Here is a 115,343-nt window from a genome sequence, read left to right as displayed (position 1 = left end):
GCCACGGGACATCACCAAATTGGTGATATCTACTTAGGAGTAGTAGAAAATGTATTACCTGGTATAGACGCAGCTTTTGTAAATATTGGCGATCCAGAGCGCAACGGTTTTATTCATGTCACTGATTTGGGGCCTTTGCGACTAAGGCGTACAGCAGCAGCAATTACAGAGTTGCTGGCACCACAGCAAAAAGTTTTGGTGCAAGTAATGAAAGAGCCAACAGGTACAAAAGGGCCGAGGCTTACAGGTAATATTACTTTACCCGGACGTTACGTAGTATTAATGCCCTATGGACGGGGTGTAAATTTATCCCGGCGAATCAAAAATGAAAATGAACGCAATCGCCTGCGAGCATTGGCGATTTTAATCAAACCAGCCGGAATGGGTTTGCTGGTACGCACTGAAGCTGAAGGTAAGCCAGAAGAAGCAATTATTGAAGATTTAGAATCCCTACAAAAACAATGGGAACTCATTCAGCAAGAAGCGCAATCAACTCGTGCGCCAGCACTACTAAATCGGGATGATGATTTTATCCAGCGTGTACTGCGAGATATGTACGGCGCGGATGTGAACCGAATTGTTGTAGACTCCAGTACTGGCTTAAAGCGGGTGAAGTTGTATTTGCAAAACTGGAGTGGCGGACAGGTACCGCAAGGGTTGTTGATTGATCATCACCGCGATCGCACAGCAATTCTAGAATACTTCCGGATCAATGCCGCTATTAAAGAAGCGCTCAAACCCAGAGTAGATTTACCCTCTGGTGGCTACATCATCATTCAGCCTACCGAAGCATTAACAGTAATAGATGTCAACTCTGGTTCGTTTACGCGATCAGCAACAGCCAGAGAAACAGTGTTGTGGACAAACTGCGAAGCAGCAACAGAAATTGCCCGCCAATTGCGCCTGCGAAATATTGCTGGCGTAATTGTTGTTGATTTCATCGATATGGAATCGCGGCGCGATCAACTGCACGTTATCGAACATTTCAACAAAGCTTTGAAAGCAGACAAAGCTCGTCCTCAAATTGCCCAATTAACTGAATTGGGTTTGGTAGAACTGACTCGTAAGCGTCAAGGCCAAAATATTTACGAATTGTTTAGCGAAACTTGTCCTACCTGTGGCGGCTTAGGACATATTGTTCATCTGCCTGGAGAAACTGAAGGGCGATCGCTGGCACCAACACCACCAGTAGAATTACCCGAACGCTTTCCACCCACACCTGTGCCTATCAAAGAACCCCGTTTGCCATCTACCCGTCAAATCGAACCACGGGAAACTTACGATGGATTTTCAACGGAAGGTTACGAGCATGACAGTGACTTAACTGCTATCAATTTAGTTAATCATCCTAGCTATCAAGAGATAGGTGATACTAAAAGACGTCGTCGTCGTCGCTTGGGATTGAATGGAGGCAACGGCAAAGACGAACCACGTATTCATGGCAACCAACTGGCTTTAGTAAACGAGTCAGACATGGATATTGATGCAGAAGGAGAAATTGCAGAAGTTTCAGACATATCTCCAGCAAATCTTAATAAATCACCTTGGGGTGAAAGGAGCGAGCGTGCAAAAGTTTCTAGAGTCGAACTAGTTAAGCCAGTAGTAGAACCACCAGAGATTGTGTCTGTAGAAATGACACCACCCGAACAGGATGTTTACGCTTTAATGGGAGTTTCTCCTTTGGTGAAATTAAACCGGGAAGTGAAAAATCCCAAATCCGTGATTATTAATGTCACATTACCTGGGCAAGCTGCTACTTCAAGTGAACCAACTCCAGAAGTAACTACTACAACAGTATCTAGTACCGCAGTTACACCAGAAGAAGCAGAACCATTGCCTCAAAATATAACAGAGGCATCGGCGGTTGCTGTGATGGCAGATGAAGCTGAAGCAAACAGCACAGATAATCGTCGTCGTCGTCGTCGTTCGCGTGCTGCCGAGGTAGATACGTCCACCTCAGAAACTTAAATTTATGGTGCCAACAGAGCCATCTATTGCTTCTGGAGATTTACCAGAACCCTTACAAGAAGCAATTTGGCTAGAATTTTCCAACCTTTCCAACATTCCTGGACTGATAGCAGGTGTGGATGAAGTTGGAAGAGGATGTTTGTTTGGCCCTGTAGTGGCAGCAGCCGTGATTTTGCCAAAGAGCGCTTTGTCGGCACTAGTGGCAGCAGAAATTAAAGACAGTAAAAAGCTGTCTAGCTCTCGCAGGCACAAGCTAGCTCAACAAATCCGATCTCTGGCAATAGATTGGAGAATTGGGTTTGCTTCTGTTGCCGAAATTGACCGAATCAATATCTTACAGGCAACACTTTTAGCTATGAAACGAGCTGTTTTAAAGCTGAAGGTACAACCTGCACTTTGCTTAATTGATGGCAATCAATTGATTCAAGATTTAGCATTGCCGCAGCAAACAATAGTGAAAGGAGATGAGCGATCGCTGTGTATTGCTGCTGCGAGTATTTTGGCCAAAGTCTGGCGAGATGAACTAGTAATACGCTTTGCTTCTAAATATCCTATGTACGACTTAGAAAGCAACAAGGGTTATGGAAGTAAAAAACATCTACTAGCATTACAAAAATATGGGCCTTCACCCCTACATCGCCAGTCCTTTCGCCCTTGCCAAATTAACATTGTTAATCCTGAGTTAAGCATTCCGAAATAATATCAAATTCATCACACAATGCTTGTATTCCTAATAAGGAGGAGTTTTGTAAATAATTGCTAGGGAAAATAATCAGCAGATAATTTAAGCATTAACCACAGATACACCCAAATCCGCACAGATGAATTATACAAAACCGGTAGTGGATAAATTCCCTTTTTGTATAGCCCCAGGCTTATAACCTGTGGGACAAAAGGGGAATATAAAATATGGATTTGGTATCAACTGTATTTGTCTGCGTATATCTATATTTTGTTTAAATAATGGGATTATTATTTCTAGCAGGTGACAGGGTTAAAAGTCTTTTGGTGTTTAAGTTTTATCATCTGTTGATGTCCTAACCGCTTTGGCTGTTGCTAGCAATTATTGATAGTAGATTACTCAAGATTTAAAATTGGTAATTCTGTGATTTCATCATTATTAACTAGTCTTTCTTCTTGAAGTTGCGATATTACCCAACGACGATAATCTGCTAGTAATTGATGTAATAATCGTTGCTTGATTGTTAACAGTACACTCTTCAGTAAACCATTACCAGTCGCCTCTAAAATTGGTTTTGGGGTAAAGCAAAATGGTGGTGGTAATTCCACCTGTACTTCTAAATCGGCTCTGCCTCGTAAACGAGAACCAGTACTGAACTGAGATGGAGCTAAATATCCTTTTAAATTTAAATCAAAGCGTTGGTTGATATACTCAATACCAAGAATTTCACAACCTAGCGATCGCAAATAGATTGTGTCATTTGATTCTATCCACACTTTCATGTCTACAGTGGGTTGAATACTCAGTGACATGAAAGAGAGAGGACGCATTTTCAAGCGAAAAATTTCTTCTGCCAACTGCTGGATGCGACTAGAATCAACCAACGCATAAACAAGGCGTTGAGGTTGACGCAAATAGTGCTGGATGGGAATAGGCTGTTGCGGAACAGTAATTTCTACCGATTGAGAGGCAGTAAACTGAATAGCCATGCGTTAATAAAAATAATTGTTTTATAATTCTATTATTTTTTACTTTATGACACTTTGTTGCATAAAAATAAAATTGAATGGACGAGATTGACTATTTACTTGCAAAACTATATTAATTTATAGTTATCCATTATTTGCATTTGCAAATTAAAGCTAGTATTCAGTCAAATAAATACAAATTATATAGTGTAGAGTGTTGCGAGAATTTTATTAGTGCAACCTTCGATTAAAACTAACAGCTAAATAATTAATTCTATGACTCTATTGATCGCACATTTGGGGCCTCCCGGCACTTACGCAGAGCAAGCAACTCTTCTGTATGTTAATTGGTTAGAAAAAATAAAGGGATTAAAAACTATCTTGTGTCCTTATTCCAGTATCGCTCAAACACTACGAGCAGTTGCTCAGGGAGCAGTTCAGTTAGCTGTTGTACCAGTGGAAAATTCCATTGAAGGTAGTGTAACTATGACTATAGATACACTGTGGCAACTAGATACTTTGCAAATTCAGTTGGCTTTAGTTATGCCAATAGTTCATACATTAATTTCCTGTGCTCAAAGCTTAGAAAGTATTAAAACTGTTTATTCTCATCCACAAGCTTTGGCACAATGTCAAGGATGGTTGGAACGATTTCTCCCGTCTGTACAGCTAATTCCTACTAATTCCACGACTGAGCCACTGCAAAAACTAGAGCAAGAAACAACAGCAGCAGTAATTTCATCCCGAAGGGCTGCACAACTCTATAATTTACCAATACTAGTCGATGGCACTAATGATTATCCTGAAAACTGTACTCGCTTTTGGGTAGTAAGCCAGGCTAATGTGTCAATCACCAACCAACCATCTTCCATAAGAAATAGTCACACATCACTCGCTTTCAGCGTACCAGCAAACGTACCCGGAGCATTAGTCAAACCGCTACAAATTTTTGCTCGCTTAGGTATTAATCTTAGTCGAATTGAATCTCGTCCAACGAAGCGATCGCTAGGAGAATACTTATTTTTTATTGATGTAGAAGCAGACGCTCGTGAAGCTCAAATGCAATCTGCACTACAACAACTAACAGCTTATACAGAAATATTAAAAATTTTTGGCAGCTACAATGTTTTACCGATTAGTGCTCTTGGAGAAGAAGTTAATAGTTAATTGCTAATTTTTCATTGCCATTAACCATTAACTATTAGCCATTAACCACTAACTACTTATAACTTCTGATTAAAAGTGTCTTTGAGAACGGTACGAGCTGCTAAATGATTGCGCGTAGAAGTCAAAATTTCCGCTTCTCGTTCCAGACGAGCAACTGTGTCTTGCATTTCTAATAATGTTTGTTGCTCAGAAGCAACACCATAAAGGTTACTTGCTACCCAATAAGATAGCTCTAAAGGTAGATCGGGTAAGTCTTCTGGTAATTCAATATTTTGTTCTGTTAGCTTGGCAGATAGACGTACAACATCTTGCAGTAGTTGTTCTACCTCAGCCGCTAGAGGACGCAAATCCTTAGCAGGTGGATTATCTTCAATCCACTCAACCAAACCGACATAGTAAGGTTTTTCGCGAACGTATTCTAGCACACGAAACCTTTGCTGCCCTAGAGTCAACATTTTCATCCGGTCATCTGGTAACCGTTGATAATGAATGATTTCTGCACAGCAGCCAACATTAGCAACTGTACCTTTAGCCGGATCGACCATTAAAACCCCAAACCTACGATCGCTCTCCAAAATTGTATTCATCATGATCCGATATCGGAATTCAAAGATATGCAGGGGTAATGGTCTTGTAGGGAATAAAACTACTTCTGATAATGGGAACAGAGGTAGTTCACGAACGGCAATTTTAGAAGAAGACGTCATTTTTACCTTGGTATAAATTTAACCTTTGATAATATTTATAATTTTGTATTATTCTCTGTCTTTGCCGCGCTTTGTCTACATTCTATCATTTGTTTTTCCAGCTAAATAAAAAGCCCTGAAAGATATCTCTTCCGGGGCAAGTAAATATTCACACTAAGCAGTGCTATCAGCTATGAGCATTTAAAGCTTCACTTCAATATCTACACCAGATGGTAAATCCAGTTTCATCAAAGCATCAATGGTTTTGGAAGAAGGCTGATAAATATCGATAATGCGGCGATGAGTACGGGTTTCAAAGTGTTCCCGCGAATCTTTATCTACATGGGGCGATCGCAACACGCAGTAAATGCGGCGCTTTGTTGGTAAGGGAATTGGGCCGATCGCTGTAGCATTAGTACGGTTTGCTGTATCTACAATCTTCTCGCAAGATGTATCTAGCAAGCGGCGGTCAAAAGCCTGTAAGCGAATTCTAATTTTCTGCTGCTGTAAGGTTGCCATTTTTAATTGTCCTGGTTCTGATTAATGTTTACAAGGGGTTAGGGGTAAAAAACTTACAAACTAGTTATTTAGTGAGTGATTAAATCAAATCTGCTTGCCAATCGCCTGATTTCACACTCAACATAGACGCACATAGTAGCGTGGCTTTCTTGAAGGTAGACAGAATTTGACAGAAAGCCGCGATGATAGTCGCTTAGGACTAAAAGGGTATTTAAAATGGGGATTTGGTGTTAGCGATACTTTCGAGCTAAAACTTTTATCCCTAATCCCTAGTGTTTAGTCCCTCTTAATAGAGGGAAGTTAAAAAAGCAGAGAGGTATTATACCATCTCTGCTCCTTCTTAATTAAGCTCAAGAGATGCTACTTTACAATCTTGGAGACAACGCCAGCACCAATGGTGCGACCACCTTCACGAATAGCAAAGCGCATTCCTTGCTCAATAGCGATCGGGTTGATCAGTTCTACAGTCACCTTAATGCGGTCTCCGGGCATTACCATTTCCGCTTCAGTACCATCATCAGAGGTGAAAGTCTTAATCGTGCCGGTCACATCTGTTGTCCGCACATAGAACTGAGGACGGTAACCAGCAAAGAACGGTGTTTTGCGACCACCTTCTTTTTCGGTTAAAACGTAAACCTCACCTTCAAATTGAGTGTGTGGAGTGATAGAACCAGGCTTGGCGAGTACCATACCTCGTTCGATGTCAGTCTTCTGGATACCGCGCAAAAGTATACCAGCGTTATCACCAGCCATACCTTCATCGAGACTCTTCTTGAACATCTCAATTCCAGTAACGGTGGTAGAACGAGTAGGTTTAATGCCCACCAATTCCACGTTATCGCCGATTTTAACTTTACCCCGCTCAATCCGTCCTGTTGCTACAGTACCGCGACCTGTGATGGAGAATACGTCTTCTACAGCCATCAAGAAAGGCTTATCTACATCGCGCTCTGGAGTGGGGATGTAAGAGTCTACAGAATCCATCAGTGCGTAGATCTTATCTACCCACTGATCTTCACCCCGTTGAGTTTTGGGATTACTGGTCATTTTTTCCAGCGCTTGCAAAGCAGAACCTGCTGTAATCGGAATATCATCACCAGGGAAATCATAGCTAGAAAGCAATTCCCGGACTTCCAATTCCACTAGTTCTAGCAATTCTTCGTCGTCCACCATATCTTCTTTGTTCAAGAAGACTACTAGGCTAGGAACACCTACCTGCCGTGCCAACAGGATGTGTTCGCGGGTTTGGGGCATGGGACCATCAGCTGCAGATACCACGAGGATAGCACCATCCATTTGGGCTGCGCCGGTGATCATGTTCTTAACATAGTCAGCGTGTCCAGGACAGTCTACGTGAGCATAGTGCCGTTTTTCGGTTTCATACTCAACGTGAGCTGTGTTGATTGTAATACCCCGTGCCTTTTCTTCTGGAGCGGCATCGATTTCGTCGTACTTTCTAGCTTGAGCCTGACCCAAAGCCGCCAAGGTCATAGTAATGGCTGCTGTGAGTGTGGTTTTACCATGGTCAACGTGGCCAATAGTACCGATATTAACGTGGGGTTTTTTCCTTTCAAACTTTGCGCGTGCCATGAATGATCGTTTCCTTTACTAGTTATGCGTTCCCTTTGCTTTTAGCTATGATTGCCTCAGCCACGTTGCGAGGCACTTCTTCATAGTGGCTAAACTCCATTGAGAAGATACCACGACCTTGGGTCTTCGACCGAATGTCAGTGGCGTAGCCAAACATTTCTGCCAATGGGACTTTAGCAGTCACTTTGGCAATGCCCTGCTCGGAACCCATCCCCTCAATTTGCCCACGACGGGAATTGAGATCACCCATTACATCCCCAAGGAAGTTTTCGGGAACTTCAACCTCAACTTTCATCATAGGCTCTAACAGAACGGGACTTGCTTTCATTGCTGCTTCTTTAATTGCCATCGAGCCAGCAATCTTGAAAGCCATTTCCGAAGAGTCTACATCATGGTAAGAGCCATCAACCAGCGTGGCTTTGATATCAATCAACGGATATCCAGCTAAAATACCGGATTCACAGGTTTCTTTCATTCCCTGCTCTACGGGCGGGATGTACTCTTTAGGTACCGCACCGCCAACAATTTTAGAGACGAATTCAAAGCCGCTTCCCGGTTCTCCTGGCTCCAAGTCAATCACAACATGACCGTATTGACCTTTACCACCGCTTTGGCGAATAAATTTACCTTCTATTTTGTTAACGTTCTTGCGAACGGTTTCGCGATAAGCTACTTGCGGCGCACCAACGTTCGCTTCCACCTTAAATTCTCGTAACATGCGATCTACAAGAATTTCTAGGTGTAGCTCTCCCATTCCTGCAATTACGGTTTGATTTGTCTCCGGATTGACGCTGACACGGAAAGTCGGGTCTTCTTCCGAGAGAGCTTGCAGAGCTTTGGACAATTTGTCCATGTCGTTCTTTGTTTTCGGTTCTACTGCCACCGAAATTACAGGTTCTGGAATGTACAGAGATTCCAGAATCACTGGTGAGTCTTCATTACAGAGGGTGTCACCTGTTAAAGTTTCCTTTAACCCCACAGCGGCTCCTAGATCACCCGCTCTGAGTTCATCGACATCAATTCTGTCATCTGCTCTCAAAACAACCAGACGAGAAATACGTTCTTTCTTGTTCTTAGTCGCATTGAGAACGTAGCTGCCTTTCTTGAGTATGCCAGAATATACGCGGATGAAGGTGAGACGACCGTAAGGGTCAGCCATAATTTTGAATGCCAGAGCTGACAATGGTTCTTCATCGCTGGCGTGACGCTCAACAGTGTCGCCATTTGGTAGCGTACCTTGAATTGCGGGTACATCAATTGGCGCTGGCAGGTATGTTACGACTGCATCTAACAACTTCTGTACACCTTTATTTTTAAAGGCGGAACCACAAAGCAATGGCACAATCGTACCTGCAATCGTACCTTTACGGAGAGCAGTCTGGATTTCGTTCTCAGTAAGTTCCTCACCCTCGAAGTACTTGGTCATCAAGTCATCATCGGTTTCAGCTACCGCTTCAATTAGCTTGGTGCGGTACTCTTGGGCTAGATCCTGTACTTCTGCGGGAATATCAGCTTCTTGAATATCGGTTCCTTGGTCGTTGTTGTAGATGAAGGCTCGCATCTTCACCAAGTCCACAAGACCTCTGAATTCGCTTTCACTACCAATAGGCAGCTGGATGGGAATCGCATTAGCCCGCAGGCGATCGCGTACCTGTTCGTATACTTTATAGAAGTTTGCGCCGGTGCGATCCATTTTATTTACAAAAACAATGCGCGGAACTTTGTAACGGTCTGCCTGACGCCACACCGTTTCTGTTTGCGGCTGTACACCACCTACAGAACACAAAACTGTGATTACACCATCCAAAACCCGCATGGAACGCTCTACTTCTATTGTGAAGTCTACATGTCCAGGAGTATCAATAATGTTTATTTGATGATCTTTCCAGCTGGTGCTAATTGCAGCAGCAGTAATCGTAATACCCCGCTCCCGCTCCTGTTCCATCCAGTCCGTGACAGCGGTTCCTTCGTGAACTTCACCTATTTTGTGAATAATGCCAGAGTAAAATAATATTCTCTCTGTTGTTGTTGTCTTGCCCGCATCTATATGCGCCGCAATACCAATATTGCGTACTCTCTCTAGCGGGATCGTACGTGCCACAGCTGCCTCCTATACTTTTCGCCTCATGATATCTTGTATATTACACTTTGTTAAGATTCTATCCTTTTCGGTAAACCGTCATTTTTTTTGTAAATTCACGATGATAGTTCATACCGCCTTTGGGAAGAGGCGATACATAGTGGCTTAATTTTAGTAACGATAGTGTGCGAAAGCCTTATTTGCTTCTGCCATCCGATGCGTCTCTTCACGCTTGCGAATAGCGTTCCCAGTCTCGTTGGCAGCATCCATCAATTCTTGAGCCAATTTGCCAGCCATTGTTCGACCTGAGCGTTGCCGAGAAAACTGTACCAGCCAACGCAGTGCCAAAGTTGTACCCCTCTCAGAACGCACTTCCATCGGTACTTGGTAGGTAGCACCGCCAACCCGCCGAGCTTTTACTTCTACCAAGGGCGTTGCATTACGCACAGCTCTTTCAAAGGTTTCTAATGGATCATTACCAGTGCGTTCCTCAATACTTTTCATAGCATCATAGACAATCCGTGCGGCAAGTGATTTTTTACCATGACGCATAATACGACGGATTATCATGCTAACTAAACGACTGTTATAAACTGAGTCAGGCGGAACAGGGCGCTTTTGAACAACACCACGACGAGACATACTTCAACCTTAATTGGAATTTAGCTACTAGATGAATTATGTGTCTGGACAGCTTTTACACTACAATTGCAGCGATGCTGACCCATTTACTTGCTGCCCTCAACTAGAACATACAAGGCGACAATATTATATACCTTAATAGTTAATTTAAAATGCTGCTGTCGCTAACTGCATTCTAAAGATTTCTTACACTCATAGCAAATGTATAGGTGCAAGTTGAGGCTTTAACTAATTTAACTTGATTTTTTAGACAACCTCATACCTGAAAGGAGTGAGATTCTCAAACCACCCGCAAGTAATTGCTTTCATTCAGGTTTTATATTCTGATATGTCCAGTCTTATCTTTACGAAAGACTTATGGACTTGATCAAGATTCTCAAGCGCGAATCTAAATTATACTTGAAGGCACTTAACTAAAATTCTATCACCGACTTTTTCGAGTCATTAAACTCATACTTGTTTGTAAGAGCACTAGGCTTTATCTTTTATTTTTGCAATCAAGCGCTTGAACTGCGAATATTGCTTTTTTCAGGCTAAAGCTGATAGTTTAAGTTAAGTACCAACGCGATTAATCAAATCAGTACGATTAATCGCGTTAGTTCTATTTTTTGGGACGCTTTGTTCCATATTTGGAACGACCTTGTTTGCGGTCTTTGACTCCGGCTGTATCTAATGTGCCACGAATAATGTGGTATCTCACGCCTGGTAAGTCCTTAACCCGACCGCCACGAATCATCACGACAGAATGTTCTTGTAAGTTGTGACCAATTCCTGGAATGTAAGCTGTTACTTCAAATCCAGAAGTTAGTCTGACTCTCGCTACTTTACGCAGAGCCGAGTTAGGCTTTTTCGGTGTGGTCGTGTATACTCTGGTGCAAACTCCCCGACGTTGCGGGCATTGCTTCAGAGCTGGAGACTTGGTTTTCTGACGCGCTTTTTCGCGTTCGTTACGTATTAGCTGCTGTATAGTTGGCATGAGTTACAGCACCTGAAGCTGCTTCTATGTCTAAGTTTTAACAACAAATCCTGATTATATCTTTTTTAGTGGTTTTGTGTCAATTGTTTTTGTTGGTAGTTAGTAGATAATTATTAAGTACGGGCGGGTTTAGAAGATAAATTCTCGATTTGAAAGGCAAGATGATCAGCAAAACCCGTACGCCAGTTGCACTCGACGCGCTTAACCCGACGCCAGGTGCTTTATGCCGGGGAACCCGTCCACCGCACTGGCTCCGCAAGGGCGCACTGGCTCCCCTACTAACTACTAACCCTTAACTAATAGAAAAAGAATTACCACAACCACAGCTGGCACTTGCTTGGGGATTGTAGAAGCGAAAGCCACCGCCCATTAAATCCTCTGAATAATCCAAGGTTGAACCATTTAAATAATTACAGCTTTCCGCATCTATGATAATTGGAATACTGTTACATTCAAAGGTGCGATCGCCTGGTCTTACTGTTTCATCAAAGGACATATCATAGTACCAACCGGAACAACCACCGTGTTTAACTGCCAATCTAAACAAAAGATTTAACTTTTGCTTAGACTGCAATCTTTTTATTTCGCTGCTGGCTGCTTGAGTCAAACTAATCATCAAATTTGCTAGACAACAATTAAAGACCTTATCCTCAAATCTTACAGGCTAAGGTCAACACATGAAAATTTTGATTTGTCTGATTTAAGTGTATTTTCTTCTGGTGTTTGAGCAGCTATGTCTAGCAGCAATTGTATTGGGCGACTTTAACTATCAGTACGAGCATAGTCGTCTTGGAAACGAATAATATCATCCTCTCCTAAATATTCTCCGTTTTGTACTTCAATCAAAACTAAAGGTATGACGCCAGGATTTTCTAAACGATGAGGCGTACACTGGGGTACATATGTAGACTGATTGTTGCTCAACAGTATTTCTTGCTCACCGCAAATGACTCTAGCTGTACCAGACACTACTATCCAATGTTCGCTGCGATGGTGGTGCATCTGGAGGCTGAGACGATGTCCAGGTTTAACTTCGATACGTTTGATTTTGTATCCGCGCCCTTCTTCTAAAACTGTAAAAGAACCCCAAGGACGCAACTCAGTTGCAGCAACACCTCTAGGAGTGACGCTTGGAGGCAGTGTCAGTGCATTAGCGTGCGTTGTGTCTTGATATTGAGCCATAGTAACTTCCTGAGACATAAAAACTTTTGGTGCTATTAATAACTATTGATGAATGGCGCGATGTTGCAACCTTAAAAATTCAGTCATACATCCTATGCCAAGATAGCAAAATCACAAGTGAAGGTGTCATATGTAACTGATTGAATTAGTGTATCTATATCAAGTCTTTAATTAAGGAAAATCAAACCTTTTACTGGCTTTAAAAAAGAGGGATTAGTCAAGAGTTAGTGGTTGGTAGGGGCGGGTTTTGTTGATAATCTTGCCTTTCAAATCGAGAATTTATCTTCTAAACCCGCCCGTACAGTGGTTAGTAGTTAGTAGTTCTCCCCATCTCCTCTCCCCCTGGTGCTTTGTGTCTCCCCGTGTTCCCGTGTCCTCGTTATGGACGGGGTTGCAAGAAAATTCCTATGCCATTGTGGACACGAGCAGCTGTGTTAGGAAAACGGTCAAGAAGTTGTCCTCCTAAATAAAGGCTAGTAGAACTACCACCGTCTAAATTTAATGCATTAACACATCCCATTTGCTGCATAAGTTGTGCGTGTTCTGCCAAAGTAGGGCCAGCACCTCCTACACGATTATGCACAGCAGCAATAATGAGATTGCCTGTTGCAGTTGTACAGATAGCACTACGAACAGCTTTTTGGGCAATAAAGGCATTGCTAAAATTTTCGCCTTTGGCATCTAGTACTATTTGGCGATCTTGCAGTAGCAGCGGGCCTGCTCCCAAGATATAGGGATAACGGCTAAATTCAGTAGGAGAAACAGAACTTTCTATACGCACTGAAAAGCCGATGGGTAAAACTGAGGCATTACTAACACTACTGCCGCGTAAAGTAAGCAGATATCCATCTTGAGGAATAGGAATAGCAGTTTGTCCTGCTTTAAGACTTGGTAATTGAGCTGTAACTTGGTTTTTTTGAACAACGATAATAATTTCGTTGTCTGTTAGAGGAGTATAATTTGCTCCCCAAGTAGGAGTGTAACGGGCAATGCCACTTTGGACGTAGCCACTATTGAGAGTCAAAATCGGTAATTTTAGATTATTTAAGCCGATTAAAGATTCTTGCAGAACCAGACGACCCATATAAAATTGCCCAGAATCATTCCAGGCGATCGCTCCTCGGTTCAAAATTGGGCTAGACAACCACTGATTATCCCGACGAATCGCACCCAAAGGTAATTTGTTATTGCGGTTAAAATAACCACCGTTAATTGCTGCTACTGCTACATACTTTTGTGCTGTTTGAATTAAAGGAGCAGTGCCAACAAGGGTATCGGAATTTGTCACAATAGGTTTGAGTTTTAACCCAACGGTGCGAGGGTTAACATCTAACCAAACAACAGGAAAGCGTTCTTGACCTAAGTTCATAAATTGCTGTTGCCAGCGCAATCCTGAAGCCCAACTAATTGAACGTTGTAAAAGTGCATCTGGTCGAATGTCAATGACTAGACGATTGGGGTTAGGTAAAGTACTAACCAAAGGGGCTAAACCCAGGGGAACTTCCAGACGAACAATAGTTTGATTTTTAACTACCTCTACTTGCTTAATCAGTGGGGGGAGTGCTGGTGGCTGAGACGGTTGTTGCTCAATCCCTGGCACCTGTTGTTTTAATTGGTTTTCTGGAGATGAGAAGGGAAGAGGTAGAGATGGTGTATAGCGCTGAATTAAATCTGGAGTGGCAATACCATCTAAAGTAATTGTCCACTCTCTGGTGGTTGGAGAGGAAGGTGTAACAACTGGGCTATTCGGATCGTCGGATAGAGGTTGATTGGTCTTGACTGGTAAACCTTGAGCAATTTGCCATGGAGTAGGACTATCTAAGTTGAGAACGATGCGATCGCCAAACTCATGCTTTCCTTGGTTAATATTTGTAATTTTTGCGCTAGGTGTGGAAAGTACCAAGGTTTTACCTTGGACTTGCATCTGCCAACCAAAGGTGTTTGCAAAACGGCTAATGTCTAAATAACGGTATCCACCCGTCAACAAGCTGCTTAAAATCTGCGGCTTTGCGTTAGAGGAGTACCATTGGATTGGTTGTCTGGCTGGCTGGCTGGTATCTAATAAATCTACCCCAATCAATTGCCTGAGTGCGCCATCACTAACAAGAGTGGTGATTTGACCTTTTGAGGTGCGTTGCTGCAACCATCCTCCTGATGAGATTCGACCATTAAGAGAAATTTGATTACCATAGGATCTTACCCCTGTCTTTATAGGAGGTGCAGGCGGTCTTGGACTCGATCCTGGTATTTGCTTTACACCAGTTGAGGATTGTGCCACCCTAACTTCTAATTTCTGTTTTTTAGGAAATAGGGATGTGTTGGGGATAATGCGGTCAAGACTGGTACGGGCGATCGCATAATCATAAGTAGCTGTTAAACACAGTACTGAAAAAATTACTGGCGACACCACAACCTTGATAAATCTGCTATTGCTCTTTTCTTCAATAGCACTGCGGTATTGTCGGCAAAAATTCGACATTTTTACCATAAGTAGCTAAGTATTTTTTATAACTCTCAACTATTGCACAAACTAACGACTTTGCTAAATGTCAAAAAATAATGACCAGAGTTGTGAACACTAACGTGATAATGTATATATTGGATTTCTGTATCTGGTTGAACCAAACAGATAATGATACCAGGATTAAAACTGCTATTAAGTGTGCTAAATCACACTAGCGTTAAATCAACTATGGCAGCAATTTCAACATAAAATCACGCTGAGTTCCGACAAGTCGTATGTTACCTGATGTTTGCTCGCTAGATGAAGTTTAACTGGTAGCAAAAAAGGTGACAAAGACTAAACAGTAATAATCTAGAGAGTAACGAGAGAAATTTTTAGGAATTGTCAAATGGGCATATAGTGTAATACGCTGATTTTTGCGTGGGTTCGGAATAATTTTAGTTTCCTAAAACATACAGAAGTCCCAAATAGGATTTTTGTTTCAGGTAAAGCAAAAATCATCATACCTGGAATTTAATGTAGCTTTTGAAAAAGAAAATTGAGAAAGTACATAGCTTCAAGATATAAATAAAACACTCTTGGAACAAACGCGAACAAAAGTCAGAATAAATACATAAAAATAAATCGGCAATTTTAACACGGTATTAGCTAAAAAACCGAAGTTAAAATTTTTTTTCCCTAAAATTTCCGTTATTCCGTGTTTTCAATTTGTCCATTTAGAAATTTCCTCGCTACTTAGCGACAAAATTCTTTACTCAAGATGACAGGGATAGTGTATGAATAAAAAACCGATGCATCAAGACCAGAAAATAAGACTTGCAGATAATTCCTCAAATGATACTTATCCAGGGCAAAGATGGCTCGTAGAAGAAAGAGATGCCTGTGGTGTAGGTTTTATTGCCCATCGTCAAAATTATGCCAGTCATGAAATTGTCACCAAAGCTCTCTCAGCTTTGACATGTTTGGAACACCGGGGTGGTTGTAGTGCTGATCGCGACTCTGGTGATGGTGCAGGAATTTTAACCGCAATTCCGTGGGAGTTGTTTCAACAAGATTTTGTGGCACGAGGAATACAACTTTCTGGGAATAGCAACGTAGCTGTAGGAATGATTTTTTTACCGCAAAATCCACAAGCAGCGCAAACAGCGAAGGTAACGATTGAACAGATAGCAGCTGAAGAAAATTTGACTTTATTAGGTTGGCGAGTAGTACCTGTACAGCCAGATTTACTGGGGGTACAAGCTAGAGAAAATCAGCCTCAAATCGAACAAGTTTTTGTTGCCTCACAAAATAAAAGCGGTGATGAACTCGAACGGCAACTGTATATTACCCGCCGTAGAATCTTTAAAGCAATCCGCGCTTTAAATCAAGATTGGTCAGAAGAACTATATGTTTGTTCTCTGTCTAGCCGCACAATTGTTTACAAAGGCATGGTGCGCTCGGCAGTCTTGGGAGAATTTTATCGCGATTTACAAAATCCAGCTTATAAAAGTGCTTTTGCTGTATATCATCGTCGCTTTAGTACTAACACCATGCCCAAATGGCCTTTGGCACAGCCAATGCGATTGTTGGGACATAACGGCGAAATCAATACGTTATTGGGTAATATTAACTGGATGACGGCGCGAGAAGCAAGTTTAGAACATCCGGTTTGGGGTGATCGCATCCAAGAATTCAAGCCCTTTGTCCATATTGATAATAGTGACTCCGCTACTTTAGATAACGTATTTGAGTTACTGGTACGCTCCGGGCGCAGTCCCTTGGAAGCCTTAATGATTATGGTGCCAGAGGCTTACCAAAACCAGCCCCAATTGCATAATTACCCAGAAATTATCGATTTCTACGAATACTATAGCGGGTTGCAAGAAGCGTGGGATGGCCCAGCACTTTTGGTATTCGGCGATGGGCTGAAGGTTGGAGCAACCCTAGATCGCAATGGTTTAAGACCGGCTCGCTACTGCATTACCAAGGATGATTACATCATTGTTGCTTCAGAAGCGGGTGTGGTGCAATTGCCGGAAGCCAATATTATTGAAAAAGGCAGACTAGGGCCAGGGCAAATGATTGCCGTGGATTTGGAAACTCATGAGGTGCTGAAAAATTGGGAGATTAAGCAGCGCATTGCGAAAAAGCATCCTTATGGGGAGTGGTTGCGACAGTACCGCCAAGAAATTAAGTCCTCAGTAATTAGTCATTCGTCATTAGCAAATGGCAAAGGACAGATGACTAATGGGAATGGACTAATAACCAATGACAACGGTAATGGACTCCAGACAACCAATAGCAGTGACAGACAAACTCTGCTACGCCAGCAAGTAGCCTTTGGCTACACCACAGAAGATGTGGAAATGGTGATTCAGCCAATGGCGATGGAAGGTAAAGAGGCGACTTTTTGCATGGGTGATGATATTCCCTTAGCAATCCTGTCAGAAAAACCGCACCTACTTTACGACTATTTCAAACAGCGCTTTGCTCAAGTCACAAACCCGGCAATTGACCCCTTGCGGGAAAAATTGGTGATGTCTTTGAAAGTTGAACTGGGTGAAAAGGGCAACTTATTAAATGTCAAGCCAGATTATGCTCGGAGGCTAAAACTGGATTCGCCAGTACTGACGGAAGCGGAACTAGAAGCTATTAAGACATCTGGCTTTGCAACGGCTGAGTTGCCAACACTATTTGAAATAGCATCTGGGCCGGAAGGTTTGCAAGCCGCAGTCGAGAGATTGCAAGCACAGGCTGCCGAATCAGTACGGGCGGGTGCAAAAATTTTAATTCTTAGCGATCGCACTGGTGCAGGCATCAGTACAGAAAACAGCTACATTCCTCCCCTGTTGGCGGTGGGCGCTGTACACCATTACCTAATTCATCAAGGGCTGCGGACGAAAGCATCTCTATTAATAGATACGGCTCAATGCTGGAGTACCCATCACTTTGCTTGCTTGATTGGCTACGGAGCTGCTGCGGTTTGTCCGTATATGGCTCTAGAGACGGTGCGTGATTGGTGGACAGATCCCAAGACGCAACAGTTTATGGAACGGGGTAAAATTACTGCCCTCACCCTAGAGCAAGCGATCGACAACTATCGTCAGGCAGTAGAGGGTGGATTGCTAAAAATTCTCTCCAAGATGGGAATTTCATTGCTTTCTAGTTATCAAGCCGCGCAAATTTTTGAAGCGATCGGCATTGGTAAAGATTTGTTAGAACTGGGATTTTCTGGCACAACTTCCCGCGTTGGCGGTTTGAGTGTGAGCGAGTTGGCACAAGAAGTATTGTGTATCCACAGTAAAGCTTTCCCAGAACTAAACCTCAAAAAGCTAGAAAACCTGGGCTTTGTGCAGTACCGCCCTGGTGGTGAATACCACATGAACAGTCCCGAACTGGCAAAAGCACTGCATAAGGCAGTTGATGGCAAGAAATACGACCACTATGCAGTTTACAAGAAGTACTTACAAGATAGACCGATAACTGCCTTGCGAGATTTGTTGGATTTCCAAAGCGATCGCCCAAGCATACCTATTGAAGAAGTCGAATCGGTAAGCGAGATTGTCAAGCGCTTCTGCACTGGTGGTATGTCTTTGGGTGCCTTGTCGCGGGAAGCTCACGAAACCCTAGCTATTGCCATGAACCGCATTGGTGGTAAATCCAACTCTGGCGAAGGTGGAGAAGATCCGGTACGTTTTACGATCTTGAATGATGTAGATGAAGCTGGACACTCGCCTACTCTATCTCACCTAAATGGATTGCGAAACGGCGATACTGCTTCTAGTGCCATCAAGCAAGTAGCATCGGGACGCTTTGGTGTAACACCAGAGTATCTGATGAGTGCCAAGCAAATTGAAATTAAAATTGCTCAAGGTGCAAAACCAGGCGAAGGCGGACAATTACCAGGTAAAAAGGTTAGTCCCTACATTGCCATGTTGCGGCGCTCAAAACCCGGTGTCACCTTGATTTCGCCACCACCTCACCACGACATCTATTCGATTGAAGATCTAGCACAGCTAATTTTTGACTTGCATCAAATTAACCCGAAAGCACAGGTGTCGGTGAAGTTAGTTGCTGAAATTGGTATCGGTACGATCGCGGCGGGTGTAGCAAAAGCAAATGCCGATATCATCCAAATTTCTGGACATGATGGCGGTACGGGTGCTTCACCTTTAAGTTCAATTAAACATGCAGGTTCACCGTGGGAACTCGGTTTAACTGAAGTGCATCGCGTCTTGATGGAAAACAGCCTGCGCGATCGCGTCGTTTTGCGCGTCGATGGTGGCATCAAGAGTGGTTGGGATGTGCTGATGGGCGCATTAATGGGGGCAGAAGAATTCGGCTTTGGCTCGATTGCCATGATTGCGGAAGGTTGTATCATGGCGCGGATCTGCCACACCAATAATTGCCCAGTCGGTGTTGCTTCTCAAAGAGAAGACTTGCGCAAGCGGTTCACGGGGATGCCGGAACACGTTGTCAATTTCTTCTATTTTGTTGCCGAAGAAGTGCGTAGTCTGTTGGCACATTTGGGTTACCGTTCACTATCAGAAGTAGTTGGACGTGCGGATTTATTGACAACACGAGCAGAGGCAAAGCTTGCCAAAACTCAATCATTGAATCTCGGCTGCATACTTCAGCTGCCAGATACCAGAGAAAACCGCAGTTGGTTAGCGCATGAAGAAGTTCACAGCAACGGCTTTGTTTTAGACGAGCAGTTGCTTGCAGATCCCGACATCAAAGCTGCGATCACCAACCAGTCAGCCGTAACTAAGACGGTAGAGGTTGTAAACACTGACAGAACAATTGGCACACGTATAGCAGGAGCGATCGCTTCCCAATATGGTGACAATGGCTTTGAAGGGCAAATTAACCTCAACTTCAAAGGTAGTGTCGGACAAAGCTTCGGAGCTTTCAACCTGCCTAGCATGATTCTTACCTTAGAAGGAGAAGCAAACGATTACGTAGGTAAGGGTATGAATGGTGGTGAAATCATTATTAAGCCACCTGTGGATGCCACCTACGATCCAGCACAAAATGTAATTATTGGCAATACCTGCCTGTATGGTGCAACTGGTGGTGTGTTATTTGCCAACGGTTTAGCCGGAGAACGCTTTGCCGTGCGTAACTCTAAAGGTACAGCAGTAATTGAAGGAGCAGGCGATCATTGCTGTGAGTACATGACTGGTGGTGTAGTTGTCGTTCTCGGCAAAGTTGGACGCAATGTAGGCGCTGGTATGACTGGTGGAATTGGTTACTTTTTAGATGAAGATGGTAATTTCTCTGATTTAGTTAACCGGGAAATTGTCACGATTCAGCGAGTCGTTACAGGTGCCGGCGAAAAGCAACTAAAAGATTTAATTGCAGCCCATGCACAGCGAACTGGCTCGGCGAAAGCGAAGATGATTCTGGAAAATTGGCAAGAGTTCTTACCCAAGTTCTGGCAAATGGTTCCACCTTCTGAAGCCGATAGTCCTGAAGCTAATTCTCACCAAGAAAAGCAATTAAGTCCTGTTTAGTTGTGAGGGAAAATGCAAAATCCAGAAGTGTTTTATTCTGGATTTTGCATTGTATCTTCTCAGTTAGATTTTTGTAATAAGTCTCTTGCAAAAACTAATACCAATTTGAAAAAAGAATGCGACAAAGAGACATTGTAGAGATATGCCATGGCACTTCTATAGATCAGAATGTGTTGCAAACGTTTTTTTGAATCGGTATAAACTCTAGGTTAATGACAACCATAGATGGACACAGATTTTATCTATGTTTATCTGTGTCCATCTGTAGTTGATTTATTAGACAATAAAATGAGTGCAAAAGTTTTAATAACTCAAAAACATAAAATTAGACACTAGTGAATTAGTAACTGCTAAATAATTTCTTACTACTTGTTAGTATTTGCAATCATCTTTTCGTCTTGTTCCTGCAATTCAAACAGCTCTGGAATAGTAACAAACCTATAGCCTTGCTGCTTAAATTTACTAATAATTTGTGGCAAGGCTGCTACAGTATGGGAACGATTACCACCACCATCATGCATTAGCACAATACCACCAGGAGATCCCTGTTTTAGCACTCTATTAGTCAAAACAGACGCAGAAGGGCTTCTGTAGTCTACCGAGTCAGCTGACCACATTACTACTGTATACTTTTTACCTCTAGCATAAGCAGCCAAGCCATTATGCAGTATTCCACCAGGCGGCCGAAACAGATTTGTTCTTGCTCCTGTTAATTCATAAATTAAGTCCGATGTCCGATCAATTTCAAAAGCAGCAGCTTGTTGGTTAAAGAAGTGATACCAGTGATGCCAAGTGTGGTTACCAATTACATGCCCTTCTGCCACAATTTGTTTGCCTAATTCGGGATAAGTCTTTAGCATTTGCCCAACAACAAAAAACGTGGACTTAATATTATTTTCTCTGAGTATATTTAGTATTTTTGCAGTGTACTCAGGCCACGGGCCATCATCAAAGGTAAGAGCGATTACTTTTTGATTTGGAGCAAGTTTTACTCGGTTAACTATCACTCCTTGGAAGCGTGCTGGTATATTATAGGATAAGCCTTTTACTCTTGCTTGTTGTTGCCAACTTGTCAGCATTGCCAACTTGAATTGATTGAGCCGCGCTTGAGTTCCTCCTTTGATTTCTACATCCTTAAAATCTATTGCATTGGTTGTTTCAACATTAAAACTTTTTAGACTCATAGGCACAATTAAGCCAAGGCTCAAGCTGCCACTTAAGGCTATAAGTGCAAGTAATATTCCCTGCGGCCAGATAAACGACTTATTGTTTTCCACACCATAGCTCCTTGGCATATTGAAGCATTAGTCACTTTGTTGACAATAATTACCAGCACAGTTTTTGAAAAGATTTATTCAGATATTATTTAGACATAAATACAAATTACTTCTGTTAATCTCGTAAATTACAATACAGATTCACAGAAACCTGACTATCAAAAAGATAAAAGTGACAGCGTTAGTAGCAGTCCAAATTATCTTGCTTGGAAAGAGAACTATTAGTAAAAGTTAGTTAGATTATAGATGCACAAATTAAATATTTATGGTGATGATTGCGATGCTTTCCAATTATGAAATATAAGTCTCCTAATCTAACAAATTATATTCTACTGCGTAACCAGATCGCTACCTGGAAAAAAATGTTAAGTTTCTAGCTGACTTTTACAACTAAGTTTGCCTAAAGCAGCTAGACGCTAATCTGTGAAAATAGTTTCTTCAGAAATACTCAAACGTTAACTACGTCACACACTCTTGAGCAAATTACTCAAAGTAACTCCATTTATCACTTTGTTTTACAAGATTAGTTGTTGATTGTAAAAGTTTTAATAGGTTTTGTTTGTAGTGAGTACTTTAATGCTTAAATATTTGAGGACTAAAGTCATTCACTATGCGCATTTACCCCTCTCGATTTATACTATAAAGCACTGTTAATGAGGTAGCACTTTATGTACTAAGTTTTATGCCGATTTGTTTGAGTATATACAGACTAGTTGAAATTACCACTAGTCCCAAAGAAAACTTTTAAGCTCAAGTCAACTATTGTCTTGTACATAATTTATATTCAATTTTAAGACAAACAGCCTAAGTGTTTGTACTTAAGTTTTGATATTGCTTCATGCTCAACAAATAAGCTCAATATATAACAAGTAATAATTGGGTTGTCATTTTATTCAAGCACTTGAGCACTACTTTAAAAGTAACACTATATACATAGTTTAAAATTCTTATTGAAGTAATTTTAATATTTGATTCACATATTTAAATTACTCTATCTACAAAATATGTTTAGCCCCTAACTTTTAGCCTCATCGCCCCTATTCTTATGACAAGTATTTCCTCTACCCTACCCAGAGATTTTGAGCAAAGCTAATGGCTAGCCTCGCAAGTAATATGGAAAATAAGCCCAGCATGAGAAAGCCTAGACGGGGATAATGTCCCAATCCTGTACCCAGAGCTAAACTTAGAGGTACAATACCGTAAGCTAAACGACTCAGAGAGATAGTACCACCAGAGGCTAGCAGCAAAGCTATACCGCAAAAGCCGTAACAAGTAGTGACAGAGGTTAAATCTTTACGTGATTGCCACAAAAAATAGCCACCTCCCAAAACCATTGTCACATTAAGTAAGTTATTGATAAATTGTCTGTCAGCCAATATTAATGAAAATGCGATCGCAGCATACAAGCAGTACACTATTTTAGTTTGAGACAATTGTTTATATTTGCGCCACAAAATATAGCTACTAGCAACAATGCTACTAAAAACCAAAAGATGTAATAGGTTTTTGATCTGAATATTGTGCCAATTTGATGTACCTGCTGCTAGCTCCAGCAACATATCCAACCAACCACGCCAATCAAATCCAAATGAAGGACGCCATCCTCGCTGGGCATTAATAAATGCGATTGGATCGGCAAAATTAATTGCACAATAGAGACTGAACAAAAGCAAACCGATCGCACTAGCACAAGCAGCAAGATATGCAATTGGCGATCGCCTTTCTCTCCAAGCTGCGATTAAAAAAGCCGGGATCAGTGCCATACCCGTCGGGCGTGTCGCCGTTGCTAAGGCACCCCAAAAAGTAGTCCAAACATATTGCTTACGGTCAAAGGCATACAAAGCTGCCGTACTCGATAATAAGTACAATCCTTCGGTGTAAATTACAGTGCCGAATAAGGACAAAGGACACCAAGCTAGTACAGCTATGACCCACCTTGCCTCGTTTGTACCAAGTTGCTTTAGAACCCAAAAGTACAGCCAGTAAAGCGCTGCCAAAAATGCCAAGTTATTTACCAGTACTCCTGCAACAGTAAATGGCAAGCCTAAGTTCATCAAAGCCCGAATTATTAAAGGAAATAGGGGAAAAAAGGCAATATTATATTGCTGCCCATTATTAATGAATTCATAACCGGAAGTCACAATACTGCGGTAACGTATACTATCCCAAGCATCAAATACCCCCCATCCAAAACTAGGTACAATCCCTTGTGGAGGTTGGGGTAGATGTGGTGCAACCAGCAGCATGGTAGCCCAGATAAATATTCTGCTAATCAACCAGATTGCTACTGGAAATAAGAAATCATCTTTCCATAAAACTTTTTTGATAAATATCTGCGCTTGAGCCATAAGCTTAAGTATTTTTCACACCTTTTAATGCATTCTGGTACCTATGGCTACGACACTATTATTTATTTGTAATGGTTTATGCATCTTCCCCCTTGTCCAAACAAGTAACTAACTGAAATAAACAGGTCTGTTCAGTAGTTAATATCTCGATTTTTATTAAAATTATCCTAATTATTTTCCACTACCGAAATAGTATTTATATAAACAATTTAATTAGGAATAAAAATAGCTGAACTAATTACTATCATTCATATTTATATGTAAATATATTAATTAACTTGTATCTCTTAAATAAGAGACTTACTTCCAAATATAATGTTCCTCACTACCGATTGAATTTGTATAAGTTTTTGAGTAATTGGCGTTGATATAAGCTAGAAATTTATTATCACTTTTCAGTTGATAAGTCCACCTACTTAGAACAATTTGCTCAGGACGATACTTTTGTAAAACAGAAAGTATTTCTTGAGATGTTAGTTCTCCAGAGTTAAGCCTTTTATATGACATCACAGCAATTTCGGGGGGAACACGTAATCTAGCATAAAAAGCATATATGGGGCGATCGGTAAAAATCCAATTCGTAGAATCTTTATATTTCAACACCAGTTGCATCAACTCCATATTTCTGGGGACGCTTCCTTTTGGATTAGGAGGAGTTAATATGACTAAGCCAATCAGGATCACAACTAATAAAGAAGGAATAATAAGCTGTTTAGTATTAATTAACTTTTTTTTGAAAAATGAATCATATAAGAATGCTACTCCATAGGCAGCTAGCCAACAGATAGGAATAGCAATTAAAGGATAATAGTGATACCAAAGTGGTTGATGATTTAGTAAAATCAGTACAGCTGTTATTAGCCAAGCGAAAGGAAATATCCCATTTCTATATCTTTTTAAAAAAATTGCTCCAATCCCAATACAAGCTAGAAATATATAATCGTAATCTTGACTAAGCATAGAACTAAGATATTCTCGATTATTAAAATTCTCTAGTGTTAAATTTTGAGGTTGATTGAGATGAGTAGTAATTAGTTGATCATGATTCCAAAATTGCTGAAAAAATACGCCAATTAAAATATAAATTAATCCCAAAGGTATTAACCACAAAGCAGTATTGATTAGTATTTTTTTTGATATTTTCCTACTGGCAATAGTTTTAATATTAAAATCAATTATATAAAAAAATATTAAAGGTACAAGAAAAATAGTAAATAACTTAGTTTGCAAAGATAATGCAAAAGTGATTCCAGAAAGAATAATATAAAATCTGCGATGATTTTGTTTGTAAAGATGTAATAAATAAATAGATAGCATTGCCAATGATAGTGAAGGAAGACCAATCATTACAGAAATACTGAGGCGAATATATAGCCATGACGTAAATAATAGAATTGTGGCTGTCAATGCTGGTATTTTTCCTAATTCACTACTGATGAGATTGTAAAAACAATATATTAATAGTGCTGAAAATAAAAGTATTAATAAACGAGCAGCAAAGATTGAGTAACCAAACAAGTTTAACCAATGTGATAATAAAACAGTAAAAAGAGGTGGTTGATCATTCCAAATTTGCGTATATAGAGAAAAGCCCTGTGAGTAAAGAAAGGTTTTAATTAAATTAAAACCCTCATCATAATCAAATTCAAATGTTTGCGAAATCGGTTGAAATCTAATGGTGAGTACAAAGCCAACAAAGAGAAGTATAATAATAAGTTGATTTATAAAGTTTTTTAATCTGGTCATATTCATACTTATGCAGATTGTGGATAGTGAATTTTCAGTTTTTTAGTTGACCAGAAGTAAAAGAATTGATGGCAGAAGATATATAACTGTAAGACAAAACAATATTCATCTTAGTTGAGAGAAGGATTTTTGATAAATAAGTAGACTTGATCGCGTTGGTAGCGCAGTTGAAATAATTGATTATTTTGAAGTTGGTTAACAAAATTAGCAGCAAACGCCGGGTTACGAGTGCCATCTGGGTGACGTACATTGAGCAATATATAGTCGTATTGATTGATGTCTTCAGGTAAGCCACTAATGTCATCCACAAAATGGATTGTCTGACGGTGACTTAAATGAGGCGCAATGCTATGGGTAGTTAAAACAGCACCTGAGGATTGAACTTGGGCGATCGCTTGCCGTGTTGCTTGCCAGTTATCAACACTTCTTAAATATCGCGACCAAAAATAGCCATACTTTGCTAAAACAATAAAACCTACAAGCGCCCATAAAAGAATTGCCCTTCTGGTACGTAACCATGCTTTGTCATTGGCTAGACTGGCAATTACAGCGATAATCAAAAAAGGCAGTATTGGCAGAGAATACTGGTGAATTAAATCGCGTTGTTCTGGCTTGTCAGAAAGAATATTTAAAACCAATGCCGGCATTGCACCCACTAAAGGAGTTAGATGTTGTGGTGTCAATCCCCAAATTAGTGGTGTAACTAAAAGCGCCAGATATTCTAGTGTTTTGAGTGAAAATACCCTCCCCAAAATTAGCTCTGGTTTAATAACTAAATTAATAGCAATCTCTAAAACAGAATCCCCCAAATAGCTGTAACGTGCTACTGCTGCTGCCTCATTATTACTAAAAAAGGGAATAATAACTTGGCTTGCTATCAAAAACCAGCTGATTCCAGCAATAATGGCAAATATTCCATAAAAACGCTTTTTTTCAAACACTAACAGCCACAAACCCATTGCCGCCACTGTTAGTGATAACACAGCTTTACAACCCAAAATAAAGATAATGCCTAAACAAAACAAAGTAGCTTGGTTTTGCCGTGCTGCCAAAACTACCCCCAAAAAAACGGGAACTGCCATTACTTCTGGGTGAAACTCAAACAAATTGACATTAAAAACTAGCGGATACAGCAGGTAAACACCTGCCATTGCTATTGCCTGGCTTTCCTTTAATCCTGCTTGAAGGGCAAGATAATAGGTAGGTAAAGCACCCAACGCCAGAGAAATAGCTTGCACAGCTAATAACCAGTAAGCACTTGGGTAAATTTTATAGAGTAGAGCTAAGGGATAGACTGCCCAGGCTGCGTGGTTGCCCAGATGATGAAAGCCTAAAAAAGAAGAGATATGTGGCTTTCCTTGACTGATTAAATAGACTACCTGATCGTAGATCCCCAGATCGAGAGCTCCCGACTGAAATAATATATGGCGCGTGCTGCTGCACACAAAAAACAATAAAGCACTAATGGCAATCATCCAACCGACAGTGCCAAGCTTAAAAAATTGTTTTATCACCCTTAGCTGTAACAATCATTATGAGTACCTCCATATCTTCGCATCTTCTGTTTTCAGGAAAAATGGGGACTGGGGAATATTACTATGTCAAGTTTGAATTGAGAGATAAAGGAACGAACCGCATAGACGCGCAAGCGGCTACTTACCCTACGGGAAGCCGGGCAAAGCCCGTCTACAGAAGCCACTACTCTACGAGAAGCCGGACTACGTCCGTCTACGTGTCTACCCGCAGGGTAGAAAGAGAAAAAGAAGAAAATCAAAAATTGGTTTATCCATCAAAATCACCTTGACAGACTACTATATGGAGCAATACGGTTTAGTTAAGCATTTTTTCTTCTCTTTGCGTCCTACCCTTACGGGAAGCCTTTCAGGTTCGGGGGTTCGCAATCGTGACGGGAAACGCCAAGACTGCGACCCCCCTCACCGCTCCGCGTCTAATGTGTCCTTTGTGGTTCGTTAAAAAATTAACTTTAACAAAGAGTTTTAGCCTTAACTGAACTGTATTGCTATATGGAGGGGTTCCTCGCTGCTTCTTGTTAAATTAACTTCTCGCTCTTTTCACCAGAAGAGTTTTTGACAAATAAATAAACGTCATCATGCTGGTAGTTAAGTTGAAATACTTGTGTGTGTTTGAGTTGATTAACCAAATTGGTTGCAAAATCTCGATTACTCAACCAGCCTGGATGGCGAACATTTAAGAGAATGTATTCAAATTTTGTTAAATCTGCTGGTGGTGAATTGGCATCTGTAAATTCGATCAGTGGACGATGAGTTAAGTGAGGTGCGATTTCAGCAGTTGTATAAACACCTCCTTTGGTTTGAACTAGAGCGATCGCTTCCCGTGTTGCTTGCCAAGTATCCAAAGAATCTAGATAAATTGTCCAGAAGTAGCCGTATTTGCCCAGAGCTAAAAAAGCTACTAAAGAATAAAGGAGGATTATGCGTGGTTTTTGTATCCAAGCACACCGATTGGCAAAGGTTTGAATCACAGCAACAAAGAGAAAAGGTAGGATTGGTAGAGAATATTGATGGACTAAATTTCTCTGTTGAGTGGCATTAGCGAGAATATTTAAAGCCAATGTGGGAGTAGCGCCTACCAACGGCAAAAGATATCTAGGTGAGATTCCCCACAAGACTGGCGCAATCAGCAAAGCTAAATATTCTAGAGTCGCGAAGGAAAAGATTTTTCCCAGTACCAAATTGGGTTGGAGGAGTAGGTTTTGAGCGATGTCAATGAAAGAGTTGCCGAAATGGCTGTAGCGTGAGAGGTGACGTGCTACTGAAGCGGCTTCGCCACCAAAAAATGGGATGATTGCTTTAGTTGCGATCAAAAACCAAACGATGCCACTCAAAAGAGCGATCGCACCACATAATCGCCTTTTCTCAAATACCAGCAGCCAAAATCCCATCGCTGACACTGTCAGAGATAATACCGCTTTACATCCCAACACCAACATAATACTGAAACAAAACCAGCTAATCTTTTTCAGACGAGCAGCTAAAATTGCTCCTAACAGTGCAGGTAGAGCTATGACTTCTGGGTGAAAATCATACAGATTAATGTTAAATACCAATGGATATAACAGGTAAGCTGCTGCCATAGTTGTTGCTTGACGCGTGTTTAATCCAGCTTGACGGGCAAGATAATTGATAAACAGCGCACCTAATGTTAGAGCAATAGCCTGTACAATTAATAACCAATAAACTGTAGGGTAAATTTTATAAAGCAAAGCCAGTGGATAAAGAACGATTGCAGCATGATCTCCAAGAATGTGAAATCCTAAAAATGAAGAGATTGGAGACTGTCCTTGGCTAATTAAGTAAATCGCCTGATCGAAAATTCCTAGATCCCAGGCAGATGATTGAAACAGTTCGTGCCGTAAACTGCTGCACCCTAATAGAAATAAGGTACTCACGCCAATCATCCAACCAATACTGCCAAGCTTAATTAGTTGTTTTTTCACCCTCAGTTACAAGCAACAATCTTCTTTTGACTTCAGTTATCATCAAAATTTCTCCGCATCTTTGCGTCTCCTTTTCTCCGCGTCAACCTAAATGATAAGTCTTTAAACGGACATGATAAACTTGCCTATCCTACCCAGAGTTCTTGGGCAAATCTGACAGAGAAACTAGCAAGTAAAATTGCGAAGAAGCACAGAGTTAAATATCCCCAACGAGGCTGGCGAGATAACAATACACCCAAGGCGATGCTTAATGATACAATTCCGTAGGCAATGCGATTTAATGACCAAGTTCCGCCAGAAGCAAGAATTAACCCCAAGCCGCAAAAACCATAAATCACCATTATCAAACTTAATTGTTTGCGTAAGTACCATAACAAGTAAGCTCCCCCTAAAACCGAAACAGTATTAATCAAAGGATCGCCCACGAGTATCCATAAAAATAAGAATAAAATTGCAAAGCCATAATCTACCTTCGCAGCACCCAATCTTTGACGGTAGCACCATAGCAAATACCCTAAGCCAACAATGATGGCAAACAATAAAGGATACAGAGGATTTTTAATGTAGCCGTAATTCCAATTGGTTGTGCCAACTGTAATTTGCATAAACATTTTCAACCAACCCAGCCAATCGAATCCCAAAGTGTCTCGCCATCCCCGTTGTGCATGAATAAATGCTAAGGGATCGTCAAATTCTAGGGCGCAGTATACGCTAAATAGTAGTAGCCCGGTTGAAGTAGCTAAAGCAGCCGAATAGGCAATAGGCGATCGCTTCTCTTTCCAGGCAGTAATTAGAAACGTTGGAATCAGTACTATTCCTGTTGGGCGTGTTGCTGTTGCCATAGCTCCACAAAGAGCAGCCCAGCTGTACTGATGTTCTTCAAATGTGCGCAAAGCCATTGTACTCAAAAGCAAATACAACCCCTCGGTATAAATAACTGCCGTAAATAATGATGGTGGACACCAAGCTAAAACTGCTGTTACCCAACGTGCAGCTTGTACGCTGTAAGATTCTTTTATCCAAAAATATACGCAGTAAAGTGCTGCCAAAAAGGCTATATTATTTACCAATATTCCTGCCACCTCAAACGGAAAGCCAAGGCTCATAACACCCCTAACAATTAAGGGGAACAAAGGAAAAAAAGCAATATTATGTCCTTTGCCGTCAGCGATGTATTCATACCCAGAAGTAGCAATACTGCGGTAGTGTATGCTATCCCAAGCATCAAACACTTCCCAGCCAAATGCCGCAGCCTTGCCTCCTGGTGGTGCAGCGAGTACAGTAGCAATCAATAACATGGCACTCCAAATTACCATTCTGCTGGCAAGCCACATTACGCCTGGAAATACTGAATCTTCTTTCAACAAATCTTTTTTGAAAACTAACTGTTTTAGAACCATAGACTGGTGGTTTGGGAAAGATTGGTTGTTGTTAGATTGATAATTGCGTAGATAATCACTTATAAGAATGTAATTGAATTGCTGTTATTTGCGAGTCCTAAGCAATTTATAGTGGAGTTGTCTGTCAATCCTTAAATAATTGTGAATGTGAAAGCGATTACTCTTCTTGGTTCTACAGGATCAATCGGTACTCAAACTTTAGATATAGTTGCTCAGTACCCAGATCAGTTCCGGATAGTGGGATTAGCAACTGGAAACAATGTGGAATTGTTGGCTTCGCAAATTCGGCAATTTCGACCGACTATAGCAGCAATTTGCTTAGAAGAGAAATTGCCACTGCTGCGCGAATTAATTTCCGATGTCGATCCCCAACCTATATTACTCGCTGGCGAAGCAGGAGTCATAGAAGTTGCTCGGTATGGTGATGCTCAAACTGTAGTTACGGGTATTGTTGGTTGCGCAGGTTTGTTGCCTACGATCGCTGCTATCGAAGCTGGTAAAGATATTGCCTTAGCGAATAAAGAAACTTTAATTGCTGGAGGCCCTGTTGTTCTACCCTTAATTGAGAAGCATGGAATAAAATTACTACCAGCTGACTCCGAACATTCTGCGATTTTCCAGTGTTTGCAAGGCGTACCAAAAGGTGGATTGCGAAAAATTTTACTCACTGCCTCAGGAGGTGCTTTCCGGGATTGGGCAACAGAAAAACTAGCAGAGGTAACTGTAGCCGACGCTCTCAAACATCCAAATTGGTCGATGGGACGGAAAATAACTGTAGACTCTGCTACTTTGATGAATAAGGGACTGGAAGTAATAGAAGCTCATTTTCTGTTTGGGCTGGATTACGACAATATTGAGATTGTTATTCATCCTCAGAGCATCATTCACTCCCTAATTGAACTACAAGATACTTCGGTATTAGCTCAATTGGGCTGGCCTGATATGCGTTTACCATTACTGTATGCTTTATCTTGGCCAGATCGCATCTACACTGATTGGGAACGACTAGACTTAGTCAAAGTTGCCAATCTGACATTCCGAGAACCGGATCACCAAAAGTATCCTTGTATGCAGTTAGCTTATGCTGCTGGCAGAGCTGGCGGTTCTATGCCTGCTGTCTTAAATGCCGCAAATGAACAAGCGGTGGCTCTGTTTTTAGATGAAAAAATTGGTTATTTAGATATTGCCCGGTGTATCGAATGGGTGTGCGATCGCTTTTCATCCGATAACCGTTCAAATCCTTCTTTAGATGATATTTTGACTGCGGATCGATGGGCTAGACAAGAAGTTTTGCTAGCCTCTGAAAATATAGGTTCTGGCTCGCGTATCATTTCTTTACGATAAAAAGCTTAACTAAATCAGCGTTCAGTTTCCTACTGAACGCTGCCTTTTTCCCAATTTGCATCGTGTTATCTGCATCCAAATTGCGATCGCCACTACTTATCCAATCAAACATTTCCATGCTTCACTGACTCGTAAAAACAAGCACCTGACGTTCACCTGCATAAAGGCGTAATATTTTTTCCTGAACATCAAAGCGTGTTGTTTCTTGTAGCGATCGCAAAAAATTTGTTTCAAGGCGATTTGCCTCCGTCGTCAGACATGCCCGCTTTGTGCTGGCTAAAGGTGAAAACTTCAGCGACGTACCATTAATTTCAAATCCACCGAAAAAGCGATTACATCCGGTGTCGCCGACAACTCTACTTTGTTTATTGTCAAATTCGATGTAGAGCTTGTTATCACTCAATCGCTGTTCTCCAATCTCGGTTAAAATCCATCGCTTACCAAAAAGCGAAGCAGCATTGTTATTATTGCCAGCTTCCACTGTCTGTTTCGTTTGACACGTTGCTAAGGTATTCACATTGACAGGCGTAAGATCTGGAACTTCATCATTTCTGACACTATACTGTACGGTACTTGTTTTCGACGGACAGCAGAGCGGATCAGACTTACTATAACGTGCGAACTCCCCAGCAATACGCGTTGCACTGTTCAGGCGGATGTTGGTTAGTGAAGAGTCTGTACGTGAGTCCATTGGCACAGGCGAAAGTGTTCCGGCATACCTGCCTTCAGAATACACAAAAGCCTGATAACCCAAAGGTCGGCACATTCCATCCACACCCGACATTGCTGTAAAAACCGTTGTCGTTCCAAAACTCTGTGCCGAACCATATAAAGTCCAGCCCTTTTTTACGACAGCTTTTTCGGCTGCACTCGTTGGTTGACGCACTTGCTCTCGACACCGACTTACTGACGCCGATTCACCTGCGGTTTTGGATGGAGTTGGCAGTTGTGGAAAATCGGTTCCCTGTCGGTTCCAGTTCACGAGCGGACGGTCAAGCCATGAATTATTCGTACGCGACTGTTGCGCTGATGCAGATAAAACAACTGATAATGGTGCAAAAACAGAGAACAGCGTTAAAACCAAACTCCTATAAATCACACCACACCTCACACTAAATTTTATACGGTAATAATGCGCTAATTTTAATAGTCACTGATGTAAATTTTCAGTGTTTTCTGGGTTAAGTCAGGGTTTTAAACAAAAAATTATTACTAACTAACTATAATTTTTGCATATAGAAAAACAATTTGTTATAAGAATTATTTAAAATAACTCTTAAAAAAACTACTCAAAATATATGGAATTGTGCTATCTTCCATTTATTAATAGCTAAAAATTACACAAAATATCTGAGCAATATTCTAAGTAATAATGGGTAGGTAAACATCACAACAAAAGTGTTGATGTAGTCAGTTTTTGTTTTTTTGCGTTAACCACAAATCAATAAGTACGAGTCAAAATATTGATTAGTGTCGGCGAGCTTGAATATCTTAAATTAAAAGTCTTAATAGTAAGAATTCTTAACAAAATAAATTCGCCTTTTTCCCAGAAGCAGTTCTGAAACAAGGGCGACTCTTTAGGAACTGATAACTATGCTAGTTGCACTAATTATAGCTTGGATAGTCTTCACTATTTTAATTAAAGTCATCAAAACAACTGTAAAAAATGCATTGATAATTGCTGCTGTTATTGTCTTGTTACAGGTTGGTTATGGCATTGGTCCTCAAGATATTTGGAATCAAATAGTAAAGCTAACTCAAACCTTACAGCGATGATCAAGATCCCCGACTTCTCTAAGAAGTCGGGGATCGGTGTTTTTTAATTTTTCAGTCTACTATCTAGCTACAGGGTATTTTTCTCAATCAAAATTCAGAATCCAGTTTTCAGAAGCAGAAATGTATAATACATGGGTTGTCCGATTCCTAAGTTGGTTTTTAACTTTTACTTATTTGAACGATGTCGAAATCTTTGCTAATGCATCCTTAACACTTGCAGGTAACTGACGCATAATTTTGCCTCTTTCACGATCTAATGCCACTAACGCCACCGTACCAGTAACATACAATTCCTGGCGATTGGGCGACTCAATCACATAATCCCAATTGATGCGGACACCTGTCACTTCTGCCATACGCGTTCTTACCACCGCCACCATACCCAATTGAATTGAGCGGTGATAGCGTAGCGAGAGTTCCACAACTGGTAGATCGCAACCCAAAGCCACTAGATCAGCATATTCAATACCTATCGAACGCAAGCATTCTACTCGCGCTTCCTCCATCCAAGCTATGTAAGTACCGTGCCAAACTACGCCTAAATAGTCGGTATGGTGAGGTTGTACTCTGACTGGGTATTCAAACCAGTACTCAGGTGTGCGACTGGATGGATTAGCAATAGCACTTGTGGGTAATTGGTTATTGTTTTGTTTTTCTTCAGACATCTTAAATCTTCGTAGCAACTATTAAAGATGTTCCACAACTGAAATAGCATAAAAAATAGTCGCCTTTGGCAACTAATTTTCTCTAGTCATCAGCAAACCATATAGGGGGTTTTATATGTACCCTCGAAAATTTTATTGCCATATTGTTACTGCCACCATACTGATTTTTTTAGGATTGGAGGTGATAGTTTCAACGTCTACTTCTGTCGCTAAAAATACAAGTATTCAAAACAAAAATGCGGTAAATGCTAAAGCTTCAACACCTGTTCAAAATGTTGTGCGACTGCATCAAGAGGCGATCGCCCTATCTCGGCAAAGTAAATTTCAACAGGCACAACAGAAATTACAAACTGCTTTGTCTATCAGCAGAGAAATTGGCGATCTAGCTTTAGAAGCTGCAACATTTAACAATATTGGCAGAGTCTATCAACAACAAGGTCAGAATTCGCAAGCATTCAAATCCTATCTGCAAGCGTTAGTTCTAAACAAAGAACTTAGTCTCAACGAAAAAACTCCTGGGCAGACTCACATTGCTCTTGGCAAAACTTATAGTAATTTAGGATACTTACTCTCAACCCAGAACCAGCCAGAATTAGCAATTTTCTTTTACAAGCACTGCGTCAACAACCGTGAAAAAGTTCGCCTCAATCCAGCAGCTTTTTCTGGACGAAAATTAGATGCTTATACTTTAACCGTTGCTCAGACGTACCGCGCTTTGGGTGAAGGGTTGCTCAAAAGCGATCGCATCGAGGAAGGGCAACGGATCATGGATTTAATCAAAGTCGAAGAACTAGAGGAATATCTTAATAATGTCCAAGGCAATCAACGTACTGCCAAAGGCATTGAGTTAGCAGCAGCAGAAAAGCCTATTAAACAAAACTTAGATAAAACTCTAGATAGCGCTATCGTAATGGGCAAAGAACTGACAAAGCTACGGGAAATTCCTCTAGAGCAGCGATCGCCCGAACAAAAACAGCAAATTCAAAAATTGGTAGAAAATCAGCAGCAAATCTTAGAGGAATTTAACAACTTCATCAATAGTCCAGATGTGAAAGCCCAAGTAGAACAAATTAACCGCACGGCAAGACGGCAAAATTTGGACTTAGAGAGCCTCAACCAAGTTCGGGATAATTTATCGCAATTGCCGGAAAAATCTGTACTTGTTTATCCTCTGGTTTTAAAAGACAGCTTAGAACTAGTACTAGTAACTCCTGACTCACCACCAATCCGCCGTAGCGTTGCTGTTGGGCAAGACAAGCTTAATCAAACTATACTAGCCTTTCGTAAAGGTTTAGAAAATCCCAGCTTAGATGTCAAAAAACCTGCACGTCAGTTATATGACTGGCTAATCAAACCTATTGAAAACGACTTCAAAAACGCAAATGTCAAAACAATTGTTTATGCACCAGATGGACAGTTGCGCTATATTCCTTTAGCCGCCTTACATGATGGCAAGCAATGGCTGATCCAGCGCTTTAGTATCAATCACATTACCGCAGCTAGTTTAACTAACTTTAACAGCCCACCGCCATCAGCAATACGCGTTTTAGCAGCAGCATTCACCAAAGGCAGTTATCAAGTGAAAGTGGCTAACCGACAACTTACCTTTTCCGGATTACCTTTTGCTGCCAGAGAAGTAGAAAATTTAGCAGCGACGGTACCCAATACCAAGAAAATTTTAGATGATGCCTTTAGCCTTGATATGACAGTACCTCAGATGGATGATTACACAATTGTTCATCTAGCAACTCATGCAGCCTTTATTGCTGGTAAGCCAGAAGACTCCTTTATTTTATTTGGGAATGGCGATCGCGCCACCTTCAGAGATGTCGCAACTTGGTCTTTACCCCGCGTAGATTTGGTAGTATTAAGTGCTTGCGAAACTGGCTTAGGAGGTAAGTTGGGTAACGGAGAAGAAATTTTGGGCTTTGGCTACCAGATTCAAAAAACTGGTGCGAAGTCGGCAATTGCTTCCTTGTGGACTGTAGATGATGGTGGTACCCAAGCTTTGATGAGTGCATTTTATACACTCTTACCTTCAAGAAAATTAACAAAAGTCGAAGCTTTACGACAAGCACAAATTGCTTTGATCACTGGAAAGCTATCTGCTAATACTCAACAAAGTAGAAATAACAACTTAGCAGCAGCAATAGAGGCTAATCTTAGCCATCCCTACTACTGGGCGCCCTTTATTTTAATTGGAAATGGATTGTGACCTTTTTTAGTCAAGTTTTAGTCAAGCAATAGCAATTATGCCAAAGCTTAACAAAACAAAATAGAAATACTTTGAAATCAATTTTAGTAGTTGACGAAAAGCCAATTTCTGCTATTCCAACAACACAAAGGATACTAGCTATTGATTGGAGAGTAGAGATTAACTACACACTCAAGCAGTCAACAGATTTATACTATTGAGTCGGCCAGAGACCGTAAAGAGAATTCCAATTTCCGCTCTACCATCTCAAGTATGACTTTTTCGCACTATCCTAAAAGTTCGCAGTCTAATTAGCAGCGCTTGGCGAGGGTTTTGTTAGCGAGCGGAGGTTGAGTTGGGTACTTGACAATATTTGCTAGTTCTTGTAGCTGATTTACTGCTTCTGCACCCTCTAACTTCATCAATTCGCGATCATCTCGCATTTCTGTCCAGGTAATTCCGTAATCAGAAACCAAAAACCTAATCAGGTGATTTTCTCCCAAGCTCACCATAAACGAAGCACTATTCATTTGGTCGCCACAGGTATAGCAAGACGCAGGATAACCACGCCGCTCAAGTACAATAGCCAAGGCTTGCAGGTTCATTACCAAGTCTTGGACGAATTGTCGATGCTGTTGCGCTAATCTTAGAAACACTAGTTTCCTCCTACCACCACGGTCATGTGATCCCTTTTATATTTTCTTTAGATTTTCTCATTAACTGGTATTGTAAGCTATTCATTACAATTCCCAGGAATAGATAAAGTTGATAAATAGCTACCTAGCTTAAGGTAGTTTATTGCGGCTAGAGGTGCCGTATCAAAATATTCAATTTGCAAAAACAAAATATCAGACAGAACTGCCAAGCCTAATATTATCTTTATACACTTCTATCAGGGCAGATGGTTGCATAAAACAACCCGCTATAAGAGTAACTCATAATTAGCACAAGTCAACAACAGAAAAATCACATATTGCGTTCTAATTGGCAGTTTACAGCCAAGACTCGGAGAATAGTCTAGTTTTACACCATTTCACACGTCTTTTCTGAGCAATTTATATCCGTAGTTGATATGTACTTGATATGATTGCGTGATTAGAAATTACCCAAGTTGTGGTTCAGCTACCCATTGTATCCTGGATAGAGTTTGGTAGATGACCTTGGCAATCTGAGATTTGCAGTGATCTAGTAAAAATCTAGTAACAATTTTACAGAGGTTAACCGTACAGTGATTTTACTTAATCCACTATCTCAAATGTAAAACCCAAATCGTTTGACTTATCCCTGACAATAACTAAACCTTCTTCATCGGTGTTGCCATTTAGGCAGTATTTTTGATTAAGCCATTAAAAAAGTGTAGCTAATTACACTATTCTTTGATAAGAAAAAGAGTTGTAAATTACTTGTTAAATAAAGTAAATTCAAATAAAAATAAATGTATTACTAGTATAAAATAATTTAAATACAGCGATATCACTGAGTGCTTGGTGATTAATATAAATATTTCACAAGGGCAAAAAATCAAATACAAAAGACAGCTCGGTTACCCTAGCTGTCTTTTTTACAAAATCTCGAAATCTCTTAATTCAGACTACTTGCCACCAACCAAAAGCTGGGCCGATAAAACGAATTGTCACCCAAGCTACAACTAAACCACCAATACCAATCCAGGCACCGCGAGTTGTCCATTTCATAAACAGTTCTGCTTGGGATTTAGTAATTGGAACCCAAGGCATAATCCGAGGATCTTGATCCTTGCCGTACTTTTCTCCCAGTGTGGCTTTACGACGCTTTGCTTCACCCATTTGTTTAACCTATATTCAGAAATCAAATCATTTCTAAGGCTGATAATAACGCTTATAGCATTTTGGATTTTGGATTAAAAATTGCTTCTGTGTTCGGGTTTTCTTAATCCTAATTATGATCGCATTTATATTTTTTCATGGATTGGACAAGATAACTGCCCGATAGAGACGGGCAAGTTGCTCAATCTAGTTAACTACGGGGAATTATCCTAGCTAGATTGGGAAAATAAGCTGGGATCAAGATAGTTAATGCGTGCTAAAGGGCTAAGGGCAGCTAAAACTTGAGCGCCATAACTACGGTTAACTACACGGCTATCAAGTAAAGCCACGATTCCTTGATTTTCTCTCGCTGGAGCGATCGCTCGCTGCAATTCGTTCAGGGCAGTTGGCAGCAAATATAAACGAAACCAGTCCTGATGCGATCGCTTATAGTAAGCTACTCTACCAGCCACAAGAGGATTTTCCAGCGATGGCAAGGGTAAGGTAGCAATGACGATTAGCTGAGGTGCAGGCAAATATGCTTGATGCTCTCGCCAAAATTCCCAACCAGTTACTAAAATGCCATTTTCATCCAAACAAGTTTTTTCCACTTGCACCCGCGAACCAAACTCCGAAGCCAAAATTGTCCCTACCTGAGCCTTGAGTGGCACATCTCCCACCAACACAACCGTCAAGCCTGGCGATGTGGCACTTAGACAAACCAGGGTACGAACTTTGTGAATAAAAGCAGCTTGAAATTCCGGAGTATTAGGCAAAGGCAATTGGTATGGTACATACAGTTGAATTGCTTCTGTTTGGCTATCTGAGAATTTCAGACAAGTCAACTCACCCAATCCAAAGCGCTGACGGAAAATTGGAGCTTCTGTCTCCGGTTCTAAAGTATTACCAATTAACACTACCGGTTGTCGTTGCCAAATCGGTGAAAGTATTTTCGCGATTTCAATAGGAACACAATGCAAAGAAAATAAACCTTGTCGGCGAGCAATTGTCGCCCACAATAAGGAAGAGGAAGAAGCAAGCTTTGCATTTACTTTTTGAAATTGCTGCCAAAACTTTTGCCAAGCATCCGGTAAATCTGCTAGCTCCAAAATTGAATAAAGGTGGCTGATGATTTCTACTTCTTGTTGAGAAATTAGATAACACTCGTAGGGATTAGCAGGATGTTGGAATAGTTCATGTGTCAATTGTACTCGCGCAGAACGAATTGCCTCAGCTTGATTAGGACAAGCCAGCATGAGTTGATCCCAATCACTGCTTTCCAAAGTCACGGTGAGTTGCTCGCGCACCCAATCTTCTAAATCGTCTACGCCATCAATAATTGTAGGAATGCCACTAGGAAATTCTTCTTTTTCTGCCAGTTGTGCTTTTAACCAAGCTTGAGGAGAAAGCAACAACAGTCCTTGGAACTCACCACCAGGCCAAGCGTCACCTGTTCTAATTGCCTTACTGACTTGTAGCCACTGTTGAAGGCGGGGAATTTCCACTTTTGTAAGGCGTTGCTGCACATCTTCTGGGGCAACTATAATCACAGGGCCAGGCCACATCAATGCCGAAGCTACGAAGCTTGTACGATAACGTCCTTGATAGCCACACACTGCGCCAACCTGAATTAGGGCGCTACGTTCCAAGCGCAAGGCGCGTGCTACCAACCGTGCCATCGTCAAATGATGGGGCCACGAAGGGAAACCCGCCTGCGATCGCAGGAAGTTATGTAATGATAAATGAACTTCTGCCTCAATCACACGCTTTTCATCCCATACAAAGTAAATTTACCTGTAAAAGCCCCATTACCATTATGTATGTTGTCATTAGTCATCAGTCATTAGTAATTTGTTGTTACCAATGACCCATAACTAGTGAGCGATCCCAATTATCCTGAATTATGCCAACTTATACAGGAATTTCCAGCGAAGCTTTTAGGCATCCTTTAGATCGGCAAGCCGAACAAGCCCTACGCAGTTTCCCAGGTTTTGATTTAATTGCCCGTAAATTTGTGGAATTTGTTTACGAACGCCCCCAGTTAGTTTATCTCATGGGCAACACTATCCAAGTCGGGCCTCGTCAATATTCCACTATTTACCAGATGTTTCGGGAATGCGTGCGGGATTTGGATATTTACCCAGAACCAACACTGTTTGTATCGCAAAATCCCCTTGCAAATAGTTATGCATTGGGGCAAGAGCATCCTTATATAGTCATAAATACAGGGGTCTTAGACTTACTTGACGAAGCCGAAATTAGGGCGGTGTTAGCCCATGAACTGGGGCATATTAAATGTGGTCATACTATTTTAATTCAAATGGCCATGTGGGCGATGAACACTGCTTCTGCCTTGGGTGAATTAACCTTTGGGATCGGTAATTTTGTCAGTAGTGCTTTGATTTATGCTTTTTTTGAATGGCGACGCAAAGCAGAACTAACAGCAGATCGGGCTGCTATGTTAGTGATTGATGACTTAAATACTGTCATGTCATCGATGATGAAAATTTCAGGTGGCAGTATAAAATATGCCAACGAATGCAGCTTACAAGAGTTTATTCAACAATCAGAAAATTATCAGGCTTTAGATGAAGATGGACTCAATCAAATATATAAATTTTTAATCTACAACGGCGCTCAAGGAATGATGCTCACTCATCCCTTTGCTGTGGAACGAGTACATTATCTCAAGGAATGGGCAGGATCAGAAGAATATCAACAAATCAAGAAAGGAAATTATCAGCGATCGCCTGCATCCGGAGCAGTAGATGTGACAGCACAAACTAACCAAAATCAAGAAGTAGAAAATTTGCGGAAAAAAATTGAAGAACTGCAAAGAGAAATTAATAGAATTCAAAGGTCGGAATAATAGGGAACGAGGAATAGGGAACAGAGAACAGTGGGAGAATAGGAGTAGAAAAAAACCTTGTCCCCTTGTCCCCCTCTCTCCTTGTCGAGGGACACTTTCCTCAACGGAGGGAACTCCGCACGGAAGTGTCCTCCCCGCGTCCCCGTATCCCTTCCCCCGTTTCCTTCTGCCTCTCCGAAGCTTTGAGCCTCCTTCGGAGGAGCAACGCTTTTGGAGGAAACCTCCCTCCGGGTACTCTAACGAGAACCCGCTTCGCGTGTACGCAGTCGCCACAAGTCGGGGAACCCTTACTTTCGCTTATCCACTACTCTGCGAGAAGCCGGACTACGTCCGTCTACGTGTCTACGCCAGTCGCCTGTAGAGGAGGACAGTCCGTTGCGGGGGTCTCCCCCGTTGTAGGAACTGTCCGTTGGAAACCCTACCAAGAGCGCTGGCTCACCAAGGCGCTGCTCACCGCACCCTTACGGGAAGTCGCTCCGCGCCTACAAACTTCTCTCTGCCCTCTGCCTTCTAATTAAATATGGCTATCAAACTTACAAAACTACTGTCTGTATTAGCTATTGTTCTTGTTTATATATTTTTTCCCTCAGAACTTGCTTGGGCAGAAATAGCGAAATTTAGCACTAATTCAACTGTAATTTTTGCCCAGATAGCCAACTCATCCCCACAGATGGAGCTGACACCCCAAATGCGCCAACGACTACAAGCTGTACGTCAACGCAGAAATAGGGAAATTATGAAAGTTTTAGATTTTTCCCAAATTAATCAACTCAATCAAAATCTACGGACTGGTGATAATTTTGCTCAAGCTTTAGCAAAGCTAGAATTGCAGGGAGAACAGAAAGAATTAGTAGAGGCGATCGCAAAAATTAGCGACTTGAAAATCAAAAATATTTTATCTCGCTATTCGTTACAAACAATTCAAAAATAATTATTGAGTATAAAAGCTAAGACTGTAGTATTAACTCTTTTTATGCTTTACTGTGGTTAGCAGTACTATTTCCATGCTAAATACTCATTCCCCCTTAGTTACTTATAGTCCTGCTTACACAATCGTTCCTACTTACGAATGTTTTAACCGATGTACCTATTGTAACTTTCGCAGCGAATCGGGTCAAAGTCCTTGGATAACAATAGCAGCAGCAGAAAGTATTCTTCAATCACTTCAGCACCAAAAAATCTGTGAAATTTTAATACTCAGTGGTGAAGTACATCCCCATTCATCGCAGCGTCAAGCGTGGTGTGAGCGGATTTATAAATTGTGCGAATTAGCACTATCATTTGGTTTTTTGCCACATACAAATGCGGGGCCATTGAGTTTTGCGGAAATGCAAAAGCTCAAGAATGTAAACGTTTCTATGGGGTTAATGTTAGAACAGTTAACCCCAGAACTACTTAAAAGCGTGCATAAATTCGCACCAAGTAAAAAGCCAGAAGTCAGACTGCAACAATTAGAATGGGCGGGAGAATTACAGATTCCGTTTACAACAGGTTTGTTATTGGGAATTGGAGAAACTGAAGCTGATTGGTGGGAGACATTAGTAGCGATCGCCAATCTCCACCACCGTTACCATCACATCCAAGAAGTCATCCTCCAACCTCATAGCCCCGGAAATCAGCAAACTTTTGACGCACCACCCTTTGATCCCCATCAACTACCAGAAGTAATTTTTCAGGCACGTCAAATTTTACCCTCAGATATTACTATCCAAATACCGCCAAACTTAGTCAAAGATGAGTGCTGGTTAATCGCTTGTGTAGAAGCAGGCGCAAGAGACTTAGGCGGAATCGGGCCAAAAGATGAAGTGAATCCCGATTATCCTCATCTTCAAAAGCAGGAATTGAGAGAAATTTTACAGCCTGCGGGGTGGGAGTTAGTGCCAAGGCTGCCAGTATATCCGCAGTTTGATAGCTGGTTGTCGGAGGAGTTACAAACAGCAGTGAAGCAGTGGCGGAAACCTCACCCCCAGCCCCTCTCCTTACCAAGGAGAGGGGAGTAGGAATTATTCTTTTCGGTGATAGTTATTTTGTTCATTGCTATTACAAACTTGTGAACGAGGATTAGAACCTCTTTAATGAGGATGAGAACCTCGCTGGCGAGTATTTGAGCTTCGTTAGCGAGTGTTAGAACCTCCTGAGTGAGTATTTGAGCTTCATTAGTGAGTATCAGAATCTCGTAAACGAGTAATTGAGCTTGATTAATGAGTGTTAGAACTTCATTCATGAGTACTTGAGGTTCATGAATCAGTATTTGAACTTCATTCAATAGTATTGAAGCTTAGTTAACGAGTATTTGAATCTCGTTAGCCACCTTTAATTCAAGGAGTTCCCGACTTTAAAGAAGCTGTGGCGAAACTTTCATGAACTTGCTGTAACCTTACAAACTGAGGTAAATCTTCCATTGAATCTTTGTATTCTTCTAAACACAACTCCAAAACTTCTTTGAGATTTTCCTTAAGCTCATCTAAAGTAGCACCCTAAGTATGAGCGCCTGGGATTCCAGGTACAATACCAACATATAATTTTGTTTCAGCATCCCATTCAATATAAGCTGTAAAAATTTTCATAATTAGCTACCTAAAACTGAAAAACTTTCTCTTACTTAAATCTGTTCTCTCACCCAATTCCGAAAATGTCGCGTCATCTCCATCACCCCAACTCTTTGACTTTCCTCTAAAAATTGCGGAATTTCAATTAAAGGTAAATTTGCAAAAGTTGGTGAATGACTGCACTCTACATATTGCCCTTGTTGCAGTTGATATATTCGCAGCACACCTTCGTCGTAGTGCCAAAGTTCTGTAATACATAAAGAAGCATAAACTTGAAATTTATCCAAAGAAGAACTGGTCAAATCTATTTCTACTACTAAATCAGGTGGTGGATCGCTATTCAAGTCAATTTCAAACTTATTCCTCATCTCTGCTTCATTTTGGATATAGTAGCTGCTATCTGGTTCCGTACCACGCCGCAAATCTTCCCGTTTTAGAGTTGTCGAACCTGTAGGAAAAATTTCTAAATTCAACTCTTCCCCCAGCACAAAAATTAAGCGCTCAACTAAACATTTCCAATATTCGTGAGGCAAGAGTGGAGTCATGATTTCTAACGTACCTTGGTCATAGGTAAGTCGAGAGGCTCGCTCCTCTCCCATTTCAGCTAGCATGGTTTCAAAGGTCTGCCAGCTGATGTTTCTCAATACAACCCTTTGTGCCGAAGGAGTGCGTGTAGTTACCATAGCTCTATAGGGTGCAGGGCTTGATTACAAAATAGCGTTAAATCTTGATGATGGGAACAATTATCCATAACGCATCCGCCATTAGTAAGAGTTTTGACACAAAAACAGTATTGTAAAATATAAAAAGTAGGATTCGAGGAACCAGTTTACTGGTAGAAGACGCTTATCGAGACTATCTTCGGTAATCTTCAGGGTTTAAAGTCTAGCCAGCTTAAGCAACTACAGCGGCTGTATCACCAGCGCATTCCGGGCGATCGCATCACAACGTCTGAGTTTGCCCAGCGTTTGGCAGCAATCAGTACTGAAATCAATCAGCCTGTATGTGCCTACCTCAATCGTCGTGGACAAGTTATCCGCGTGGGGGTAGGCACTGTGCGTCAAACGCAAATCCCACCATTAGAATTGCCCCGTTACGGTGCAGAACGACTTAGCGGTATCCGTTGTATCGCCACTCAACTCAAGCCAGATTCACCCAGTGAAGCGGCATTGACAGCGATGGCACTACAGCGTCTCGATGCTCTAGTTGTACTCAACATTACCGGAACAGGATTTCAAAAGCGGGGTGGTGGAGTAACAGGTTACGTCAAAGAAGCTTTTTTGGCACACCTCATACCCCAAGAATCTCGCGTCCTGATCACCAGTCCATCTTCTGCCAAGTTAGAGGCAAGTAAAGTCCAATCTCCTAATTGGAGCGTGTCGCCACCCATGAGTTTGGATGTGCTCTCGCAGCAGGATTTTATCGAAATGGTGGAAGGGCTGGAAGAAGAATTCCAGCGTGAGTTTGTTGCCCAAGAAGTAAGTAGCGATCGCGATCGCGTTGTCATCATCGGGGTAATGACTGATGACATGAGCGCCCAACAATTCCAAGACACTTTGGCGGAATTGGCACGATTAGTAGACACTGCTGGCGGAGAGGTGTTGCAGACTCTCTGGCAGAAGCGATCGCGCATTCATCCCCAAACGGTTGTCGGGGAAGGAAAAGTGCAAGAAATAGCCCTCACCGCCCAAACCTTGGGAGCTAATCTTATTGTCTTTGATCGCGATCTTTCACCTTCCCAAGCTCGTAACCTAGAAACTCAAATCGGTATCCGAGTAGTTGATCGCACTGAAGTAATTTTAGATATTTTTGCCCAACGTGCTCAGTCCCGTGCAGGTAAGCTGCAAGTAGAACTGGCACAGTTGGAATATATGCTGCCACGACTGGCGGGTAGAGGTCAGGCAATGTCCCGACTTGGTGGTGGTATTGGTACTCGTGGTCCTGGCGAAACTAAACTAGAAACTGAACGACGTGCCATTGGACGTCGTATTTCCCGCTTACAGCAAGAAGTTAACCAACTACAAGCCCATCGAGATCGGTTACGCCAGCGACGGCAACATCGAGAAATTCCCTCAGTGGCGATCGTTGGTTATACCAATGCTGGCAAGTCTACTTTGCTGAATGCTCTCACTAACGCCGAGGTTTACACAGCCGATCAGCTGTTTGCTACCCTCGATCCAACCACACGCCGCTTAGTGGTTCCCCATGCAGCAACTGAACAACCCCAAGAAATTCTAGTAACAGATACAGTAGGGTTCATCCACGAACTACCTGCATCTCTGATGGATGCCTTCCGCGCCACTTTAGAGGAAGTTACAGAAGCTGATGCCTTATTGCATCTGGTAGATTTATCTCATCCAGCGTGGTTAAGTCACATTCGCTCTGTGAGGGAAATCTTGGCACAAATGCCAGTAACACCAGGTCCCGCAGTCGTCGCTTTTAATAAGATTGACCAAGTAGACAGCGATACCCTCGCTCAAGCACGAGAAGAGTTTCCTTTAGGGGTGTTTCTTTCTGCGCGTCAACGTTTGGGCTTAGAAACCTTACGTCAGCGCTTAGGTCAACTAGTTCAGTACGCGGTAGATTATAGGTAAATAAATTAACAATTTTTCTTCCATCTCTAAATTTAATTACTCAGTAGCAATACTGAGTTTTTTAATATTATGAAGCCAAAAAAAAAGTGTTTTTAAATCTAAAACTGTATTATAGACAACTTCTATATCAGTACTTAGGATTGGATAAGACTCATTCATAGGGTGCTTTTAACATCAACTGGGTAGCGATTTATTACATTCTCTTTTTTACTTATTGAGTCTCACCATTGTGTTTTCTAAGTGCTGAATTAACATGAAAAATTTCTTTTCAATGTCGGCAGTACCATCCTTTTTGGCTGCTACTACCGTTGTATTAGCTGCCGCTATCTTTGCTCCTGCCAATGCCGCTTCTTTGTCTTTTACCATCGATGACTTCACAGGTTATGATACTAGAGTGAAGTTTACCTTGGACGATCAAATAGCAGGAGCGGGTAAAGTCCAATTTAAAGTAGATTATCTGGCGACTGGCAGCAACACCATCGCCGATATACGCGGTATTTTCTTCAACATTTTGGACGACTCGCTTCTTAGCGGTATGCAAGTCACAGGTACGGATGTAACAGCCAGTAAATTTGGCCCTGCTGGGACAATTACCTCTGTTGGCAGTAGTAGCAACAATCTTAATGGCAGTGGTAATCAGAAGAATTTCTTTGATGCTGGGGTAGAAATAGGTAAGGAAGGTATTGGGGGAAATAAAGGCGACATTCAATCAACCACTTTTACCTTATCTCACATATCAAAAGCTTTAACTCTGGCTCAGTTTTCTGAGCAAAATTTTGGAGTGCGTCTGATGAGTGTAGGCTCTGGAAATAGTCGTGAAGGAAGTAGCAAACTCAAAGGCACAGCCCCTTACTATACTCCTCCTCCACCCCCCCCTAAGAAGGTACCCGAACATAGTACAACCGTTGCTCTCGGTTTATTTGCTGCCACAGGTACTTGGCAACTGATGAAGAAAAAGAAACAGTTTATTTCTCAGACTTAAACAACACTATTCAATTTACATTGACCTTGATGATAGAGGCTTAGGAGTGTATCAGCACTTTTAAGCCTATTTTTTTAGAACAGGGTATAGGGAACAGGGAACAGGGAATAGAGGACAGGGGGACAAACAGACAAGGGGAAAAGGGGACAAGGAGAGTGGAAGCTGAGGAAGCTGGGGGGCAGGGGAGATGGGGAGAACTACTAACTACTAACCACTGTACGGGCGGGTTTAGAAGATAAATTATCAGTTTGAACGGCAAGATTATCCATAAAACCCGCACGGCAGTCGCACTCGACGCGCTTAACCCGACGCCAGGTGACGCCAGTCGCTACAACGTGCTTAACCCGACGCCAGGTGCTACAACGCGGGGAACCCGCGCAACGCACTGGCTCCGCAAGGGCGCACTGGCTCCTTTATGCCGGGGAACCCTTACTTTCGCTTATCCACTACTCTGCGAGAAGCCGGACTACGTCCGTCTACGTGTCTACGCCAGTCGCTACAAGTCGGCACTAGACGCGTTCGCCGTCAGGCGTTGCGTTAGCTAGCGGCTACCCTCCGGGTAGCCGCTAGGGCGCGCTGGCTCACCACCGCACTGGCTCCGCAAGGGCGCGCTGCCTCCCCTACTAACAAATGACAAATGACCAATGACAAATCCCTCCCAACACCGTTGATAAAAATAGGATAAAGTCCCCACAGCTAACGACAACATTCTAAAATTAAGAATTATTACGCTCAATTGAGGAAGTTATGGCTGCTAAAGTAGAAATTTACACTTGGAGTACTTGCCCGTTTTGTATCCGTGCCAAAAGCTTGTTGAAGAAAAAAGGAGTTGAATTCATCGAATATGGTATCGATGGAAATGAGGCAGCGCGGAATAAAATGGCTCAAAGAGCAAATGGAAGGCGTTCTCTACCACAAATATTTATCAATGATCGTCACGTTGGTGGTTGTGACGATATTTATGCTTTAGATGCTCAAGGTAAGCTAGATCAGCTACTTGCTTCTAGCAATAGTGTTTAGGATTGCAAGAGTCGCGATCGGGTTTTTCTGCAAAAGCGATCGCCAAGAAGCTAAATCATCAAGGGATAATTAAAAGTGATCTTGGAAGTTGCTGGCAATTGAGGCAGAAAGCGTGAAACTGGCTTTTATTATCGACCCCATCTCTACTCTTGACCCATGCCATGATACCAGCGTTGCCTTGATGGAAGCAGCGCACATTATGGGACACGAAGTTTGGATTGCCCCAATTAACTCGTTAAGTGTTGTAGAAGGTAAAGCTTGGGCAATCTTAGAACGTGTTGAGCTTGTGCCTATAGAACTAGTAGAAGGACGCTGGGTGGCGGCAAACCCTTGGTACAAGTTGAGTGATCGCACATTTCTTTGTCTGGAAACAATGGATGCCGTGTTTATGCGGACAGATCCACCAGTTACAGTTCCCTACCTCTATGCCACTTATATTCTGGACTACATAGATCAAAACAAAACTTTGGTGATTAATAATCCCAGTGGGATTCGAGCGGCAAACGAAAAAATGTATGCCCTTCAGTTTAGTAAAGTAATTCCAGAAACTATCGTTACGGCAGATAAGCAGATTATTCGGCAATTTGTGGAAGCCAAAGGGACGGCGGTTCTTAAACCTCTGGGTAACAAAGCTGGCGAAGGAATTTTAATTTTGCAACCGAGCGATCGCAACTTCAACTCTATGATCGAACTTAGTACTCTCCAAGGTCGGGTACCTATTATGGTGCAAGAGTTTATACCAGATGCCAAAGAAGGAGATAAGCGAATCATTCTACTCAATGGCGAACCGATTGGTGCCGTTAACCGTCTTTCAGCTGCTGGTGAATTTCGCAACAATATGGCTACTGGTGGCACAGTCGCCAAAACCGTCATTACTCAAAAAGAACATGAGATTTGCTTGGAATTAGCCGCAACTTTACGTCAAGATGGGTTAATTTTTGTCGGAATCGACGTTATTGGTGGCTATCTAACCGAAGTTAACGTTACAAGTCCCACAGGAGTACGCGAAATTGACCGACTGGATGGCACTCGTCTTGGTCATGAAGTGATTAAATGGATTGAGCAGGCTCTACACAGTCGAAATAGAAAATTAAAATAATTTATATTTGATTCTTGCTTGTCATTCTTTGCGTATGGATACCAATTTACGTATAAAACTGAAACTTACCTGCGCAAACTCTATCAGTTAGCTGCTCTAAATTGCTGACCAGAAAATTACTATCAACTCATAGTCGGTTGACTCCCTGGTTTTCTACGGTCAGCCTTCTTTATTTAATGCTTGACACAAAATTACAATCATGTTTATCTTAGCTACTTTGCTAAAAGTGGGCTTTGTTTTGCTAGGGTTACATCTACATAATTTCTTTTGACCTAACAAAAGTTAATCAGTGACAACAGATTGAAATTTACAGCGTCAATAAACGCTGCAATTTAGCCCATCTGGTAGGAAATGACTTAGTCTTTAAAGATGACAAAATTAATGTCTATTCAGATTAAGAACTGTGCCGATTCCAACAATAGACAGGCATCGTTGAAAACATAGACTATGTACATATAGGAATCTCGCCTTCATGGTTGGGTAAAATTTCCCCTACTCAGACAAGTGATTATGGGGCTAGAAGAGAAACTTCATTGTCAAAACTGTCCTTGCTTGTTGTACCAAAAGAACTAGCAATATCCAATTAAGTGAACTTTTGTCCAATAATTTTGGTATGTTTGCAGCCGAGAAAAATTTTGCCAGCAATTGACAACTGAGGGATGGCACTAAGTAGCTTATCCCTGCCCCTGGTAAAAAAAATGATATTTTAATAGAATGGCTATAAGCTAGCAAAAAAGCAGTTATTAACAACTTAATTGCGTGGCGGTCGTCGATTTCGCAAAAAGTCAGGAATATCCAAAATTGATTTTTCTTTCGGCTCTGGAACTTGAGTAGGAGGATTAGCTGCTGGAGGTTGTGGCATTGGGCGTCTTGATTGTGGGGGTTGTACTACCCGATTTTGGGTGACGTTTGGTTGTTGTGCTGTTTGCACTTCACCTGTAAATCCAGTCGCAATGACAGTCAGTCTAACTTCGCCTTGAAGCCTATCGTCAATCACTGCTCCAAAGATAATATTGGCGTTCGGATCAACAACTTCATAGATGGTTTCTGCTGCTGCGTTTACCTCATGAAGAGTCAAGTCACTACCACCAGTAATATTAAAGACGACACCTCTGGCTCCCTCAATTGAACTTTCAAGTAATGGTGAAGATATCGCAGCGATCGCTGCTTCCCTAGCTCTCGATTTTCCAGAACCAATTCCGATCCCCATCAGAGCCGATCCCGCATCTGCCATCACTGCTCGTACATCTGCAAAGTCAACGTTGATCAAACCGGGGATCGTGATGATATCAGAGATGCCTTGCACACCTTGCCGCAGCACATCATCTGCGTAACGAAAAGCCTCCTGCATGGGTGTTTGTTCTGGGATCACTTCTAAAAGCTTGTTGTTAGGGATAATAATCAATGTATCTACACGACTTTTCAGCCCTTCAATACCTTGCTCTGCTTGACTAGTGCGACGACGTCCTTCAAAAATAAATGGACGTGTTACCACACCAACAGTGAGAGCACCCATTTCTTTTGCTACTTCCGCCACAATTGGTGCTGCACCAGTTCCAGTTCCACCCCCCATGCCAGCAGTGATAAAAACTAAGTCTGCACCTTCTAAAGCGGTTGCAATCTCATCGCGCGACTCCTCAGCAGCTTTTTGCCCGATAGCAGGATTACCACCTGCTCCTAAACCACGAGTAAGTTTCTGCCCAATTTGTAAGCGACTCGGAGCTGCTGCCAGAGTTAAAGCTTGGGCATCGGTGTTAATAGACCAAAACTCTACTCCAGAAACATCAGAAGCGATCATGCGATTAACGGCATTGCTACCACCACCACCAACACCAATCACTTTGATATTGGCAACTCGGCCTGGAACAATATCACCGATTCGGGTATCTTCGTTAGGAATCTTCTTGCTGTCATTGTTTTGCCCAAAGTTCAACCCTGAGTGATTAAAGGGATTAGCAGAGTTTACTGCCAGCGAGAAAGCAGACTGTCCTGGAGACTGAGAGTTTCTATAGGTAAGCCCTTGGTTATTATCAAGTGTCATTGGATTCACAAAGGTAGATAAACGACTTTTTAAGGTGTTATTCACCTAAGAGTCAACTATAGTTTGACGTTGCCACAATCTGTAGCATTGTTCTTTCTTGTTCTCACTAATTCCAACCCTTTCAGGATTGGAGGCGCGAAAATTTACTATGAGATCAGTGAGCAAGGCACCTGTTTGCCCAGCTAATTCTAGAGAAGTATACCCATATTTACCTGAAATTGACCTGTATAACTTCCGCCGGCCATTAACATCTTCACTGCTTTTTTGCTGATTTTGCCCGGTATGCCTTCGGTAATTCCAATAACATCTCCTTGTTGCTACTGGTAATTTACACGGCCCATTAATTTTACAGTAGTTAATTTTGTTTTTTTCTTTACTCACAATAATTACTAGTGTTTTTGTATAAAGTATTGAGAAATTAACTAAACCAAGAGCTATTACAAAGTAATTATTTATTGCTTTTGATAGCTTTTAAATTTTACCCGTAATATTTTCGTTTCTCTTTATACACTTTTCACAGTAAAAAGTATTTCAGTACGTAATAACTACTTATATTACTTGTAAATATATATTACTTGCTAAAACACGCCAAGACACATCTTGCCTGTCTTAATAATATGTTCAATTGGATTCCTCAATCAGGAGGATAGCAACTTAAAAATACAGAAATTTTTTTATTTTTACCTACCCTTCAACTAAAAAAACAAAAAACTAATTCGATTTGGTATTTATCACCCGGTTAATTGAGCTTTGATTAGCTTTACTTACACCTAAACTTAGCTAAACACATACCTTAAATACTCCTGTAGGTTCTCTACATAAATTGAAAAAGTGCATAAAGTTGCACGTTCTCATTTAGGTTTTGGGGCATAAACAACAAGAGCTTTTTTGGTAAAATTAGAGATATTTTGTGATGATTCTTCACTATTCTAATTAGAAGTTGGTGCTGATTATTGCATGGAGTGCTATACAAGCAAAATTAATAAATAAGATTTATCAGCATAAAACTTCTTTATTAATTAGAAGTCTTTTCTACATTAAAAATACAAATGTTTTTAGGGAGTCCTGGAATTAATTTTTCTTTGAGTTTGGTTCATTTGTACTATAGGATGATCTGGGTTTTTCAAATCTATATAATCTATTTGATTGGGACTGAGTTGTAAGGGTAAATGGCGCATCTGAGCTAGTAATTTGATTTGTTCAGGTAACCGGGAACTAGGAACACCGAAATGTACCTTACCTATTTCTGTTTTCAAAATTAAATTCGTTGGATCTTGCCAATCAATCTCTATTACTTTTACAGCAGATTGACTTACAGCGAGATATAGTTCAGCCCAGTAAGAACGGTAGTGTTCTGGCGAGCCAATGACTTTTAAAGACGGTACTTTCACTGTGGAATTGAGTGAAGTAAATTGTTCTAAAGGCATGACTACTCCATGAGCATCTAGTAAACTCACAGATAATTTTTTGTTGTCATTAGTATTTTTTGCCTGTTCTCGATGCATTTGAGCAACTGCCACAGGTATTCTTTCGTGAATTTGCACTACTAATCCGGGAGGAAAAAGACGACGAGTTACGATCGCCTGTGCGATAGTCGGTTGCTGCTGCAATGAAGATGCAATTCGAGATGGTTGGATTCGCCACAAAGACTGAGGATAAGAGAGCTTCAAAAAAGACTCTACAGTCTCATCCGAAAGTAATTGATTACCCGAAATTACTATGTCATCGGGATTTTTGAGAACCCAAATTGGTTGAAGCGTTACCCACAGCAAACTACTTGCCAAACCAGTAACGGCGAGAGATCGCCAAATAGCTTGAAAAATTTTTGCTTGCCGCTTTTGACGTAGTTTCTTACGCCGCCCGGCTAGAACTTTACGAGAAACTGATACTATACCAGCCATTCAAACCTCTTCCACACTTTATTGCAAATTCCAAATTGTTTATTATGCTCCTGTTATTCAGTAATCGCAGCAAACCTGTCTGCCGAGGGAGAGATGTCTTTCTCAAAATTTGTTTTGATGTAGTAACACTTTACAGCAACCAAACAAGGATTGTGGTACCAAGATTCTTCACTATTCAAGTTTGCGGTGTTTATTCTAAATTGAATTTAGCCTCATTGCTGTAGGGCAATAGCCATAGTTCCACAGAACGGCCATACCTCAAGTATTGACAAATCAGATGGGATTGATGACGACTACCCTCTAACAGGCAAATTTAGGGAAGTGCGACACCAATTATACTCTGATTTAAAATTTGTCAAGTAAGTGCTAACCACAACAAAATACTTAGCAGAAACTTACTAAGTATAAATTACAACAAGATATTATATGTTGTATTTACGGCACTACAATGAAAGATTTATATCGGTTTATAAAAGTTCATAATACAATTTGATTTTTAAAATAGTTACTTTTATATCAAAAAATTACTTAACGAGTCATCATTATACATTTTTAGCTACTTTTGTAGCAATGGTAACCTCAAATTGTTGTTTTTGTTGATTTTACACTTAAAACTGAAAATGAAGTCATAGGCTTGCGATTGATAAAATTTCAAGCAGTAGATCAGATATAAATATACTGTATTTAGTCAAAAGATACATTTTTTGGATCAGTATGAGATTGAGCTTATAGTAACTAACTTAAAAAACAAGTATTTTTTGCAACAAACAATTCTGAAAAATGCGTGTTTTTGTGAAAACAAGTTGTATATAAAAATACTTAAATTTAAATCTTAACACTAAATTTGTGACGCTTTTTCCTAACATAGACTTATAACTAGACTTTTACTAGCAACTGTCCACAGAGAGAATAAAAATATTTATTTCTCTATTGAGAGTTTCCTGTTTTCGATAGCTTGCTAGTACGTGGTTGCAACTGGGTAAGTAATAATCTTTAGCGCAACCGCAATATTGAAAAGCGCGATCGCACACTTTGTGATGGTGTTACCACCCAGCGCGAAATTGAAAAGTAAAAATGAGAAAAACTATACTATTCGTTGATTCTGTCGCTTCCCCACTCCTCTTGTTGGGCTACTTCTTGTGGCAAATTTGTTAAAAATTCTTGCAGCCTCATTCGCTCGATATAAGGCCATCCACCTTCAGACTCAATATCCTTTAGGAGTGAGTAAAGTGCCTGACGATTGTTAGGTAAACTTTCTTGAAAAGCTCCATCCCGAATCTCTCGGTGTAGTTGTTCCAACTGCCGCAGTAAAGCTAAAAGAGCTATGGTATCCCCTTGACAAAATAGCACTGCATTATGTACTTCCGTTGCAATATCTTGCAGCTTGCCAAATAATTTCTCTGGCTCAAAAATTCTGCCGTTTTTCATGCCACCTTATGTAAATGAGGTCTAAATAAATTTACCGAAGATTTTTTACTTTCTTTTGTTCACCATTGAACCTATTTTTGTCAAAGCAGACTAAAACCGCATTTGTACTTACAGCCCATTACTCCGATTGATGAGCAAGAGTGGATTATGTTTGGTAGAGTTATTAATTAGCTCAATGCGATCCCAGCATTCTTGACAAATATTAGAGCGCTTTGATTTTGAGTTAAAAAAAATCGTATGATCTGGCTGATCTCCCCATAACAAAATGGGTTGTATATAGTGGCGACACATACGTCACGCAGAACGACAAAGGTTATACCACAAAGGTAAACCTACTAGCAGCACTTACGGACATCTGGAAACTGTCCAAAAAAGTTGTAGCAACGGCAATTATAGCTGTTCTCAGCTTGAGGAAAGCATTCGGAAGTCTATGCTTGTATCCTCCTTCGAGGTATATGTTCGCGTCTTGTGTATGCTGGGGCGTACTCATTCATACGCCCAAACGAAAACCATTAGATATTCATTTTTGATTTTGACACTGAGGTTGACCATGAGGTTTCGCGCTGTAATTGTTGCACTCTTGGCTTTATGCTTGGGAGTACTAACTGCTTGTAGTGAAGGCCCTGCTGCTGGTAGTACAGATTTACTTACTTACGACCAAATCAAAGGCACTGGCTTGGCTAACAAGTGTCCTCAACTAACAGAAACAAGTCGCGGCTCCATTCCTATTGATGCCGGGCAGTCTTACATCATAAAAGAACTTTGTTTAGAACCTACTCAATTCTTTGTGAAAGGAGAACCAACTAATAAACGGCAAAAACCACAATATATTGCTGGCAAACTATTGACTCGTAAAACCTACTCACTCGATCAGATTCAAGGTGATCTGAAAGTGAACTCAGACGGTAGTCTCACCTTTGTGGAAAAAGATGGCTTTGACTTCCAGGCTGCTACCGTCAAGTTACCTGGTGGTGAAATGGTACCTTTCTTGTTTACAGTCAAAGGTTTGGTTGCTCAATCACAACCTGGTATGACTAGCATTAATACTTCCACTGATTTTGAAGGTTCTTTCAGAGTGCCTTCGTACCGTGGTGCGACTTTCCTCGATCCTAAAGGACGTGGTGTTGCCAGTGGTTATGATAACGCTGTAGCTCTTCCTGCCCAATCTGATGAGGAAGAACTCCTTCGCGCCAATGTCAAGCGTGCTGATGTGCTTGAAGGCAAGATTTCCCTGTCTATAGCTAAAGTAGATAATGCTACTGGTGAAATTGCAGGTACTTTTGAGAGCGAACAGCCCTCTGATACCGATTTAGGCGCTGACGAGCCAGAGGAAGTCAAAGTTCGTGGCATTTTCTATGCTCGCGTTGAACCAGCTCGTGCCTAATTTTCTTTGAGTGTGGCAACTTACTGCTACTCAAGACTGTATTTGTCACTTTAGGAGCGATCGCTCGCTACCCCCCATCTTTCCTTCCAAAATTTTACTTGCAAGGAAGACAAGGGGTAGCTTTTTAGTTTTGAGCCATTGTCATCTGGTGATTAGGGATTGGGTATTGGGAAGAAGAGGACACGTTAAGCTCATCCCCCGACTGAAGTCTGGGGGATGAAAGCGGGCCGAAGTGAATTGGGAATTGGGCATTGGCCAATGCATGAATGCCCTTTGCCCCTTGCCCCAAGACGACGGACGACGGTTCCTCCCGTTCCTTGAAGGGGCGGGCTTCCCCGTCGTCTTTTGGTGACACGGAGAAAGATTTTCCCCTTGTCCCCTTGCACCAGGTGCGCCTTATCCTCTTTAAGCGTCCCTAGTCCCCTGTCACCTATCCCCTATTCCCTAGCCTCCACCCACAACTCTGGAAAAATAGCATTGATACCGCAAAAACAGATGGGAGATTTGGGCATCCTAAAACAGAAGCCCAGTATTTTTATGTACTCGCCATGTCAGCTTTTACATCTATTGCCCAATATCCTGGAACAAAGGCTAAAAATATTTCTCAGCAAGTTGCCGCAAGTGAATCACAATTACCGCCAATATTGGTAGCAACCAGTGGAGGTTTAGCCTTGCTTGTGATTGGTTTAATTATCTTTGGCAATATCAAGATCAATAAGCTAAAGAAAAAAATTAAATTTGAACAATTTCGGACACGGGAAATAGAGAAAAAGTTTAAATTAGCTTTGGAAACAATCCGCAAAATGGAGACTAATCCCGATTTAATCAACTCACGGGAATTTAACCTAGATTATCTGCGAATGCGGATGTCAGAGGAGGTATTTCATTTTGCCATTGTTAATCAAATTAAAATCAAAATTAAAGACAAAATTTCTCAAGCACTGCGCCCCAATCAGGCTCAACAAGGGGTAGTGGGTATTGCCAGTAATGCCGGAAGACAGGTGGATGAAATGTTTGATGTTGAGTATGAGACTGGCAATGTACCTAATATTACGAAGCGAGTCTTGTTTCGTGTTCAAATCCGATTAATGAAGCTACCAACCCAACCTACTTCCGCCACAATTAGCCAAATTATTGACTGTATTGAAACTTACCTCAGTCCTATAGATGAGGAAGATAATTGGCAACCGACGATTCAAGGCAGAGTTGCCTATATGCATTGGGATCAAAAGGCTAAACCCACTCCTTTGCTAGTACTAGAGCAATCGAATGAAGGTGTGAATGTGACTTTCCGCACTAGCCGTCAACCAAACTCTCTAAAATAGCAAAAGCTGCAATCTAAAAAATTACTGAAACTCTTACTAATGACTACTGACGACCTTAACTAGTTTACTTTGATTTAACCGAGTCTATTTATGAATTATTTTTTCTGACTCTTGACTCGTAACTTTCTATCGTACTATTTGATTGACGAACTAAAATACCATCTTCCATTTCTACAATGCGATCGGCGATATCCAAAATTCGGTTATCGTGAGTTACCAACAAGATAGAAGTTCCTTTTTCTTTCGCAAGATGCTGCATGATTTCCACAACATCTCGTCCTGATTGTTTATCTAAAGCTGCTGTCGGTTCGTCCGCTAAAACTAATGGAGGATTATTTACCAAAGCGCGAGCGATCGCAATTCTTTGCTTTTGTCCGCCAGAAAGACTGTCAGGATAGTAGTTAACCCGTGGCCCTAAACCAACTGATCTCAGAATTGCTTCTGCTTTAGCAATAGCTTCTTGTTGAGAAATATATTTATTTAGTTCTACCGCCATTTGTACGTTTTGCCTAGCGGTTAAAAACTCTAATAAGTTATGAGCTTGAAAAATATAACCAATATTACGCCGCAGGCTAACTAGTTTGGCTTGACTAGCTCTATACAGTTCTTCACCTAGAAATTTTAAACTACCTTCTTGTACAGATCTTAAACCACCAATTAAGCTGAGTAGAGTAGTCTTTCCTGAACCTGATGGCCCTGTCATAATGACAATCTCCCCTGAATAAATATCCAGGTTTATATCAAATAAAATTTGTCTTCTCAATGCACCTTTACCATAGTAATGATTGAGATGTTTAATGGAAATTACAGGTTCTCTTTTCATAGATAGTATTTAGTGGATAGTTGATAGTAGTTATTAGGAGTGTATGGATGATTTTCTGTTTTCGCTAATAATTTATTCTCTAAACACACCTATATACTTTCACAAAAATTCCAATCCGTTATCATTAACTAAAAATAAAATTTTTCATAATTCATAATCCATAATTCATTTAAAAAATATCTGCGGGGTCAGCAGAACGTAATTTTCTGACAGCAATTGCACCAGAAATAAAACACATAATAATCGTTAAAATTAGTACTTGTATTGCTCGTGCAAAACTCATGAAAACTGGTAATAGAGTTGCTTCTCTAGCCTTTTGATATAAAAATAGTGCAAAAGCAAACCCTGGCAAATATCCTAAAATTGCCAAAATTAAGGCTTCTTGTAAAATTACAACTAAAAAATATTTATGTTCGTAACCGATAGCTTTGAGAGTGGCGTACTCAACAAGATGATCTGCAACTTCGGTATAGAGAATTTGATAAACAATCACAGTTCCAACGATAAAGCCCATGATTGTCCCTAAGGTGAAAATAAATCCTATTGCTGTGCTGCTTGCCCAAAATTGCCTTTCTTGATCAATAAATTCTTGCTTAGTTAACACCTTCACATCTGGTTGTAAATAATTTCTCAAATCTTTAGCAACTGTTTCTACATTTGTTCCAGGTTTTAATCTAATCAGTCCAATACTAACTAATCCTTGTTGCCGAAAGGGAAATATTCTCAAAAAATTTACATCACTAGTAATTAAGTTTCCATCTGCACCAAATGATGCACCCAGGGTAAATAATCCTCCTACTTTAATCAGTCTTCTTTGAACTTCTGCGGTGACAATTTTACCTTGAGTAAAGTCAGCGACAATTGGGCCATATTCCTGCCGAGAAGCTCTATCATATAAAACTACATCAGGTAATTTTATATTATCTAAATTCTGCTCTAATCCAGGTATTTTTAATATGTTAGCTGTTGGATTAATACCAACAACAAGAAGATTACGGGGTATTCCCGTAACAGGATTTTTCCAACTAGTATAGTCCAAATATATGGGATGTACCGATTGTACTGCTGGTAAATCTAAAGCTCGATATAACCGACGTTGGGAAAAAGGTTTTAGCGATAGCAGAGCGCTAGACTGAGGACTAATCAGAACTATATCACCTTGTAAGCTGTTATGAAATCTAACGTTACTGTAATACAAAGAATCTCGAAAACCGAGTTGCATAAACATTAGAATATCGGCAAAGGCAATTCCTGCTAAAGCTACAGCTAAACGTGTTTTTTCACGTTTTATTTGTAGCCACGCTAGAGGAAGTTTTCCGCCAAACATTATCTTTATCTCCTAAGATTTTGAGAAAAATTTATAAATTTATTAAGTTAAATTAGACACGAATTATTTTTGAAAAAGTCGTGACTTAAATTTTGATACCAACAACAACTTTGGCATAAGTTAAACCTGCAACCTTTGCACTATCTGATGGAGATAGAGCAATCCTGACTTCTACGACTCTGGCATCAACATCTGCGGCTGGATCTGTATTTAGTACGTCTTTCTTACCAACTTTTCTACCAATCTCTGCTACAGTTCCCTGCAATTCACCGCTAAAAGCTCCATTGTCGCTGGTGATTGTCACTTCTTGACCTAAACGTACTTTACCAATACTATCTTCAGAAACTTCCGCAACAACCATCATTTGATCTGTTCGCCCAATTTCAGCAATGCCATCCACACTCATAGTTTCTCCGGATTTGGTGTGAATTTTGAGAATTTCTCCGGCAATAGGTGCTTTAAGATAGCTCAACCGCAGCTGTGCTTCCGCCTTTTTTAGAGCTGCGATCGCATTCACAACTTGAGCTTGTGCTATTTGCATACTGTTAGGACTAACTTCTTGAATTCTTTGCAATCTAGTTCTTTCTTCGTCGATTTGTTGTTGCAAAATAGCTATAGTTTTGTCCCGGTTAACTTTAGCTTCCGCAATTTGCTGTTGCAAAGTAGCGATCGCCTGTCTGCGGCTGGCTTGGCTCTCAGCTAATTGTTGAGTAGTGGTTGTGGCACTTAGGCGTCTCCTGTCGCGTTCTTGTTGGGAAATTGCACCTTCTGTATATAAAAAATCGTAGCGTTGAGCATCAACTAGGGCATTACGTTGTTCAGCTTGGATGCGAGCCACCGTTGCTCTGAAAACATCTTGTTGCCCTCGCAATTCGGCTTCGACACGATTTATCAATGCTTGTTGAGCAACTGCTTCACCACGTAACTGAGCTTGTAAACGAGCAATAACAGCTTTTTGAGCTTGAATGTCCCTTGGCATACCAGCTTTGACTTGCGCCCAGTTGGCTCTAGCTTCTAAGAGTCTTGCTCTTGCTTCTTCTACTACTGCTGTGTTGGTAGCAAAGTTATCAAGAATAGCAATTACTTGGCCTTTTTTAACACGTTCTCCCTCTTTGACAAAGAGTTGCTCAACTCGTGTGCCTCCTTGAACTCCTGCTGGAGCAGAAAGCTTAATTACTTCTCCTTGCGGCTCCAAGCGTCCCATTGCATGAATACTATTCACAACAGGCTTGCTGGTTACAGGCTCGTTGAGCTTTTGAAGTTGCTCTAGTTTAGCCATAGCTAGCACTCCAGCAGCAACTGTTACCGGTAGAACTATAGCGATCGCCCACAAAACCTGAGGCTGTTCGTTTAACCTTGTCTCTTCTCTTGCCCTTGACATGGTGTGTTGGTTGTCTGAAGTTTACTAACGAAAGTAAAAAGCAAGTTAAACATCATTTAAATTAGTTAAAAAGAATTCGCTGCTAACGAATCAATGTCAAGGAGAACTAACAGTAAATTTAAAGTTATATTGCTGAAAATCATAGAATTCCAGAACATTCAACGCCATAGTTTTCACAATGGCGTTTTGGTATTTCATAAATATTCAAGAATTTGGACTAAGTAACTACGCAAAAATTGTGCCTAAACTCTTGAAAATGAGTTCAAGACTATTGAAATTCCTTTTTGTTGTCAATTTCAACTAGCTTATGCTGATGGTCTAAAATTTACTACTTGATGAGATTGACTTGTTACAATGTTCATAAAAAACTACTACACAAGAATTAATAACCAGTATCAAGCTATCAGTTTCTTTCATTGCAAAAGCCAAAATAGAAAATCTAAAATTTGTACCCCCTAGACACACCTGGCTGGTTGAAGAGATTCTGTGGAGTTTGAGGGTACTTTTACATAAGTACTAAGTCTGAATGGATTTATTACCATCCATTTGATTAACTAGAGATAAATGAGAGTCAATTTTAATTGTGTGCTTTTCTGCTATCAATAGTTACTTACACATCACTTGGATTATCTTTGGATCTTTACTTCCAAGCTCCTCCTTTGGCAGCTTATGTTTTTTAGTCTATTGTACTTTCTTAAATGAATTCTACATTAATAACTTTTTGGGAAACGTAACAGAGTCTACAGATGATGGGTAATACCAATGCGTGGATTTTGGAGCCACTGCGGTGGTGAACCAGCACTGCGGGAGGGTTTCCCTCCGCAGGTGACTGGTGAAAGGGTTTCCCGGCATAAAGGAGCGTAAGCGCCCTTGCGGAGCCAGTGCGTTGCGCGGGTTCCCCGCGTTGTAGCACCTGGCGTCGGGTTAAGCGCGTTGTAGCGACTGGCGTTACCTGGCGTGATTTTGCGAAAAGTTTGTAGACGCGGAGTGGCTTCCCGTAAGGGTGCGGAGGAAACCTCTGCTCAAAGCTTTTCAAGACGGATTTTGGATTCCAACCATTGATTAATAGGCTAGTCCAGAATTTTGAAACAAGACTCCCTGCGCAAATTTGGTGTAATACCTTGCAAGAAAAAGAGAGTATAAAGGATGAAATATAAAGACTCGATTTCTGAAGTGTAAATATGACTTAATTAGTTCATTCTGTACAATTACACTTCACAATTTACACTTTAGATTTTTATTTATTACCAAAGGGAGCAGTTTGAGAAATAAGTACGTAGACAGAAAGAGGACATGGTGAAATGGGGACACGGGAACAAGAAAAATCATGATTCATGTTTTGCCCTTTGTCTGCTCCTGTTTCCATCCGGTTTTCCTTCCTTCTGCCCCACCGAAATTCTGTTAGCGTAGCTCCTCCACAAGGAGGCTCGCCGTGCGACGGCGCACCCTGTGGGAGACACGTAGACGGACGTAGTCCGGCTTCAAGGTAGAGTAGTGGATAAGCGAAAGTAGCCGCAAAGCGTCTAGAGAGTTCTCTGTGCTTTCTACTTATTTAATTTGGTAGATCAAACAAAACTGTAGACATATAATTTTCTGCCCATTCTGAACCAAAAGCTTTTTCCAGGACACGACGAGTTTTGTCATTTTGCTGCTGGTTGCTGCAATAATTATGCTGCCCAGCAATAATTTGTCTTACCTTGTCGGATGAAACTGGTGTGGAGGCGATCGCATTTTGGCAGTGAATCTCCAGAAATGCCTGCACGTGTTTGAGAAACATCGCTTCTTCTTCAGGTGAAGCCGGGCGGACAAAGATACAAAAATCAGAAAAGATGTGTCCCCATTCAGGTAATTCTCGCGGTTGAGAAAAATTGAATGTTGGCAGTGCCGAGAGTAATGAGATATAAGATTCTGGTAGGGAGCGATCAGAACTAACTGGTGAAAGATCCGCGATCGCTGCACTAATTTGTCCCCTACCTCCGACTAAATCGCAACCAAACATCGGCAAATCGTAATCTGGGCGGGGAAACATCACACAGTGCAAAATATCTAGCATATTTCCCACTTTTGCCAATTCCAAGTGCAATTTGCGAAACTGGGGTGTTTGATAGCAGCGATTTTCGATGGTTAGTTTCTCGCCTTCCAGTCTACCTTCTACATACCCCAGTTCTGCCGGCAAATTGTAGGGTGACAGATCTAGGTGCTTTTGCCAGACTGCTTCAATGCTATCAGCCAGTTGACGAATCAGAGGATGTTGTTGCTCGCGTAGTGAGGGCTTAATCGTTAACATCTTTTAATCAAGGAATCTTATCTAGTGGCCAGTGTACAGCCCGCCACGCGCTTGCTAACGTCGCTTGCAACATAACCAAACAATAACCAAGTGGTTAGTAGTTAGTCATTGGTTAGTGGTTGTCATTAGTTGTTCTCCCCATCTCCTCTGCCCCTGAAGCGCCCCTCTGCTTCTTCTCACGCTGCGGGCAGAGGTTCTTGGACATTGGTTTCTAATTTTTCCAATGTGTATGGATCGATTGCTTCTAGTTCACCATGATTAATGCTCCAGCAACAGTCGGCGATCGCTAACAAATCTCCTGCGTCGTGGGTTACTACTAATAACGTCCGATCTCGTTTTAGTTTCGCCAATAAATTTACCAGTTGTCTACGCATTGACCAATCCAAACCAGCCGTAGGTTCATCCAGCAATAATAAATTTGGCTGGCGAATTAATTGTACGGCTAAAGCCAAACGTCGTTGCTGACCACCACTTAATGCATGGGGTGATGACGAAAGCGATAAATGCTCTAAGCCCACTTCTTGCAATGCCTGCCTAACTCGCTCTGCTCCCAATTCTGGATGTCCTAAGCGCAACTCTTCTAAAATCGTACCGCCACAAAAATGCCGTTCAGGGAATTGAAATACTAATCCTGCTAATTGTTGTAGCTGTTCAGCAGTTAAATTTTGTTCGCGCCAGAAAACAGAGCCAGAAGTGGGTTCCGCTAACCCAGACAAAATCTCTAGTAACGTACTTTTGCCAGAACCACTTGGCCCGATAATCAGACCTAACTGTTGAGGTGCTAAGTTCAAATTAATAGATTTGAGAATTGAAGTTGGGCAAGCTGTGGGATGATAAATTAGATTTTTCAGATAGAGCATTTGCTAAAAGTACCAAAAAGTCAGCAACTTACTTAATTAACTACACTGCGAGCGGTTACAAAGTCCCGAAAAATTTATAGTGCATACCCTGCTCATATCTTCTATATAGCAGCTAGAATTACACTGCTGCCTCATTGCAGCGAGTTAAAACTTTAAATAATAGCTATAAGGGAATGGGAACCTGTAAAAATTACCACAGTCAAACAGTATAAAAAATTAGCCTAACACAATAGTGAGCGTGACTCACTTCCTTGCATTTTAAGTAACACATTAAACAAATTCAACAGCAATTCTTCTGAAGGAAACGTAACAATGATTAAAAGGTTTCCACCTGTGCAAGCAACTGTGCCTACTAGGTTGACCAAGCTTGCTCAAGTTGCTATTGCAACAACTCTAGTTCTCAATGTTTGGGGCAATCCCTCTGTTGCTGCCGATCCTTTTCGTAGCAAAGAAGCGCGTAACATTGGTAACAATACTGAAGCAGCATTCAACGCCATTTTCCAAAAGGGTGACTATAAAGCCGCCGAAAATTATCTACAACAGGCACTATCTAAAGAACCAAATGAACCCCTCGCCTATGCAATGAAGGCATCATTAGCATACACCAATAAGGATTGGGCTTCATTAGAAACCTATAGCAAGAAAACTTTAGAAATTGCCCAAAAACTAACTTCTAGCGATCCTTTACGCGGAAATCTGTATACTGCTGTTGGTCATTTTTTAGAAGGGGCAGTGATTATGCAGCGCGAAGGTACAGTCAGTGCTGCACCAAAAGCCTTAGGCAGACTGCGGGAAATTTATAAACATTTAGAGCAAGCCGAAGCTGTTGCTGCCAACGATGCAGAACTGAATTTGCTCAAGGGCTATATGGACTTGATGCTGGCTGTAAATTTGCCATTTGCTAGTCCAGAACAGGCAATAGAACGTTTAGAAAAAAATGCTGGGCCTCAGTATTTGGTGAATCGAGGTATTGCCCTTGCTTATCGAGATTTAAAACGGTACGATCGCGCACTTGAATATGCAGAACGTGCCTTAAAAATGACACCAGATAATCCAGAATTGTATTATTTAAAAGCCCAAATTCAACGCGGAATGGCAAAAAAAGATAAAAATCAACAAATGATGCAGGAAGCGGTAAATAATTTTGACAAAGCGCTGACGAAACAAGCTCAACTGCCAGCAGGTTTGGTAAAACAAATTCAACGCGAACGCCGCCTCACAGTTAGAGATATTGCTAAAGCCCAAAGGTAGGGGACAGGGGACAGGTGACAGGTGACAGGGGACTAGGGACTAGGGGCTAGAAATTTTAGATTTTAGATTAAGTTCCAATCCAAAATCGCTTTGCTCCAAAATCCAAAATTGAATTACCCAATCCCCAATACCCAATCACCAGTACCCAATACCCAATACCCAATCCCCTTCTTCTACAATTAGTCATGAGCAATAATTACTTAGAGATTTTTTAAGGAATGAAAATACAGTTTCGCGAATTTAACCCTTTTGATTTGTGGATTTGGCTAAAATTCAGCACTGTACCTTCTGCACGTGAAAGAGAGTATGTAGAAGAGCTTTTTGATTCTTGGTTTTATCTGGGCAAATTGGGCGCATTTAATGCCGAAAATCTCCAGGTACAGGAGACAGGATTAGATATCAGCTACATGAATTATGATTCAGAAGCATACGATAGAAGCTTGCTAGCACTGATGCACAATAAGGGTGACTTTGAATACCAAGGAGAATGGGCGCGTTGCTGGTTTGACTTAGGAACCTCTGATGCGATCGCTTTAGATATTCTGATTAACGCCATTCAGCAATTGGGTGTGGAGTACGTCACCATTGATGAAGTTTACATCGGCGGCGAGAATCCAGATTGGCCTGTCGAAGAAAGTGAAAGTCGTCCTTCGTTTATCTACGATAACTAGCGATAACAATGGGCAAATCAGGAGAAATTCGCGTCTTAGCCTTGGGATTAATTCGAGATAGCGAGTACGCAAAGCGTACGCTACGCGAACGCCTTTTCATCTCTCAAGGCTACGATAAATTTACGCAGCAAACTTTTTATCGTGCCTTGGGCGGTGGTGTAGACTTTGGTGAAACTAGTTTAGAAGCCCTCAAGCGTGAGTTTAAAGAAGAAATTCAAGCAGAATTAACTAATATTCGCTATTTGGGTTGTTTGGAGAATATATTTATTTATAATGGTCAACCTGGTCACGAAATCATTCAACTTTATGAATGCGATTTTGTTGACCCTAATTTTTATCAATTGGAAAAGATAGTATTTGCTGAAGGTGAACGACAAAAAACAGCTTTGTGGGTAGAGATTAGTCGCTTCAAATCGGGAGAATTAAAGTTAGTTCCAGAGCAGATTTTTGAATTTCTGTGATTGAGTGGACTGACACGACTAAAATTATGCGATAGAAAAGGCTCTTAGTAGCGCTATCTGAGCAGAAGTTGAGGACTACTATAATAGACTTCTAGCAAGCATCACGATCTACGTTAATTACAACCACAAATAAACACAGATGGACACAGATAAAATCTGTGTTTATCGGTGTCTATCTGTGGTCGATTTCTAAAATATGATTTTTGCTTGCCGTTTTAATTCACATTAAAAGTAAATTAATGAAAAAAACAATAAAAATTCGGGTAAAAGTATTTGGATTAATCCGAGATGAAAATCGGATTTTTGTTTCTGAAGATTATGATTCAGTAAAGCAACAAAAATATTATCGTGCCTTGGGTGGCAGTATTGAATTTGGTGAAACTAGCTGTGCCGCACTGGAGAGAGAATTTCAAGAAGAAATCCAAGCAGAATTAAAAAATATTCGCTATCGGGGTTGTCTGGAAAATTTATTTACTCTTGAAGGTAAACCAGGTCACGAAATCGTGCAAGTTTATGAATGCGAGTTTATCAATCCAAAGTTTTATCAGTTGCAGGAATTAGTTTTCGTTGAACCAACACATAATTCTCAACACAAAGCTCTTTGGATAGATATTGCTCGCGTTAAATCAGGTGAATTGAGGTTAGGGCCTGAGGATTTTTGTGATTATTTATAGACTAATAGCGGTTCACTTAAGCCTGCAAAGGCAGGCATTGTCTGTGTAGCCGCACCTTTTAAGGTGTCGACTACTGATTTGTAGAGTAGAACTGTTGGGCGTAAAAACGGGCATACCGTCCTCCTTGGGAAAGGAGAGAATCGTGCGTACCAGATTCTACCACTTGTCCTTGTTCTAGTACGAGAATACAGTCAGCGCGACGGACGCTGCTGAGGCGATGGGCAATAATAAAAACCGTACGGTTTTGCATCACTCGCTCAAGCGCCTCTTGAACTAATGCTTCTGATTCAGAATCTAGAGCAGAGGTAGCCTCATCCAAGATCAGAATTCGAGGATCGTTGACAATTGCTCTGGCGATCGCTAATCTTTGGCGTTGTCCTCCAGATAAGTTAACTCCACGCTCGCCTACCCAGCTATGGTAACCCTGGGAAAATTGGGTGATAAAGGAGTGAGCGTTGGCAATTTTTGCCGCTTCCTGAATCGCTTCTAAATCTAATTCTTCCTGACCGTAACCAATGTTTTCGGCGATCGTTCCCGAAAATAGAGTAATATCCTGGGGAACAATCCCGATTTGATGGCGCAAACTGGTTAGTGTCACATCGCGGATATCAATATCATCAATCAAAATTTGACCTGCTTGAGGATCGTAGAAGCGAAGTAAAAGACTAATTAAAGTCGATTTGCCTGCTCCAGAAGTACCAACCAAGGCAATCACATTACCAGGAGAAATTTGCAGGCTGAGATCCTTTAAAACTGGCTGATTGGGATTGTAGGCGAAACTAACATGGCTATACTCTACCTTGCCCATGACTCGTGGCAGCTGTTTTGCATTCGATTTTTCACTCAGACTAGGCTGCTCGGCCATTAATTCAAATATGCGTTCGACAGAGGCTTCAGTCTGTTTAAACTCGTTGTAATTGCTAATCGTTAAATCTATAGGCTGAATAAGTAAAGCTACGGCAGTTAAGAAGCTGACAAATTCTTGCCCGGTGAGATTGCCTTGAGAAATCTGCCATCCTCCCAATAAAAACAGCAGCATAATACTGACTGCTTCCAAAAAACCGACTACAGGAAACTGAATCGCTTTGAGTTGTTGAGTGCGATACTTAGCTAGGCGATTGTGTTCTGCTTCCCGATTGAATCGCTTTACTTCATACCCTTGTGCTGCAAATGCCTGAACAACGCGAATACCGCCAAAGACTTCAGTTAGTAGCGCAGACAAATTGGATACTTGATTTTGACTTTGGCGAGATAACACAAGTAATCGCTGACCAAATTGTCCAATTAACCAAGCCATTATGGGAGCTAATATCAAACCCGCAAGCGTGAGCGGCCAATTCAGGTAGAGCATATAAGCGGGAATAGCAATTAGCTGCAAGATATTGGAAAGAAACTGGTGAGATAACTTATCAACAATCTCGCCTACGCGATCAACATCTTCAGTCAAGCGATAAGTAAGATCACCTGTCTGTGCAGTTTCAAAGTAATCCAATCCGAGTTTGTGCAGGTGGGCATAGACTCGTTTGCGCACGTTCAAAGCCATTTCCAGAGCAGCATCGATCATAAAAATATTCTGCCCGTATTGAAACAGCCCCCGAACCAAAAATACTACAGTGGCTAGTCCGAGCCAGTAGGCAATCTGGTTAACATTTCCCTGACCAATAAAAAAAGCGACTTGCCCTGCTAGATAGGGTAGTAATAAGGTAAACAGCACGTATCCCAAGATACAAGCTACTCCCCGAACTAACAGCGGCCATTGGGGCCACAGATAAGGCAACAATTGCCAGTAGCTAGAGCGGACTTTCATTTTCTCCTTACTTTATTGAGATTCGGTAGCTTGTGCAACAGTTTCTACTAAGTTTCTCCTAGATAGGTTAGCAGAAGGCGGGCAATTCTCTCAGATGCACCAGGCGCGCCAAATCGCTGGCGTCCATTTTCTTGACACTTGGCAAGATAATCTGCATCTTGTAAAGTCTCGACTACTCGTCGAGCCGCTTGTTTGAGAATTTCAGGGGTTGCGGGCTTAGTGCCGATGGTTTGGGCAGAAATGCCTAATAGCCGTGTTTGTGCCTCTGCAAATTGATAGGTGAATTGAGGCCCCTCGCCGGGAATTTGGATCACAGGTTTGCCGATCGCTACTGCTAGATCCACTGCCAATCCCGCCATGCCAATGACGAGGGTAGATTCACAAACAATGTCACTGAAGGCATCTGAGTAACATCTGACTTCTGCAAGTGGTGGTGTGTCAGGAGAACTTCCCACAGGAGAATAAGTGAGTATGCCTTCATTTAGCTGCCAACCTTGAGTTTTAGCAATATCGTCCAGTTGTGCCATCAAATCTGGTACTAAAGCTGCACGAAATTGTACTCCTGGCTCAGGCATGATCTTGGCAATTTCTAACACCAGTTGCAACTGCAAACAGAAATTTCGCACGGCTTCTGGGATGCGCGAGCCTGGTAAGAGAGCGATCGCGGGAATATCTGGTTTGAGGTACAAGTTTTTACCTGTAGGCACAAGCCGATCTAAAGCCGGGATGCCACCAAACTGAGCTTTAGTTAAACCTTGTTTGTTTAGATCTTGGGCTGTATAAGGATCTCTGGTTACAACTGCCAGACATCGAGAAGAATTAAGATCGTGCCACAGAAGCGGATTGAGACGCAATCGCCCTTCGTAGAGGGCAGAAAGACAAGAGATAAAAGAGACAAAAGGGCGTTTCGTTAAGTAAGCGAATGTCTGAGAGACGACATCCCCAGTAGCCATAATCAAATCGCAGTTGGGAGCATACTGCAACACCGCTTGTAATTGCCGCCATGTTAACCCTATTAACCCCGATTGAAAATCTTTGAGCAAATAGAGGCGTCTCATGTAGAAGAATCCCCCAGAGGGCATTCTTTGGGTTGGGCCAATAATGGGGATGTTCAAGCTGCGGTAGGCTTTTCCTTCCCCCACAATTGGCATTGCTGCCATGTCAAGAGCAGGACACAATTGGCGCAAAGTTTGAATAACATGAGAGGTATGATTATCCTCTCCATGACCGTTACTAATAAATAAGATTCGCTTAGAAGAAGGCATTTTGGAGTTTTAATAGCAAAAGAAAAAAATGGTTGCTAAATATAAAATGCTTTGTTGTGAGACTTTTAGCCATTCCGCAGATCGGCAAAGAAATTCATGGTATTTTTACTCATGACACCATCAGCCCCACAAATCAGAGTACAAGATATTGACCACTGTGGTATAGTCGCTGGAATTATCGAAAATGTGCCGCGAGGTTGGGGATTGGTGACTGGGGACTGGGTACTGGGTACTGGGGATTGGGAAGAGGAGACGGGGACAAGGATATTGAACTTCTGAGGGTGAAGTTTGAGCTTCTGAAGCTGAAAGTTGAACTTCTGAGGGTGAAGTTTGAGCTTCTGAAGCTGAAAGTTGAACTTCTAATCTCAAAGTTCCAGTTTCTCCCCCTCTCCTCTACTCCTATGCCCAATGCCCAATGCCCAATGCCCCATGCCCTAATCCCCAGTCCCTAGCCTCTGGTAAATCTGCCATGCTTGAATTACTTTTCCTTGCATGAGCGCAGCTACTCCATTCAATGCTTGAATCTCCTGTGAATCAGGATTTTTAGTCAAACTCGGTTGCAGAGATTTTTCCGCTGCTCTTGGCTGCCAGTTATAGAGTTGGACAAATGCTAAATATGCCCAAGCGTAAGGATTTTCTGAGTCTAATTGAGTTACTTGTTCTAGGGCAGCGATCGCACCACTGACTCTTTTTTGCAACACGTTTGCTAAAGCCAAAGCATAAGCCCAATCACGATTTTGCGAATCCTGTTGCAATCGATATTCTAAACTCAATCGCGCTTGTTCTAAATAATCTTGGATGGGGTCGTATTGATTGATACGTCCAATTTCTGCAAACAATTGCTCTAATGCCTTTGTACCCTTTGGTAAAGTTGCCGCCAATACACGTAATTGTGTAAGTAAATCCAACTCTGGCGCACTTGTCGGGACTGCTTCTGGCTCAACTTGCAGAGTTATTTTTGGTACAGGGATTGAATAAGTTTCCCCAGAAACACGGTTAAGGTACATCGCTTCTAAAGTGTAATTTCCTGGCGTCACATCAGCAGGTGGTAGCATTGCTAATCTTTCAATAACTCGGAATGTACCTTGAGGTTTGTTTGCGCCTGCATGTAAATTTCCCATGCCGATACCGTGATCGTGTATCCATAATTTCTCCCCTGCAAGTTCCCTCCTTTCCCGCTCGGAGAGGTTTCGCCAAGTTAACAACACGATACCGTTTTGCAATTCTTCCCAAGAACCATTCCACTCATAAGTTACGGGTACTGGCACTTGTGGTGGGGCTTTTTCCGGTACCGTCACTTGTAACAAAGCAATCTGAGCTTGTGGTTGTTGAGAAATCTGTTTGACTTCTACTGGCGGTGTTTTTTGATGATAAAGCTTGAGAGTGGTGCCACCGGAATTCCAAGTTTTGTGAAGTTGAAAATTACCATCTTCCTCGACAGTTTTAACCATCAGAGCTTGAGCTTTCGGGACTGAACCTTGTTTGCCACTTTTGCTTAGAAACCACGAAAGCGATCGCGCATCCTGTTGGACAAACTTCTTTTTGACTCCTACCTGTCTACCGTAAACTTGGAAATTTGCCAGCCTTCCATAATAATTCAAATTGTGTTGATTAATTTTTTTCGTTGATGGTAACACTCCCAAAGTAGAACGCAAATATGGTTCTGTTTCAACGATTTGGGCTATTACTTGGGGCAGTGGTAACTCTTCTTTCATATTAGGGAACTGCCGGGCATTTGGACTCAAAGCAAGTGTAATGCCATTACCAATAAATCCTCCAATGGGAAATAGGTTGAACAACATTAAAAGCACTGCTAAACCAAAAGTACCCCAACGAATCCGCTGTCCCCACAAACTACGAAGACGAGTTAACCCATATGCTAAAACTACTGTTAGTACTGGTAAATAAGGCAATACATAACGGTCATCTTTATTTGGGTTTAGTGATGACAGTAAATAAGCGCCTATCCAAAATATTGCCAACCATTTCAGGCTCCAGGCAGGGGACACGGGGAAACAAGAGGACGCGGGGACACGGGGACGCGGGGACACGGGGAATTTTTCTTTCTCCGCCTCATCTACCGCAGTCAGTCCCCAATAAAGTAGTAAAGCAAATATTGGTATAAGTAATAACGGCCAAGAAACTTGAGCGGGCAATTGATGCCAGTAATAAGTCCAGGCTTCCAGCGTATTTAAAGGTGGATCGTCTTCAGCAATGGCAGAATCTATCGTTGCCCGTTTGCCAGAAGTGAGAATAATTAACCAATTGGCACGATACCAAGGAGCAAATACCAAGGTTGATAATAATAAAGCGCCAAGCAACTGCGCCAGTTGTCCCCAACGGCGTTGACGAAGTGAGGTCAACCCAACCCATGCGATCGGTGTGAATAGAAAGAATAACGCCGTTTGCTTTACCAATAAGGCCAAACCCAAAGATAAACCAAACACTGCTGCCAGGAGGAGAGGAGGGGGAGCAACAGATGAGGGAGATAGGGAAGATGGGGAGGATGGGGAAGAATTTACTCTTATCAATTCCTCACCTCCCTCAACTCCTTGTCTCCTTGTCTCCTTGTCGCTATTTCCTTCTGCCTTCTGCCCTCTGACTTGAAAGAGGGTGTAGGGGTATAAGGGTTTAGGGGTGTAGGGGAAAGAATCCTCTTTCATACTTGGTGGTGTACGAAGTTCATAGGGACTGCCTTCTGCCTTCTTAAGTGTGACTTGCCAAAGCGTGAAGCAAAAAAAACTGAAGGTGACAGCAGATGTTAGAGGATAATCAAGGAGAAAATTTAGACGTAATACATAAAGAGCGGGGATGACTTGGCAGAGTGCAGCTGCCCATAAGCCTACAGTACTGTTAAACAAGGCTGTGCCTAATCCATAGACTGAGCCTAGTAAAATTGCACTGAATAACAACATTACTAGTGCAGCTTGATCGGGGCCAGTGCCAAATATATTCTGTACAACAGCTGCAAGAATGTAAGTTAAAGGCGGTATTTTAGAAGAAATCGTCCAAAAACTTTGCCACCACTCGCTATCCCACCATTGAGGGTTTTGCAGCGCTTGCCAATAATTCAACGTACCAGTTAAATAATCTGCCTGATCCCAAGCTGGAATGGAGCGATCTAAGGCGAACCAGATGCGATCGCATACTGCACCTAATAACCAAATAATGCCCAATATCAGTAAATTTTTGCAGCCTTTGCTTGGATATTTTTGATGACTCATAAGCTAGGAGGTTGTGTTTCTAAATTGGTGACGCCTGCTAGCAATAACGCAAGAGCGCATTCGCAAAGCCTAGAGGATTAACCCAGTCCCATTTGGCAGCATTGGCACAAAAAGCTACCTACTGGCAAATACCTATTATCTACTGCCGGGAGGGAAATAAATAAACCGCTATCAAACGCGATCGCTTCAAAATCAGATATTGTTCCCTCAAGGGGCAAATTTTACCTACAAAGTACCAGTAGAAACACAACCGTAGGCAGGTAGTTTTTGTGGCTCTTCAAATCGCATCTACAGTTGGGCCAACAAATTACCATGTTTCCCTACTCATATACTTACTTAACCTACTTACTTAACTATTGATAAATTTTATGACTAATTTAGTTTAGAAGCCTGCAAGCACGAGTTGCAAGAAGAAATTCAAGCATAATTAACTTATATTCGCTATTTGGACTGCTTAGAGAATATATTTATAATGGTCAGCGCAGTCACGAAATAATTTAAATTTGTCAATGTGATTTTGTTAACCATAACTTTTATCAAGTAGAACAGATAGTATTTGCTAAAAAAGATAGTGATTGCTAAAGTAAACGACAAAAAACAAGGATTAGCTTTTTGGACAAAAACTGGGAGCGAGTTTTTTGACAACTTTGGGATTACTTGTTTGCTGATGAGGGGGAACTTTTTGTTCCAACATCTCGATGATTAGCCTGGAGAAAAGTTATTAACTAATGGCTAAATACAAATTTTTCTATACCCTCAATTCGCTGCTGCCATTTTCCATAATGGATCGCTACTTGGCTAGCGAACTACTGCCACCATTTTTATTTGGTGTTGGGGCTTTTTCTTCCATCGGTGTTACAATCGACACTGCTTTTGACCTAGTCAGGAAAATAATAGAATCAGGGCTACCAATAGGCATTGCCTTGAAAGTTTTTTTATTGAAATTTCCTGAGTTTGCTGTTTTAGCTTTGCCTATGTCCACGCTCCTTGCTACTCTGATGACTTACAGTCGTCTATCTAGCGAGAGTGAGTTAATTGCCCTACGTGGTTGTGGGGTCAGCACTTATCGCATGGTGTTGACTGCTGTAATCATGAGTTTTTTAGTGACAGTATTAACGTTTGTATTTAACGAGCAGATTGTACCAGCAGCTAATTATCAAGCATCTCTAACTCTAGACAAAGTGTTGAAGTCAGATAAGCCAACATTTAAGCAGGAAAATATTTTTTATCCAGAATATCGGTACGTTCAGCAGAATGATGGTGACAAGGAAAAGGTTTTGACACGCTTGTTTTACGCCGACAAGTTTGATGGTAAACAGATGAAAGGCTTGACTATTATCGATCGATCGCAAGAAGGTCTCAATCAAATTGTTGTGGCTGAATCATCTCAATGGAATCCAACTCAAAGTGTCTGGGATTTCTACAACGGTACTATCTATTTAATCGCCCCCGATCGCTCTTATCGCAATATTGTCAGGTTTGAAAAACAACAGCTTAAACTACCCCGCACAGCATTAGATGTGGCACAAAGAAGCCGTGACTACGGTGAGATGAACATTATCCAATCGCTAGAACAATTGGAATTAGAACGTCTCGGTGGTGATGAGCAAAAGATTCGCAAACTCCAAGTGCGGATTCAACAAAAATTTTCTTTGCCTTTTATCTGTGTGGTTTTTGGTTTAGTTGGTGCGGCGATGGGAAGCATACCCCAACGGACTGGGCGAGGCACAAGTTTTGGTGTCAGCGTTATAGTGATATTTACTTATTATTTGTTCTATTTTATTACTGGTGCTATGGCACAGGCAAAAATCCTTTCTCCCTTTATGGGAGCTTGGTTGCCCAACTTTGTGTTTTTGGGAGTAGGTATATTTTTATTGAGGCGAGTCACGCGATCTTAACTAGAAACTGAGGTAGAGGTAATAACCCAAAGGTGTGGGTAAGAAGAAGTTGAATCGCTAATCCAAATTTCTAACAGGTAAAAGGGACTGGGGACTGGGTACTCGTGACTGGGAATTGGGTGGAAAGCGGAAAAATTATGGAAGGGGCTTTAAACCCCTCCCAAATTTTGCAACCTCCCCCAGTACCCAGTACCCAGTACCGGGAGCGGCGTTCCTCCCCCACCTAAAGGTGGGCGATCAGTGGGGGACTCCTCGCCGCTACCTGTTGATAAACAAACCACAATCAACTCCTCGTCAAATCCCGTAAGAACGGGGATAGGGCTTGAGGAGTTTCTTAGCCTGATAAATATAAATGACGTTGGTAACTACACCACCTCGTCGAATCGATACTGTTTCGAGCTCAATTAGGCTGCTAAAGTAAGTTCGATAGCTAGCCATCAAGTCTTTTCTGTGATTAAAAGAGGCAGTAGTGATATACAGAGCATCTTTTCCCAACCATTGATCGGCCCTTGACCAAAAAGCAAAGCCACGTAAATCTTTACCAATGTCAAAACAAGTAATCGGTATTTGAGCTAGAGGTCTAAGGGACATGGCAATCGGCCCACCCAGGTAATAGCGATTGGTGAATATAAAGTTAGAGTTCTCTAACGCCGCACGCAGGACAGGAGATTCAGCAAAGCCGCGCCGTAGTTGCTGAATATCAATTAATTCTGTAGAGGGATCGTCTTTGGGGGGTAAAAACCCTCCCATCAAAGCGTATTGGCTGGGCTTTTGTAATATTCCTGCTGTCACTTGGAGCAGAAGAATAAATAAAATGGTGGCAACCATAATCCCTGAACCTAAAAGCCATCGCCGCACCCGAAGTCGGGATTGCTGCTCCCAGATGACTGCCCGTTGTCCTAAGAGTAAAGTAATTCCCCAAAATCCTGGCATCGGCCAAGCTGGCAAAATTTGCCGATATCCCCCCAGGACTGTAAATCCCAAAATCAGGGGCAGAGAAACCCATAAAATCAATAGTTCACAAGCCTCTAAATCTCTCCCATAGTTTGGTGATTTCCTAGAAAAAAGTTGAGTTATTCGAGCCAGGGCTGATTGCAAACTCACCCACCACAGCGGTAATCCAATGGTTGGGAACAGGTAAACTACTCCAGCTAAACTGACGGCTCCTACACTCAGCAGATTGTAGCCGCTTTTGGGTACCGCTCGCTGTGATTGAAAACTAAAGGACACCCAATTATGCTGCATATTCCAAAACAATATTGGCAAGATAGTTATGACAAATAAACCTAATCCTAACCATGCCCAAGGAGAGCGGACTACACAGCGATGAGGTGGACTTGTTAAACAAAAACCAATTAGCCCCAGACCCAAAATAAAACCGTGATATTTGCTTAGGCAGGCTAATCCAACTAGGATACCAAGGTAGCTTAAGCGATAACTAGGGACATACTTCACAAGGCTTTGCTTTTGAGTTCGAGGCTGCCGAAAAAATTCATTGGCTGCACAATATAAACTGGCTGACCAAAAAAACATCAGTGGGCTGTCAGGTAGGCTGAGGATGCCAAAGCCAACTAGAAAAATTGGACTTATGGTAGCGATCGCCAATGTTAGGTTGGCAGCCTTGTCAGAAAATAGTCTTTTGCTAGCCAGATACAATAGCACCAAACTGCCTGTGTACAAAATCAGCGCTCCCAGGCGAATCGTGAATTGGGATACATCTCCAGTCAACCACGGTCCAAAACCAGTTGTGAGTGCAACCAGAACTGGATGATCGAAATAACTCCAGTCCAGATGCAGGCTGTAAAGATAGTAGTAAGCTTCATCAAAGGTAGGGTAAAGCCAGAAAGCAAGGAAGCCTCGAAACAGCAGTCCCCCAAACAGCAAAAAAAATACTGACAAATTAGTTTTTTGCGCTAACAATTTCTGAGCTATTTGCATTTACTTGAATTCTTACCCAAAATATTTTGGCTGGCTGTATGCTTGCACTAAATCCACTATTTGCTTAAACATCTGGTGATTATATGCCACACAACCGTTTGAAATCTTCCGTTTTTCAGTTTTTCCGTTAAGCTAGGTCATTTATGCTACCATTTCTACTTGCTTCTCTCATCTGATTTGGGCCTTTTTTTGGATTGGTGACAAATAGTAGTAATTTTATTTTTATGAAAATGGTTCAGCAAGAACAGCCTGTTTATGAATTATCTGATGAATATACCCTCAAACGCAGTCATGATTTGTACACGGTTTTGAGAATTTTAAAACGACTGAGTCAGTTATTTATTTAAGGAAATTAATTAGTTATTTTTAGATAAAACTATTTTGTAGCAAAATTGTAGCGATCGCTTTTTTAATTGTGAACAACTTGACTTTGCCTTATTTGCCTCAAATGCCAGAAATTTGGCAATCTACTCTCAATTGGCAACCAACAGCCCAGCAGCAAGAACAATTCCAAAGATTGTATGAATCAATCTTAGAGGGTAATCAAAAGCTGAACCTAACTCGCATCACTGCCCCTGAGGAATTTTGGGAAAAGCATCTTTGGGATTCTTTACGGGGAATCGCCCCTTTGTTGAAAGATGAGAAATTAGGGGAAGCTAGTTCTCCTACTTGTGTTGATATTGGTACAGGTGCGGGTTTTCCAGGAATTCCAGTCGCAATTGCTTTACCCGATTGCACGATTACCCTTTTGGACTCTACTCGAAAAAAAATGGCTTTTCTGGAGCAAGTAGTGTCTGCACTTGAGCTTAATAATGTCAAAACTCTAACAGGCAGAGCTGAAGAAATAGGACAACAATCTCAACACCGCCAACAATATGACATGGCATTAATTCGCGCTGTTGGGGCAGCCTCAGTTTGTGCTGAATATACTCTACCACTGCTCAAACAAGGCGGTTTAGCAATAGTTTACCGGGGTAACTGGACGGAGGATGAAAACACTGCAATGGAAAATGCAGTTCAGCAACTGGGTGGTGTGATTGAATCAATCGAAAAATTCACAACTCCCTTAAGTAATAGCATCCGCCACTGTCTTTACTTACGCAAAGTTGCAACTACACCAGCTCAATTTCCCCGTGCGGCTGGTATACCCACACAAAAACCTCTGTAAAGCCATCTTTTGTCCTTTTTTGTTTGCATTCACAATTAAAACAGGACAAAAGACGAATACTAGTTTTTACTGGTTAATTAGCTTTCTAAGCTTTTTGGGCATCTGCAAAACGCCTGTTAATCTCATCCCAATTCACAACATTCCACCAAGCATTTAAATAGTCGGCACGGCGGTTTTGGTACTTCAGATAATAGGCGTGTTCCCACAAGTCATTACCCATAATTGGATATTTGCCTTCACTGAGGGGAGTATCTTGATTGCCTGTAGTCATAATCTCAAGCCTGCCATTTGGGTTGCGAACAAGCCAAACCCAACCACTACCAAAACGCTTAGTACCAGCTTCATTAAACTGCTTTTTAAAATTTTCAAAACTGCCAAAGTTTTGTTGAATTGCAGATGCGATCGCTCCTGTTGGTTCTCCGCCACCCTTTTGTTTCATAATTCTCCAAAACATCGAGTGGTTGATATGACCACCACCATTATTACGTACTGATGTGCGAATATCTTCTGGCACGCTATTGAGGTCACGTAATAAATCTTCAACACTTCTATTTTTGAGTTGTGGATACTTCTCTAATGCTGCATTCAGATTTTTGACGTAAGTAGCATGGTGTTTACCATGATGAATGCGCATTGTAGCTGCATCTACGTATGGTTCTAAAGCTGTGGGTGCATAAGGTAAAGGTGGGAGTTTAACCTCTCCTACACTACTTGCAATAGTTGTAGTTGATTCAGTAGTGGCAGTAGCTAAGTTAGAAGTAGCAGTAGTTGTTGAGGTGGCAGCCAGATCATCTTCAGCCGAAGTACAACCATAGAAGGCAGCAGCACTAGCACTTGCTCCAAGTAAAAATAAGAAATGCCGACGATTAAGAGTCATGTTAGCCAACGAAACCAATAAATCGGTGAAATTTGTTTGCAGTTTTTATTTTCTTAGATAAACTCACCGATTCATAGATATTTCGGACGCAGATGCGATTAATTAATCACATCTTTAAACTTTACAAGAGTTAATATGTTAACTAGCTCCGTGACAAACGTTGTACTGCCTCACCACCTAAAAGCTGATGTGCTTGCATAAGGAAGTGAGGAATTTTGTCAGCATGGGGGCTACGGGAAAGACATTGTCCCAAGTCTAGTTTATCTATTTGGTCTGCTTGATTACCGGGAAGCCAATGACCAGCATTACCAAGTAGGTTGTAGCGCATTTTAGCGTAATCAACTAGATCGTAGGCGATCGCTAAATTTCTCAACCACAAAATTACAGGAATATTAACTTGTCCGGGTGTTTCTTTATAGGTAGGTAAATTGACGTGCCAAGTTTTAACCCAGTCTTCTCCTAAAGTTGCTATGGCTTGTTGCTCTAATCTTGCTAAAATTGGTGGCAACATACTTGAGGCATGATCTAACAACTCTAAAGTTTTCAGGTGTTCATCGAAGTCTGATGGTTTTGCTGCACCTAAACTGAGAGTATGCACCTGAGAATGGCTTAAACAAAATAGATCGTTAAACATTATCGGACTCAAGGGAGCACAAAGTTTAACTAACTTTTGTGGCGGATCGTATAACTTCCCACCTTTATCTGATGGACTAATGATAAATACTCCCATATCATGACGGGTTGCAGCTTCAATGGCAGGCCAATTATTTTGATTAATGTAATACCAATGCAGATTAATATAATCGAATTGGTTGGTATTAATTGTCTCAATAATAGTATCTGTCGGCCCGTGGGTAGAAAAGCCAATAAACCTAACTTTTCCCTGTGCTTGCAGTTTTCTTGCTACTTCCAGGCAGCCACCAGAACCAATACTGTAATTTAATAATTCAGTATTATTAATACCGTGTATTCCCAGTAAATCAACATAATCTAGCCGCAGATTTCGTAGTGATTTTTCAAAGTCACGTTGAAATTCTTTGGCATCCGCTTTCGGACTAACTTTAGTCTGTACAATCAGCTGTTCGCGGGGGAACTTAGGCAAAATTCGCCCTAACTGCATCTCAGAAGTTCCATAGCCACGGGCAGTTTCGATGTGATTGATGCCTACTTCAATCGCGCGTTTAATAGTTTTTTCTAGATTTTCCTGGTTGTTTTTGGGAATTTGCCACTGCGGTACATCTTGCCATTGATATTGGTATCTCATCCCACCGCAGGAAAACACAGGCATCTGTAATTCTGTGCGACCAAATCTTCTGTATAGCATTCACTACACAAGTTATAAGTTAACGATGACGAGTTTTGAACTTTTAACTTAATACTTATAAATTTTAACTCCTATTGATAAAGCAAAGCCCCGGCTAGAATTTTAGCTGGGGCATCATTAGCATTGTCGGTTAATGTAGAATCTTAGATGCTAAATCTTAAGAAAGTGTTAAATGTTAAGAAAACTTAGCAATTCGATGCAATTAGCAGAGTTTTGTTAAAGTTTTATGACTTAAGTGTGAATGTTTCAAAGAGTTCGCCAAAGCTTAATTTTTTTGTCGTAACTACCACTAGCAAGTACTTTGCCATCAGGGCTAAAGGCGATCGCGCTCACCCAATCGGAGTGTTGATTGAGTGTATTTAACAATTTTCCTGTGGTTAAATCCCACAGCTTGATACCATCTCTACCAGCACTGGCTAGGGTACGTCCATCTGGGTTGATGGCAATGGCGTTTACCCAGTTGTTATGGGCTGTGAGGAAATGGACTATCTCCCCTGTATTAACTTTCCAGATTTTAATGGTGCGATCGCGACTAGCAGTGACTAGAGTTTGACTATCTGGTGTAAAAGCGATCGCACTAACTGTATCGGTGTGAGCTACAACTTTGCGGATGAGTTTGCTAGAATTCAAATCCCACATTTTAATTACACCCTGATTGTCACCACTTACCAATATTTGACCATCAGGACTAATCGCCATTTCAGAGATGAGATTATCAAAGCGTACTAGAGTAGCGAGTGGACGCTGTTGGATAAAATCCCACAGCTTAATGCCGTCTAAGCCCGCACTAGCAAGAACTTTGCCATCGGGGGTAATAGCAACAGACAAGACATTGCTGGTATGTCCTAGCAAAGAACGATTGAAGTTATGAGTTTTGAGATTCCAAAGATTTATTGTGGTGTCATTACTACAGCTAGCAAGAGTTTTACCATCAGGGGAAATTGCTAATGATTCCACAGTTGTTTTATGGGCTTTGCGAATAATGCCAATTCGCTTACCAGTTTTTGTACTCCACAGACGAATTACACCATCGTTTTCCGCACCACCACTAACAAGAATTTTGCTATTAGGACTGAAGGTGAGAGATTTAACTGTCCCAGAATGTCCTTTGAGAGTGTAAGCTAGTCGATAATTGGCAAAATTTTTGCTTGTTTGAAGATTAGTTTGAACTTCAATAGCTGCATGGGTTGCGATCGGTATAGATATGCTGAAAGTACTTACTATGCCGACTACTAAGCCAATCGTGCTGTAGTAAAAAGATTTATATTGGCAATTATTCATAAATTTAGGATTGGGGGCGAATACCAACGACATACCTTCGGTTGCTTGATACAAAAAATCTACCTACAACTTAGTGATGTAGGTATTTACGATGTATCTATAATTCCCCAATTTCTAATCTAAAATCTCAAATTTAAACTTACTGGGGTGGTTTTTTCTTAGTTATAGTTAGCATTGGTAAAGTTGTACTAGAAGAGCGGGAGGGCAGGTAATGTTGCACTACAGGTTCTTCAGTAATTGGACGACGCTGTTGGCTGCGCCATACTTTCAATAACAGTGTTACCCCTGCTGTTCCCAAACCAAAAGCGAACAATGACCAGCTATCGTCGAATCCACCAATTATCGCATCTACTAAGCCCATCGTAATCAAAACACTAAGTACTGGTTCTTTTCGGTAGGCTGACTTTAAAAAACGAGGCAATACAGCATTCATCACAGCTTGGTTTATTTTAGTTCACCTTATTGTTTAAATTTATCTAGATTCTCTTATCCGCAATTGGCACTCTTTTAGAATAGCCTTTATCATATTATAATTTTCTTGTTTGAACGATACACTGATGCAGCTTTCTTAACTAGTCTGATCACCAGCCGGAAAATCCAGCTGGCTTAAACTTTTGTGTTTAATTAGCTAACGGTCGGCATAACTGTGGATTTGTGCTAATTGCTAATCCTATTTTAGACCCAGCCACGATAAAACCCCTTGGTCAGTGACATATTCAATCACTACCATAAGAATAAAGCCGACCATAGCCGCTCGACCATTTAAACGCTCGGCATATTCATTAAATCCGAATTTTGGCTCCTCTAGTTTGGGAGTTACGCTTGGCTGTGGTTGTGTCATCATTTCAAAAACCTCTATCAGGTATGTAAAAATTTATTAGCGCTTTAACGGCAATACATTTTAAGCTATGCAGCTTGATTGCCGCTTTTACAATTATTTACTATTCTTAATATATTTTAGAAAGACTCTGAAAATCGTCAAGAGTAATTGTTGGAAGTATATTTGGCAATGTCAGGATTAGCCCATACCTAATTTGAAAAACACGATCCACAGTTGTACCAGAAGATAGAAGGCATGAGGTAGAGGGCAAAAAAGTGATTGGACAGTTATGCTGAAGTTATTAATTGCTAATTATTTGTAGAACTGGATATCGGGTATTTTTCGTAGTCTCTGATTCAAAATCCAATAGATGAGACTGACAAACTAAACTAAACAAATATTATTTAGAGGCCGTAAATGGAAATAGGTGTTCCCAAAGAAACTAAGGATCAAGAGTTTCGGGTTGGGTTAAGTCCGTCTAGCGCTAGAGTTTTAAAAGAAAATGGACATACCATTTTTGTGGAAACTCAAGCTGGCGTTGGTGCTGGATTTACAGATGACGATTACACAAGTGTTGGCGCAGAAATTGTTCTGACTCCGGAAGCTGCTTGGAATCGAGACTTAGTGATCAAAGTTAAAGAACCACAATCTAAAGAGTATAAGTTTTTGCAAAAAGGACAAATACTTTTTACATATTTGCACTTAGCTGCTGACAGAAAATTGACAGAGCATTTGATTGATTGTGGTGTGTGTGCGATCGCCTACGAAACAGTTGAACAGAATGGAGCCAACAAATTGCCTCTGCTAACACCGATGAGCATTGTTGCTGGGCGGTTGGCAGTACAATTTGGAGCAAGATTTTTAGAACGTCAGCAAGGTGGTAGAGGTGTTCTTTTAGGCGGTGTTCCTGGAGTTAGTTCCGGCAAAGTGGTTATTTTAGGTGGAGGAGTAGTTGGTACAGAAGCTGCAAAAATTGCTGTCGGCATGGGAGCCAGCGTTCAGATTTTGGATGTGAATGTAGAACGTTTGGGTTATTTGGAAACTTTATTTGGTTCGAGAGTAGAACTGCTCTATAGCAACTCTGCCAATATTGAAGCAACTGTTAGCCAAGCAGATTTATTAATTGGTGCAGTTTTATTGCCAGGACGTAGAGCACCGATCCTCGTCAATCGCAATTTGGTAAAACAAATGCGTTCTGGTTCAGTAATTGTTGATGTGGCAGTAGATCAAGGGGGTTGTGTGGAAACCTTACATGCTACATCTCATACTCAACCAGTTTACATTGAAGAGGGTGTTGTACATTATGGTGTTCCCAATATGCCAGGGGCAGTTCCTTGGACAGCAACTCAAGCTCTTAACAACAGTACTTTACCATATGTATTGCAATTAGCAAATCAGGGTTTGGAAGCATTAAATAATAATCTACCATTGGCTAAGGGGGTGAATGTGCAGAATCATCGCCTAGTACATCCTGCTGTAGCTGAGGTATTTCCGGATTTAGTTTAGGGAATGGTTAGTGGTTAAGTTTTTGACCACTAACTACTATCAACTATCCACTAACCAATTTTCTCAGACAATACAATTGCTTTGTACCAATTTTGCCACCGAACTAATCAAATTAATTGGTTCGACTGGTTTGGATATATATATTTGGAAGGCTGATTCCTGGGAAGTTTTAGAATCTTCTTGCGGTTTGGAATCGGTGAACAGTGCTATAGCTGGTATTTTTCCGTGTTTTTGTGGTTGTAAATTTCTTAATTTTTGGAGCAGGGTATAGTCGTCTTCCTTTAGCAAGCAAATGTCAGCAATCAAGATATCTGGTTGGGATTTGTCTATAGCTGAAAGTGCTAAATTAACTGAAGCGACAGCTGTTACTTTTGCTCCAGATTCTTGCAGTAAGCTGGAGATCTGCTCTTGCGTTTCAGTATCGTCTACTAGTAAAATCTGCAAACCACAAAGAGGTGACTCTGGTGAAGACAAAGATGTTAACTGGTGAGCAGATAGATTAGACTTTTTTAGGCGATCGCCCCATTCGCCCTCCTCTGTATCCTCCCCTGTCTGTTGCTGCTCTGTTTCTAATAAAGGTAGTGTGACAGTAAAGGTGGCTCCCTGCCCTACTCCTGCACTATCAGCATGAACACTCCCACCATGCATTTCTACTAAATAACGCACGATCGCCAAACCTAGTCCCAATCCACCGTGGTTTCTAGTTATACTGCCATCTGCTTGACGAAAGCGATCAAAAACATGGGGAAGAAAATCTGGGCTAATACCAATACCTGTGTCTTTTACAGTAATTTGAGCATAATTAGGAATTGGTGATTGGGGATTGGCTGTTTTTCTATCTTTAGTATCTAATCCCCAGTCACTAGCCCGTGACAATCGCACCTCTATTTTGCCGCCACTAGGTGTGAATTTAATTGCATTGTTAAGCAAATTCCATACAACTTGCTGTAAACGATTGGAATCTCCTGAGACGATCAAAGAGGAGGGAGGGAAAAGAGAAGAAGGTGAGGCAGAAGAATTATTTTCTTCCTCTATCTTCCCCTGTTGCTGTGTCTCACCCTCTGTTTGACTAGATTCAATAAAGTACTTGAGTTGAATATTTTTCGCTTCTGCTTCCAGATATGCGCCGTTGGTAACGGTTGAAATGATGGTTTCCAGATTCACGGGACAGATATTAAGATTTAGTTTGCCTCGCATAATCCGCGAAACATCTAAAATATCTTCTATTAATTGTGCTTGCAAAGTTGCATTGCGTTCAATTGTTTCTATTGCACGGGCGATCGCTTTTTCGTCTAATTTTCGCTGACGCAGTAGTCTTGCCCAACCGAGTATGGAAGTTAGGGGTGTGCGGAGTTCGTGGGAGAGGGTTGCTAAAAATTCATCTTTGAGGCGATTTGCTGTTTCTGCTTCTTGCCGTGCAGCCTGTTCACGAATGAGTTTGATGTGTTCTTCTTCAGCTTTTTTGCGATCTGTAGAATCTTCTACTGTGCCGACAAACCCGATCACGTTACCTTCTTCTGAAAGCATTGGGGATGAGGATAGGTAAACCCAACGCTCATTTTTTTCCGGAGTGAGGATGCGAAATTCGCCTTTATATTCTCGACCTTCTCTTGTTGCAGTATACCAGTCAGCAACAATCTGTTTTTTGTCTTGCAAATGAATTCTTTGCGTCCAAGCTTCGTCTAAATTATCCTGGTTTGTCAAACCAAAGATAGCTTGGTAGCAGGGATTAACGTAAGTGCATTTACCTAATTTATCTGCAAGAAATATACCTACAGGTGAACAAGCACTCAAAGAGCGAAACATTTCTTCGCGTTTTCTGAGTTCGGCATTCATTGCTGCTAATTGTAAGGCTTGTCGCTTCACCTCAGCAGTTTTCTGAAATAAATCAATAAATGCTGCCACTTTAGATTTCAAAATTTCTGGCTCAATTGGCTTGAATAAGTAATCTACTGCTCCCAGTGAATAGCCTTTATACACCATATTGTCGCTGGTGTTGAAAGCTGTAACAAAAATAATTGGTGTGTGGCGCGATCGCTCTCGCTGTCGAATCAGAGTTGCTGTCTCGAACCCGTCCATATCTGGCATCTGCACATCCAACAGTATTACGGCAAAATCCTGATTGAGCAAATGTCGTAAGGCTTCTGCACCTGAGGTAGCCCTGACTAAATTTTGACCGAGGCTATCTAAAATTGCCTCTAGGGCTAATAAATTTTCTGGATGGTCGTCTACCAACAGAACATTGACTTTCGGTTCAAATGACATTTCGACTGTACACTTTTAGAAATAGACCAAGCGGTTTTGGTATCTTTGTTATTGACTTTGACGTGTTAGCTGGCTCTGTTCACACTATCTTAAGTTATAGATTTGCCTGTTTGCTAATATCAATAGTTTATAGGTTATTGGAAAATAAATATTGAGATAAAAACTTTAGCATTAAAGTTTGCAGATATTTACTAAGAAAAATGCAATATCCTCTAAGGGTATAATTTTATCTACCACTCCAGTAGTGATGGCAGCAGCAGGCATAATCGGACAAGAGGCTGTGGATGGCTCTTCTACTATAGTTAAGCCACCTCTTGCTTTAATTCTAACTAGTCCTTGCACACCATCTTGATTGGCTCCTGTCAACAGTACACCAATGACGTTTTCTGCGTATGCATCTGCTGCTGTCTCAAAAAGCACATCTATTGATGGTCGTGCGTAGGTGACAGGAGCATCTGTAGACAAAGTAAAATAATCATAATTTACGGTTTTGTCCTTATTTTCTATCAGCAAATGATAATCGGCTGGTGCTAAATATACTGAACCCGCTAATATTTCTTCTTTGTCTTCTGCCTCTTTGACACTTAGTTGAGTGCAATTCTGCAATAAAGCTCTTAGTGTGTAATCAGAATCTTTATGACGATGTTGGACAACAGCTATAGGCACTGGGAAGTTTTGGGGCAAGCCCGATAGTATCACTTGTAAAGCGTTTAATCCACCCAAAGAAGTGCCGATAACAATCAGTTTAAACGTCATAATTTTGTTACTGGTTGATAAATAGAGACGCGATATTCCTCGCATCTGTGCATGATGTAGTCGTGTCACGCCAGTAGTGGCGTGACAAGATCAAAATGGTGTAACCACTAACTAATTCTGCGATAAAGCTTTTCACTGCCTACTATCTGCTCATAGTCTTTTTCATGGGGTGTAAACCTGATTGATTCTTGACGTCCTAAGCCTAAAACTCCTAATCTAATTAAGCTATCGTATAAAAGTGTATGAACTCTACTTTGCAATGCTTTGTTAAAATAGATTAAAACATTCCGACAAAAAATTACATTAAATTCATTAAAAGAATTATCGGTTGCTAAGTTGTGTAATGAAAAAATAATATTTTCCTTCAGTTCTGATGAGAAAATAGCATTACCATATGCAGCAGTATAATATTCAGAAAAAGATGCTTTTCCTCCTGCTTTTATATAATTGGCAGTATATTCTTGCATTAATTTTAGAGAAAAAATTCCAGATTTGGCTTTACGTAACACAGCATCATTAATATCAGTAGCGTATAATCGCGAACGGTGATAAAGACCTTCTTCTTTAAGCAAAATTGCCATAGAATAAACCTCTTCGCCTGTAGAGCAACCCGCGTGCCAAATGCGAATAAAAGGATAAGTTCTCAGTACTGGTACAACTTTTTGTCTAAATGTTAGAAAAAAGTCAGGATCGCGAAACATTGTTGTAACATTGACTGAAAGATTAAATAAAAATCTTTCCAGACATTCGCGATTGTGAAGAATTTTTTCTTGCAATCCAGATACTGTAGTTAAGCCTTCAGCATGAATCATGTTCCAGATCCGGCGTTTAAGTGAAGCCAAGGCATAATTTCTAAAATCGAATCCATGATAGCGATATACACCTTCTAAAAGTAATTGAATTTCTATATCTTCGAGTTGTTCTTTCTCCATAATATTTATTAAATCCACAATGAAGATACCTCATATAAATTTTGGATTTTAGATTTTGGATTAAAAGCATATATAGAGGCTTTATATCATGTTCGGTTAATCAAACTGAATAAAAATGTTTGCTCATAGTGAGGACTTTAGTCCTCAAGCCAGGACTGAAGTCCTTACTACAAACTGTTTATTATCGGTGATTTTGCAGACATTATATGATATGACTATTCTCCTTAAATTTGCAGCCTTTAATATCCCTTTTTAGGAAAGGAGACCTAAAATCTCCTTCCTAAAAAGAGGGATATTTAAGTACAAGTATTTGGAGAAATTGTGTTAACTATTATTGTTATAGAATTAAAGCATTAAATACGGCATCCATCTAAAAATAAGAAATTATCACTAATATCTCTGCCTGAAGATTTAAACTTATCGATATAGCCAAACACGCAGAAGTGAAAGCAACTGTTCGGTATCAACAGGTTTTGTGATGTAATCGGATGCACCAGCAGAAATACATTTTTCGCGATCGCCCTGCATAGCTTTAGCAGTCAGAGCAATAATAGGTAGTGATTTAAATTCGGGTAGTTGGCGGATGCGGCGGGTAGTTTCGTAACCGTCCATTTCTGGCATCATGATATCCATCAGCACAACATTGATATCTGGATTGTGTTGTAGAACTTCAATGCCATCATTACCGTTTTCTGCATACAAAATCTGCATTTGATAACGCTCAAGCACGCTAGTCAGGGCAAAGATGTTACGCACATCATCATCGACAATCAGTACTTTTTTGCCTGCAAGTAGAGAGTCAGAGTTTTGTAATTGTTCGAGCATTAAGCGTTTGGGTGCAGGCAGTTGGGCTTGCACACGGTGCAAAAACAAAGCCGTTTCATCAAAAAGCCGTTCGGGAGAACGCACATCCTTGACGATGATTGTCTCTGCTAAACGCCGCAGTTGCGTTTCTTGAGCTTTAGTTATTTCCCTGCCAGTGTAAATTACAATCGGAAGTGCTTCGCCATGGGGAGAAGATTTGATTTGTTCAATCAACTCAAATCCATCCATGTCTGGCAGCCCCAAATCCAGAACTAGGCAATCATAATGCTGGGAGGCAATGGCTGCTAGTGCTTCACTGCCAGTACTCACGGCAGTGGTCGCAACATCGCTGTTACCAATTAGTTCTATAATGCTTTGACGTTGATTCTCATCATCCTCTACGATCAGCAAATTTTTAACTCGCCGTTCAACAAAACCTTTGATTTTGGTTAATGCTTGGTGCAGCACTTCGCTATTAATCGGCTTTTGTAAATAGGCGATCGCTCCTTGTTGCAAACTGCGCTGACGTCCTTCTTCAACTGTCATGATATGTACTGGGATGTGGCGAGTATTAGGATCGTGCTTGAGGCGATCAAGTACCGTCCAACCGTCCATTCCCGGTAAGCGAATGTCGAGGATAATGGCAGCAGGCTGATATTCCCCTGCTAAAGCTAAACCTGCATTGCCAGTCTGGGCGACAATACCCTTAAACTCGTGTTGCCGTGCCATCTCCAACAAGATGCGGGCGAATTTGACATCGTCTTCGACAATTAAAAGTACGCGATCGCCTTGGGCTATGTTATCTCTGTCGTCTATTAGGGGAGTGGGGGAGAGTGGGAGAGTAAGGGAGAACTCTTCTGCTTGTCTGCTTGTCTGCTTGTCAGCTTGTCTGCTTGTCTGCTTTTCTCCCTTGTCTCCTCCTGGTTGGGGCAAATATAGCGTAAATGTGCTACCTTCTCCCAACGAACTAGTAAGTTTAATTTCACCACCAAGTAGGTAAGTAATTTCCCGACTAATCGATAAGCCCAAACCTGTACCGCCATATTTGCGACTGGTGGTACCATCTGCCTGCTGAAACGCCTCGAAAATAATTTTTTGCTTTTCTGGAGCAATGCCAATACCTGTATCCTTGACTGCCAAGGCTATCACCCAAGGGGCATTAGTCAAAGTTTGGCGATCGGAACTCCAACCTTGCTTTGCCTCAAAGATGCGTAAGTTTACCTCACCACGTTCTGTGAATTTAAATGCGTTTGCCAAAAGATTTTTGAGAACTTGTTGCAGACGTTTAGCATCGGTATAAATTGTTTTAGGTAACTCTGGAGCCAGTTCAATAGTAAAGTTAAGTCCTTTGTCTTGAGCAAACTGCCTAAAATTACGTTCTATATGCTCTTGCAAGTCGGACAACCGCATCTGTTCCATGTCAATTGACATGGTTCCAGATTCGATTTTTGCCAAATCCAAAATATCGTTGATTAATGACAATAAATCGTTTCCGGCAGAGTAAATTGTGCGGCTATATTCTACTTGCTTATCGGTGAGGTTAGCATCAACGTTGTCCGCTAGCAATTTAGCTAAAATTAATAGGCTGTTGAGCGGTGTCCGCAATTCGTGCGACATATTCGCTAGAAACTCGGACTTATACTTGGACGAAAGCGCCAGCTGTTCGGCTTTTTCTTCCAAAGACAGTCTTGCCTGCTCAATTTCTTGATTTTTGCGCTCAACCTCTTTATTTTGCTGTGCTAATAACTCTGCCTTTTCTTCTAGCTCGGCATTAGTTTTTTGTAATTCTTCTTGCTGGTTCTTCAGTAAATCCTCGGATGACTTGAGCGTTTGAGCTTGTTGTTCTAAACGCTTGTTGGTTTCCCGAAGTTCGTTTTGCTGAATTTGTAACTCCTCTGCCAGAGACTGCGACTGCTTGAGTAGTTCTTCTGTACGCATACTGGCAGCGATGGTGTTTAATACGATCGCTATACTTTCTGTCAGTTGATCAAAGAATGTCAGGTGAATTTCGCTAAAGCGTTGGAAGGAAGCAAGTTCAATTACTGCCGTTACTTGTCCTTCAAATAGTACGGGTAGCACCACAACATTGAGGGGAGTCGCTTCGCCCAAGCCAGAACTAATTTTGATATAGTTGTGCGGTACTTCCGTCAGCAAAATCCGTTCTTTTTCTAAAGCACATTGTCCCACCAAGCCTTCACCCAAGTAAAAGCGGTTGGCAAGATGTTTGCGTTCGCGATAGGCATAGCTGCTGAGTAGTTTTAAAAATGCTGGAGTTTCCGCAGCTTCTACAATGTAGAAAACGCCATGAGATGCACCCACCAGTGGTGCCAACTCCGAGAGAATTAGTTTAGATACAGTTTCTAAATCGCGCTGCCCTTGTAGCATCCGAGTGAACTTAGCCAGGTTCGTTTTCAACCAGTCTTGTTCGGTATTTTTCTGCGTTGTTTCTCGCAGGTTGGCAATCATCTGGTTGATGTTGTCTTTGAGGATGGCTACTTCACCTTGAGCTTCAACGGAAATTGAACGTGTCAAGTCACCCTTAGTAACGGCAGTTGCCACTTCGGCGATCGTCCGCAACTGAGTAGTTAGTGTGGCAGCTAGTTCGTTGACGTTATCGGTTAAATCTTTCCAGGTACCAGCAGCCCCCGGTACTTTGGCTTGCCCGCCTAACTTACCTTCAATCCCTACTTCCCGCGCCACTGTGGTGACTTGATTAGCAAAAGTCGCCAGTGTATCAATCATTTCATTGATTGTTTCTGCCAAAGCCTCGATTTCGCCCTTGGCATCCAGCATCAGTTTCCGCTTCAAATCACCGTTAGCAACTGCTGTCACCACCTTGGCAATGCCTCGCACCTGTGCCGTCAAGTTACTCGCCATCGAGTTCACATTGTCGGTCAAATCTTTCCATGTTCCAGCTACACCTTGAACCTGGGCTTGTCCGCCAAGTTTTCCTTCAGTTCCTACCTCCCGTGCAACCCGCGTTACTTCTGATGCAAAGGAACTAAGTTGATCTACCATTACATTGATAGTATTTTTCAACTCGAAAATTTCACCTTTGACATCAACAGTGATTTTCTTAGAAAGGTCACCATTTGCCACCGCCTTCGTCACTTCAGCAATGTTGCGCACCTGTGCCGTCAGGTTGCCTGCCATCGAGTTAACGTTATCGGTTAAATCTTTCCACGTGCCAGCAACACCCCGCACATAAGCTTGCACGCCAAGTTTACCTTCGGTTCCTACCTCCCGTGCAACCCGCGTTACCTCAGAAGCAAAGGAGTTAAGCTGATCCACCATCGTGTTTATGGTGTTTTTTAACTCCAAAATCTCACCTTTGACATCAACAGTGATTTTCTTAGAAAGATCACCATTCGCCACTGCCGTCGCAACTTCAGCAATATTACGGACTTGCGATGTCAAATTTCCAGCCATCATATTCACGCTGTCTGTCAAGTCCTTCCAAGTGCCAGCAACACCCTTGACTTCTGCTTGGACACCGAGTTTACCTTCAGTTCCTACCTCCCGTGCAACCCGCGTTACCTCAGAAGCAAAGGAGTTAAGCTGATCCACCATCGTGTTGATAGTGTTTTTAAGTTCTAAAATCTCACCCTTGACATCAACGGTGATTTTCTTGGAAAGGTCACCATTTGCCACTGCTGTTGTCACTGCGGCAATGTTACGCACCTGTGCTGTCAAAGAACCAGCCATAAAGTTAACGCTGTCGGTTAAATCTTTCCAAGTGCCGGCAACACCTCTGACATCTGCTTGTACGCCAAGTTTACCTTCAGAACCTACCTCCCGTGCAACCCGCGTTACCTCAGAAGCAAAGGAATTGAGCTGATCCACCATAATATTAATGGTGCTTTTCAACTCCAGAATTTCACCTTTTACTTGTACCGTAATTTTCTTGGAAAGATCACCGTTAGCGATTGCTGTAGCAACTTCTGCAATACTGCGCACTTGATCGGTGAGGTTACCCGCCATCATATTTACTGCACCGGTCAAGTCTTTCCAAGTACCTGCAACACCTTTAACCTCAGCTTGCACACCAAGTTTTCCTTCGGTTCCCACTTCACGGGCTACCCGCGTTACTTCAGAAGCGAAAGAACTAAGCTGATCCACCATTGTGTTAATGGTGTTTTTGAGTTCTAAAATCTCACCCTTGACATCAACGGTGATTTTCTTGGAAAGGTCACCATTTGCCACTGCTGTCGTCACTTCAGCTATGTTGCGTACCTGTGCTGTTAAAGAACCCGCCATGAAGTTTACACTGTCAGTCAAGTCCTTCCACGTACCAGCAACACCCTTCACTTCCGCTTGCACGCCCAGCTTACCTTCTGCGCCTACTTCGCGGGCAACTCGCGTCACTTCACCAGCAAAGGAGTTAAGCTGATCCACCATTGTGTTAATGGTGTTTTTGAGTTCTAAAATTTCACCTTTAACATCAACGGTGATTTTCTTGGATAAATCGCCATTTGCTACTGCTGTCGTCACTTCGGCAATGTTGCGTACCTGTGCTGTCAAAGAGCCCGCCATGAAGTTCACACTATCGGTCAAGTCTTTCCAAGTACCTGCTACACCTCTGACATCTGCTTGTACGCCAAGTTTACCTTCAGAACCTACCTCCCGTGCAACCCGCGTTACCTCAGAAGCGAAGGAACCAAGCTGATCCACCATGATATTAATGGTGTTTTTGAGTTCAAAAATTTCGCCTTTAACATCGACAGTAATTTTCTTGGAGAGATCACCGTTGGCAATTGCTGTAGCAACTTCCGCAATATTACGGACTTGTCCTGTCAAATTTCCTGCCATCATGTTCACACTGTCGGTCAAGTCCTTCCACGTGCCAGCAACACCTGGCACTTGGGCTTGCACGCCAAGCTTACCTTCGGTTCCCACCTCACGAGCTACCCGCGTTACCTCAGAAGCAAAGGAATTGAGCTGATCCACCATTGTATTAATGGTGTTCTTCAACTCCAAAATTTCGCCTTTGACATCGACAGTGATTTTCTTGGAAAGGTCACCATTGGCCACGGCTGTCGTTACTTCAGCAATATTGCGCACTTGTGCAGTCAGAGAACCCGCCATAAAGTTCACGCTGTCAGTCAAGTCTTTCCATGTACCAGCTACACCCTTGACTTCTGCTTGACCACCGAGTTTTCCTTCTGCACCTACTTCCCGTGCAACCCGCGTTACCTCAGACGCAAAGGAATTGAGCTGATCCACCATGATGTTCACGGTGTTTTTCAACTCTAAAATTTCACCCTTGACATTAACAGTAATCTTCTTTGAGAGGTCACCATTTGCCACAGCTGTCGTTACTTCAGCAATATTACGGACTTGAGCAGTCAAGTTACCTGCCATCATATTCACCGACTCTGTCAAGTCTCGCCAAGTGCCAGCGACACCTCTAACTTCTGCTTGCACGCCGAGTTTTCCTTCTATACCTACTTCACGGGCAACTCGCGTGACTTCAGACGCAAAGGAATTGAGTTGATCTACCATTGTGTTAATGGTATCTTTCAACTCTAAAATCTCACCTTTAACATCAACGGTAATTTTCTTAGAAAGGTCGCCATTTGCCACTGCTGTTGTTACTTCAGCAATATTACGGACTTGAGCAGTCAAGTTACCTGCCATCAAGTTGACGCTATCAGTTAAATCCTTCCAAGTACCAGCCACTCCTGGCACTTGGGCTTGCACACCAAGTTTTCCTTCAGTTCCCACCTCACGAGCAACCCGCGTTACTTCACTGGCAAACCCATTGAGCTGATCCACCATCGTATTTACCATTTGGGCAGTTTGGTAAAATTCTCCTTTGAGGGGCCTGCCTTCAATTTCTGGTGCAATCCTTTGAGATAAATCGCCATTTGCCACTGCCCGGATTACTCGTGCTGTTTCCGCTGTCGGCTGCACTAAATCTGTAATCAGTGTATTGACAGAAGTAACACAAGCAGACCAAGAACCGCGTACATTTCCCAAAGAAGCACGTTCGGAGATTTTGCCTTCTTTACCAACAACGTTACCAATTCGCTGTAGCTCTGCTGCTAGTCGCTCATTTTGCTCAATAATATCGTTGAGTGCATCGGCAATTTTTCCTGCCATGCCAGTTTGATCTATGGGCATTCGCGCTGAAAAGTCGCCTTTTTTTACAGCTGATAGGGTTCTCAGTAGTTGTTTTAAATCTAAATTATCGCTTTCTTTGGTTAACTGTTCAGTGGGCATACGGTTGAATGCAAAAATTTATACACTTAGTGCTAGAGCCGACTACTAGTTTCAATTGCGCTTTTCGACAACGAGGTTTACCAACCCATTTAGTTACGCCAGAAGAAACTTTGCTTGTTGTCTAGTTGGCTGTGCTGTGATGTATAGACTATAACGAATTTACAAAAATTCCGATGTAGCTATATAAATAAATCTATCTACAAGTAGGATTAAAATTTATTAAGATAGGCAAACCCAAAATTTAGAAAGTAATCATAACAAAGCGATCGCTTCTTTACTCAAGTGTTAGATTACTTAGATTACACAACTGGTGCTACGAACGACAAAATATATCCGCTTGCGTGCAGGTTTTGGCAACTAGAGGAATTAGCTAAGGCGCTATTGGAATTTAATAGCCAAAGGGATTTAGTAAATTACTTAACAAATATATCCTCACCCCAAATCAGTCAATAAGACTCAAAAGCAGTATCTAAGCCATCGCCTTACCTCACACTACTCAACTACAATAGAGGTAGACATTGTTGAGATTTGTATAGTTGTTAGGGATAAGCTGTCATGGCTCCCGCCGTTTTAATTGAAAATCTAAAAAAGCGTTATGGTTCAGTTGAAGCTGTTAAGGATGTTTCCTTTCAGGTTGAACCAGGAGAAATTTTTGGTTTACTAGGGCCAAATGGAGCAGGTAAAACTACTACTTTACGTGCTTTGTGTACCCTTACCACACCAGATGCTGGCAAAATAGAAGTATCTGGCATTTCGGTGTTAGATAATCCTAAAGCAGCAAGACAACGGCTTGGTTATGTAGCACAAGAAGTGGCTCCAGATAAGGTTCTAACTGGACGCGAACTGCTGGCACTACAAGCGGCACTTTATCACTTACCAGCAGCAGTGGCAAAACAACGTGTTGACACAGTACTGAGTTTGCTTGGTTTGCAGGAATACGCCAACAAAAAAACTGGTACTTATTCAGGTGGTTTGCGCAAGCGCCTTGACTTGGCTGCTGGATTACTGCACGCACCGGATGTACTAGTTTTAGATGAGCCAACCGTTGGGCTTGACATTGAAAGTCGTTTTATCGTCTGGGAATTTCTACGAAAGCTGCGAGAAGCAGGAACAACGGTTGTGATTACCAGCCATTACTTAGAAGAGATTGACGCTTTAGCCGATCGCGTGGCAATCATTGATCGTGGAGTTGTAATTGCGACTGGCACACCTTCCCAACTGAAAGATAAAGTGGGAGGCGATCGCATTACCTTACGCATCCAAGAGTTTACACCACCAGAGGAAGCCGAAAAAGCCAAAGAGTTACTAGCACCGTTACCATTTGTCCAAGAAGTAATTATCAATAGCGCTCAAGGCAATTCCCTTAACTTGGTGGTAACACCACAAAATGACACTTTAATAAGCATTCAGCAAGCCCTAAATCATGCTGGATTGCCTATATTTGGTATTTCCCAATCTCGCCCTAGCCTAGATGACGTTTACCTGGCAGCAACAGGACGCACACTAATGGATGCGGAACTAGCTGCACTAGGAAATCGCGATCCGAAGGCGGAAAAAAAACAGAATATGAGATAGGGAAATAACCAACTACTGTACGGGCGGGTTTAGAAGATAAGTTATCAGTAGTAACCGAAAGTTAATCAACAAAACCTGCACGGCAGTCGCTACAACGCGCTTAACCCGACGCCAGGTGCTACAACGCGCTTAACCCGACGTCAGGTGCTACAACGCGCTTAACCCGCAAGGGCGCACTGGCTCCGCAAGGGCGCGCTGCCTCCCCTACTAAGTACTACCTACTACCTACTAACAACTAACTACTAACAATTACCAAAAATTGACATGAGTGGTACTGTCATACCTCCAAAACCGGATCTTAATTGGCAACAAGTTGCTGCACCAAAAGCTTACGTGGAAACTACTCACAATTTTTTTGGTGAGTTAGTTCAAGAAACTTTGGCGTTGACTCGTCGCTTATTTATTCAATTGCAGAGACGCCCTTCCACTTTGATAGCAGGAATTATTCAGCCTGTAATGTGGTTGGTGCTATTTGGCGCTTTATTTCAAAACGCACCGAAAGGTATATTTGGTGATACTCCAAACTATGCCCAATTTTTAAGCGCAGGTATCATTGTTTTTACAGCCTTTGGTGGAGCGCTGAATGCTGGTTTACCTGTGATGTTTGATCGCGAGTTTGGTTTTTTGAATCGCTTATTAGTGGCTCCCCTCGCATCACGGTATTCGATTGTTCTGGCTTCGGCAATTTTTATTATTAGTCAGAGTTTGCTGCAAGCAGCAGTAATTGTGGCAGCAGCTGCATTCTTGGGTGCAGGTGTACCAGATGCAACTGGGTTAGGTGCGATCGCTTTGATAGTCTTCCTCCTGGCTTTGGGTGTGACTGCGTTGAGCCTGGGATTGGCTTTTGCCTTACCGGGACACATAGAATTAATAGCAGTCATTTTTGTCTCTAACTTGCCACTATTATTCGCCAGCACCGCTTTGGCTCCTTTATCTTTTATGCCCAAGTGGTTGCAAATTATCGCTACCCTCAATCCCCTCAGCTATGCCATTGAACCAATTCGCTATCTCTATCTCCACAAAGATTGGGGATTAAATAGTGTAGTCATGCACGCTTTTTGGGGTGATGTTACTTTTGGCAGTACAATTCTCGTCTTACTGGGGTTTGCTGTTTTTGCTTTGCTAATTATCCAACCCCGACTACGACAAACTCTCTCATAAAATAGAAGCATCGTTATACTTGGAGGAACACGAGAGGGAAATCTGCATGAAAATCTTTTGTTTACCATTAAATCGGCTTACTGTCGCTACTTTTGCAAGTTTAAGCTTTGCCTCTTTGCTTATGCCGCAACCTAGTTTAGCTCAACTTAATAATCAGTACGACCAAACAACTTACGATTCACAGAATAACGATTTCTGTTCTGGTAATAGTCAAGACAGTTCTTTTAATGTATTCAACTTAATTCATTGCGCTAATCTTAGAGGGCGTAGTTGGGATTCTACTGAACAGAACTCAGACATTAACGATGTTGCCAGAGATTTTAAAGAAAGGCAAAAACTACGCTTACAACAGCAGCAAGGGCAACAGCAGACACAACCAAGTACAAGCTCGCCAGTAATTACGCTGCCAACGACTACACCCCAACAGAGTCAATGAATCGATTGCAATCATAGACATGGGGTATGGGGCAACCACAAGAGTTGCCCCTACATTGTAAATCTTAAAACACGATTGCTCGCGCCTGTAGAAAATTAACTAACAACCGCTCAAAGCTTTTTACAATCCGACTGCTGCTAGAACATCGCTGGCGTGGGTGGGAGTGTTGACATTGGAGTCAACGTGGGTAATTTTGCCGTTACCATCAATTACGTAGGTAACGCGCTTGGCATAGCCACCGCCATCGACATCGTAAGCTTTGATTAAAGTCTTATCGGTATCAGCTAGCAGGGGGAAATTGAGATTATATTTTTGAGTAAATGCCTGATGAGAGGCTTCATCATCTGCACTTACTCCTAACACCACAATATCTTTACTTTTATATTCTTCAGTGGCATCACGGAAGCTACAAGCCTGTTTAGTACAGCCTGGAGTGTCATCTTTGGGATAAAAATACAAAACCACTGTTTTGCCTTTGAAATCAGACAATGAAACGGTGTTGCCGTTAGTGTCTTTGGCGGTAAATGCAGGCGCATCTGTTCCAACTGCTAGAGGCATAATTTACCTTTCCTGTGTGAAAAATTTGATGCATTTGAAATTTTACAATAATTTACAATAATTAAATGAATAGCTCAAAAAAGTTATTACTCAGCATCAGTATGTAGCTGTCAGCTACAAGTTAAAACAGATATCTTTGTCTTTTAATTAATCAACCAAAATATTCTCAGGAAATAAAAATGCCAGCTGTTGATTCCCAAAGCCAGGAAACTCTCATATACCCACGTAACACTATAGAACGAGCCAAGCGATCGCTGCTGTGTTCTCCCTTCAATCTTAATTTATTTGCAGCTATGGTTTCCGAGAGGGTGGCTTTAAAGGAAATTATAGGTAATTCGGGTGTCCGCAATGGTTACACCAAACGTCCTTTATCAGAATTAGCAGCAGAAAACAATTTGGTATGGTTAATCCAAGTGGGTGTATTACGACGCGAAGTTGACGGACAGGGAATTACAGATAGTTTCCGCCTCACACCTGTTGGTCGTCAAGTCGTAAAAGAATGTCAAAGCCAACCTTGCCCCACTCCTAATTGGAGCGATCGCCTATCCGATGCGATGATTCGTTGGTTTAGATTGCCTTTTTAGAATTTGGGTTTAGTTGGTATTTAGTAAGTAGACACAATTAACTGTATAAAGAGATTGTCTCCAACACAACGTTGCTTTCAAAGCTGAACATATAGCCACAAATAATCGGGAGAGATTCTAGCGTTTACCTCGACAAGTTCCAACAATTCATCTAGTTTCTCTGGAGTCAAACCCAACTTTTGAGTTTTTGCTCGTACTTTTTCATTTCCTTTTAACTGAAAGAAAAGTTGCTGTACTTTTGCACCATCAATTTTAGATAAAGTGTCGTTAATTTTGGCTACAAGTTTAGTTTTAAAAAGATATTCAAAAGCATATTTCACTAATTCTTTGTACCACTTGCCCGAATCACCAGAAACTTTCAATTTGGTGAGGTTAACATTGATTGTTTCATCAATTACGGTTGCATCGAGTTCTGCTATCCCTACAGCAGCAATCGACATCCAGGGAGTATGATGCTTTTTACGAGTGATCGGATTAACAATAAAAGTTTCTCTGAACTTTCCATGAGCTTTGCCATTGATTAAAAAACCACCCTCCCTGAGAAAGGCTTCTAAATTTAGTTTGATACGCTGTAAATCTGTGTTTTTCTGATGTTCGGCTGCAAACTTATCAAGTTCAGCATTAAGAGGTTGTAATATTTGTATGGCAGGAATACCAATCTCAAATAGTTTATTTTCCAAATCAACATTAATGGGAAATTGATCGTCGATTTGAGAGAGATATTCTTCGGTTAGCTGAATTCCCGCGCTTTTGTTCGTTGCTTCAGCCACATCTTCCTGAGGCTGTTCGGTAGCAGGAGAAACATCTTCGATAACTACATCATTTTGCTCTGTGGTTGCTGTTCCAGGTTCCACATCAGCTTGTTGAATGCAGGTTGCCAGTTCTGTCTGCATTACTTTATTCTCAATTTCTGCGGAATTATACTGAACTACGATTGAAGCATTAGCAGCATTAACACGCACATCTGTAACCACGTCGAGAGACTTTACTATTTGCTGTAACCGATCGCTATAGTCGGGATCTATTTTGAGACGAGGAATCTTGATGCGAATTCTTCCGGCGATCGCGTGTACAACTTGATAGTCAACTTTTGGTGATTGAACTGGCATAATTACAAGTCCCTGGTATCTAGTACCCAGTTACTATTACCCGCTTCCAATTTTTGCTTGTCTACTCAACTAAAGAATATCCTGTCGTATTTCTGATGTAGCTCAAAACTTTCTCATAAGAAGCCGGATTACTTGCTGGGTTGATGATGATCGGAATAATACCGTCTGGCAACCAAAAAGTTATCCTACCGTTGGCTGGTTCATAACAAAAAGAACTGATGCAGTTGAGATTAATTAGATACTCATTTCTCTCGTAATGTATTTTTACCCAGTGGTTACTAGCTAATTCTGACTGTGTAAATTGTTCTACATACTCCAGAATCTTTTGGTAATCTTGTTGATTTGTTTGAGGATTAATAATAATCGGGATAGCACTATCAGGTAACCAAAAAGTTATCCTGCCGTTTTGCTCATAACAAAACGCGCTCACACGCTCAAAATTAACTACATATTCTCTCCTTTCGTAGTTGATTTTCATCCAGTACGCCACAAAATCCCCTTATGTCTAGGTACTAGGTACTGGGTACTGGGTACTAGGTATTGAGAAAATACTTTCCTAGTCCCTAATCCCTAGTCCCTAGTCCCTAATCTTCCACTTAGCAGAGTATAATTCTTGAACTACCCGAACGTTTTGCGTGATTTCTCTAGAAAATTAAAAAACTTCAAGAGGTATTTGTGTGCCTGAGGAAGATTCAAAACGAGCGATCGCAGCTTCGATAAATCCTTTAAACAAAGGATGGGGTGCGCTAGGGCGAGATTGAAATTCGGGATGAAATTGGCAGGCAATAAAGAAGGGGTGCTGTGGCAATTCTACAATTTCTACTAAGCGTCCATCAGGAGAAGAACCACTGATCAAATAGCCAGAGTCTAAAAACAGGTTGCGATAGGCGTTGTTGAATTCGTAACGATGGCGATGCCGTTCGTAAATCACTTCTTCTTGATAAAGACGAAATGCCAAGCTATTAGGAAGAATACGGCAAGGATATAAACCCAGACGCATTGTACCACCTAAATCTACTACATCTTGCTGCTCAGGCAACAGGTTAATAACAGGATTTTCTGTATGGGGTTCAAATTCGGCGCTATGGGCATCTGCAAATCCTGCCACATTTCTTGCCCATTCAATTACAGAGCATTGCATTCCCAAACACAAACCCAGGAAGGGAATTTGACGAATACGGGCGTATTTGATCGCTTCGATTTTTCCATCTACGCCGCGTACACCAAAGCCTCCGGGTACGATCACACCATCAACGCCATCTAAGTGATTTTCGACTCCCTCAACTTCCAATTTTTCTGAGTTTACCCAACGCAAGTGCAGCTCGCTACCCATAGCAATAGCAGCATGACGTAGCGCTTCCACTACAGAAAGATAGGCATCGCTTAATTGTACGTATTTACCGACAATGGCAATTTCTACCCGATGTTTGGGACTGTATAACCTTTCTACTAAAGTTTGCCACTGACTCAGATCCGGTTCGCGTTGCTCCATGCTCAAAAACTCTAGTGCTTCCTGTGCCAGTCCTTCCCGTTCTAAAATGAGCGGTACTTCATAGATACTCTTGGCATCGATGGCGGGAATTACCCCTTCTGGTGGCACATCGCAAAACTCGGATAACTTCTGTTTTAAACCTCCTGGCAAGGGGCGATCGCACCGACAAACTAAAATATCTGGTTGAATGCCAATCGATCGCAGTTCTTTGACTGAATGCTGTGTCGGCTTGGTTTTCATTTCACCTGCCGAAGCAATCCACGGTATCAAAGTAACGTGCAAATACAGGACGTTTTGTCGTCCTACATCCTTGCGGAACTGGCGAATTGCTTCCAAAAACGGCAGTGATTCTATATCGCCTACTGTACCGCCAATTTCTGTAATTACTACATCAGGATTCGTATCTCTTGCTACTCTAGAAATCCTGTCTTTAATTTCATTGGTGATGTGGGGAATTACCTGTACCGTGCCGCCATTATAGTCACCACGACGCTCTTTGTTGATTACCGCTTGATAAATTGAGCCAGTGGTAACACTATTAAGACGGGACATGGATGTATCGGTAAAGCGTTCGTAATGTCCCAAATCCAAGTCTGTTTCAGCACCATCTTGAGTAACAAATACTTCACCATGCTGAAAAGGACTCATGGTTCCTGGATCGACATTAATATAAGGATCAAGTTTGAGAATCGACACCGAATAATCTCGTGATTTGAGCAAGCGCCCCAAACTTGCTGCTACAATGCCCTTGCCGATACTTGAAACTACACCGCCGGTAACAAATACAAACTTCGTCATAATTCGTAAATTCTAGCAACTTCCCCAGATACACCCCGTCATTGTGCCACAGTATATTGTTGTGAGACTTATTTTATTTTGGCGTGAGATCACTTTTAGGATTAGTATTATTAGGTTCTATACTTTCTTCTACTGTAGTAGTTTTGGCACAAGAGCAATCCCTTCAGGTTGTTTATCCTCCCGCAAACTACCAGACTAGCAGCGATAAAATTTTTTTCATTGGCACAGCACCACCAACCGGACAAGTTCTCATCAATGGTAAACCGGTAAACCGCAGTCAGTCTGGTCATTTTGCTCCCAGTTTACCCTTAAAGTTGGGAGAAAATCTCTTTACCGTAAGTCACCAAAATCAAACAGTTCAGATTAAAGTAACAAGGCTTGCTACCCAACCTGAAGTACCACAAGGGTTAGCCTTTGCTAAAGATTCCCTGACTCCAGCAAAAGACATAGCCAGACTGCCGGGGGAACTTATTTGTTTTAGCGCGATCGCTGCTCCCAATGCCAGTGTATCTGTGAAATTGGGTAATCAAACAATACCTCTTTCGCCTCAACTTCAACAAGTTCAGTTGCCCAGTAACTTGGCAGCATTGACAGGTAAAAATCAACCTTCTCAATCCACTGTTGGTAAATACGAGGGTTGCACCACTAGTTTTGGTATTAGTTTATCGGATAATACCAAAGATGTGAATTTGGGTAAACCTCAGTTTCAACTTACACTTAATGGTCAAACAACAACTCAGGAAAGCCCCGGAAAAATAACCATTCTTTCACCTGCACAACCGCAAGTTGTCGCAGTCACAACAGAAGCTGGTGTTGCTCGTACCGGGCCAAGCACAGATTATTCTCGACTCACACCGTTACCCAAAGGAACACAAGCCGCAGTCACAGGAAGGGAAGGAGAATGGTTGCGCTTAGACTACGGCGGCTGGATTAATAGTAAGGAAACGACAATTATATCAGGAGCAATTCCCCCGCGCTCAATTATTCGCAGTGTTGGTTATCGCCCCAAGAGCGATCGCACAGAGATGGTTTTTCCTCTGCAAGTTCCCGTGCCAATTTCCGTACAACAAGGTGATCGCACTTTTACCCTCACCCTCCACAATACGACTGCCCAAACAGATATTATTCGTTTAGATGATAACCCCTTAATTTCTCGTCTCGATTGGCAGCAGGTGGCACCAGGACAAATACAATATACCTTTCACCTCAAAAATGACCAGCAGTGGGGATATAAGCTCAGATACGAAGGTACGAGTTTGGTTTTAAGTTTGCGTCACCCACCAGTAATTCCTGACTCAAAACGTAAACCTTTATCTGGAATTAAGATTTTATTAGATCCTGGACATGGTGGGAAAGAATCAGGCGCATCAGGTCCAAATAGAGTTCTGGAAAAAGATGTTAATTTGGTAGTGTCAAAGTTGCTGCGAGATGAGTTGGTGAAGCGAGGCGCAACAGTAGTGATGACACGAGAGGAAGATAGAGAAGTGTCACTAGTTGAACGTCAAGAAATTATCAATCAACAAGAACCAGCTATAGCTTTATCCATACATTACAACTCTCTGCCTGATAGTGGTGATGCCGAAAACACCAAGGGAGTGGGAACTTTTTGGTATCATCCCCAAGCGCACAGTTTAGCAGTATTTATACAAAATTATCTTGTCGAGAAATTAGAGCGTCCATCCTATGGCGTGTTTTGGAATAACTTAGCGCTCACACGCCCAGCTGCTGCGCCATCAGTGTTGCTGGAGTTAGGTTTTATGAGCAACCCTTGGGAATTTGAGTGGGTAACAGATGAGAAAGAACAGAAGAAATTAGCAAAGGCGATCGCACAAGGTATTGTCGAGTGGTTTAAGAGTGTAGAGTAAACTGGGTTTATTTTACTTGAGATTATGGATGTTAGCAGAAGACGATCACTGCTTTGGTGAACCTCATAAAAACTCAGGAGGTAGTTAAATGTCTGGGCGAGTCAACATCATCATTGAAAAAGACGAAAATGGATATTCTGCTTATTCCCCTGAACTGCAAGATGTTCGCACTCAAGGAGTTTCCTTGATGGAAGCGATCGCATGAGATTAAAACTGAGCATTATAGTGGAATTACTGAAGTTTTGTTCAAGTAATCGGTAATCTGACTCGACAGGATACCATCATCAACTTAACAGGTTGTGGCAAGGGAAGTTGCAAAGCAAATTCCATTGCAAAGAAACTCCAAGAATTGGTTAGCTATCGCAAGCCGATGCATTAACATCACAGGTTGATATATTAATATCACAGACCGATGTATTGGCATAACAACCCAACTTATTGATATCACAGCCTGATGCATTAACATAACAGGTTGATGTATTAATATCACAGACCGATGTATTGGCATAACAGCCCGACGTACTAACATTGCAATCATTAGATCACAAATCGTAGAGTGGGCATTGCCATCAAAGTCAATGCGGTATAATTTGCCTGTGCTGATGCTCTTGGAAGAGGGTTTGATTCATTTGTGAAAATAATTAAAAGCGGTGAGTTCGACCTACAAGAAAACAATAAAGTTTACGCCCGTGAGTTGCGTCATCAAGCTGAAACACGGGAGCGATCGTAGGAAGTAAAACTTCTAAGTACGACATCAAGTAGAAGTTTGCTCATCTGCTTTTTGTTGCACTTGCTCAACTGATAAACCTAAAGCCTCCGCAACCTGTTCCACAGACAGCCCCAATGCTAACAAGCGGGGTACTGCTTCTAGCTTACCTTCTTGCCTTCCTTCTTGCCTTCCTTCTTGTATTCCTTGTTCTCTGGCTTCTTGCGCCACTTCTTGAAAGTATCTTGTTTGCTTTAACTCTTTAAATCCAAACATAGCTTCTAACTCCTGGCGAGTCATTTGTGGAAACTTGTATAAGACTATTGTCTCAATCAATTCAATGATTCGCTGCCTGTTGAGTTCATCGGCAATTTCTTGCCTAGCTTTGTTGAGCAACTGTCTAGCAAAATTAGCTGCTTTTTTCTGATTTTCTACAACTAATTTAACCACACCCACGCCGAGGGATTCCTCTACTCCTAGTTCATCTAAGTACAAAATCTGTACTTGCTGACTCATCAATAACCCTCGATACTGCAATGGTACACCAGGATCTAGACTCTTGTTCTTAAATATCACCACTCCACGCCAATCATTTCCACAGTCATATCTGGAGAAGTAAAGGAATATTTCCGCAAACAAGCGCTGGTATAATCTGTTATCTTTCTGGAACTGTATTTCGAGAAAATAGATAGGTTGTTCAATTAAGCCTGGTTCGGGAAGAAACAAACCATCTATACGAAAAGCTGTTTGTTTAACTTCCACTGAAATAAATTCGTAAATAGCACCAGTTACAGCAGGTTGACCAATGAGTTCAAAGAAAATACCAGGGAAATTCTGAAATATCTGGTAAAAAATGGAGTCAGTTTTCATCTGCTAACAAGGTTGTCGATTTTATCTCTTGAGTGTGCAATATCGGCATTGTCATCAAGCCCCACGCCAAACCCGTTATCAACCCAAAGACTGTAACAATGTAATTATTGAAACTCCACACTCCCAAAACTTCTGCTGCTAATTCCAATGGATAAGCCATCATCAAGACAGTGGCAAGGGCTACACCACTCCAACCATATTGATGCAACCAATAAAATCCTTTACCGCCTGTGATCCCACACAGTAAACGAGTTAGCAGCAAACCCGTTACCGTACCATAGCAACGCATACACACAGCCATAATAAACGGTGCAGCTAAGGCTACACCCATGTTCGGTTGTGGGCAAACATGACTACCCATAAAATAAATAATGTCCGCAATTGTAGGTAAAATTGGCAATCCAGATGCTGCTAGAAAGGGTGCAGCAATTGGCCCTACCACCATCCCTGCTAATAAAATATCTGCAACAATACTTACCCAGCGAATTTCTAACTCTCTTGTGAAAGCTACTCCTTGAATCATAATTTCCTGTTTGGTTGGTGATTTTACTTTGAATAGATGAATTACTACATCAAGCTATTTTATCAAAGCGCGATCGCTTAACTTTGATAATATACTTACAAATAAAAATCAAAATCATTTTTCGGCAGACAAATAAAATCACCCTCAAAACCATGTTTGCAAACCTCTGAAATTTCAAATTCTCTAATTGCCAGTAAATCTCTATCAATCAGTAAAATCTTATAATCTGGAATCTTCTCTAATATATTTTTTAAAGCTCCTTCAGAATCTGCACTGTGATAATCAGGTTCAAATTCAAAAATTATTATGGGTTTTGATTTATTAATAGTATCCAAAGCACCACAAAATACTTGATATTCACACCCTTGTGTATCTATTTTGATCACACTAATTTTGCTTTTGAGATTTTCATCTATAAAATCATCTAGTTGAATGATATTTACTTTGATTTGATCGCAGTTTTCACCTAAGTCATAATTGTATGCTAGACTTGATAATCCTCGGTTATAAGAATCATCGCGTTGCACATAAAAAGTTATCTCACCGTTTTGCTCACCGACAGCAATGTTGTGGCAGCAAATATTTTTAAGTGCAGTATTAACTAGTACATTTTGCACTAGTTGCTTATAAATCTTTGGATGAGGCTCAAAGCAAATGCATTGCGAATTGCTAAAAGAAGCAGCTGTATATAAACTGTGATAACCTATATTCGCTCCTATATCTAAGAACACACCATCTTCTTTCATAAAGAAACAAATAACAGATGATAAATAAGGCTCCCATGTTTTTCTTCTAATAATTGTGTCTTCCACAAAACCTGGGGAGTTTAAAATCATTTTAAATTGTTGATTTTGGGACTGGATATAAACACAATGATAAGTAGATTTCTGATTTTCTTTTCTTTGAATCTCGGCTTCTGCTACATCTAATAAAAAATTATGAATTCGGTTAATTTTTTTATAAATTCTCAAAAGCTTTTCATATAAGGAAATTAAAAAACCAATTATTCTTCCTTTCATTTTATATTTACCCTCGTAACTCAGAAAAAGGGTGAATTTTTTGCTGTCATTAAATTTGAGATAATTTAGAAAAATTTGAAAATTGAGGTACTTAGAACCCGGACTTCTTTAAAGAAGTCCGGGTTCTCAATCATTTAGTTTTCCAGCCTCAGCCAATAGTTTTCCAGCCTCAGCCAACGAGCAGCCGGGAAAACCCTTAATTAACTCACTTTGGCAGTATACGGACTTGTTAATTTATCCAACTGCTGCACCAAAAGACTCAGGAATAATCCCACATCTGTGACAACACCCAAAGACTCTACTGAACCTCGATCGCTTAACTTCGTCACAACTGCTGGGTTGATATCCACACACACCATTTTCACTCCCGCAGGTGTCATATTTCCTACACCAATAGAGTGCAGCATTGATGACAACATTAAAATCATCTCTGCACCTTTGAGTAGTTCGGTGTATTCTGCTTGTGCTTTGAGCAGATCCATCTGAGTATCAGGTAAAGGCCCATCATCGCGAATCGAGCCGGCAAGGCAGAAAGGCACGTTATTGTTGACGCACTCATACATGACGCCACTTTGAATTACCCCAGCTTCGACAGCTTTGGCAATGCTACCGTAACGTCGAATGGTATTAATCACTTTGAGGTGATGGCGGTGTCCACCACGTACTGCCACACCCCGTTTCATATCCACACCAAGGGAAGTACCCATAACCGCTTGTTCGAGATCATGAACGGCGATCGCGTTACCACCCAACAGTGCCTGCACGTATCCTTCTCTAATCAGTCGCGACAAGTGTTCGCCGCCACCAGTGTGAATTACTACAGGCCCGGCTGTGACAACTACTTTACCACCTGCATCGCGGATTTTACGTAATTCCCAAGCTACCTGCTCCACAACTAGTTCTACGCGCCGCTCGCTGGAAACACCTGCTGACATAAAGCTGAATTCCTCAGCGTTGCGTTTTTCTCGCGATTCCGTCTTGCGGATGGTGCGGATACCTTGCACATCTACAACTACTTGCTCGCCAACTTCTAAATCGCGCAATAATTTACACCGTGCTACCAAACCTTGGGGGGTTTGAGAAATAGCGATCGCGCCATCCATACGTTGATTTTCTACTTTGATCCATTCGCCGCGAATTCGCACCTCGGTGGGATAAATCGTAGTGACATAAAAATCATCAGGAGCAACACCAGCGATTGTAACTGGTTCTAGTTTGGCATCTCGCTCATCTTGAGGTAAATCTACTGCCCCCAAGTCAATTAACTGCGAGATAATTTCTTCCATCACATCATGGGAAGGTGCTGTCACCTTCACTTCCGCTTTGGAAGTACTTTGCCGTTGTTCTCCCAAGTTGAAATTTAATACTTGGAAACTGCCGCCATTGTCTACGATCAAGTCCAAGGCACGGTTAATTAAGCCAGCATCAAGCAAGTGTCCTTCCATACGAACGATGCGGCTTTCGACTAGCGTGTTGGCATGAACTTCTTCTCTAACTGGTTCTGTTACCCGTAGCGTTAGACATTTTGCTGCACCACCCGCTTTGAGAAACTCTGTGAGTGGTGTTTCAAGGATCTGGAAACCAATCTCGGTAAGACGTGCTTTCAATGCATCGCTAGCCTTATTCATCACTACAACACGATCTACATTCACCGCGTTGCAAGCAAAGTTTACTGCATCAGTTTCATCAATAGCGATCCGCTTTTGGGGTGCTACTCGCATTTCAATTAAACGATTGGAGTAGGAATCAAAAGCGGCAGGATAGTAAAGTAAATAGCCATCTGTTAACGGACAAAAGCAAGTATCGAGGTGATAGAAGCGCTCATCTATCAATCGCAAGGATAACACTTCAATATCTAGCCATTTTGCGAGGTAGGGATGAGAATCTAATTCTGAGCGAAAGCCGTATCCCGCCCATAGCCAACGTCCTTCCCGATCCAGCAGCGCGTCCCCTGCTCCCTCAAAAGGCAAGTCTTTAGGTAGTTCGTAGACTTTGTAACCATTTTCTTCAAACCACTGTTTGAAATAAGGTTCTTCTCCTTGGCGCTCTTTATGTAAAAAACGACTGAGAACTACGTTATCGCCCAGTACCAAACCAGCGTTGGCAGTAAACACCATGTCAGGCCAACCTTTTTGCGGTGGCGCTAAGTCTACAATTGCATGATCTTTAAGAATTTTATGGAGGTTATGCCACTGTTCGACGGCGCGATCGCGCGATGATTTGTGAATATTCCCTTCCATCCAGGGATTAATCACATAATCAACATCATAGTGGTCGGGGGGACACATTAAATAGCGAATCTGGGAATTCATAAAAAATTTCACAAGCGTTATGGATGCGTTCGCCAAAGGCGTACCGGAAGTTATCGTTCTATGACTGAATACAGATTTTTGTGTATCCTATTCTGTAGAATTTGTTACTAAAATTCTACCTTCTGATAGTTGGAAGCTATAAAAAGACTTCTTTTCTATTCTATTATCTGCAGTAACACAGGTTTTATTTTTAATACTCTCAGCGTTAGTATGAGAAAAATAGAGAATAATTGAACCTAATCCTAAAAAATCATACTCAATGTTCCTTAAAGGTCTTTTTTTCCCATTAAACTATCTTCTGGAGCTATTTAGATTCAGGCACAGGCACTCAACTAAAGAAAAAGTTTTGCTTGATTAAAGTTGCTCTGTGGTATTTCTTTATAGAGAAATCACATGCTTTGCTGAAGGTTATACAGAAAATTTATATCTGCCTCCTTTACACGGAATTACTATTGCAAACAAGTGCATGGCTTCAGACTGGTTGCAAGACTATTTTCAAAATCGCTGAAATTCTTACATTATTTAGATTCCAGTCCACAGACCACAAAATATTCGAGTTACCAAATCATTCAGAGTAACATTAATTGAGGTGAGTATGAATACAAGCAAAGCTACAGAGAAAGCAATGCCTATTGATAAACTTGCTTGTCAACATTACTTAAGAAATTATGAAGAGTATCTTAAACCCTTGAGAGATCAAGAAATTGTACTGCTTGAGTTAGGAGTAGCTGAAGGTAAATCTTTACTGTACTGGCGTGATTTTTTTCCGAAAGCTCAGATAATTGGTCTTGATATTCATCCAGTACAGATTAACGACCCATCCAACCGGATTAAAGTCTATCAGGGAGAACAACAGAACCGCGAAGTCTTGAACAAGATAGCAGATGAAGTTGCGCCGAACGGTTTTGATGTGATTGTTGATGACGCATCCCACATTGGACAATTTACAAGGATTAGCTTTTGGCATCTGTTTGAGAATTATCTCAAGCCAGGTGGTTTATACTTTATTGAAGATTGGGGATGCAGTTACTGGGATATTTACCCAGACGGGAAAAAGTATTTTCCTCAGCAAGTTGATTTTACCTGGTATGAAAAGCTTCTCAATCATTTGTTGAAGATTTCTTTTATACAGAACACTACTTTATTTCGCAAGTTGGTTAATAAATTGCGTATTGTACTTGTCAAGAAAGAATTCCCTTCACATCAGCGTGGCATGGTTGGATTTGTTAAAGAACTTGTAGATGAGTGTGGATTTCCCGACATAACTAATGAACTTTTTGGCAATCCTCCGAAAAGACCATCAATGATAGAGTGGATGAGAGTCTCTGTCGGTCACGTTGTGATTAAGAAGGCAGCGCAAAAGTAAGGTAAAGTTGGAGTACAGGGTCAAATTAAGCAGGTAGCAATGAGCAAACTTATATACCATGCTGACATACTAGATTTAATTGGCCCTTGTTAACACTACAATGTTGGTCAGAATTGACTGCAAGCATCACCACAACTAAAGCTAGAAACCATCGCTTAGATTCATCAAGCTAGGGAAATTTTACTCTCCCGTTTAGAGAATCCGTCATAAATGCTGGAATTGGCGCAAATTGTTGGAGTGAGCGATCGCGTAGCGTGTGCAAAGTGCGTTAGCGAAGCTCCTCTGAAAGAGGCTCACTCACATCAATGTGGTAGAATTATTGCCAATTATTCTTATTTATCTCAATCATCACGCTTAATTTAGCCCCATCATGACCCTGATTCTCAGCCAAACGGACTGGAATGAACTGTGCCAGCAGACTCCTCAACTGCGCTATCCCAGTTTGATACTTGATAATTATGAAGTACTTTTGAGTGTTCCAGAACGTCTGGGTCGGGGCTATAGTCGCCATATGGAATTATTACCAGGGGTACGGCTGAGTTTATATAACTGGGAATTTCATTGGGATTGGTCGCTCAAAGCACCAGTACATGACCATTTGGTGCAATCTTTGGTTATTTTGTCTGGAGCAATCCATGATGAAGAGGTGTACCCCACGTTGGGAGGACAGCGGAGCTACTTCTCTGGTAGCGGTATTTCGCCTTCCTATACCTCACGATATGAGCGATCGCAGCGATTAATTTTTGTTGAGGTTCATCTGCTACCAGAGGTGCTGGAGGAATTATTTTCAGGAATGAGAGGCACAAATGCAACTCTATTGAAGCTACTCCTGAAACGCAATGACTGGAAGGTGTCGTTCTTCCCAATAGTGACGCTGGGAATGCGGCAAATAGCCCAGCAAATCATGATAGCACCATTTTTTGGCACGGCACGGCGGCTGTATTTGCAAACAAAAGTATTTGATCTGCTAGAGTTGCAGCTTCAGCCAATCCTGTCTGACCAAACCCTTTGTTATCCGCCACCGGGGCGCAAATCAGACACGATCGCCCGGATTTATCATGCCAGAGAGGTGCTAGCATCCCGATTAGAGAATCCACCATCGTTGTTTGACTTAGCCCGACAGGTAGGTGTGAGCGATCGCACCCTGCAACGCGGCTTTCGGGATGTGTTTGGTACAACTGTCATCGGCTACCTGACCCAGCAACGAATGAAATACGCTGAACAATTTTTGAGAGCAGGCAGTTGCACCGTTGCAGAAGCAGCAAATCGCGTCGGGTACACCCATCTGGGGCATTTTGCGGCAGGGTTTAAGCAGCAGTTTGGCATTACCCCAAGTGAGTGTTTGGCTGGAAAAAGTCCGGGTCGTTAGCTAGACAGGCTGCTAAATCAGTATTTAGCCCCACCCTAACCCTCTTCTTGCAAAGGTGCTACGGTGTATACACATCTCGGATGAGATTCCCCTAAATCCCCCTTTCCAAGGGGGACTTCTAATCCGGTTCCTCCTTACTAAGCAGGTTAGGGAGGATCAGTTCACACAGGCTAAAATGGGGAAAACATTAACTCCCCATCCTTGAATTTTGCGCTAGTAAAGCTTCTCGATCAAATCCTGAAATAGTGCCTATGGTTTTGCCTCAATCTGCTCATTCAGTACCCGTTCCGGCTTTAGCCAGTGGCGATCGCCTCACTCGCGCTGAGTTTGAGCGCCGCTATCAGGCAACTCCAGAAAAATTTAAAGCCGAACTCATTGAAGGAGTGGTTTATGTGGCATCGCCTGTGAGAGCTTGTTATGGTGTTCCTCATGCTACATTAGTAACCTGGCTGGGAGTTTACAGTGCTGCTACTCCTGGTGTGAGTGTTGCTGATAACACAACCATACGGCTGGATTTAGACAATGAACCCCAACCGGATGCTCTACTGCGGATTGAAACTGGTGGCACTTCTACCCTGAGTGAAGACGGCTACATTGAAGGGACACCCGAACTGATTGCCGAAATTGCCACTAGCAGCGCGGCTATAGATTTGGGTGATAAAAAAAATGCTTATCGCCGTAATGGTGTGCAGGAATATCTAGTGTGGCAAACCTTTGAAAATCGGTTCAGTTGGTTTCGGTTGCAGTCTGAAGAATTTGTTCTCATCGAGCCGGATGCAGAAGGCATAATTCGTAGTTCTACCTTTCCAGAGCTGTGGCTAGCGGTGACGGCTTTGTTAGAAGGCAGAATGAGCAATGTGTTGAATACTCTGCAAACAGGGCTGATATCACCAGAACATCAAGCCTTTGTGCAGAAACTTGCCGAGTCGCTGATATGAGGCAATAGCTAACCAGACGGAGGATTGAGCTACTTATTCTGCTGACCTAAACACTTGTTGCGCGGTTAAGCGCAAATCGGGAAATATGGAAGACATCAGGTACTCTTGACCGCGAAATGCTTGCATTTGGTAGCGATCGCTTTGGAGGTTACAGATAGTGATTGTCGGTTGTTTGGGAGAACCAATGAAAAAAGTCCCTCCCAGTCCCAGGTAATCAACAATCCAATATTCTGGAATTCCTAAAGCTTGATAATCATCTAACTTGCGGGCATAGTCGTTTTGCCAGTTTGTACTCACCACCTCAACTATCAATTTAACCGATGAACCCAGTGTAATGATGGGTTCGCGTCGCCACAGGGGTTCAGCCTCAAGAGCAGGTCGATCTAGAACAATGACATCTGGCTTGAAAGCTGACATCAAACCCAAAGGTTTAATTAAGCACCTCATAGGTATAAAATAAGGCTGATTGAGATGAGCGATCGCTAAATTGAGTTGCAGATTGATGAAACCAGTTACTTGCTCGTGGGGCCCAGTTGGTTCCATTTCAACCAATTCTCCATCAATCAACTCATACTTGAAATCGTCACCAAATTGGGCAACAAATTCTGCAAATGTCAATGACGTAGGTAAGCTTTGAACCATGAACCTATGCCCCAGCCATGCCAGTCTGTTCTGTATTCTAGCACTGGCGACACACAAGTATACCCAGAGCTAGTTTCCAGCCCAAAAAAGTCGAGTGAAAAATCAGCTTTTCATAACATTGAGCAAATTGTCGGTTTTGGGATAGACTCGGCTAAATTTATTCCTCTAAACTCTGTTTGATTGCAATTAAGAAATATACGCAATAAGCAGTATTGTTTAGTGGTGTAGAGAGTGGTATGAAAAGTTGGCGTTTTGCTGATAAAAACAAGTGTTTTGTAATATCGCTTGACATTTATCTTTGGTTGGTGGTGAGTGTAGTCGGTGTCATTGGTGGTATATTTGCTCAACCCGTACAGGCACTGGCGTCAGAAAAGAAGCAGGATACAGCGATCGCGAAAATTCAAACACTCAGCGAAATAAACTTTCCTGCTACTAGTGTCAAAGATTTATTTTCTCAGTCACCAACTAACCCTCCTTCCCAAGGGGGTGTTGTAATAATTACAGGAGTCAAGGCAAATCCCACCGATAAAGGTGTGGAGGTGATTTTACAAACAAATCAGGGTGAACAACTG

General features: G+C 41.6%; 94 protein-coding genes (2 of these 94 cut by a window edge). 39 read left to right on the top strand and 55 right to left on the bottom strand.

Features of this window, described 5'->3' with window-relative positions; translation table 11 throughout:
- Both rne and QUB80_RS09340 read left to right on the top strand, forming a co-directional pair.
- A protein-coding gene (rne, locus tag QUB80_RS09345; protein ID WP_289789228.1) for a ribonuclease E crosses the window boundary here: on the top strand, nt 1-1,968 show its 3' portion. The gene continues 81 nt to the left of window position 1, outside the view; 1,968 of the gene's 2,049 nt are visible here — the last part of the coding sequence; its start codon lies off the left edge, out of view; its stop codon occupies nt 1,966-1,968.
- Nucleotides 1,969-1,972: 4 nt separating this feature from the next.
- The gene (locus tag QUB80_RS09340) at nt 1,973-2,668 is read left to right on the top strand and encodes a ribonuclease HII (protein ID WP_289789227.1); all 696 of its coding nucleotides are present in this window, start codon (nt 1,973-1,975) and stop codon (nt 2,666-2,668) included.
- Nucleotides 2,669-3,045: 377 nt separating this feature from the next.
- Here QUB80_RS09340 and QUB80_RS09335 read toward each other — a convergent pair whose 3' ends face one another.
- Nucleotides 3,046-3,639, bottom strand: coding sequence for a DUF1997 domain-containing protein (locus tag QUB80_RS09335; RefSeq protein WP_289789226.1), 594 nt, complete (start codon nt 3,637-3,639; stop codon nt 3,046-3,048).
- A 255-nt stretch (nt 3,640-3,894) separates the two neighbouring features.
- Here QUB80_RS09335 and pheA point away from each other — a divergent pair, with 255 nt between their 5' ends.
- A complete protein-coding gene (gene pheA, locus QUB80_RS09330; protein WP_289789225.1) occupies nt 3,895-4,785 on the top strand; it encodes a prephenate dehydratase in 891 nt (296 codons plus the stop codon).
- A 56-nt stretch (nt 4,786-4,841) separates the two neighbouring features.
- On the opposite strand, the gene QUB80_RS09325 is transcribed toward pheA, so the two are convergent.
- From QUB80_RS09325 to QUB80_RS09285, 9 genes are all read right to left on the bottom strand, one after another.
- A complete protein-coding gene (locus QUB80_RS09325; RefSeq protein WP_289789224.1) occupies nt 4,842-5,492 on the bottom strand; it encodes an LON peptidase substrate-binding domain-containing protein in 651 nt (216 codons plus the stop codon).
- 180 nt (nt 5,493-5,672) lie between these two features.
- On the bottom strand, nt 5,673-5,990 hold the full coding sequence (gene rpsJ, locus QUB80_RS09320; protein WP_008232935.1) for a 30S ribosomal protein S10: 318 nt from the start codon (nt 5,988-5,990) through the stop codon (nt 5,673-5,675).
- Between the two features lie 360 nt (nt 5,991-6,350).
- A complete protein-coding gene (tuf, locus tag QUB80_RS09315; RefSeq protein ID WP_289789223.1) occupies nt 6,351-7,580 on the bottom strand; it encodes an elongation factor Tu in 1,230 nt (409 codons plus the stop codon).
- 22 nt (nt 7,581-7,602) lie between these two features.
- The gene (fusA, locus tag QUB80_RS09310; RefSeq protein WP_289789222.1) at nt 7,603-9,681 is read right to left on the bottom strand and encodes an elongation factor G; all 2,079 of its coding nucleotides are present in this window, start codon (nt 9,679-9,681) and stop codon (nt 7,603-7,605) included.
- Between the two features lie 150 nt (nt 9,682-9,831).
- The gene (gene rpsG / locus QUB80_RS09305; RefSeq protein WP_289789221.1) at nt 9,832-10,302 is read right to left on the bottom strand and encodes a 30S ribosomal protein S7; all 471 of its coding nucleotides are present in this window, start codon (nt 10,300-10,302) and stop codon (nt 9,832-9,834) included.
- Between the two features lie 601 nt (nt 10,303-10,903).
- Nucleotides 10,904-11,278, bottom strand: coding sequence for a 30S ribosomal protein S12 (gene rpsL, locus QUB80_RS09300; RefSeq protein ID WP_016860906.1), 375 nt, complete (start codon nt 11,276-11,278; stop codon nt 10,904-10,906).
- 292 nt (nt 11,279-11,570) lie between these two features.
- A complete protein-coding gene (locus QUB80_RS09295) occupies nt 11,571-11,894 on the bottom strand; it encodes a HesB/IscA family protein (protein WP_289789220.1) in 324 nt (107 codons plus the stop codon).
- Between the two features lie 146 nt (nt 11,895-12,040).
- Nucleotides 12,041-12,460 carry a phosphomannose isomerase type II C-terminal cupin domain gene (locus QUB80_RS09290; RefSeq protein ID WP_289789478.1) on the bottom strand — a complete coding sequence of 140 codons (420 nt, stop codon included), beginning with the start codon at nt 12,458-12,460 and terminating at the stop codon, nt 12,041-12,043.
- Nucleotides 12,461-12,839: 379 nt separating this feature from the next.
- Complete coding sequence (locus QUB80_RS09285; protein WP_289789219.1) at nt 12,840-14,948, bottom strand: phosphodiester glycosidase family protein; 2,109 nt, start codon at nt 14,946-14,948, stop codon at nt 12,840-12,842.
- 752 nt (nt 14,949-15,700) lie between these two features.
- Between QUB80_RS09285 and QUB80_RS09280 the strand changes: the two genes are divergently transcribed.
- Complete coding sequence (locus tag QUB80_RS09280) at nt 15,701-20,422, top strand: glutamate synthase-related protein (protein ID WP_289789218.1); 4,722 nt, start codon at nt 15,701-15,703, stop codon at nt 20,420-20,422.
- 365 nt (nt 20,423-20,787) lie between these two features.
- Here QUB80_RS09280 and QUB80_RS09275 read toward each other — a convergent pair whose 3' ends face one another.
- The 4 genes from QUB80_RS09275 to QUB80_RS09260 form a co-directional block, all read right to left on the bottom strand.
- Nucleotides 20,788-21,699 carry a polysaccharide deacetylase family protein gene (locus QUB80_RS09275; protein WP_289789477.1) on the bottom strand — a complete coding sequence of 304 codons (912 nt, stop codon included), beginning with the start codon at nt 21,697-21,699 and terminating at the stop codon, nt 20,788-20,790.
- Nucleotides 21,700-22,760: 1,061 nt separating this feature from the next.
- Nucleotides 22,761-24,047 (bottom strand): mannosyltransferase family protein, encoded by a 1,287-nt coding sequence (locus QUB80_RS09270; RefSeq protein WP_289789217.1) that lies wholly within the window; start codon nt 24,045-24,047, stop codon nt 22,761-22,763.
- Nucleotides 24,048-24,347: 300 nt separating this feature from the next.
- The gene (locus QUB80_RS09265; protein WP_289789216.1) at nt 24,348-25,793 is read right to left on the bottom strand and encodes a glycosyltransferase family 39 protein; all 1,446 of its coding nucleotides are present in this window, start codon (nt 25,791-25,793) and stop codon (nt 24,348-24,350) included.
- A 110-nt stretch (nt 25,794-25,903) separates the two neighbouring features.
- Nucleotides 25,904-27,307, bottom strand: coding sequence for a DUF2079 domain-containing protein (locus QUB80_RS09260; RefSeq protein ID WP_289789215.1), 1,404 nt, complete (start codon nt 27,305-27,307; stop codon nt 25,904-25,906).
- A gap of 20 nt (nt 27,308-27,327) precedes the next feature.
- Here QUB80_RS09260 and QUB80_RS09255 point away from each other — a divergent pair, with 20 nt between their 5' ends.
- Both QUB80_RS09255 and QUB80_RS09250 read left to right on the top strand, forming a co-directional pair.
- Entirely contained in the window at nt 27,328-27,597 is a 270-nt protein-coding gene (locus QUB80_RS09255; RefSeq protein ID WP_289789214.1) for a hypothetical protein, read from the top strand.
- Nucleotides 27,594-27,767, top strand: coding sequence for a hypothetical protein (locus tag QUB80_RS09250; protein WP_289789213.1), 174 nt, complete (start codon nt 27,594-27,596; stop codon nt 27,765-27,767). Before QUB80_RS09255 ends, QUB80_RS09250 begins: the two co-directional genes overlap by 4 nt.
- Before the next feature lie 76 nt (nt 27,768-27,843).
- Here QUB80_RS09250 and QUB80_RS09245 read toward each other — a convergent pair whose 3' ends face one another.
- Nucleotides 27,844-29,232 (bottom strand): DUF2079 domain-containing protein, encoded by a 1,389-nt coding sequence (locus QUB80_RS09245; protein ID WP_289789476.1) that lies wholly within the window; start codon nt 29,230-29,232, stop codon nt 27,844-27,846.
- A 164-nt stretch (nt 29,233-29,396) separates the two neighbouring features.
- Nucleotides 29,397-30,671, bottom strand: a complete 1,275-nt coding sequence (locus tag QUB80_RS09240) for a mannosyltransferase family protein (protein ID WP_289789212.1) — start codon at nt 30,669-30,671, stop codon at nt 29,397-29,399.
- 147 nt (nt 30,672-30,818) lie between these two features.
- Between QUB80_RS09240 and dxr the strand changes: the two genes are divergently transcribed.
- Nucleotides 30,819-32,015, top strand: a complete 1,197-nt coding sequence (gene dxr, locus QUB80_RS09235; RefSeq protein WP_289789211.1) for a 1-deoxy-D-xylulose-5-phosphate reductoisomerase — start codon at nt 30,819-30,821, stop codon at nt 32,013-32,015.
- Nucleotides 32,016-32,136: 121 nt separating this feature from the next.
- Here the strand turns inward: dxr and QUB80_RS09230 are convergent, their stop codons facing one another.
- On the bottom strand, nt 32,137-33,114 hold the full coding sequence (locus QUB80_RS09230) for an META domain-containing protein (protein ID WP_289789210.1): 978 nt from the start codon (nt 33,112-33,114) through the stop codon (nt 32,137-32,139).
- Nucleotides 33,115-33,608: 494 nt separating this feature from the next.
- Between QUB80_RS09230 and QUB80_RS09225 the strand changes: the two genes are divergently transcribed.
- Nucleotides 33,609-33,791 carry a hypothetical protein gene (locus QUB80_RS09225; protein WP_289789209.1) on the top strand — a complete coding sequence of 61 codons (183 nt, stop codon included), beginning with the start codon at nt 33,609-33,611 and terminating at the stop codon, nt 33,789-33,791.
- Between the two features lie 170 nt (nt 33,792-33,961).
- Here QUB80_RS09225 and QUB80_RS09220 read toward each other — a convergent pair whose 3' ends face one another.
- Nucleotides 33,962-34,456 (bottom strand): acyl-CoA thioesterase, encoded by a 495-nt coding sequence (locus tag QUB80_RS09220; RefSeq protein ID WP_289789208.1) that lies wholly within the window; start codon nt 34,454-34,456, stop codon nt 33,962-33,964.
- Between the two features lie 115 nt (nt 34,457-34,571).
- Here QUB80_RS09220 and QUB80_RS09215 point away from each other — a divergent pair, with 115 nt between their 5' ends.
- A complete protein-coding gene (locus QUB80_RS09215) occupies nt 34,572-36,671 on the top strand; it encodes a CHAT domain-containing protein (protein WP_289789207.1) in 2,100 nt (699 codons plus the stop codon).
- Between the two features lie 290 nt (nt 36,672-36,961).
- Here the strand turns inward: QUB80_RS09215 and QUB80_RS09210 are convergent, their stop codons facing one another.
- From QUB80_RS09210 to QUB80_RS09200, 3 genes are all read right to left on the bottom strand, one after another.
- Nucleotides 36,962-37,306, bottom strand: a complete 345-nt coding sequence (locus QUB80_RS09210) for a DUF1815 family protein (RefSeq protein ID WP_289789206.1) — start codon at nt 37,304-37,306, stop codon at nt 36,962-36,964.
- A gap of 930 nt (nt 37,307-38,236) precedes the next feature.
- Nucleotides 38,237-38,455: a DUF2839 domain-containing protein gene (locus QUB80_RS09205; protein ID WP_289789205.1), complete on the bottom strand. Its 219-nt coding sequence runs from the start codon at nt 38,453-38,455 to the stop codon at nt 38,237-38,239.
- A gap of 209 nt (nt 38,456-38,664) precedes the next feature.
- On the bottom strand, nt 38,665-40,197 hold the full coding sequence (locus tag QUB80_RS09200) for a helicase C-terminal domain-containing protein (protein ID WP_289789204.1): 1,533 nt from the start codon (nt 40,195-40,197) through the stop codon (nt 38,665-38,667).
- Nucleotides 40,198-40,337: 140 nt separating this feature from the next.
- Here QUB80_RS09200 and QUB80_RS09195 point away from each other — a divergent pair, with 140 nt between their 5' ends.
- The 3 genes from QUB80_RS09195 (at nt 40,338) to cofG (ending at nt 43,303) form a co-directional block, all read left to right on the top strand.
- Entirely contained in the window at nt 40,338-41,303 is a 966-nt protein-coding gene (locus QUB80_RS09195) for a M48 family metallopeptidase (RefSeq protein ID WP_289789203.1), read from the top strand.
- A 520-nt stretch (nt 41,304-41,823) separates the two neighbouring features.
- Nucleotides 41,824-42,234: a hypothetical protein gene (locus tag QUB80_RS09190; RefSeq protein ID WP_289789202.1), complete on the top strand. Its 411-nt coding sequence runs from the start codon at nt 41,824-41,826 to the stop codon at nt 42,232-42,234.
- Nucleotides 42,235-42,307: 73 nt separating this feature from the next.
- Nucleotides 42,308-43,303, top strand: coding sequence for a 7,8-didemethyl-8-hydroxy-5-deazariboflavin synthase subunit CofG (gene cofG, locus QUB80_RS09185; RefSeq protein ID WP_289789201.1), 996 nt, complete (start codon nt 42,308-42,310; stop codon nt 43,301-43,303).
- 602 nt (nt 43,304-43,905) lie between these two features.
- Here cofG and QUB80_RS09175 read toward each other — a convergent pair.
- Entirely contained in the window at nt 43,906-44,535 is a 630-nt protein-coding gene (locus QUB80_RS09175; protein WP_289789200.1) for a Uma2 family endonuclease, read from the bottom strand.
- A 165-nt stretch (nt 44,536-44,700) separates the two neighbouring features.
- On the opposite strand from QUB80_RS09175, the gene hflX reads away from it, so the two are divergent.
- On the top strand, nt 44,701-46,446 hold the full coding sequence (hflX, locus tag QUB80_RS09170) for a GTPase HflX (protein ID WP_289789475.1): 1,746 nt from the start codon (nt 44,701-44,703) through the stop codon (nt 46,444-46,446).
- A 253-nt stretch (nt 46,447-46,699) separates the two neighbouring features.
- A complete protein-coding gene (locus tag QUB80_RS09165; protein WP_289789199.1) occupies nt 46,700-47,428 on the top strand; it encodes a hypothetical protein in 729 nt (242 codons plus the stop codon).
- 200 nt (nt 47,429-47,628) lie between these two features.
- On the opposite strand, the gene QUB80_RS09160 is transcribed toward QUB80_RS09165, so the two are convergent.
- Nucleotides 47,629-47,814, bottom strand: coding sequence for a hypothetical protein (locus QUB80_RS09160; protein ID WP_289789198.1), 186 nt, complete (start codon nt 47,812-47,814; stop codon nt 47,629-47,631).
- A gap of 29 nt (nt 47,815-47,843) precedes the next feature.
- On the opposite strand from QUB80_RS09160, the gene QUB80_RS09155 reads away from it, so the two are divergent.
- The 3 genes from QUB80_RS09155 (at nt 47,844) to gshB (ending at nt 49,547) form a co-directional block, all read left to right on the top strand.
- Complete coding sequence (locus QUB80_RS09155) at nt 47,844-47,969, top strand: hypothetical protein (protein ID WP_289789197.1); 126 nt, start codon at nt 47,844-47,846, stop codon at nt 47,967-47,969.
- A gap of 206 nt (nt 47,970-48,175) precedes the next feature.
- Nucleotides 48,176-48,448, top strand: coding sequence for a glutaredoxin 3 (gene grxC, locus QUB80_RS09150; protein WP_289789196.1), 273 nt, complete (start codon nt 48,176-48,178; stop codon nt 48,446-48,448).
- A 112-nt stretch (nt 48,449-48,560) separates the two neighbouring features.
- Entirely contained in the window at nt 48,561-49,547 is a 987-nt protein-coding gene (gshB, locus tag QUB80_RS09145) for a glutathione synthase (protein WP_289789195.1), read from the top strand.
- Nucleotides 49,548-50,298: 751 nt separating this feature from the next.
- Here the strand turns inward: gshB and ftsZ are convergent.
- The 3 genes from ftsZ to QUB80_RS09130 form a co-directional block, all read right to left on the bottom strand.
- Nucleotides 50,299-51,588, bottom strand: a complete 1,290-nt coding sequence (gene ftsZ, locus QUB80_RS09140; protein ID WP_289789194.1) for a cell division protein FtsZ — start codon at nt 51,586-51,588, stop codon at nt 50,299-50,301.
- A 1,055-nt stretch (nt 51,589-52,643) separates the two neighbouring features.
- Entirely contained in the window at nt 52,644-53,489 is an 846-nt protein-coding gene (locus tag QUB80_RS09135; RefSeq protein ID WP_289789193.1) for a cell division protein FtsQ/DivIB, read from the bottom strand.
- Nucleotides 53,490-54,578: 1,089 nt separating this feature from the next.
- Nucleotides 54,579-54,917, bottom strand: a complete 339-nt coding sequence (locus QUB80_RS09130) for a hypothetical protein (RefSeq protein ID WP_289789192.1) — start codon at nt 54,915-54,917, stop codon at nt 54,579-54,581.
- Nucleotides 54,918-55,467: 550 nt separating this feature from the next.
- On the opposite strand from QUB80_RS09130, the gene QUB80_RS09125 reads away from it, so the two are divergent.
- Together QUB80_RS09125 and QUB80_RS09120 are read left to right on the top strand one after the other, a co-directional pair.
- The gene (locus QUB80_RS09125) at nt 55,468-56,301 is read left to right on the top strand and encodes a photosystem II manganese-stabilizing polypeptide (RefSeq protein WP_289789191.1); all 834 of its coding nucleotides are present in this window, start codon (nt 55,468-55,470) and stop codon (nt 56,299-56,301) included.
- 548 nt (nt 56,302-56,849) lie between these two features.
- Nucleotides 56,850-57,626 (top strand): hypothetical protein, encoded by a 777-nt coding sequence (locus QUB80_RS09120; RefSeq protein WP_289789190.1) that lies wholly within the window; start codon nt 56,850-56,852, stop codon nt 57,624-57,626.
- Between the two features lie 88 nt (nt 57,627-57,714).
- Here the strand turns inward: QUB80_RS09120 and QUB80_RS09115 are convergent, their stop codons facing one another.
- The 7 genes from QUB80_RS09115 to QUB80_RS09085 form a co-directional block, all read right to left on the bottom strand.
- Nucleotides 57,715-58,449 (bottom strand): DevA family ABC transporter ATP-binding protein, encoded by a 735-nt coding sequence (locus QUB80_RS09115; protein WP_289789189.1) that lies wholly within the window; start codon nt 58,447-58,449, stop codon nt 57,715-57,717.
- A gap of 169 nt (nt 58,450-58,618) precedes the next feature.
- Nucleotides 58,619-59,776 carry an ABC transporter permease DevC gene (devC, locus tag QUB80_RS09110; protein WP_289789188.1) on the bottom strand — a complete coding sequence of 386 codons (1,158 nt, stop codon included), beginning with the start codon at nt 59,774-59,776 and terminating at the stop codon, nt 58,619-58,621.
- Between the two features lie 85 nt (nt 59,777-59,861).
- Complete coding sequence (locus tag QUB80_RS09105; protein WP_289789187.1) at nt 59,862-61,157, bottom strand: HlyD family efflux transporter periplasmic adaptor subunit; 1,296 nt, start codon at nt 61,155-61,157, stop codon at nt 59,862-59,864.
- A 694-nt stretch (nt 61,158-61,851) separates the two neighbouring features.
- A complete protein-coding gene (locus tag QUB80_RS09100) occupies nt 61,852-62,193 on the bottom strand; it encodes a hypothetical protein (RefSeq protein ID WP_289789186.1) in 342 nt (113 codons plus the stop codon).
- Nucleotides 62,194-62,394: 201 nt separating this feature from the next.
- A complete protein-coding gene (locus QUB80_RS09095) occupies nt 62,395-62,523 on the bottom strand; it encodes a hypothetical protein (protein WP_289789185.1) in 129 nt (42 codons plus the stop codon).
- A gap of 186 nt (nt 62,524-62,709) precedes the next feature.
- Complete coding sequence (locus QUB80_RS09090) at nt 62,710-63,444, bottom strand: phycocyanobilin:ferredoxin oxidoreductase (protein WP_289789184.1); 735 nt, start codon at nt 63,442-63,444, stop codon at nt 62,710-62,712.
- A 176-nt stretch (nt 63,445-63,620) separates the two neighbouring features.
- Nucleotides 63,621-64,304 carry an ABC transporter ATP-binding protein gene (locus QUB80_RS09085; RefSeq protein ID WP_289789183.1) on the bottom strand — a complete coding sequence of 228 codons (684 nt, stop codon included), beginning with the start codon at nt 64,302-64,304 and terminating at the stop codon, nt 63,621-63,623.
- A 312-nt stretch (nt 64,305-64,616) separates the two neighbouring features.
- On the opposite strand from QUB80_RS09085, the gene QUB80_RS09080 reads away from it, so the two are divergent.
- The 4 genes from QUB80_RS09080 to QUB80_RS09065 all read left to right on the top strand — a co-directional run bounded on the left by QUB80_RS09080 (nt 64,617) and on the right by QUB80_RS09065 (nt 67,361).
- Nucleotides 64,617-65,555, top strand: coding sequence for a Sll0314/Alr1548 family TPR repeat-containing protein (locus QUB80_RS09080; RefSeq protein WP_289789182.1), 939 nt, complete (start codon nt 64,617-64,619; stop codon nt 65,553-65,555).
- 218 nt (nt 65,556-65,773) lie between these two features.
- Entirely contained in the window at nt 65,774-66,226 is a 453-nt protein-coding gene (locus QUB80_RS09075; protein ID WP_289789181.1) for a DUF3531 family protein, read from the top strand.
- A gap of 8 nt (nt 66,227-66,234) precedes the next feature.
- Nucleotides 66,235-66,687: an NUDIX hydrolase gene (locus QUB80_RS09070; protein WP_289789180.1), complete on the top strand. Its 453-nt coding sequence runs from the start codon at nt 66,235-66,237 to the stop codon at nt 66,685-66,687.
- A gap of 239 nt (nt 66,688-66,926) precedes the next feature.
- On the top strand, nt 66,927-67,361 hold the full coding sequence (locus QUB80_RS09065) for an NUDIX hydrolase (protein ID WP_289789179.1): 435 nt from the start codon (nt 66,927-66,929) through the stop codon (nt 67,359-67,361).
- 70 nt (nt 67,362-67,431) lie between these two features.
- Here the strand turns inward: QUB80_RS09065 and QUB80_RS09060 are convergent, their stop codons facing one another.
- Both QUB80_RS09060 and QUB80_RS09055 read right to left on the bottom strand, forming a co-directional pair.
- Nucleotides 67,432-69,168 carry an ABC transporter ATP-binding protein gene (locus tag QUB80_RS09060; RefSeq protein ID WP_289789178.1) on the bottom strand — a complete coding sequence of 579 codons (1,737 nt, stop codon included), beginning with the start codon at nt 69,166-69,168 and terminating at the stop codon, nt 67,432-67,434.
- 47 nt (nt 69,169-69,215) lie between these two features.
- A complete protein-coding gene (locus QUB80_RS09055; RefSeq protein WP_289789177.1) occupies nt 69,216-70,433 on the bottom strand; it encodes a lipid-A-disaccharide synthase-related protein in 1,218 nt (405 codons plus the stop codon).
- 96 nt (nt 70,434-70,529) lie between these two features.
- On the opposite strand from QUB80_RS09055, the gene QUB80_RS09050 reads away from it, so the two are divergent.
- The gene (locus QUB80_RS09050; RefSeq protein ID WP_289789176.1) at nt 70,530-70,712 is read left to right on the top strand and encodes a hypothetical protein; all 183 of its coding nucleotides are present in this window, start codon (nt 70,530-70,532) and stop codon (nt 70,710-70,712) included.
- Nucleotides 70,713-70,867: 155 nt separating this feature from the next.
- Here the strand turns inward: QUB80_RS09050 and QUB80_RS09045 are convergent, their stop codons facing one another.
- On the bottom strand, nt 70,868-73,657 hold the full coding sequence (locus QUB80_RS09045) for a glycosyltransferase family 39 protein (RefSeq protein ID WP_289789175.1): 2,790 nt from the start codon (nt 73,655-73,657) through the stop codon (nt 70,868-70,870).
- Between the two features lie 782 nt (nt 73,658-74,439).
- Here QUB80_RS09045 and QUB80_RS09040 point away from each other — a divergent pair.
- The gene (locus tag QUB80_RS09040; RefSeq protein ID WP_289789474.1) at nt 74,440-75,555 is read left to right on the top strand and encodes an LptF/LptG family permease; all 1,116 of its coding nucleotides are present in this window, start codon (nt 74,440-74,442) and stop codon (nt 75,553-75,555) included.
- Nucleotides 75,556-75,659: 104 nt separating this feature from the next.
- The gene (locus tag QUB80_RS09035; protein WP_277127506.1) at nt 75,660-75,782 is read left to right on the top strand and encodes a hypothetical protein; all 123 of its coding nucleotides are present in this window, start codon (nt 75,660-75,662) and stop codon (nt 75,780-75,782) included.
- Nucleotides 75,783-75,849: 67 nt separating this feature from the next.
- Here QUB80_RS09035 and QUB80_RS09030 read toward each other — a convergent pair whose 3' ends face one another.
- A complete protein-coding gene (locus QUB80_RS09030; RefSeq protein WP_289789174.1) occupies nt 75,850-77,493 on the bottom strand; it encodes an ArnT family glycosyltransferase in 1,644 nt (547 codons plus the stop codon).
- Nucleotides 77,494-77,717: 224 nt separating this feature from the next.
- Between QUB80_RS09030 and QUB80_RS09025 the strand changes: the two genes are divergently transcribed.
- Nucleotides 77,718-77,840 (top strand): hypothetical protein, encoded by a 123-nt coding sequence (locus QUB80_RS09025; RefSeq protein WP_289789173.1) that lies wholly within the window; start codon nt 77,718-77,720, stop codon nt 77,838-77,840.
- A gap of 68 nt (nt 77,841-77,908) precedes the next feature.
- The gene (gene rsmG, locus QUB80_RS09020) at nt 77,909-78,661 is read left to right on the top strand and encodes a 16S rRNA (guanine(527)-N(7))-methyltransferase RsmG (RefSeq protein ID WP_289789172.1); all 753 of its coding nucleotides are present in this window, start codon (nt 77,909-77,911) and stop codon (nt 78,659-78,661) included.
- Nucleotides 78,662-78,746: 85 nt separating this feature from the next.
- On the opposite strand, the gene QUB80_RS09015 is transcribed toward rsmG, so the two are convergent.
- The 5 genes from QUB80_RS09015 to QUB80_RS08995 form a co-directional block, all read right to left on the bottom strand.
- Complete coding sequence (locus QUB80_RS09015; RefSeq protein WP_289789171.1) at nt 78,747-79,538, bottom strand: superoxide dismutase; 792 nt, start codon at nt 79,536-79,538, stop codon at nt 78,747-78,749.
- Between the two features lie 142 nt (nt 79,539-79,680).
- Complete coding sequence (locus tag QUB80_RS09010) at nt 79,681-80,862, bottom strand: aldo/keto reductase (protein ID WP_289789170.1); 1,182 nt, start codon at nt 80,860-80,862, stop codon at nt 79,681-79,683.
- 246 nt (nt 80,863-81,108) lie between these two features.
- A complete protein-coding gene (locus tag QUB80_RS09005; protein WP_336622316.1) occupies nt 81,109-82,068 on the bottom strand; it encodes a WD40 repeat domain-containing protein in 960 nt (319 codons plus the stop codon).
- 214 nt (nt 82,069-82,282) lie between these two features.
- The gene (locus QUB80_RS09000; RefSeq protein ID WP_289789168.1) at nt 82,283-82,576 is read right to left on the bottom strand and encodes a hypothetical protein; all 294 of its coding nucleotides are present in this window, start codon (nt 82,574-82,576) and stop codon (nt 82,283-82,285) included.
- 237 nt (nt 82,577-82,813) lie between these two features.
- A complete protein-coding gene (locus QUB80_RS08995) occupies nt 82,814-82,984 on the bottom strand; it encodes a CAB/ELIP/HLIP family chlorophyll-binding protein (RefSeq protein WP_289789473.1) in 171 nt (56 codons plus the stop codon).
- A gap of 396 nt (nt 82,985-83,380) precedes the next feature.
- Here QUB80_RS08995 and ald point away from each other — a divergent pair, with 396 nt between their 5' ends.
- A complete protein-coding gene (ald, locus tag QUB80_RS08990; RefSeq protein WP_289789167.1) occupies nt 83,381-84,469 on the top strand; it encodes an alanine dehydrogenase in 1,089 nt (362 codons plus the stop codon).
- Nucleotides 84,470-84,532: 63 nt separating this feature from the next.
- On the opposite strand, the gene QUB80_RS08985 is transcribed toward ald, so the two are convergent.
- From QUB80_RS08985 to QUB80_RS08970, 4 genes are all read right to left on the bottom strand, one after another.
- Entirely contained in the window at nt 84,533-86,734 is a 2,202-nt protein-coding gene (locus QUB80_RS08985; protein WP_289789166.1) for a hybrid sensor histidine kinase/response regulator, read from the bottom strand.
- A gap of 171 nt (nt 86,735-86,905) precedes the next feature.
- On the bottom strand, nt 86,906-87,490 hold the full coding sequence (locus tag QUB80_RS08980; RefSeq protein WP_289789165.1) for a chemotaxis protein CheB: 585 nt from the start codon (nt 87,488-87,490) through the stop codon (nt 86,906-86,908).
- Nucleotides 87,491-87,597: 107 nt separating this feature from the next.
- Complete coding sequence (locus tag QUB80_RS08975; protein ID WP_289789164.1) at nt 87,598-88,422, bottom strand: CheR family methyltransferase; 825 nt, start codon at nt 88,420-88,422, stop codon at nt 87,598-87,600.
- Between the two features lie 417 nt (nt 88,423-88,839).
- Entirely contained in the window at nt 88,840-95,448 is a 6,609-nt protein-coding gene (locus tag QUB80_RS08970) for a HAMP domain-containing protein (protein ID WP_289789163.1), read from the bottom strand.
- A 555-nt stretch (nt 95,449-96,003) separates the two neighbouring features.
- Between QUB80_RS08970 and QUB80_RS08965 the strand changes: the two genes are divergently transcribed.
- From QUB80_RS08965 to QUB80_RS08955, 3 genes are all read left to right on the top strand, one after another.
- Nucleotides 96,004-97,023, top strand: coding sequence for an ABC transporter ATP-binding protein (locus QUB80_RS08965; RefSeq protein ID WP_289789162.1), 1,020 nt, complete (start codon nt 96,004-96,006; stop codon nt 97,021-97,023).
- 264 nt (nt 97,024-97,287) lie between these two features.
- A complete protein-coding gene (locus tag QUB80_RS08960; protein ID WP_289789161.1) occupies nt 97,288-98,184 on the top strand; it encodes an ABC transporter permease in 897 nt (298 codons plus the stop codon).
- Nucleotides 98,185-98,230: 46 nt separating this feature from the next.
- Nucleotides 98,231-98,620 carry a hypothetical protein gene (locus tag QUB80_RS08955; protein ID WP_289789160.1) on the top strand — a complete coding sequence of 130 codons (390 nt, stop codon included), beginning with the start codon at nt 98,231-98,233 and terminating at the stop codon, nt 98,618-98,620.
- Nucleotides 98,621-98,740: 120 nt separating this feature from the next.
- Here the strand turns inward: QUB80_RS08955 and QUB80_RS08950 are convergent, their stop codons facing one another.
- The gene (locus QUB80_RS08950; RefSeq protein WP_289789159.1) at nt 98,741-99,178 is read right to left on the bottom strand and encodes a peroxiredoxin; all 438 of its coding nucleotides are present in this window, start codon (nt 99,176-99,178) and stop codon (nt 98,741-98,743) included.
- A gap of 179 nt (nt 99,179-99,357) precedes the next feature.
- Here QUB80_RS08950 and QUB80_RS08945 point away from each other — a divergent pair, with 179 nt between their 5' ends.
- A complete protein-coding gene (locus tag QUB80_RS08945; RefSeq protein WP_289789158.1) occupies nt 99,358-99,762 on the top strand; it encodes an Npun_F0494 family protein in 405 nt (134 codons plus the stop codon).
- A 77-nt stretch (nt 99,763-99,839) separates the two neighbouring features.
- On the opposite strand, the gene QUB80_RS08940 is transcribed toward QUB80_RS08945, so the two are convergent.
- The 3 genes from QUB80_RS08940 to pyrG all read right to left on the bottom strand — a co-directional run bounded on the left by QUB80_RS08940 (nt 99,840) and on the right by pyrG (nt 103,161).
- Entirely contained in the window at nt 99,840-100,871 is a 1,032-nt protein-coding gene (locus QUB80_RS08940) for an HMA2 domain-containing protein (protein WP_289789157.1), read from the bottom strand.
- A gap of 61 nt (nt 100,872-100,932) precedes the next feature.
- Entirely contained in the window at nt 100,933-101,361 is a 429-nt protein-coding gene (locus QUB80_RS08935) for a hypothetical protein (RefSeq protein ID WP_289789156.1), read from the bottom strand.
- Between the two features lie 162 nt (nt 101,362-101,523).
- Nucleotides 101,524-103,161, bottom strand: a complete 1,638-nt coding sequence (gene pyrG, locus QUB80_RS08930; RefSeq protein ID WP_289789155.1) for a CTP synthase — start codon at nt 103,159-103,161, stop codon at nt 101,524-101,526.
- Between the two features lie 83 nt (nt 103,162-103,244).
- On the opposite strand from pyrG, the gene QUB80_RS08925 reads away from it, so the two are divergent.
- Nucleotides 103,245-105,026, top strand: a complete 1,782-nt coding sequence (locus QUB80_RS08925) for an N-acetylmuramoyl-L-alanine amidase family protein (RefSeq protein ID WP_289789154.1) — start codon at nt 103,245-103,247, stop codon at nt 105,024-105,026.
- Nucleotides 105,027-105,114: 88 nt separating this feature from the next.
- On the top strand, nt 105,115-105,231 hold the full coding sequence (locus QUB80_RS35210; protein WP_502875287.1) for a type II toxin-antitoxin system HicB family antitoxin: 117 nt from the start codon (nt 105,115-105,117) through the stop codon (nt 105,229-105,231).
- 549 nt (nt 105,232-105,780) lie between these two features.
- Here the strand turns inward: QUB80_RS35210 and QUB80_RS08920 are convergent.
- The 4 genes from QUB80_RS08920 to argZ form a co-directional block, all read right to left on the bottom strand.
- Nucleotides 105,781-106,602 carry an Rpn family recombination-promoting nuclease/putative transposase gene (locus tag QUB80_RS08920; protein WP_289789153.1) on the bottom strand — a complete coding sequence of 274 codons (822 nt, stop codon included), beginning with the start codon at nt 106,600-106,602 and terminating at the stop codon, nt 105,781-105,783.
- On the bottom strand, nt 106,592-107,125 hold the full coding sequence (locus QUB80_RS08915; protein WP_289789152.1) for a DUF2085 domain-containing protein: 534 nt from the start codon (nt 107,123-107,125) through the stop codon (nt 106,592-106,594). Before QUB80_RS08915 ends, QUB80_RS08920 begins: the two co-directional genes overlap by 11 nt.
- A gap of 95 nt (nt 107,126-107,220) precedes the next feature.
- A complete protein-coding gene (locus QUB80_RS08910) occupies nt 107,221-108,144 on the bottom strand; it encodes an FkbM family methyltransferase (protein ID WP_289789151.1) in 924 nt (307 codons plus the stop codon).
- 200 nt (nt 108,145-108,344) lie between these two features.
- Nucleotides 108,345-110,456 (bottom strand): bifunctional arginine dihydrolase/ornithine cyclodeaminase, encoded by a 2,112-nt coding sequence (gene argZ / locus QUB80_RS08905; RefSeq protein WP_289789150.1) that lies wholly within the window; start codon nt 110,454-110,456, stop codon nt 108,345-108,347.
- A gap of 595 nt (nt 110,457-111,051) precedes the next feature.
- Here argZ and QUB80_RS08900 point away from each other — a divergent pair.
- The 3 genes from QUB80_RS08900 (at nt 111,052) to QUB80_RS08890 (ending at nt 114,129) form a co-directional block, all read left to right on the top strand.
- Nucleotides 111,052-111,822: a class I SAM-dependent methyltransferase gene (locus QUB80_RS08900; RefSeq protein ID WP_289789149.1), complete on the top strand. Its 771-nt coding sequence runs from the start codon at nt 111,052-111,054 to the stop codon at nt 111,820-111,822.
- Between the two features lie 370 nt (nt 111,823-112,192).
- Nucleotides 112,193-113,191: a helix-turn-helix transcriptional regulator gene (locus QUB80_RS08895; protein WP_289789148.1), complete on the top strand. Its 999-nt coding sequence runs from the start codon at nt 112,193-112,195 to the stop codon at nt 113,189-113,191.
- A gap of 251 nt (nt 113,192-113,442) precedes the next feature.
- On the top strand, nt 113,443-114,129 hold the full coding sequence (locus tag QUB80_RS08890) for a Uma2 family endonuclease (protein WP_289789147.1): 687 nt from the start codon (nt 113,443-113,445) through the stop codon (nt 114,127-114,129).
- Nucleotides 114,130-114,162: 33 nt separating this feature from the next.
- Here the strand turns inward: QUB80_RS08890 and QUB80_RS08885 are convergent, their stop codons facing one another.
- Nucleotides 114,163-114,771, bottom strand: coding sequence for a Uma2 family endonuclease (locus QUB80_RS08885; RefSeq protein WP_289789146.1), 609 nt, complete (start codon nt 114,769-114,771; stop codon nt 114,163-114,165).
- 236 nt (nt 114,772-115,007) lie between these two features.
- Here QUB80_RS08885 and QUB80_RS08880 point away from each other — a divergent pair, with 236 nt between their 5' ends.
- Nucleotides 115,008-115,343, top strand: partial view of a TonB-dependent siderophore receptor gene (locus QUB80_RS08880; protein WP_289789145.1) — the 5' end (the start) only. It continues 2,325 nt past the right edge of the window; the window shows 336 of its 2,661 coding nt (coding positions 1-336); it begins with the start codon at nt 115,008-115,010; its stop codon lies beyond the right edge, outside the window.

Origin of the sequence: Chlorogloeopsis sp. ULAP01 (genome assembly GCF_030381805.1) — a bacterium.
Lineage (GTDB): Bacteria > Cyanobacteriota > Cyanobacteriia > Cyanobacteriales > Nostocaceae > Chlorogloeopsis.
This window is presented reverse-complemented; position numbering and strand designations above follow the sequence as displayed.

Bases quoted from the DNA above. Each gene is read 5' to 3' on its own strand.
- QUB80_RS09205 (WP_289789205.1), bottom strand. From the start codon at position 38,455: ATGGGTGAAGCAAAGCGTCGTAAAGCCACACTGGGAGAAAAGTACGGC.
- QUB80_RS09090 (WP_289789184.1), bottom strand. From the start codon at position 63,444: ATGTTAACGATTAAGCCCTCACTACGCGAGCAACAACATCCTCTGATT.
- QUB80_RS09080 (WP_289789182.1), top strand. From the start codon at position 64,617: ATGATTAAAAGGTTTCCACCTGTGCAAGCAACTGTGCCTACTAGGTTG.
- QUB80_RS09135 (WP_289789193.1), bottom strand. From the start codon at position 53,489: ATGGCTGGTATAGTATCAGTTTCTCGTAAAGTTCTAGCCGGGCGGCGT.
- QUB80_RS09245 (WP_289789476.1), bottom strand. From the start codon at position 29,232: ATGATTGGCGTGAGTACCTTATTTCTATTAGGGTGCAGCAGTTTACGG.
- QUB80_RS09000 (WP_289789168.1), bottom strand. From the start codon at position 82,576: ATGAATGCTGTATTGCCTCGTTTTTTAAAGTCAGCCTACCGAAAAGAA.
- argZ (WP_289789150.1), bottom strand. From the start codon at position 110,456: ATGAATTCCCAGATTCGCTATTTAATGTGTCCCCCCGACCACTATGAT.
- QUB80_RS09025 (WP_289789173.1), top strand. From the start codon at position 77,718: ATGAAAATGGTTCAGCAAGAACAGCCTGTTTATGAATTATCTGATGAA.
- QUB80_RS09095 (WP_289789185.1), bottom strand. From the start codon at position 62,523: ATGGAAACAGGAGCAGACAAAGGGCAAAACATGAATCATGATTTTTCT.
- QUB80_RS09055 (WP_289789177.1), bottom strand. From the start codon at position 70,433: ATGCCTTCTTCTAAGCGAATCTTATTTATTAGTAACGGTCATGGAGAG.
- QUB80_RS09165 (WP_289789199.1), top strand. From the start codon at position 46,700: ATGAAAAATTTCTTTTCAATGTCGGCAGTACCATCCTTTTTGGCTGCT.
- QUB80_RS09155 (WP_289789197.1), top strand. From the start codon at position 47,844: ATGCCGGGGAACCCTTACTTTCGCTTATCCACTACTCTGCGAGAAGCC.
- QUB80_RS09325 (WP_289789224.1), bottom strand. From the start codon at position 5,492: ATGACGTCTTCTTCTAAAATTGCCGTTCGTGAACTACCTCTGTTCCCA.
- QUB80_RS09190 (WP_289789202.1), top strand. From the start codon at position 41,824: ATGGCTATCAAACTTACAAAACTACTGTCTGTATTAGCTATTGTTCTT.
- QUB80_RS09065 (WP_289789179.1), top strand. From the start codon at position 66,927: ATGAAAAAAACAATAAAAATTCGGGTAAAAGTATTTGGATTAATCCGA.
- QUB80_RS09290 (WP_289789478.1), bottom strand. From the start codon at position 12,460: ATGGCTCAATATCAAGACACAACGCACGCTAATGCACTGACACTGCCT.
- QUB80_RS09125 (WP_289789191.1), top strand. From the start codon at position 55,468: ATGAGGTTTCGCGCTGTAATTGTTGCACTCTTGGCTTTATGCTTGGGA.
- QUB80_RS09115 (WP_289789189.1), bottom strand. From the start codon at position 58,449: ATGAAAAGAGAACCTGTAATTTCCATTAAACATCTCAATCATTACTAT.
- QUB80_RS08940 (WP_289789157.1), bottom strand. From the start codon at position 100,871: ATGCCAGTTCAATCACCAAAAGTTGACTATCAAGTTGTACACGCGATC.
- QUB80_RS09050 (WP_289789176.1), top strand. From the start codon at position 70,530: ATGGTATTTTTACTCATGACACCATCAGCCCCACAAATCAGAGTACAA.
- ftsZ (WP_289789194.1), bottom strand. From the start codon at position 51,588: ATGACACTTGATAATAACCAAGGGCTTACCTATAGAAACTCTCAGTCT.
- ald (WP_289789167.1), top strand. From the start codon at position 83,381: ATGGAAATAGGTGTTCCCAAAGAAACTAAGGATCAAGAGTTTCGGGTT.
- QUB80_RS09335 (WP_289789226.1), bottom strand. From the start codon at position 3,639: ATGGCTATTCAGTTTACTGCCTCTCAATCGGTAGAAATTACTGTTCCG.
- QUB80_RS08970 (WP_289789163.1), bottom strand. From the start codon at position 95,448: ATGCCCACTGAACAGTTAACCAAAGAAAGCGATAATTTAGATTTAAAA.
- QUB80_RS09120 (WP_289789190.1), top strand. From the start codon at position 56,850: ATGTCAGCTTTTACATCTATTGCCCAATATCCTGGAACAAAGGCTAAA.
- QUB80_RS09255 (WP_289789214.1), top strand. From the start codon at position 27,328: ATGAGTACCTCCATATCTTCGCATCTTCTGTTTTCAGGAAAAATGGGG.
- QUB80_RS09040 (WP_289789474.1), top strand. From the start codon at position 74,440: ATGGATCGCTACTTGGCTAGCGAACTACTGCCACCATTTTTATTTGGT.
- QUB80_RS08920 (WP_289789153.1), bottom strand. From the start codon at position 106,602: ATGAAAACTGACTCCATTTTTTACCAGATATTTCAGAATTTCCCTGGT.
- QUB80_RS09075 (WP_289789181.1), top strand. From the start codon at position 65,774: ATGAAAATACAGTTTCGCGAATTTAACCCTTTTGATTTGTGGATTTGG.
- QUB80_RS08950 (WP_289789159.1), bottom strand. From the start codon at position 99,178: ATGCCTCTAGCAGTTGGAACAGATGCGCCTGCATTTACCGCCAAAGAC.
- pyrG (WP_289789155.1), bottom strand. From the start codon at position 103,161: ATGACGAAGTTTGTATTTGTTACCGGCGGTGTAGTTTCAAGTATCGGC.
- QUB80_RS08910 (WP_289789151.1), bottom strand. From the start codon at position 108,144: ATGAAAGGAAGAATAATTGGTTTTTTAATTTCCTTATATGAAAAGCTT.
- grxC (WP_289789196.1), top strand. From the start codon at position 48,176: ATGGCTGCTAAAGTAGAAATTTACACTTGGAGTACTTGCCCGTTTTGT.
- QUB80_RS09225 (WP_289789209.1), top strand. From the start codon at position 33,609: ATGCTAGTTGCACTAATTATAGCTTGGATAGTCTTCACTATTTTAATT.
- QUB80_RS09295 (WP_289789220.1), bottom strand. From the start codon at position 11,894: ATGATTAGTTTGACTCAAGCAGCCAGCAGCGAAATAAAAAGATTGCAG.
- rpsG (WP_289789221.1), bottom strand. From the start codon at position 10,302: ATGTCTCGTCGTGGTGTTGTTCAAAAGCGCCCTGTTCCGCCTGACTCA.
- tuf (WP_289789223.1), bottom strand. From the start codon at position 7,580: ATGGCACGCGCAAAGTTTGAAAGGAAAAAACCCCACGTTAATATCGGT.
- QUB80_RS09105 (WP_289789187.1), bottom strand. From the start codon at position 61,157: ATGTCAAGGGCAAGAGAAGAGACAAGGTTAAACGAACAGCCTCAGGTT.
- QUB80_RS08965 (WP_289789162.1), top strand. From the start codon at position 96,004: ATGGCTCCCGCCGTTTTAATTGAAAATCTAAAAAAGCGTTATGGTTCA.
- QUB80_RS09175 (WP_289789200.1), bottom strand. From the start codon at position 44,535: ATGGTAACTACACGCACTCCTTCGGCACAAAGGGTTGTATTGAGAAAC.
- QUB80_RS09085 (WP_289789183.1), bottom strand. From the start codon at position 64,304: ATGCTCTATCTGAAAAATCTAATTTATCATCCCACAGCTTGCCCAACT.
- QUB80_RS08980 (WP_289789165.1), bottom strand. From the start codon at position 87,490: ATGACGTTTAAACTGATTGTTATCGGCACTTCTTTGGGTGGATTAAAC.
- QUB80_RS09015 (WP_289789171.1), bottom strand. From the start codon at position 79,538: ATGACTCTTAATCGTCGGCATTTCTTATTTTTACTTGGAGCAAGTGCT.
- QUB80_RS08955 (WP_289789160.1), top strand. From the start codon at position 98,231: ATGAAAATCTTTTGTTTACCATTAAATCGGCTTACTGTCGCTACTTTT.
- QUB80_RS09220 (WP_289789208.1), bottom strand. From the start codon at position 34,456: ATGTCTGAAGAAAAACAAAACAATAACCAATTACCCACAAGTGCTATT.
- QUB80_RS08985 (WP_289789166.1), bottom strand. From the start codon at position 86,734: ATGTCATTTGAACCGAAAGTCAATGTTCTGTTGGTAGACGACCATCCA.
- QUB80_RS09010 (WP_289789170.1), bottom strand. From the start codon at position 80,862: ATGCTATACAGAAGATTTGGTCGCACAGAATTACAGATGCCTGTGTTT.
- rpsJ (WP_008232935.1), bottom strand. From the start codon at position 5,990: ATGGCAACCTTACAGCAGCAGAAAATTAGAATTCGCTTACAGGCTTTT.
- QUB80_RS08995 (WP_289789473.1), bottom strand. From the start codon at position 82,984: ATGACACAACCACAGCCAAGCGTAACTCCCAAACTAGAGGAGCCAAAA.
- QUB80_RS09060 (WP_289789178.1), bottom strand. From the start codon at position 69,168: ATGAAAGTCCGCTCTAGCTACTGGCAATTGTTGCCTTATCTGTGGCCC.
- QUB80_RS08885 (WP_289789146.1), bottom strand. From the start codon at position 114,771: ATGGTTCAAAGCTTACCTACGTCATTGACATTTGCAGAATTTGTTGCC.
- QUB80_RS35210 (WP_502875287.1), top strand. From the start codon at position 105,115: ATGTCTGGGCGAGTCAACATCATCATTGAAAAAGACGAAAATGGATAT.
- QUB80_RS09045 (WP_289789175.1), bottom strand. From the start codon at position 73,657: ATGAGTCATCAAAAATATCCAAGCAAAGGCTGCAAAAATTTACTGATA.
- QUB80_RS09270 (WP_289789217.1), bottom strand. From the start codon at position 24,047: ATGGCTCAAGCGCAGATATTTATCAAAAAAGTTTTATGGAAAGATGAT.
- devC (WP_289789188.1), bottom strand. From the start codon at position 59,776: ATGTTTGGCGGAAAACTTCCTCTAGCGTGGCTACAAATAAAACGTGAA.
- QUB80_RS09130 (WP_289789192.1), bottom strand. From the start codon at position 54,917: ATGAAAAACGGCAGAATTTTTGAGCCAGAGAAATTATTTGGCAAGCTG.
- QUB80_RS08890 (WP_289789147.1), top strand. From the start codon at position 113,443: ATGGTTTTGCCTCAATCTGCTCATTCAGTACCCGTTCCGGCTTTAGCC.
- QUB80_RS09265 (WP_289789216.1), bottom strand. From the start codon at position 25,793: ATGACCAGATTAAAAAACTTTATAAATCAACTTATTATTATACTTCTC.
- QUB80_RS09030 (WP_289789174.1), bottom strand. From the start codon at position 77,493: ATGCAAATAGCTCAGAAATTGTTAGCGCAAAAAACTAATTTGTCAGTA.
- pheA (WP_289789225.1), top strand. From the start codon at position 3,895: ATGACTCTATTGATCGCACATTTGGGGCCTCCCGGCACTTACGCAGAG.
- QUB80_RS09215 (WP_289789207.1), top strand. From the start codon at position 34,572: ATGTACCCTCGAAAATTTTATTGCCATATTGTTACTGCCACCATACTG.
- QUB80_RS09195 (WP_289789203.1), top strand. From the start codon at position 40,338: ATGCCAACTTATACAGGAATTTCCAGCGAAGCTTTTAGGCATCCTTTA.
- QUB80_RS08975 (WP_289789164.1), bottom strand. From the start codon at position 88,422: ATGGAGAAAGAACAACTCGAAGATATAGAAATTCAATTACTTTTAGAA.
- QUB80_RS09070 (WP_289789180.1), top strand. From the start codon at position 66,235: ATGGGCAAATCAGGAGAAATTCGCGTCTTAGCCTTGGGATTAATTCGA.
- QUB80_RS08945 (WP_289789158.1), top strand. From the start codon at position 99,358: ATGCCAGCTGTTGATTCCCAAAGCCAGGAAACTCTCATATACCCACGT.
- cofG (WP_289789201.1), top strand. From the start codon at position 42,308: ATGCTAAATACTCATTCCCCCTTAGTTACTTATAGTCCTGCTTACACA.
- QUB80_RS08915 (WP_289789152.1), bottom strand. From the start codon at position 107,125: ATGATTCAAGGAGTAGCTTTCACAAGAGAGTTAGAAATTCGCTGGGTA.
- QUB80_RS09340 (WP_289789227.1), top strand. From the start codon at position 1,973: ATGGTGCCAACAGAGCCATCTATTGCTTCTGGAGATTTACCAGAACCC.
- rpsL (WP_016860906.1), bottom strand. From the start codon at position 11,278: ATGCCAACTATACAGCAGCTAATACGTAACGAACGCGAAAAAGCGCGT.
- QUB80_RS08900 (WP_289789149.1), top strand. From the start codon at position 111,052: ATGAATACAAGCAAAGCTACAGAGAAAGCAATGCCTATTGATAAACTT.
- QUB80_RS08960 (WP_289789161.1), top strand. From the start codon at position 97,288: ATGAGTGGTACTGTCATACCTCCAAAACCGGATCTTAATTGGCAACAA.
- QUB80_RS08895 (WP_289789148.1), top strand. From the start codon at position 112,193: ATGACCCTGATTCTCAGCCAAACGGACTGGAATGAACTGTGCCAGCAG.
- QUB80_RS09285 (WP_289789219.1), bottom strand. From the start codon at position 14,948: ATGGTAAAAATGTCGAATTTTTGCCGACAATACCGCAGTGCTATTGAA.
- QUB80_RS09240 (WP_289789212.1), bottom strand. From the start codon at position 30,671: ATGGTTCTAAAACAGTTAGTTTTCAAAAAAGATTTGTTGAAAGAAGAT.
- QUB80_RS09280 (WP_289789218.1), top strand. From the start codon at position 15,701: ATGAATAAAAAACCGATGCATCAAGACCAGAAAATAAGACTTGCAGAT.